Annotated in this window: 107 protein-coding genes (2 of these 107 cut by a window edge); 70 read left to right on the top strand and 37 right to left on the bottom strand. The window is 68.7% G+C overall.

The features are described 5' to 3' along the window. Positions 1–363, bottom strand: the 5' end (the start) of a protein-coding gene (locus NDR87_RS15150) for a hypothetical protein (protein ID WP_251913815.1). Its footprint begins 555 nt before the window's first position; 363 of the gene's 918 nt are visible here — the first part of the coding sequence; its start codon is at positions 361–363; its stop codon lies off the left edge, out of view. A gap of 459 nt (positions 364–822) precedes the next feature. On the opposite strand from NDR87_RS15150, the gene NDR87_RS15155 reads away from it, so the two are divergent. After that, positions 823–1632, top strand: a complete 810-nt coding sequence (locus NDR87_RS15155; RefSeq protein WP_251913814.1) for a CAP domain-containing protein — start codon at positions 823–825, stop codon at positions 1630–1632. A gap of 60 nt (positions 1633–1692) precedes the next feature. On the opposite strand, the gene NDR87_RS15160 is transcribed toward NDR87_RS15155, so the two are convergent. Next, positions 1693–2301: a dihydrofolate reductase family protein gene (locus NDR87_RS15160; RefSeq protein ID WP_251913813.1), complete on the bottom strand. Its 609-nt coding sequence runs from the start codon at positions 2299–2301 to the stop codon at positions 1693–1695. A 172-nt stretch (positions 2302–2473) separates the two neighbouring features. Here NDR87_RS15160 and NDR87_RS15165 point away from each other — a divergent pair, with 172 nt between their 5' ends. Further along, positions 2474–2713: a helix-turn-helix domain-containing protein gene (locus tag NDR87_RS15165; RefSeq protein WP_067588425.1), complete on the top strand. Its 240-nt coding sequence runs from the start codon at positions 2474–2476 to the stop codon at positions 2711–2713. 175 nt (positions 2714–2888) lie between these two features. Here the strand turns inward: NDR87_RS15165 and NDR87_RS15170 are convergent, their stop codons facing one another. Continuing rightward, positions 2889–3386, bottom strand: a complete 498-nt coding sequence (locus NDR87_RS15170; RefSeq protein WP_251913812.1) for a cupin domain-containing protein — start codon at positions 3384–3386, stop codon at positions 2889–2891. Between the two features lie 70 nt (positions 3387–3456). Between NDR87_RS15170 and NDR87_RS15175 the strand changes: the two genes are divergently transcribed. Then, positions 3457–3954: a MarR family winged helix-turn-helix transcriptional regulator gene (locus NDR87_RS15175; protein ID WP_251913811.1), complete on the top strand. Its 498-nt coding sequence runs from the start codon at positions 3457–3459 to the stop codon at positions 3952–3954. Between the two features lie 3 nt (positions 3955–3957). Here the strand turns inward: NDR87_RS15175 and NDR87_RS15180 are convergent, their stop codons facing one another. The 3 genes from NDR87_RS15180 to NDR87_RS15190 all read right to left on the bottom strand — a co-directional run bounded on the left by NDR87_RS15180 (position 3958) and on the right by NDR87_RS15190 (position 5956). Continuing rightward, complete coding sequence (locus NDR87_RS15180; protein WP_251913810.1) at positions 3958–4920, bottom strand: hypothetical protein; 963 nt, start codon at positions 4918–4920, stop codon at positions 3958–3960. Positions 4921–4931: 11 nt separating this feature from the next. Beyond that, the gene (locus NDR87_RS15185) at positions 4932–5396 is read right to left on the bottom strand and encodes a hypothetical protein (RefSeq protein WP_251913809.1); all 465 of its coding nucleotides are present in this window, start codon (positions 5394–5396) and stop codon (positions 4932–4934) included. 143 nt (positions 5397–5539) lie between these two features. Continuing rightward, on the bottom strand, positions 5540–5956 hold the full coding sequence (locus NDR87_RS15190; RefSeq protein ID WP_251913808.1) for a thioesterase family protein: 417 nt from the start codon (positions 5954–5956) through the stop codon (positions 5540–5542). Between the two features lie 176 nt (positions 5957–6132). On the opposite strand from NDR87_RS15190, the gene NDR87_RS15195 reads away from it, so the two are divergent. Beyond that, the gene (locus NDR87_RS15195) at positions 6133–6927 is read left to right on the top strand and encodes a hypothetical protein (protein ID WP_251913807.1); all 795 of its coding nucleotides are present in this window, start codon (positions 6133–6135) and stop codon (positions 6925–6927) included. A 40-nt stretch (positions 6928–6967) separates the two neighbouring features. Further along, positions 6968–7768 (top strand): hypothetical protein, encoded by an 801-nt coding sequence (locus NDR87_RS15200; RefSeq protein WP_251913806.1) that lies wholly within the window; start codon positions 6968–6970, stop codon positions 7766–7768. Here the strand turns inward: NDR87_RS15200 and NDR87_RS15205 are convergent, their stop codons facing one another. Both NDR87_RS15205 and acnA read right to left on the bottom strand, forming a co-directional pair. Beyond that, on the bottom strand, positions 7769–8335 hold the full coding sequence (locus NDR87_RS15205) for a TetR/AcrR family transcriptional regulator (RefSeq protein WP_251913805.1): 567 nt from the start codon (positions 8333–8335) through the stop codon (positions 7769–7771). Positions 8336–8624: 289 nt separating this feature from the next. Beyond that, positions 8625–11423, bottom strand: coding sequence for an aconitate hydratase AcnA (acnA, locus tag NDR87_RS15210; RefSeq protein WP_251913804.1), 2799 nt, complete (start codon positions 11421–11423; stop codon positions 8625–8627). A gap of 330 nt (positions 11424–11753) precedes the next feature. Here acnA and NDR87_RS15215 point away from each other — a divergent pair, with 330 nt between their 5' ends. From NDR87_RS15215 to NDR87_RS15255, 9 genes are all read left to right on the top strand, one after another. Next, positions 11754–12287, top strand: a complete 534-nt coding sequence (locus NDR87_RS15215) for a DUF6676 family protein (RefSeq protein WP_251913803.1) — start codon at positions 11754–11756, stop codon at positions 12285–12287. A gap of 334 nt (positions 12288–12621) precedes the next feature. Then, on the top strand, positions 12622–14043 hold the full coding sequence (locus tag NDR87_RS15220) for an NlpC/P60 family protein (protein ID WP_251913802.1): 1422 nt from the start codon (positions 12622–12624) through the stop codon (positions 14041–14043). Positions 14044–14375: 332 nt separating this feature from the next. Then, positions 14376–15617: a hypothetical protein gene (locus NDR87_RS15225; RefSeq protein WP_251913801.1), complete on the top strand. Its 1242-nt coding sequence runs from the start codon at positions 14376–14378 to the stop codon at positions 15615–15617. 252 nt (positions 15618–15869) lie between these two features. Continuing rightward, entirely contained in the window at positions 15870–17039 is a 1170-nt protein-coding gene (locus NDR87_RS15230) for a MoxR family ATPase (protein WP_251913800.1), read from the top strand. 44 nt (positions 17040–17083) lie between these two features. Further along, a complete protein-coding gene (locus tag NDR87_RS15235) occupies positions 17084–18040 on the top strand; it encodes a DUF58 domain-containing protein (protein ID WP_251913890.1) in 957 nt (318 codons plus the stop codon). Beyond that, entirely contained in the window at positions 18037–19038 is a 1002-nt protein-coding gene (locus NDR87_RS15240) for a VWA domain-containing protein (RefSeq protein WP_251913799.1), read from the top strand. Before NDR87_RS15235 ends, NDR87_RS15240 begins: the two co-directional genes overlap by 4 nt. A gap of 73 nt (positions 19039–19111) precedes the next feature. Then, entirely contained in the window at positions 19112–19828 is a 717-nt protein-coding gene (fabG1, locus tag NDR87_RS15245; protein WP_251913798.1) for a 3-oxoacyl-ACP reductase FabG1, read from the top strand. A gap of 55 nt (positions 19829–19883) precedes the next feature. Then, positions 19884–20723, top strand: a complete 840-nt coding sequence (gene inhA, locus NDR87_RS15250; RefSeq protein WP_251913797.1) for an NADH-dependent enoyl-ACP reductase InhA — start codon at positions 19884–19886, stop codon at positions 20721–20723. Beyond that, complete coding sequence (locus NDR87_RS15255; RefSeq protein ID WP_251913796.1) at positions 20723–21769, top strand: ferrochelatase; 1047 nt, start codon at positions 20723–20725, stop codon at positions 21767–21769. The genes inhA and NDR87_RS15255 overlap by 1 nt, the downstream gene beginning before the upstream one ends. On the opposite strand, the gene NDR87_RS15260 is transcribed toward NDR87_RS15255, so the two are convergent. Then, the gene (locus tag NDR87_RS15260; protein WP_251913795.1) at positions 21770–22831 is read right to left on the bottom strand and encodes an Hsp70 family protein; all 1062 of its coding nucleotides are present in this window, start codon (positions 22829–22831) and stop codon (positions 21770–21772) included. Positions 22832–23198: 367 nt separating this feature from the next. Here NDR87_RS15260 and NDR87_RS15265 point away from each other — a divergent pair, with 367 nt between their 5' ends. From NDR87_RS15265 to NDR87_RS15290, 6 genes are read left to right on the top strand one after another with little or no spacing between them, the layout of a single operon-like run. Next, entirely contained in the window at positions 23199–23606 is a 408-nt protein-coding gene (locus tag NDR87_RS15265) for a hypothetical protein (RefSeq protein ID WP_251913794.1), read from the top strand. Beyond that, complete coding sequence (locus NDR87_RS15270) at positions 23603–24115, top strand: hypothetical protein (RefSeq protein WP_251913793.1); 513 nt, start codon at positions 23603–23605, stop codon at positions 24113–24115. Before NDR87_RS15265 ends, NDR87_RS15270 begins: the two co-directional genes overlap by 4 nt. Next, positions 24115–25245 carry an MAB_1171c family putative transporter gene (locus NDR87_RS15275; protein WP_251913792.1) on the top strand — a complete coding sequence of 377 codons (1131 nt, stop codon included), beginning with the start codon at positions 24115–24117 and terminating at the stop codon, positions 25243–25245. The genes NDR87_RS15270 and NDR87_RS15275 overlap by 1 nt, the downstream gene beginning before the upstream one ends. Beyond that, positions 25242–26447: an amidohydrolase family protein gene (locus tag NDR87_RS15280; protein ID WP_251913791.1), complete on the top strand. Its 1206-nt coding sequence runs from the start codon at positions 25242–25244 to the stop codon at positions 26445–26447. Before NDR87_RS15275 ends, NDR87_RS15280 begins: the two co-directional genes overlap by 4 nt. Before the next feature lie 17 nt (positions 26448–26464). After that, a complete protein-coding gene (locus NDR87_RS15285) occupies positions 26465–27106 on the top strand; it encodes a DsbA family protein (RefSeq protein ID WP_251913790.1) in 642 nt (213 codons plus the stop codon). Between the two features lie 57 nt (positions 27107–27163). Further along, entirely contained in the window at positions 27164–28759 is a 1596-nt protein-coding gene (locus tag NDR87_RS15290; RefSeq protein ID WP_251913789.1) for an FMN-binding glutamate synthase family protein, read from the top strand. Here NDR87_RS15290 and NDR87_RS15295 read toward each other — a convergent pair. The 6 genes from NDR87_RS15295 to NDR87_RS15320 all read right to left on the bottom strand — a co-directional run bounded on the left by NDR87_RS15295 (position 28746) and on the right by NDR87_RS15320 (position 38697). Continuing rightward, the gene (locus NDR87_RS15295; RefSeq protein WP_251913788.1) at positions 28746–29489 is read right to left on the bottom strand and encodes a class I SAM-dependent methyltransferase; all 744 of its coding nucleotides are present in this window, start codon (positions 29487–29489) and stop codon (positions 28746–28748) included. The two genes, NDR87_RS15290 and NDR87_RS15295, sit on opposite strands and share 14 nt — an antisense overlap. Before the next feature lie 45 nt (positions 29490–29534). After that, positions 29535–33713, bottom strand: coding sequence for a TIGR02680 family protein (locus NDR87_RS15300; RefSeq protein WP_251913787.1), 4179 nt, complete (start codon positions 33711–33713; stop codon positions 29535–29537). After that, a complete protein-coding gene (locus tag NDR87_RS15305) occupies positions 33713–35080 on the bottom strand; it encodes a TIGR02678 family protein (RefSeq protein ID WP_251913786.1) in 1368 nt (455 codons plus the stop codon). Before NDR87_RS15305 ends, NDR87_RS15300 begins: the two co-directional genes overlap by 1 nt. Continuing rightward, complete coding sequence (locus NDR87_RS15310) at positions 35080–36582, bottom strand: TIGR02677 family protein (protein ID WP_286013612.1); 1503 nt, start codon at positions 36580–36582, stop codon at positions 35080–35082. Before NDR87_RS15310 ends, NDR87_RS15305 begins: the two co-directional genes overlap by 1 nt. Before the next feature lie 135 nt (positions 36583–36717). After that, entirely contained in the window at positions 36718–37482 is a 765-nt protein-coding gene (locus NDR87_RS15315; RefSeq protein WP_251913785.1) for a DUF2127 domain-containing protein, read from the bottom strand. Between the two features lie 21 nt (positions 37483–37503). Further along, positions 37504–38697 carry an XRE family transcriptional regulator gene (locus NDR87_RS15320; RefSeq protein ID WP_251913784.1) on the bottom strand — a complete coding sequence of 398 codons (1194 nt, stop codon included), beginning with the start codon at positions 38695–38697 and terminating at the stop codon, positions 37504–37506. 246 nt (positions 38698–38943) lie between these two features. Between NDR87_RS15320 and NDR87_RS15325 the strand changes: the two genes are divergently transcribed. After that, a complete protein-coding gene (locus NDR87_RS15325; RefSeq protein ID WP_251913783.1) occupies positions 38944–39273 on the top strand; it encodes a hypothetical protein in 330 nt (109 codons plus the stop codon). A 177-nt stretch (positions 39274–39450) separates the two neighbouring features. On the opposite strand, the gene NDR87_RS15330 is transcribed toward NDR87_RS15325, so the two are convergent. Both NDR87_RS15330 and NDR87_RS15335 read right to left on the bottom strand, forming a co-directional pair. Next, a complete protein-coding gene (locus tag NDR87_RS15330; RefSeq protein WP_251913782.1) occupies positions 39451–39840 on the bottom strand; it encodes a hypothetical protein in 390 nt (129 codons plus the stop codon). A 117-nt stretch (positions 39841–39957) separates the two neighbouring features. Continuing rightward, entirely contained in the window at positions 39958–40845 is an 888-nt protein-coding gene (locus NDR87_RS15335) for a PAC2 family protein (RefSeq protein ID WP_251913781.1), read from the bottom strand. A gap of 209 nt (positions 40846–41054) precedes the next feature. Between NDR87_RS15335 and metH the strand changes: the two genes are divergently transcribed. The 9 genes from metH (at position 41055) to hisG (ending at position 53060) form a co-directional block, all read left to right on the top strand. Beyond that, positions 41055–44633 (top strand): methionine synthase, encoded by a 3579-nt coding sequence (gene metH / locus NDR87_RS15340; protein ID WP_251913780.1) that lies wholly within the window; start codon positions 41055–41057, stop codon positions 44631–44633. A gap of 75 nt (positions 44634–44708) precedes the next feature. Further along, positions 44709–46376: a serine/threonine-protein kinase gene (locus tag NDR87_RS15345; protein WP_251913779.1), complete on the top strand. Its 1668-nt coding sequence runs from the start codon at positions 44709–44711 to the stop codon at positions 46374–46376. A 27-nt stretch (positions 46377–46403) separates the two neighbouring features. Next, positions 46404–47084: an HAD family phosphatase gene (locus NDR87_RS15350; RefSeq protein ID WP_308212097.1), complete on the top strand. Its 681-nt coding sequence runs from the start codon at positions 46404–46406 to the stop codon at positions 47082–47084. A gap of 122 nt (positions 47085–47206) precedes the next feature. Next, positions 47207–47995, top strand: a complete 789-nt coding sequence (locus tag NDR87_RS15355) for a methyltransferase domain-containing protein (protein ID WP_251913778.1) — start codon at positions 47207–47209, stop codon at positions 47993–47995. Between the two features lie 313 nt (positions 47996–48308). Continuing rightward, positions 48309–49145, top strand: coding sequence for an arpA protein (locus NDR87_RS15360; RefSeq protein ID WP_251913777.1), 837 nt, complete (start codon positions 48309–48311; stop codon positions 49143–49145). A 13-nt stretch (positions 49146–49158) separates the two neighbouring features. Next, the gene (locus tag NDR87_RS15365) at positions 49159–49989 is read left to right on the top strand and encodes a class I SAM-dependent methyltransferase (RefSeq protein WP_251913776.1); all 831 of its coding nucleotides are present in this window, start codon (positions 49159–49161) and stop codon (positions 49987–49989) included. Then, the gene (locus tag NDR87_RS15370) at positions 49986–51803 is read left to right on the top strand and encodes a choline/carnitine O-acyltransferase (RefSeq protein ID WP_251913775.1); all 1818 of its coding nucleotides are present in this window, start codon (positions 49986–49988) and stop codon (positions 51801–51803) included. Before NDR87_RS15365 ends, NDR87_RS15370 begins: the two co-directional genes overlap by 4 nt. Before the next feature lie 89 nt (positions 51804–51892). Then, positions 51893–52156: a phosphoribosyl-ATP diphosphatase gene (locus NDR87_RS15375; RefSeq protein WP_251913774.1), complete on the top strand. Its 264-nt coding sequence runs from the start codon at positions 51893–51895 to the stop codon at positions 52154–52156. A gap of 52 nt (positions 52157–52208) precedes the next feature. Next, a complete protein-coding gene (hisG, locus tag NDR87_RS15380; RefSeq protein WP_251913773.1) occupies positions 52209–53060 on the top strand; it encodes an ATP phosphoribosyltransferase in 852 nt (283 codons plus the stop codon). Positions 53061–53067: 7 nt separating this feature from the next. Here the strand turns inward: hisG and NDR87_RS15385 are convergent, their stop codons facing one another. Then, positions 53068–53931: a RecB family exonuclease gene (locus tag NDR87_RS15385; protein WP_251913772.1), complete on the bottom strand. Its 864-nt coding sequence runs from the start codon at positions 53929–53931 to the stop codon at positions 53068–53070. An 81-nt stretch (positions 53932–54012) separates the two neighbouring features. Between NDR87_RS15385 and NDR87_RS15390 the strand changes: the two genes are divergently transcribed. Further along, complete coding sequence (locus NDR87_RS15390; RefSeq protein ID WP_251913771.1) at positions 54013–54846, top strand: tRNA (adenine-N1)-methyltransferase; 834 nt, start codon at positions 54013–54015, stop codon at positions 54844–54846. Between the two features lie 39 nt (positions 54847–54885). On the opposite strand, the gene NDR87_RS15395 is transcribed toward NDR87_RS15390, so the two are convergent. Beyond that, positions 54886–55272: a hypothetical protein gene (locus NDR87_RS15395; RefSeq protein ID WP_251913770.1), complete on the bottom strand. Its 387-nt coding sequence runs from the start codon at positions 55270–55272 to the stop codon at positions 54886–54888. A 341-nt stretch (positions 55273–55613) separates the two neighbouring features. On the opposite strand from NDR87_RS15395, the gene arc reads away from it, so the two are divergent. Further along, positions 55614–57374 (top strand): proteasome ATPase, encoded by a 1761-nt coding sequence (gene arc / locus NDR87_RS15400; RefSeq protein ID WP_251913769.1) that lies wholly within the window; start codon positions 55614–55616, stop codon positions 57372–57374. A 257-nt stretch (positions 57375–57631) separates the two neighbouring features. On the opposite strand, the gene NDR87_RS15405 is transcribed toward arc, so the two are convergent. Both NDR87_RS15405 and NDR87_RS15410 read right to left on the bottom strand, forming a co-directional pair. Further along, positions 57632–57775 (bottom strand): hypothetical protein, encoded by a 144-nt coding sequence (locus NDR87_RS15405; protein ID WP_251913768.1) that lies wholly within the window; start codon positions 57773–57775, stop codon positions 57632–57634. A gap of 114 nt (positions 57776–57889) precedes the next feature. After that, positions 57890–59131, bottom strand: coding sequence for a helix-turn-helix transcriptional regulator (locus NDR87_RS15410; RefSeq protein ID WP_251913767.1), 1242 nt, complete (start codon positions 59129–59131; stop codon positions 57890–57892). A gap of 26 nt (positions 59132–59157) precedes the next feature. Between NDR87_RS15410 and NDR87_RS15415 the strand changes: the two genes are divergently transcribed. The 3 genes from NDR87_RS15415 to NDR87_RS15425 all read left to right on the top strand — a co-directional run bounded on the left by NDR87_RS15415 (position 59158) and on the right by NDR87_RS15425 (position 61800). Beyond that, positions 59158–59577, top strand: a complete 420-nt coding sequence (locus NDR87_RS15415; protein ID WP_286013583.1) for a GAP family protein — start codon at positions 59158–59160, stop codon at positions 59575–59577. Between the two features lie 76 nt (positions 59578–59653). After that, positions 59654–60286, top strand: a complete 633-nt coding sequence (locus NDR87_RS15420; protein ID WP_251913765.1) for a TetR/AcrR family transcriptional regulator — start codon at positions 59654–59656, stop codon at positions 60284–60286. Beyond that, positions 60283–61800: a glycosyltransferase family 39 protein gene (locus NDR87_RS15425; RefSeq protein WP_251913764.1), complete on the top strand. Its 1518-nt coding sequence runs from the start codon at positions 60283–60285 to the stop codon at positions 61798–61800. Before NDR87_RS15420 ends, NDR87_RS15425 begins: the two co-directional genes overlap by 4 nt. Before the next feature lie 256 nt (positions 61801–62056). On the opposite strand, the gene NDR87_RS15430 is transcribed toward NDR87_RS15425, so the two are convergent. After that, positions 62057–62776 (bottom strand): peptidylprolyl isomerase, encoded by a 720-nt coding sequence (locus NDR87_RS15430; RefSeq protein WP_251913763.1) that lies wholly within the window; start codon positions 62774–62776, stop codon positions 62057–62059. 231 nt (positions 62777–63007) lie between these two features. On the opposite strand from NDR87_RS15430, the gene NDR87_RS15435 reads away from it, so the two are divergent. Continuing rightward, entirely contained in the window at positions 63008–63277 is a 270-nt protein-coding gene (locus NDR87_RS15435) for a hypothetical protein (protein ID WP_251913762.1), read from the top strand. 154 nt (positions 63278–63431) lie between these two features. Then, positions 63432–63833, top strand: a complete 402-nt coding sequence (locus NDR87_RS15440) for a hypothetical protein (protein ID WP_251913761.1) — start codon at positions 63432–63434, stop codon at positions 63831–63833. 13 nt (positions 63834–63846) lie between these two features. Here NDR87_RS15440 and NDR87_RS15445 read toward each other — a convergent pair whose 3' ends face one another. Then, positions 63847–65268 (bottom strand): PLP-dependent aminotransferase family protein, encoded by a 1422-nt coding sequence (locus tag NDR87_RS15445; RefSeq protein ID WP_251913760.1) that lies wholly within the window; start codon positions 65266–65268, stop codon positions 63847–63849. Positions 65269–65459: 191 nt separating this feature from the next. On the opposite strand from NDR87_RS15445, the gene NDR87_RS15450 reads away from it, so the two are divergent. The 9 genes from NDR87_RS15450 (at position 65460) to NDR87_RS15490 (ending at position 74772) form a co-directional block, all read left to right on the top strand. Next, the gene (locus NDR87_RS15450) at positions 65460–66299 is read left to right on the top strand and encodes a nitrilase-related carbon-nitrogen hydrolase (RefSeq protein ID WP_251913759.1); all 840 of its coding nucleotides are present in this window, start codon (positions 65460–65462) and stop codon (positions 66297–66299) included. Continuing rightward, positions 66296–67717, top strand: a complete 1422-nt coding sequence (gene hydA, locus NDR87_RS15455; protein WP_251913758.1) for a dihydropyrimidinase — start codon at positions 66296–66298, stop codon at positions 67715–67717. Before NDR87_RS15450 ends, hydA begins: the two co-directional genes overlap by 4 nt. A gap of 13 nt (positions 67718–67730) precedes the next feature. Further along, on the top strand, positions 67731–68768 hold the full coding sequence (locus tag NDR87_RS15460; protein WP_251913757.1) for a TIGR03842 family LLM class F420-dependent oxidoreductase: 1038 nt from the start codon (positions 67731–67733) through the stop codon (positions 68766–68768). A gap of 123 nt (positions 68769–68891) precedes the next feature. Beyond that, positions 68892–69851: an ABC transporter permease subunit gene (locus tag NDR87_RS15465; protein ID WP_251913756.1), complete on the top strand. Its 960-nt coding sequence runs from the start codon at positions 68892–68894 to the stop codon at positions 69849–69851. A gap of 125 nt (positions 69852–69976) precedes the next feature. Next, the gene (locus NDR87_RS15470; RefSeq protein WP_251913755.1) at positions 69977–70834 is read left to right on the top strand and encodes an ABC transporter ATP-binding protein; all 858 of its coding nucleotides are present in this window, start codon (positions 69977–69979) and stop codon (positions 70832–70834) included. Further along, the gene (locus NDR87_RS15475; RefSeq protein WP_251913754.1) at positions 70831–71619 is read left to right on the top strand and encodes an ABC transporter permease; all 789 of its coding nucleotides are present in this window, start codon (positions 70831–70833) and stop codon (positions 71617–71619) included. Before NDR87_RS15470 ends, NDR87_RS15475 begins: the two co-directional genes overlap by 4 nt. Beyond that, complete coding sequence (locus tag NDR87_RS15480) at positions 71616–72752, top strand: ABC transporter substrate-binding protein (protein ID WP_251913753.1); 1137 nt, start codon at positions 71616–71618, stop codon at positions 72750–72752. Before NDR87_RS15475 ends, NDR87_RS15480 begins: the two co-directional genes overlap by 4 nt. Then, entirely contained in the window at positions 72752–74056 is a 1305-nt protein-coding gene (locus tag NDR87_RS15485) for an aspartate aminotransferase family protein (protein WP_251913752.1), read from the top strand. Before NDR87_RS15480 ends, NDR87_RS15485 begins: the two co-directional genes overlap by 1 nt. Positions 74057–74091: 35 nt before the next feature. Then, a complete protein-coding gene (locus NDR87_RS15490; protein WP_251913751.1) occupies positions 74092–74772 on the top strand; it encodes a TIGR00266 family protein in 681 nt (226 codons plus the stop codon). Between the two features lie 365 nt (positions 74773–75137). On the opposite strand, the gene NDR87_RS15495 is transcribed toward NDR87_RS15490, so the two are convergent. Together NDR87_RS15495 and NDR87_RS15500 are read right to left on the bottom strand one after the other, a co-directional pair. Continuing rightward, complete coding sequence (locus NDR87_RS15495; RefSeq protein ID WP_251913750.1) at positions 75138–75647, bottom strand: NUDIX domain-containing protein; 510 nt, start codon at positions 75645–75647, stop codon at positions 75138–75140. Further along, a complete protein-coding gene (locus NDR87_RS15500; protein WP_251913749.1) occupies positions 75640–76362 on the bottom strand; it encodes a GntR family transcriptional regulator in 723 nt (240 codons plus the stop codon). The genes NDR87_RS15495 and NDR87_RS15500 overlap by 8 nt, the downstream gene beginning before the upstream one ends. A gap of 163 nt (positions 76363–76525) precedes the next feature. Between NDR87_RS15500 and NDR87_RS15505 the strand changes: the two genes are divergently transcribed. The 6 genes from NDR87_RS15505 (at position 76526) to NDR87_RS15530 (ending at position 81998) form a co-directional block, all read left to right on the top strand. Beyond that, on the top strand, positions 76526–77818 hold the full coding sequence (locus NDR87_RS15505; protein WP_251913748.1) for an MFS transporter: 1293 nt from the start codon (positions 76526–76528) through the stop codon (positions 77816–77818). Between the two features lie 29 nt (positions 77819–77847). Further along, on the top strand, positions 77848–78594 hold the full coding sequence (locus NDR87_RS15510) for a LamB/YcsF family protein (RefSeq protein WP_251913747.1): 747 nt from the start codon (positions 77848–77850) through the stop codon (positions 78592–78594). Further along, positions 78591–79226 carry an allophanate hydrolase subunit 1 gene (locus tag NDR87_RS15515; RefSeq protein ID WP_251913746.1) on the top strand — a complete coding sequence of 212 codons (636 nt, stop codon included), beginning with the start codon at positions 78591–78593 and terminating at the stop codon, positions 79224–79226. The genes NDR87_RS15510 and NDR87_RS15515 overlap by 4 nt, the downstream gene beginning before the upstream one ends. Further along, positions 79223–80104, top strand: a complete 882-nt coding sequence (locus tag NDR87_RS15520; RefSeq protein ID WP_251913745.1) for a biotin-dependent carboxyltransferase family protein — start codon at positions 79223–79225, stop codon at positions 80102–80104. The genes NDR87_RS15515 and NDR87_RS15520 overlap by 4 nt, the downstream gene beginning before the upstream one ends. A gap of 122 nt (positions 80105–80226) precedes the next feature. Continuing rightward, the gene (locus tag NDR87_RS15525) at positions 80227–80604 is read left to right on the top strand and encodes a nitroreductase family deazaflavin-dependent oxidoreductase (protein WP_251913744.1); all 378 of its coding nucleotides are present in this window, start codon (positions 80227–80229) and stop codon (positions 80602–80604) included. Positions 80605–80696: 92 nt separating this feature from the next. Then, positions 80697–81998: a glycoside hydrolase family 1 protein gene (locus tag NDR87_RS15530; protein WP_372494199.1), complete on the top strand. Its 1302-nt coding sequence runs from the start codon at positions 80697–80699 to the stop codon at positions 81996–81998. Here the strand turns inward: NDR87_RS15530 and NDR87_RS15535 are convergent. The 6 genes from NDR87_RS15535 to NDR87_RS15560 form a co-directional block, all read right to left on the bottom strand. Then, positions 81991–82518: a GNAT family N-acetyltransferase gene (locus NDR87_RS15535; RefSeq protein ID WP_286013624.1), complete on the bottom strand. Its 528-nt coding sequence runs from the start codon at positions 82516–82518 to the stop codon at positions 81991–81993. The genes NDR87_RS15530 and NDR87_RS15535 overlap by 8 nt on opposite strands. A gap of 156 nt (positions 82519–82674) precedes the next feature. Then, positions 82675–84237 carry an FAD-dependent monooxygenase gene (locus NDR87_RS15540; protein ID WP_251913742.1) on the bottom strand — a complete coding sequence of 521 codons (1563 nt, stop codon included), beginning with the start codon at positions 84235–84237 and terminating at the stop codon, positions 82675–82677. Between the two features lie 37 nt (positions 84238–84274). Next, the gene (locus tag NDR87_RS15545) at positions 84275–84910 is read right to left on the bottom strand and encodes a TetR family transcriptional regulator (RefSeq protein ID WP_251913741.1); all 636 of its coding nucleotides are present in this window, start codon (positions 84908–84910) and stop codon (positions 84275–84277) included. 80 nt (positions 84911–84990) lie between these two features. Continuing rightward, positions 84991–86424 carry a condensation domain-containing protein gene (locus NDR87_RS15550; protein ID WP_251913740.1) on the bottom strand — a complete coding sequence of 478 codons (1434 nt, stop codon included), beginning with the start codon at positions 86422–86424 and terminating at the stop codon, positions 84991–84993. A gap of 503 nt (positions 86425–86927) precedes the next feature. Further along, positions 86928–88115, bottom strand: coding sequence for a helix-turn-helix domain-containing protein (locus tag NDR87_RS15555; protein WP_251913739.1), 1188 nt, complete (start codon positions 88113–88115; stop codon positions 86928–86930). A 20-nt stretch (positions 88116–88135) separates the two neighbouring features. Next, positions 88136–89902, bottom strand: coding sequence for a long-chain fatty acid--CoA ligase (locus NDR87_RS15560; protein WP_251913886.1), 1767 nt, complete (start codon positions 89900–89902; stop codon positions 88136–88138). A gap of 508 nt (positions 89903–90410) precedes the next feature. On the opposite strand from NDR87_RS15560, the gene glnA reads away from it, so the two are divergent. Both glnA and NDR87_RS15570 read left to right on the top strand, forming a co-directional pair. Continuing rightward, complete coding sequence (glnA, locus tag NDR87_RS15565; RefSeq protein ID WP_251913738.1) at positions 90411–91847, top strand: type I glutamate--ammonia ligase; 1437 nt, start codon at positions 90411–90413, stop codon at positions 91845–91847. A 68-nt stretch (positions 91848–91915) separates the two neighbouring features. Continuing rightward, complete coding sequence (locus tag NDR87_RS15570; protein WP_251913737.1) at positions 91916–92515, top strand: dihydrofolate reductase family protein; 600 nt, start codon at positions 91916–91918, stop codon at positions 92513–92515. A 2-nt stretch (positions 92516–92517) separates the two neighbouring features. Here the strand turns inward: NDR87_RS15570 and NDR87_RS15575 are convergent, their stop codons facing one another. Genes NDR87_RS15575 through NDR87_RS15585 form a run of 3 tightly spaced genes read right to left on the bottom strand, consistent with a single transcriptional unit; the run spans position 92518 to position 96116 of the window. Then, positions 92518–93987, bottom strand: coding sequence for a UbiD family decarboxylase (locus NDR87_RS15575; protein ID WP_251913736.1), 1470 nt, complete (start codon positions 93985–93987; stop codon positions 92518–92520). After that, positions 93923–94594, bottom strand: a complete 672-nt coding sequence (locus NDR87_RS15580) for a non-oxidative hydroxyarylic acid decarboxylases subunit B (protein WP_286013584.1) — start codon at positions 94592–94594, stop codon at positions 93923–93925. The genes NDR87_RS15575 and NDR87_RS15580 overlap by 65 nt, the downstream gene beginning before the upstream one ends. A gap of 4 nt (positions 94595–94598) precedes the next feature. Continuing rightward, the gene (locus NDR87_RS15585; protein WP_251913735.1) at positions 94599–96116 is read right to left on the bottom strand and encodes a UbiD family decarboxylase; all 1518 of its coding nucleotides are present in this window, start codon (positions 96114–96116) and stop codon (positions 94599–94601) included. Positions 96117–96551: 435 nt separating this feature from the next. Between NDR87_RS15585 and NDR87_RS15590 the strand changes: the two genes are divergently transcribed. After that, complete coding sequence (locus NDR87_RS15590; protein WP_251913734.1) at positions 96552–96920, top strand: arsenate reductase family protein; 369 nt, start codon at positions 96552–96554, stop codon at positions 96918–96920. Between the two features lie 88 nt (positions 96921–97008). Continuing rightward, a complete protein-coding gene (locus NDR87_RS15595; RefSeq protein WP_251913733.1) occupies positions 97009–97368 on the top strand; it encodes a nuclear transport factor 2 family protein in 360 nt (119 codons plus the stop codon). Between the two features lie 42 nt (positions 97369–97410). On the opposite strand, the gene NDR87_RS15600 is transcribed toward NDR87_RS15595, so the two are convergent. Together NDR87_RS15600 and NDR87_RS15605 are read right to left on the bottom strand one after the other, a co-directional pair. Further along, the gene (locus NDR87_RS15600) at positions 97411–98340 is read right to left on the bottom strand and encodes a DUF4873 domain-containing protein (RefSeq protein WP_251913732.1); all 930 of its coding nucleotides are present in this window, start codon (positions 98338–98340) and stop codon (positions 97411–97413) included. Further along, positions 98337–99236 (bottom strand): diiron oxygenase, encoded by a 900-nt coding sequence (locus NDR87_RS15605; RefSeq protein WP_251913731.1) that lies wholly within the window; start codon positions 99234–99236, stop codon positions 98337–98339. The genes NDR87_RS15600 and NDR87_RS15605 overlap by 4 nt, the downstream gene beginning before the upstream one ends. 97 nt (positions 99237–99333) lie before the next feature. Between NDR87_RS15605 and NDR87_RS15610 the strand changes: the two genes are divergently transcribed. After that, entirely contained in the window at positions 99334–100044 is a 711-nt protein-coding gene (locus NDR87_RS15610) for a TetR/AcrR family transcriptional regulator (RefSeq protein ID WP_251913730.1), read from the top strand. A gap of 108 nt (positions 100045–100152) precedes the next feature. After that, complete coding sequence (locus NDR87_RS15615; protein ID WP_251913729.1) at positions 100153–101301, top strand: lipase family protein; 1149 nt, start codon at positions 100153–100155, stop codon at positions 101299–101301. A gap of 32 nt (positions 101302–101333) precedes the next feature. Here the strand turns inward: NDR87_RS15615 and NDR87_RS15620 are convergent, their stop codons facing one another. Next, positions 101334–102497 carry a DUF418 domain-containing protein gene (locus tag NDR87_RS15620; protein ID WP_372494198.1) on the bottom strand — a complete coding sequence of 388 codons (1164 nt, stop codon included), beginning with the start codon at positions 102495–102497 and terminating at the stop codon, positions 101334–101336. A 184-nt stretch (positions 102498–102681) separates the two neighbouring features. Here NDR87_RS15620 and dop point away from each other — a divergent pair, with 184 nt between their 5' ends. The 12 genes from dop to NDR87_RS15680 form a co-directional block, all read left to right on the top strand. Next, positions 102682–104181 (top strand): depupylase/deamidase Dop, encoded by a 1500-nt coding sequence (dop, locus tag NDR87_RS15625; RefSeq protein WP_251913727.1) that lies wholly within the window; start codon positions 102682–102684, stop codon positions 104179–104181. 172 nt (positions 104182–104353) lie between these two features. Then, positions 104354–104548 (top strand): ubiquitin-like protein Pup, encoded by a 195-nt coding sequence (locus NDR87_RS15630; protein ID WP_062503939.1) that lies wholly within the window; start codon positions 104354–104356, stop codon positions 104546–104548. After that, a complete protein-coding gene (gene prcB, locus NDR87_RS15635; RefSeq protein WP_372494197.1) occupies positions 104524–105402 on the top strand; it encodes a proteasome subunit beta in 879 nt (292 codons plus the stop codon). Before NDR87_RS15630 ends, prcB begins: the two co-directional genes overlap by 25 nt. Then, on the top strand, positions 105399–106178 hold the full coding sequence (prcA, locus tag NDR87_RS15640) for a proteasome subunit alpha (protein ID WP_251913725.1): 780 nt from the start codon (positions 105399–105401) through the stop codon (positions 106176–106178). The genes prcB and prcA overlap by 4 nt, the downstream gene beginning before the upstream one ends. 197 nt (positions 106179–106375) lie before the next feature. Beyond that, positions 106376–107734 carry a Pup--protein ligase gene (gene pafA, locus NDR87_RS15645; RefSeq protein ID WP_251913724.1) on the top strand — a complete coding sequence of 453 codons (1359 nt, stop codon included), beginning with the start codon at positions 106376–106378 and terminating at the stop codon, positions 107732–107734. Between the two features lie 63 nt (positions 107735–107797). Then, a complete protein-coding gene (locus tag NDR87_RS15650; RefSeq protein ID WP_251913723.1) occupies positions 107798–108793 on the top strand; it encodes a YafY family protein in 996 nt (331 codons plus the stop codon). Next, positions 108790–109788 carry a YafY family protein gene (locus NDR87_RS15655; protein ID WP_251913722.1) on the top strand — a complete coding sequence of 333 codons (999 nt, stop codon included), beginning with the start codon at positions 108790–108792 and terminating at the stop codon, positions 109786–109788. Before NDR87_RS15650 ends, NDR87_RS15655 begins: the two co-directional genes overlap by 4 nt. Continuing rightward, positions 109785–110810, top strand: a complete 1026-nt coding sequence (locus NDR87_RS15660; protein WP_251913721.1) for a 2-dehydropantoate 2-reductase — start codon at positions 109785–109787, stop codon at positions 110808–110810. The genes NDR87_RS15655 and NDR87_RS15660 overlap by 4 nt, the downstream gene beginning before the upstream one ends. 42 nt (positions 110811–110852) lie before the next feature. Beyond that, positions 110853–111107 (top strand): Sec-independent protein translocase subunit TatA, encoded by a 255-nt coding sequence (gene tatA, locus NDR87_RS15665; protein WP_251913720.1) that lies wholly within the window; start codon positions 110853–110855, stop codon positions 111105–111107. Positions 111108–111194: 87 nt separating this feature from the next. Further along, positions 111195–112181 (top strand): twin-arginine translocase subunit TatC, encoded by a 987-nt coding sequence (tatC, locus tag NDR87_RS15670; protein ID WP_251913719.1) that lies wholly within the window; start codon positions 111195–111197, stop codon positions 112179–112181. A 3-nt stretch (positions 112182–112184) separates the two neighbouring features. After that, a complete protein-coding gene (locus NDR87_RS15675) occupies positions 112185–114878 on the top strand; it encodes an RNA helicase (protein WP_251913718.1) in 2694 nt (897 codons plus the stop codon). A gap of 137 nt (positions 114879–115015) precedes the next feature. Continuing rightward, a protein-coding gene (locus NDR87_RS15680; RefSeq protein WP_251913717.1) for a DUF4333 domain-containing protein crosses the window boundary here: on the top strand, positions 115016–115343 show its start. The gene runs 350 nt beyond the window's last position; only the first 328 of its 678 coding nucleotides appear in the window; its start codon is at positions 115016–115018; the stop codon falls past the right edge of the window.

Raw genomic sequence — 115343 nt, forward strand, 5'->3', positions numbered from 1 at the left:
GGCCACGGCCGTGGCCTTGGGTGCGGGCTGCTCGTCGGTGTTCTCGTAGGTGAGCGGGATGCCGCCGTGCGGGGTGTCGGTCACCGGGGTGTCCGCGACGACCTCGGGGGCGGGCGCGGGGGCGACCTGCTCCTGCACCTCGGCGCCGGTAGCCGTCATGCGATCGGCGGTCACCTTGGCCAGCACGCCGGTGTGGCTTTCGAGGTCGGTCCAGCTGGTGGTGGCCTCGATGGCGCGATTCTCCTGCGCCCCTTCGGAAGTGCCGTGCTCGGCGGCGACGGCGGCGGTGACCAACGCGGTCATCGACAGCATGGCCGTGCGCACCGGGCCGAGGTGGGTGCGTTTCGCGCTGTGTTTACCCATCAGTGGTTCCTTAGTCGAGAGTCGGTACGCCGCGACACAGTTCTCCGGAGAATTGTCGGCCGGTGGTAGGAGCGGCGTCTTGGTGATCTCCGTTATGTATCCGTGATGTGGATCGAATAGTAAAGCGGCCGAGCGTAAGTCGGCCAGCCGAGTTAGGTGGGCCTTAACTCGAGTTAATCGGATCGGCCGCTTCCGGGCAGTGTGCACGATGATCTTGTGCCGCGATAGTGCCGATTGCCTGGTGGTTCGTCGGTCGTTAAGCCTGGGCTTCAAAAGCTTTTAAGTCCAGTGTGATCCACGTTGCGATCAGATCACGATACGAATACTCTTCGGGCACAGAACGATTCAACCAATGCTACGAGATACTTTCGATATCTCGTCGGCAATCACGCTAATTTGCGTTCGTCCACAAGACTTCACGACTATTCGAAGGGAACCATGAGTTTCTCGTCGGCAACCATGCGTTCATTGTCGGCCACCGTGGGCTTGTCGGCCTTCGCGCTGGCCACCATTGCCGGGGCGACGTCGGCGTCGGCCGCGCCCCAATCCGATTCCGCCGCCGCCGATGAGGTCGTCACGCTCACCAACGCCGAACGGGCGAAGGCCGGTTGCCAGCCGCTGAAGGCCGAGAACCGCCTGACCCAGGCCGCCCAGGGACACAGCGAGGATATGGCGAAGAACAACTTCTTCGACCACAACTCGTCCAAGGGCAGCCCGGGCGATCGCATCGCCGCGACCGGCTACAAGGCCCGCACCTGGGCCGAGAACATCGCCATGGGCTACCGCGATGCCAAGGATGTGGTGAACGGGTGGATGAACAGCCCCGGCCACCGCGCCAACATCCTCAACTGCGGGCTGCGCGAGATCGGCGTCGGCGTGGCCAAGGGCCGCCAGGGCCTGTACTGGACGCAGGCCTTCGCCACGCCCAGCGGCAAGGGCACCGACCAGCCGAAGCCGGAGAAGCCGACCAAGCCCGAGAAGCCCTCCAAGCCGGAGAAGCCGACGCAGCCCGAGAAGCCGTCCAAGCCTTCGAAACCGGAGCAGCCCGGTAAGCCGCAGCAGCCGACGAACCCCTGGGAGGACTGGTTCCAGAACTGGTTCGGCAAGCCGGGTGGCGGCAACCCGTGGAACCCGTGGGCCGACTGGTTCGGCGGGGGCAAGGAGGTGTCCTGGGATCCGTGGAGCAACGGTTTCCAGACCGGGGGAAATGACCTGGGCCAGCTCGCCGGTCAGGGCGGCGACTGGTCCAACGGCCCGCGATGGTGGTAGCGGGCGAGGACGCTGCCCGGTGGGATGAATTTGGACCGTCTCACCGGGCAGCGCCTCGAATCAATCGCCCTGGGCGAGATGCTTTTTGGCCTCGTCGTAGCCGCCCGTGCCGGGCTCGCCCGGCCCGTAGACCGCATGGATCACGCCGGTGGTGAAGGTGGCGCAACGCAACAGGGTCAGCGGCAGGCTCGCCTCGGCCGCGTCGAACAACCGCTCGCCGGTCCGCACCGCGATGGGGTGGACGAGCAGATGCAGTTCGTCGATGAGCCGGGCCGCGAGCAGCTGTCGCACGACCGACACCGATCCGCTGATGCCGATGGGGCCGCCCGATTCCTGTTTGAGCGCGGTCACCGCCTCGATCAGATCTCCCTTCAGTACTTCGGAATTGCGCCAGGTGAAGGTGAGATCCTGATGCGACACCACGATCTTGCGGGCATCGCCCAGCTTGGCGGCGAAGTACGCGTCCTCGCCGCCGCCCGCTTCGCGCTCGGGCCAGGCCCCCGCGAAGCTGTCATAGGTCTTGCGGCCCAGCAGCAGCGTGTCGGCCGCGCCGAGCTGCGCGTCGACCGCCGTGCCCATCTCGTCGTTGTAGTACGGGAAGTGCCAGTCCTGCGGGTTCTCCACCACGCCGTCGACGGCGATGAACAGGCCCGCGGTGAGCGTCCTCATGTCTGTGCTCCTGAACGTTGTCGATGTCGAGGGTGCAGACGGGGGAGACCGAAGAAATTCATCGGATTAGGGGGTCCACGCCGATTTCGTGATCCGAATCACAGAGAGGCGTTGATCACTGAACGCAGAGTGTCTAGCCTGGAATGAGGCTGCAGGGCGACCGGAGGAAGCCATGAGTGACAGGCCCGCACAAGGGAAGTCCACGTTGGGTAAGGGCACGCGCGTCACCGGAAAGTCGCGAGACCGCCTGCAAACCCAACTCAAGAAGCAGTACGAGGCGGGCGCCAGCATTCGCTCGCTGGCGCGGGAAACCGGCCGCTCGTACGGATTCATCCACAACGTGCTCGTGGAGTCGCATGTGCAACTCCGCAGCCGTGGTGGAGCCAATCGCCGCAAGTCCGCCGCGAAGTAGGGCTCGGCGCCGCGAATCACGGTGGCGGCCTTGACCTTCCGCGCCGCTGGCCCGGAAGGTTTCGGCTCGTCGTCGCCGACGTGGCGATGGGTGCTGCTCGCAGCGCTCGGACGGCGACCGGTCGGGCACGAAAGTGTCTGTGCCGATTGACATCCGGGTCGGCGGCCGGAACGGCTCAGCGGCGGTTGGCGTTTCGCTCGGCCCACCAGTGTGGGGCGTCGACGAAGTGATTGTCGAATTCGTCCTGCACGGCGGCCAATTCGGCGCGGGTGGCCGAGCCGTCGGCGATTCGTTCGAGCATGCGGAAATACTCGAAGCGTCGCACTCCGGGTGTGAGCGCGATCAGGATGCGCGCCCCGCTCCCGGGTGCCGCGCCGAACGCGTGCGGCATCCGGCGGGGTACCACGATCGATCCGCCCGCGCCGACGGTGACGATCTCGTCGGCGGCCATCACCTGGAGTTCGCCGTCGGCGACGTAGAACAGCTCCTCGGAGCGGGTGTGATAGTGCGGCGCCGCGCCGTCCGCACCGGCGGCCATCGTCACCTCGACGGTGCTCAGGCTGTTGCCGGTCTCGTGCGCATCGATCAGCAGTCGGACCGTGACCTGTTGGGTGCGCAGGGTTTCGACCTCGGCGGGCTGACGGACGACGGCCGGGATGTGGGTGGTCTCCATGGCAAGCTCCGATTATTCGCTATCTGATAGTTAGATGCCTAACTATATGGCATCGAATAGAATTCCGGCCATGGCAGAGCGGAAGACCGACGCGGTGGACGAGATCGTCGCGCAGTGGCGGCGGGAACGGCCCGACCTCGAGCTGGAGGCGATGGCGATCGCGGGCCGGTTGGGTCGGCTGTATCTGGTCGCGTCGAGGGCGGTGGAGGAGGTGTTCGCCGCGCACGGGCTGGCGCGCGGTGAGTTCGATGTGCTTGCGGCGCTGCGGCGCTCGGGCAAGCCGTTCGAGCTGAACCCCTCGTTGCTGGCCGATCAGCTCATGCTGTCCCGGGCCGGGATGACCGGGCGGCTGGACCGGCTGGAATCGGCCGGACTGGTCCGGCGCATCGCCGATGCCCAGGATCGGCGCGCGGTGCGGGTCGCGCTGACCGAGGCCGGGCGCGAACTCGTCGACGCGGTCGTCGGCGAGCACACGCGCAACGAGACCCGGCTGCTGTCGGTGCTGTCGGCGCCGGAGCGCCGCGAATTCGACCGGATGCTGCGGGTGCTGCTCGCGAGCCTGGAGTAGGGCTCAGTGCCCGGGTACCGCCGCGTCGGCGTTGACCAGGAAATTGGCCAGGCTGGCGAAGATCGGCAGGCCGGTCTTGATCTCCAGATAGGCGAACTGGCCCTGCGGATTCACCTCGAGGAAGTAGTACTCGCCGTCGACGCCGACGCGGATGTCGAGCACCCCGAACACCAGTCCCAGCGCGCCCATCAGCGTGGCGAGCGATTTGCTCACCGCCGCGGGCAGCCGGGCCGGTGCGAACTCCACGGCCGTGTCCAGGCGCGAATCCACCCGTCCCACACCGGATTGCGAGTCGATGCGCACCGTCCACTCCAGCCCGTCGATCCACACCACGCGCAGATCGCAGTCGGCCTCGATGTAGTCCTGGAAGGTGGTCGGCGCGAAGCGGATGCTCCCCAGCCGGTCCAGATCGGCCGGAGCGAGCAGGCGGGTTTCGGAGAATGCCGACCGGCCGGTGCCGGTGCGCTTGTAGACCACCCGGCCCGGCCGGGCTTCCACGAAGTCGCGCGCCTCGTCCGGACTGCTGGTGATCAGGGTGTCGGGGACCGCGAAGCCGGAACGCCGGGCGGTTTCGAGCTGCACGATCTTGCGGCAGGCGGTGCGGTCGGCGCCCGGGTCGTTGACCCACAGCGCCGGAATCGACCACAGCAGGCCCTGGAGGAAGCCGTCGCATTCGGCCTGGCGGAATTCGTCGTCGGCGCTGGAGATCCCGTTCGCGATCCGGCACCGGTGCGGCCGCCGCCACCACACCGAGGTGACCCCGTCCAGGCCCGGCACATGCGACAGCGAGCGCGCGGTGCCGACGCGGCCGAGGCGGAAACTGCCGCTCTCGTTCGGGAAGTCGCGCATGTCGAGACGAATCGGCGTGATGCCGTGCACATTTCGCAGCGTCGCGGTCAGCGCGTCGGCGTGCACGTCGTTGGTTTCGGTGACGATCAGCACCGAACCGGTCGCGCCGCCAGCCATGCCGCGTCGCCTCAGTCGAGACTGTCGCAGGCGGTGCCGTCGTCGCTGCGGGCGTCGGTCTTGGTCTGGATGTAGGTGAACGTCGCCCCGCCGACGCCGGGTGTTGCGGGAAGCCGCAATTCGCGCGCCCAGTCCGTGGTGAGCCGGGCCAGCAGCTCGTCGCCGCGGGCGGGGGAGGGCGGATGTCCCAGGGTCATCGGGCGTTCGGTCAGGTCGATGCGCAGGCGCCGGGTGAATTCGGCGGTGGCGCCCGAGCGAATGCGTACCCGCACGGGACGCTCGGAAGTCGTTGGCGCACCGTCGGTTTCGACGATCGACAGGACGTCGGCGCGGTCGAAGGTCCATACGCCGTCGGTCACGCGCACACTGACCGACCGCTCCGATTCGGCCACCAGGGAGCCGGACAGCGGCGGGGTGGCGGTGTGAAGGTCGGCGTCGAACATGGGCTGGTCTCCGATCTGCTCGCGGTTTGCCACGGAAGCCGAGCGTGATCTGGATCATAGCTCGCAGCCGTCGCTGATCGGTTCGCAACGAAAGATTTCAGGTGTGCGTGCGGATATCCGGCACGCGCGCGGAAAGGGCCAGCGCCCGAGAGATTTTCGGTTGAGGTCTCAACCGGTCACAGGCCGAGCAGATCCGGCGAGTCGGTCAGCGCGCGAAACCGGTCGACCGGATTCGGGACGAGTTTGCGGGTGGCCAGATCCATCAGGCCCGTCACCACCGTGATGTCGGCGGAGACCGTGCCGTCGAGCTTGACGATCTGCTGGCGGAACTTGAAGACCTTGCCCTGGCCCCATTCGAACGCGCTGGTGACGTTCACCTCGTCGCCGAGATGCAGTTCGCGCAGGTACTTGATGGTCGACTCGAGGACCACCGGGCCGAGGTTGGCGGCACGCATCTTCTCCGCGTCCAGTCCGGCCGCGCGGAAGTGCTCCCAGCGGGCGTGCTCGGCGTACTGGTGGTAGACCGCCTGGTTCAGGTGGCCGTTGACGTCGATTTCGTAGCCACGGACGGTGACGGGCACGGCGAAGGTCATGAACAGTGAAACGGTCAGTTGATCTTCGGATATTCCGCATTCGGCGTGTTCTGGGTCACGCTCGGCGATCGTTGCACGCTGTGCGCGCAGACCTGTCCGCGCCCGGTGCTCGGTCGAAGTCGCCGGGCCTACCGTGGCGCGGCAGGGAACTTCGCATGCGGGTGAGGAGAAACCCGATGATCGACGTCATCACCTTCCGCGGAACGAACGAGTGGCGCAGCGCGGACGGCATCCCGGTGGGCATGCTGGCCGCGGTGATCGGACAACTCGATCCGGAGCGTTTCCGAGGCTTCGAACCGAATTGGCGGGCCTCGATCGGACCGGATCCGGAGCTGTGGGGGCCCGCGCTGGACGCCTCGGTGGCCGAGGGCATCGAGGCCGGGGTGCGGGTGATCCAGAATTCGCCGAATGTCTGTGGGCTGCTGAGCTATTCGCTCGGCGGCATCTGCGCCAGCCGGATTTTGGAGGGGGTGCGCGCGGGCCGATACACCAATGTCGACGGCAGTCCGCTGGAGATCGCCTTCGCGGTGAATATCGCCAATCCGCTGCGCCGCTCGGGTGATTCGGTCGAGGATCTGTGCCCGCCGTGCACCTTCGGGCTGTACGGGCAGCGCGGCGACTGGCCCACCGACGTGGCCACGCGCGAGTACGCCGATCCCGCTGACCTCATCACCGCCGCGCCGGGTGATTCGCCGCTGCGGATCATCGATGTGGGCCTGTCGCCGTTCTCGTTCGTGGAGGGGGCGCGCTTCGGCGACGTCACCTATCAGATCTTCGACGAACTGCTGCGCTGGCTGATGCGCGATCCGGTGGTCAACCTGGGCCGCTACGCGACGGCGGTGCGCGGTGTGCTCGGCCTGCTCACCCCCGGCGGGCCGCATGTCGGCTATCCGTCGAGCAAGTTGCCGGGCTCGGATCTGGTGTGGACCGACCATGCGGCGCAATACATCAACGACAATTTCGGCCTGTGAGCCGTTTCGCTACCGTGGTAGTACGCGTAGGGAGAAAACGATGATCGATATCATCACGTTCCGGGGAACCGGAGAGGTCAGAAATCCCGACGGGACCGCCTCGGGCATGTTGCAGGCGGTGACCGGGCTGCTGGATCCCCGATATTTCAGCTGGTTCGAGCCGGACTGGCCCGCATCCATCGGTCCGGTTCCCGAGTTGTGGGGGCCCTCGCTGGACACCTCGGTGCGGGTCGGGACGGCCGCGGGGGTGGCGGCGATCCGGAACTCACCGAATGTGTGTGGGCTGCTGAGCAATTCGCTGGGTGGGATCGTGGTCGGCCGGATTCTCGAGGGGGTGCAGACGGGGGAGTTCACCAATGCCGACGGCAGTCCGCTGGAGATCGCCTTCGCGGTGAACATCGCCAGTCCGGTTCGCCGGGCGGGGGATTCGGTGAAGGATCTGTGCCCGCCGGAGACGTTCGGGTTACACGGTCAGCACGGCCCGTGGCCGGAGCGGGTCGCGGTGCGCGAATACGCCAATCCGCGCGACATCATCACCGCCTCGCCCGCAGATTCGCCGTTGCGGATCATCGACGTGGGAATTTCGCCGTTCGCATTCGTGGAGGGCGCCCGCGTGGGCAATGTGGGGCCGCTGATCTTCGAGGAACTGCTGCGTTGGCTGCTGCTCGATCCGGTGGCGAATCTGCAGCGGTACCTGGCCACCGTGCGGGGTGTAATCGGCTATCTCATGCCCGCGCCGGACGGGGAGCATGTGCTGTATCCATTCCACAATCTGCCGGGCGAGACGGTGACGTGGACGACGCATGCCGCGCAGTACATCAATGAGACCTTCGGCGGCTGATCAGGTCTTGCGGCGCACCGAGGCCTCCACGAGATCCAGGACGGCTTCGAGGTTTTCGTTGGCGTGGCCGGAGGCGATGCGGGCGATGAGGCCGTCCAGGACCAGATCGAGGTAGCCGAGCAGGACGTCGGTGGGGACGTCGTCGCGCAGGGCGCCCGCGGCCTTGCGGCGTTCCAGGCGGGCGAGGGTGGCGGCGGTGAGTTCGGCGGAGCGCTGGGTCCAGCTGGCGGCGAATTCGGGATCGGTGCGCAGGCGTCTGGCGATCTCGAGGCGGGTGCCGAGCCAGTTGTACTGTTCGGGATTGGCGAGCATTTCGCGCATCACCTGCACGATGCCCTGATTGGCCGCGACCTCGGCCATCCGCCCGGCATCCTCCTGTGCCAGGGCGAGAAACAGCGCGTCCTTGTCGCGGAAGTGGTGGAAGATCGCGCCCCGGGACAGCCCGATGGCCTCCTCCAGCCGCCGCACGGTGGCGCCCTCGTAGCCGTATTCGGCGAAGCAGCGCCGCGCCCCGTCCAGGATCTGGCTGCGCCGGGCGGCGAGGTGGTCGTCACTGACCTTGGGCATGGGGCTCCTCCAAACGGGGTGTGCGCGAGACCCCCGCCCCGCCTGCGGCGGGGAAACGAGGAGCGGCTGGGGCTGCCGAGCGGAGGACCGTTGTTCCGGCCCCCCGCAGGACCGTTGTTCCGGCCCCCCGCAGGACCGTTGTTCCGGCCCCCTGCAGGACCGTTGTCCCGGCCCCGTGCCCTTCTCGTTGTCCCCGGCCGAAGGCCGGGACGGGGGTCTTGCACTAGCGACGAGCGGAGTTCCTGGCCCCGAAACGAATTCGGGGCCAGGACATCATGGCAAGTTCAGGTCAGCTGCGGATCATGTTGCGCAGCACGAACTGGAGAATGCCACCGTTGCGGTAGTAGTCGGCCTCACCGGGGGTGTCGATGCGCACCACGGCGTCGAAGGTGATCTTCTCTCCGTTCTCCTTGGTAGCGGTCACTTTCAAGGTCTTCGGAGTCACCCCCTCGTTCAGCTTGGTGATGCCCTCGATGTCGAAGGTCTCGGTGCCGTCGAGCTTCAGCGACTTGGCCGATTCACCCTGCGGGAACTGCAGCGGGATCACGCCCATGCCGATGAGGTTGGAGCGGTGGATGCGCTCGAAGGATTCGGCGATCACCGCGCGCACGCCCAGCAGGCGGGTGCCCTTGGCCGCCCAGTCGCGCGAGGAACCCGAGCCGTACTCCTTACCGCCCAGCACGACCAGCGGAATGCCGGCCTTCTGGTAGTTCTGCGAGGCGTCGTAGATGAACGCCTGCGGGCCGCCCTCCTGGGTGAAGTCGCGGGTGTAACCGCCCGAGACGTCGTCGAGCAGCTGGTTGCGCAGCCGGATGTTGGCGAAGGTGCCGCGGATCATCACCTCGTGGTTACCGCGACGCGAGCCGTAGGAGTTGTAGTCCTTGCGCTCCACGCCGTTGGCCTCGAGGTACTGCGCGGCCGGGGTGCCCGGCTTGATGTTGCCCGCGGGGGAGATGTGGTCGGTGGTGACCGAATCGCCCAGCAGCGCCAGCACGCGCGCACCCGTGATGTCGGTGACGGGCTCCGGCTGCTCCGGCATGCCGTCGAAGTACGGCGCCTTGCGCACGTAGGTCGAGTTCTCGTCCCACGCGAAGGTCTTGCCCTCCGGGGTGGGCAGGTTGCGCCAGCGCTCGTCACCCTTGAACACGTCCGCGTAGTCCTTGACGAACATGTCGCGGCTGATGACGCGGTCGATGGTGTCCTGGATCTCCTGCGGCGAGGGCCAGATGTCGCGCAGGTAGACGTCGTTGCCGTCGGAGTCCTTGCCCAGCGAGTCGTTCTCGAAGTCGAAGTCCATCGTGCCCGCGAGCGCGTACGCGATGACCAGCGGCGGCGAGGCCAGGTAGTTCATCTTGACGTCGGGGGAGATGCGGCCCTCGAAGTTGCGGTTGCCCGACAGCACCGCGGTGACGGTGAGGTCGTTGTCGTTGACCGCCTTGGAGATCTCCTCCGGCAGTGGGCCGGTGTTGCCGATGCAGGTGGCACAGCCGAAGGCGACCAGGTTGAAGCCCAGCTTGTCCAGGTAGGGCCAGAGCCCGGCCTTCTCGTAGTAGTCGTTGACGACCTGCGAACCCGGTGCCATCGAGGTCTTGACCCACGGCTTGCGGCTCAGGCCCTTGTCTACCGCGTTGCGGGCGAGCAGGGCCGCGCCCAGCATGACCGACGGGTTGGAGGTGTTGGTGCAGGAGGTGATCGAGGCGACCACCACGGCGCCGTGATCGAGCACGAAGTCGCCGTACTCCTCGGTGTGCACCTTCACCGGCTTGGACGGGCGGCCGGTCGCGTTGTTCGCGGCGGTCGGCAGCACGGCGTCGTCGTCGGCGAAGGACAGCACGGCCGGATCGCTGGCCGGGAACGACTCCTCGATGGCCTCGTCCAGATGCGAGTGGGGGGTGGCCTCGGCGTCGTTGGTGTAGTTGTGGATGTCCTTGCGGAAGGCGATCTTGCTCTCCGACAGCAGGATTCGGTCCTGCGGGCGCTTCGGGCCCGCGATCGACGGCACCACGGTCGACAGGTCGAGCTCGAGGTACTCCGAGTACTCCGGCTCGTGATCGGCGTCGTGCCACAGGCCCTGCTCCTTGGCGTAGGCCTCGACCAGCGCGACCTGCTCGTCGCTGCGGCCGGTCAGGTGCAGGTAGTCCAGGGTGACCTGGTCGATCGGGAAGATCGCCGCGGTGGAACCGAATTCCGGGCTCATATTGCCCAGGGTGGCGCGGTTGGCCAGCGGCACCTCGGCCACGCCCTTGCCGTAGAACTCGACGAACTTGCCGACCACACCGTGCTTGCGCAGCATGTCGGTGACGGTGAGCACGACGTCGGTGGCGGTCACGCCCGGCTGGATCTCACCGGTCAGCTTGAAGCCGACCACGCGCGGGATCAGCATCGAGACCGGCTGGCCCAGCATGGCCGCCTCGGCCTCGATACCGCCGACGCCCCAACCCAATACGCCCAGGCCGTTGACCATGGTGGTGTGCGAGTCGGTGCCGACGCAGGTGTCCGGGTAGGCCTGGCCGTCGCGGACCATCACCACGCGGGCCAGATGCTCGATGTTGACCTGGTGCACGATGCCGGTGGACGGCGGCACGACCTTGAAGTCGTCGAAGGCGGTCTGGCCCCAGCGCAGGAACTGGTAGCGCTCGCCGTTGCGCTGGTACTCGATGTCGACGTTGCGCTGGAAGGCGTCGTCGCGGCCGAAGACGTCGATGATGACCGAGTGGTCGATGACCATCTCGGCCGGGGCCAGCGGGTTGACCTTGTTCGGGTCGCCGCCCAGGGTCTCGACGGCCTCGCGCATGGTCGCCAGGTCCACGATGCAGGGCACGCCGGTGAAGTCCTGCATGATCACGCGGGCCGGGGTGAACTGGATCTCGGTGTTGGGCTCGGCCTTGGCGTCCCAGTTCGCGATGGCGCGGATGTGGTCGGCGGTGATGTTGGCGCCGTCCTCGGTGCGAAGCAGGTTCTCCGCGAGGACCTTCAGCGCGTAGGGCAGCTTCTCGGTGCCGGGCACAGCGGACAGGCGGAAGATCTCATACGACCGATCTCCGACCTGCAGGGTGCCCTTGGCGCCGAATGTATCGATGCTCGTCATACGTTCAGCTCCACTCGTCGTGTCTGATGGGGGCCTGTGCGGCGCCCTACGTGGTTACACAAGCTGCCTCCTCCGGGCGCTGACGCACAGGCCCGGTGAGGGTGTGGCCGTCGGCGGGGCTGTGCCGACGGCCCGGTCGAGGGCGCAGGCTGGGCTGTGCGCCTCGTGCTTCCGAGCCTAACAGTACGCTTGTCCTGTGAAACGCGCGGGGCATGTCCAGCGAGGCGTCCCAGCCTCCATCATGCCCCGGTCGCGTACTGTGCATTCGATTGCCTGAACTTGTGTTGGATGCCCGTCGCCTACAAGGCGGCTCGACAGACCGGATGGAAGATGACCGTCTCGCACGCCTCGGTTTTCACCCCCATGGCCGCAGGGCTACCGCCGGACACCGATCTGAGTTCGATCCTGGTGGACCTCGCCGACAACCATGTCGCCGCGCCGAAGGACGTCGATCAGGAGGGTCTGGCCACCGTGGCGCAGGGTGCGCGCGAGCACGGAATTCCGTTGAGCATCATCATCGTTCCGGGTAATCCGGGTCGCGACTCGGATCTGCGCGATCTGGCCACCGATGTGGGCAGGTCCGAGCACGGCACGATTCTGGTCCTCAGTGACGACTGGGCGGGCACCTACAGCGATTCGATCAGTCGGCACCAGCTCGAGCGGGCCGAGGATATTGCCAAATATCGCGGTCACGGCCACAGCACCGAGGCGGCGCAGGCCTTCGTGAGCCGGCTCGAACAGCCGGAGATGGTGTCCTGGACGGCCGTCACCGGCGTGCTCCTGGCGGGCACCGTGGTCGCGATCGGCGGCCTTTATTACGTCAAGTCCCGTCGCGCCGCGCGGGAACAGGCCGCCCGCGACTGACATCCCGCCGTCGTCGTGCCCGCGCGGCGGCGGCGGACCCTTCTCGCTGAACTAGTCGCCCGACCGGTCTGAATAGAGCCTGTTTACCTAACGCTCGGTTTGTTTCGTTCGGGAGAATCCGTAGGGCCATCAGGCAATCGGCGGGCAACCTCCTAAATATCTGGCGACGGGCCTGTTGTCACTGTTTCCTCCGTGACGTAAGTGCCGTACGGTTCGGTATGACACTTTTGGGGAATAAGTGTCACATGGGTCACCAGAGGCCGTTGTTCCTGCGGTTTCGGTGGTTGCTCGTGCCTCGTTCCCCGGGAGCCGCGATGGGATCCAGGGAGGTGTGATGCGGGTGTCGGCGAGGCGGTGCGGGGGGCCGCTGTGGGTCGCTGCGGGGTTGCTGGTGTGTGCGGTGGCGCTGACGGGGCGCGTCGCCGTCGCGGGGGCGGTGCCTCCGCCGCCGCCGAATCCGAGCGATGGGGATATCGCCGCGGCGGGCGGGCAGGTGGATGCCTCGCTGGGTGAGGTGAGCGGTCTGATCAACGAGGTGGCCGCGGCCGAACAGCAATTGCAGCAGCTCGATGCCGAGCTCGCCCGCAAGCGGGAGGCGGTCAACAAGGCCCTGGTCGACCTGCAGACCGCGCGCACGGCGGCCGATGAGGCCGCGGCGGTGGTGGCGGGCACCCAGCGGGAGCTGGCGGATGCCGCGGCCAAGGTCGGTGCGGCGCGGGCGGCCTTCGATCGCTTTGCCCTCGAGGCATACACCCGGCCGGGGGCCAACGCGATGGTCAATGTGCTCACCGGGGCCGATCCGGCGCTGGCCCTCGAACGCGCCCAGTTGCTCTCGGTGGCGTCCAAGGCCCAGCAGGACGCGCTGGATCGATTACGCCGGGCCCAGGTCGACCAGGCCAACCGCGATTCGACCGCCCGCCAGGCCAAGCGGGGCGCCGATGCCGCCGCGGCCGCGGCCGAGCAGAAGAAGATCGAGGCGCAGCACGCGGTCGCGGCCGTGCAGGCCGCCCAGGACCAGCAGCTCGCCGCTCGCGATGCCCTTGCGCAGCAGCGTGATTCGGCCCAGCAGCGGCTCGATGCCGCGCGCGAGCGGGTGGTCGGACTGCAGGGTCAGCGCGATGCGTATCTGGCCTGGGATCGGCAGCGCCGCGCCGAACAGGCCGTCGCGGCGGCAGCGGCGGCAGCGGCCGCCGCCCGCACTGCGGCGAATCGGGATGCCCGCGATCGCGCCGCCCAGCTGGGCGCCGGGAAGCGCCCGCACACTCAACTCGACAACAGCCCGCCGCCGCGTCGCTCGCTGCCCGCTCTGCCGCACCTGCCGTCGGGCGACCGCGCGCAGCTGATCGAGACCGTCGTCGACCGCGCGATGTCGCAACTTGGCGTGACCTACTCCTGGGGTGGCGGCAACGAGGACGGCCCGACCCTGGGCATCCACGACGGCGGCGTCGCCGACAGCTACGGCGATTTCAACAAGGTCGGCTTCGACTGCTCCGGCCTGATGATCTACGCCTTCGCCGGTGTCGGCATCTCGCTGCCGCACTACAGCGGCTACCAGTACAACATGGGCACCCGGGTGCCGGTGGCCGAGCGCGAACGCGGCGACATGCTGTTCTGGGGGCCGGACGGCAGCGAACACGTGGCGCTGTATCTGGGTGACGGAAAGATGGTCGAGGCACCTGAATCTGGTGATGTGGTGAAGGTCTCGCCGGTGCGCGAGGGTGGAATTATGCCTTACGCAGTGCGACTAATTCCTTGATATCTATTCCGCATAAATCGAGGAAATGGACGAAACGCTGTCTGTCGAATCGGGCAAATCGCCGTTGAACGACTCGCCCGCGGCCGGCGCGAACTGCCGGTAATCTCGCTTGCTGCCAGTTGGAAGCAGTGTTAGCGTGCGCTGGTGATCGTAATGAAACCTGTTGCACCGGAGTGTATCCGGTTGTTTCTACTGGTCACCACCGATCCGTCGATCGCGTGAAAGAGATTGCCAATTCTGGCCCCCTCGCGCCCGAAGCGTATTTCCCGCATTCGCGCAGAGAATTCTGAATCCGAGTCGAATACACCGTGCAGTTGAATGGGAGTCCCCGCATGACCACGCCCGAAATCACGCGCGCCCTGGCGCCGAGCGAGGCGATGTTCGCCGGTAACCAGCTCTATGTCGGCTATTGCGTCCACACCTCGGGCGAACTGGATCTGACCGCGCTGGCCACCGCCTACGAGGCCGTCTGCCGCACCTACCCGGTGCTCGCCGCCCGGCTGGAGACCACGGCCGACGGTGAGGCGGTCATCGTGACCTCCGAGGCCCGGCCCACGCTTCGGGTCGGGCACGGTTCGCTGGATCGCCCGCTGGCCGGATTGGATCTGGACCAGGCCCGCTCGCTGAGCGCGCTGATCGTCACCTACGACGGCACCGAGGCGAGCGTGACCCTGGCGACGCATCACAGCATCGCCGACGCCTACCACTCCTTCGGCGTCCTCACCGCGCTGTGGGACCGCTACACCGACGCCGTCGAGGGCGTCTCCGCCCAGCTGCGCCGCCACCCGTATCCGAAGTCGGTGGAGCAGCTGCTCGCCGAGCGCGGTATCGATCGGCTCGAATCGGCCGAAGCCGCGACGACCGCCGCCGAGGCGCCGCCCGCGCCGAGCGCGCCCGCGACCGAACCCCTCACCTTCGCCATGGCCCGCCTGCGACTGACCGCCGAGCGGACCGCGGCCCTGGCCGACCTCGGCCACCGCGAGCGCATCACGATCAACGGCCTGCTCTCGGCCGCGCTGCTGCTGGCGGAGGCCGAGATTCGCGACGCCGCGCTGGCGGATCTGGTCTACGCCTATCCGGTGAACCTGCGCACCCGGCTCACCCCACAGATCGGCCTCACCGAGGGCACCAACGTGCTCGGCTTCGCCTCGTTCCAGAGCAGCGGGCAAAGCGCCGATCCGCTGACCCTCGCCCGCGAGGTCAACGCCGGCCTGCACGCCGGCCTCGCCGAGGGCACGATCCAGCGCAGCCCGCTGGCGCTCGCCGATCCGGCCCTGCTGGCGCAGTCCGCGCAGGCGATGGCCGACGGGGCGGTGGTCGCGACCAACTGGGGCCCGGTCCCGGCGCTGCGTTCCCCGGCCGCGCTGCGGCTCACCGACTTCCGCGGCGGCTTCCACGCCAAGGTCGCCCGCGACCTGCCCGCCGGACCGATCTGGGGCGGCTGCTATCTGATCAGCACCTTCGACGGCCGCCTCAGCATCGAGATCCCCTCGCTCGACGCCGACCCCGCAGCCGGACACGCCCGCATCGCCGCGGTGCGCGAACGACTCGATCACCTGCTGACGCGGGTCTGATCCTCGGCGCTGTCCAGCGGCCGCCGCGGATGATTTGCGTTACTGTGCAAAGTGTCGCGCAACACGCGGCGAACCGCTGGGCAGGCGGTCGCTGCCCGGGAGCCGGTGCACGCCCGATTCGGGAGTGTCGTGGAATCCCGTGGCCGCGTTGGGGGAGGATGCCAAACCTGGAATAGTTGTGGGGAACACACTCGGGTGCGAACCACGGATGCAGCGGCGAGCCTCTCGGGGCCGGACTAGGCGAAAGCGGGGATGTTGGTGACTTCGACGGATGGTGTGAGCACGGTGAATTCGGCGCAGGACGCGCCGTCGCCCAACACCCTCGAGCGCGACGTCCAGACCCTGGAGAAGGCGATCTACGAAGTCAAACGGGTGATCGTGGGCCAGGACCGCCTCGTGGAGCGCCTGCTGGTCGGCGTGCTCGCCCGGGGCCACGTGCTACTCGAGGGTGTGCCGGGCATCGCGAAGACCCTGGCCGTGGAGACCTTCGCCCGGGTCGTGGGCGGCTCGTTCTCCCGCGTGCAGTTCACCCCGGACCTGGTCCCCACCGATCTGGTCGGCACGCGCATCTACCGGCAGGGCCGCGAGGAGTTCGACACCGAACTCGGCCCGGTGGTGGCGAACTTCGTGCTCGCCGACGAGATCAACCGCGCCCCGGCCAAGGTGCAGTCGGCGCTGCTCGAGGTGATGGCCGAGCGGCACGTCTCGATCGGCGGCAAGACCTACCCGATGCCCGATCCGTTCCTGGTCATGGCGACCCAGAACCCGATCGAGAGCGAGGGCGTGTACCCGCTGCCCGAGGCGCAGCGCGACCGCTTCCTGTTCAAGGTGGTCGTCGATTACCCCTCGGTCGAGGAGGAGCGCGAGATCATCTACCGGATGGGTGTCACCCCGCCGGAGCCCAAGCAGATCCTGGAGCCCGCCGAGCTGATCCGGCTGCAGAAGCTGGCGGCCAACACCTTCGTCCACCACGCGCTGGTCGACTATGTGGTCCGGGTGATCGCCGCGACCCGCAAACCCGCCGAATTCGGCATGAACGACGTCGCGGGCTGGATCGCCTACGGCGCCTCGCCGCGCGCGAGCCTGGGCATCATCGCGGCCGCGCGGGCGGTGGCCCTGATTCGCGGCCGCGATTACGTCGTGCCGCAGGACGTGGTCGAGGTGGTGCCCGATGTGCTGCGTCACCGCCTGGTGCTGTCCTACGACGCGCTGGCCGACGAGATCAGCCCCGACGACGTGATCCGCCGGGTGCTGCAGACGGTCGGCCTGCCGCAGGTCGCGCCGCAGGCCAACGCGCCGGGTCAGCAGCAGAACGGTCCCGCGCCGATGCCCGTCCCCGCGCCGCCGCAGGGCGCTGCGCAGCCCCAGCCCGCGCCCAATGGTCAGCAGGCCGCCGGGCAGCCGCAGCAGCAGAATCGGTGAGCCAGGCAGCGGAACCGGTTGCACCAGTGACGATTCCAGCCAATATGCCCGCCCGCGGCGGATCGCCGCCGTCGTTTCGATCCGGTCAGCTCACCGATCCGAAACTGTCCGCGGCGCTGAAAACCCTGGAGCTGACCGTGCGCCGTCGCCTCGACGGCGTGCTGCACGGTGACCACCTCGGCCTGATTCCCGGGCCCGGCTCCGAACCCGGCGATGCCCGGCTGTATCAGCCGGGCGACGATGTGCGCCAGATGGATTGGTCGGTCACCGCCCGCACCACCCATCCGCACGTGCGGCAGATGATCGCCGACCGCGAGCTCGAGACCTGGCTGGTGATCGACCTGTCGGCCAGCCTCGACTTCGGCACCGCGCGGTGCCAGAAGCGTGATCTGGTGGTCGCCGCGGCGGCCGCGGTCACGCATCTGACCAGCGGCGGCGGCAACCGGATCGGCGCGGTCGTCGCCAACGGCGAGCGACTGTTTCGAATTCCGGCCCGCAGCGGGCGGATTCACGCGCAGTCGATGCTGCGCACCATCGCGACCACACCGCACGCCGCCGACGGCGTGCGCGGGGATCTGCGCGGCGCCATCGAGTCGCTGCGCCGCCCGCAGCGCAAACGCGGTCTGGCCGTGGTGATTTCGGACTTCCTCGGCGAGATCGACTGGCAGCGCTCGCTGCGCGCCATCTCCGGCCGCCACGATCTGCTCGCGGTGGAGGTGCTCGATCCGCTGGATCTGGCCCTGCCCGATGTGGGCGATGTGGTGCTGCACGATCCGGAGACCGGGCGCACCCGCGAGTTCACCGTGACCGCCACGCTGCGCAGCGATTTCGCGCAGGCGGCGCAGCGTCACCGCGAACAGGTCGAGCAGACGCTGCGCAGTGCGGGCGCCCCGGTGATGACGCTGCGCACCGATCGGGATTGGATCGCCGACGTCGTCCGGTTCGTGTCCACTCGGCGCCACACCTTCGGCGCCCCGTCCGGACGGGTGCCTCGACAGTGAGCATTTCCCATTTCGCCGCGCCCGTATGGCTCGGCTTCCTCGTCCTCATCGCGCTGCTCGCCCTGCTGTACGTGGTGAATCAGCGCCGCCGCCAACGGCATCTGCTGCTGTTCTCCAATATGGAGACCCTCGAGCAGGTCGCCCCCAAGCGGCCCAGCTTCTGGCGGCATGTGCCGGTGGCGCTGCTGCTGGTGAGTCTGGTGCTGCTGACGATCGCCGCGGCCGGACCGCAGGCGGCCAAGAAGGTGCCGCGCAATCGCGCGACGGTGATGCTGGTGATCGACGTCTCGCTGTCGATGGAGGCCACCGACGTGCCGCCGTCGCGCATCCAGGTGGCGAAGAAGGCCGGTAAGGAATTCGTCGACGAACTGCCCAAGGGCATCAACCTCGGCCTGGTGGCGTTCGCGGGCACCGCCTCGGTGCTGGTCTCGCCCACGGCCAATCACGAGGCCGTGAAGGCGGCGATCGACAATCTGAAACTCGCCGAGCGCACCGCCACCGGTGAGGGCATCTTCTCGGCGCTGCAGGCCATCGACACCCTCGGCTCGGTGCTGGGCGGCGCGCAGGAGCCGCCGCCCGCGCGCATCGTGCTGATGTCCGACGGTAAGCAAACCGTGCCCGCGTTCGAGGACTACGAGAATCCGCGGCACGAATTCACCGCGGCCCGGATGGCCAAGAACAAGAACATCCCGATCTCGACCATCTCCTTCGGCACCACCTGGGGCCGGGTGCAGATCCCGCTGCCCGACGGCGGTACCCAGGACGCCCAGGTCCCGGTCGACGACGACGCGATGCGCGAGATCGCCAAGCTGTCGGGCGGCGAGTTCTACACCGCCTCAACGCTTCAGGAGCTGACCAGGGTCTACGACACCCTGCAGAGCCAGATCGGCTACGAGCGGGTGATCGGCGATGCCAGCCGTCCCTGGCTGCTGCTGGGGCTGGTGTTCTGCGCGGCGGGCGTGGGCGGCGGACTGGCCTATCGGCAGCGGCTGCCCTAGGCGCGGGAACGGAGTCGGCCACACGCGTGGGCCGGTCGCAGCGGAACGAGCGGACGAAGGTAGGTTGATGCCCATGTCGAACATCACATCCCGGTCGGTACTGGTCACGGGCGGTAACCGGGGCATCGGCCTCGCGGTCGCGCAGCGCCTGGCCGCCGACGGACACAAGGTCGCTGTCACGCATCGCGGATCGGGCGCGCCGGAGGGGCTGTTCGGTGTGAAATGCGATGTGACGGATACGGAGTCGGTCGATCGTGCCTTCGCCGAGGTGGCGGAGAAGCAGGGTCCGGTCGAGGTGCTCGTGGCCAATGCGGGCATTACCGACAACACGCTGCTGATGCGCATGAGCGAGGAGCAGTTCAGCCGCGTCATCGATGCGAACCTCACCGGTGCGTGGCGCTGTGCCAAGAGGGCTACCCGGGATATGCAGAAGGCCAAGTGGGGCCGGATGATCTTTCTGGGTTCGGTGGTCAGCATGTCCGGCGTCCCCGGCCAGGTCAACTACGCCGCGTCAAAGGCGGGGCTGATCGGTATGGCTCGATCCATCACGCGAGAGATCGGCTCGCGCAACATCACCGCCAATGTGGTGGCGCCCGGGTTCATCGATACCGATATGACCCAGGAGATGGAAGACCGGTTCGTCGAGGCGGCCATGCAGGCCATTCCGGCCAAGCGCATCGGCCGACCGGAAGAGGTTGCCGCCACGATCAGCTTCCTGGCCTCCGACGACGCCGCCTACATTTCCGGTGCCGTCATCCCCGTCGACGGTGGCATGGGTATGGGCCACTGAGCCTTCGCATTTCGCACAATTCAGACTTCGGACCCGACAGGAGATCTCACCCATAATGAGCGGATTGCTCGAAGGCAAGACCGTCCTCATCACCGGCATCATCACCGATTCCTCGATCGCCTTCCACGCCGCCAAGGTCGCGCAGGAGCAGGGCGGCAAGGTGCTCATCACCGGAATCCCGGAGCGGCTGCGGCTGATCGATCGGATCGCCAAGCGCCTGCCGCAGGAGATTCCCCCGGCCATCGGCCTCGATGTCACCAGCGAGGAGGATCTGGCGACGCTGCCGGAGAAGGTGCGCGAGCTCGCGCCCGAGGGCGTCGACGGCGTGCTGCACTCCATCGCCTTCGCGCCCCGCACCCTGATGGGCCCCGACGCCAAGCCCTTCCTGGAGGGCCCCGGCCCGGATGCGGCCAAGGCGTTCGAGATTTCGGCGTGGAGCTATGCCTCGCTGGCCCGGGCCGTGCTGCCGGTCATGAACGAGGGCGGTTCGATCGTGGGCATGGACTTCGATCCGCGCACCGCGATGCCGTACTACAACTGGATGGGCGTGGCCAAGGCCGCGCTGGAGTCGGTGAACCGGTATGTGGCGCGGGAGGTGGGCGAGGCCAAGCGGATTCGCTCCAACCTGATCGCCGCCGGTCCGATCAAGACCCTCGCCGCCAAGGCCATCGCGGGCACCGCCACCGATGACGCCAAGCAGCTCAACATGCTCAACACCTACTGGGACGGCGCGTCGCCGATCGGCTGGGATGTCGACGATCCGACCGTGGTAGCCAAGTCCATCGTGACCCTGCTGTCGGACTGGCTGCCGGGCACCACCGGTTCGATCATCTACGTCGACGGCGGTGCGAGCCACAACACCTGGTTCCCCGCGGACGGCTTCGCCGCCAACTGATGTCCTTCGACGCGCTGCTGCTGCTGTCGTTCGGCGGTCCCGAACGTCCCGAGGACGTGCTGCCGTTCCTGGAGAACGTCACTCGGGGCCGGGGCGTGCCGCCGGAGCGGTTGGCCGAGGTGGCCGAGCACTACCTGCATTTCGGGGGAGTGTCGCCGATCAACGCGCTCAACCGAAACATCATCGCGGCAGTCGAGGCCGAATTCGACCGGCGCGGAATTGATCTGCCGATCTACTTCGGCAACCGCAACTGGCATCCGATGGTCGAGGACACCGTCGAGCGGATGCGCGCGGCGGGTGTCGGTGCGGCCCTGGTGTTTCCGACCTCGGCGTGGGGTGGGTACTCCGGCTGTCGGCAGTACCACGAGGACATCGCCCGGGCGCGCACCGCGGTCGGCGCGGACGCGCCGACGCTGGTGAAGCTGCGGCAGTACTTCGACCATCCGCTGCTGATCGAGGCGTTCGCCGACGCGATTCGCGCCGCGCGGGAACGGCTTCCGGCCGATCGCCGGGACCGCGCCCGGCTGGTGTTCACCGCGCATTCGATTCCGGAATCGGCGGACGAGGCGGCCGGGCCGCGCGCCGACGGTGGCCGCCTCTACAGCCGCCAGGTCGCCGAGGCGGCCCGATTGTGCGCCGCGGCAACCGGTTTCGACGATTACGACGTGGTCTGGCAGTCGCGTTCGGGACCGCCGCAGGTGCCGTGGTTGGAGCCCGATATCGTCGACCATCTGGAATCGTTGTCCGGCAAGGGCGTCGAGGCCGTGGTGGTGTGCCCGGTCGGCTTCGTCTCCGATCATCTCGAGGTCATCTGGGATCTGGACAACGAGGCCGCCGAGAAGGCGGGCGAGCTCGGTATGGCCTTCGCCCGTGCGGCCACGCCCGGAACCGATCCGCGATTCGCGCAGCTGGTCGCCGAACTGGTCACCGAGCAGCTCGACGGCGCTCCGGCGCGGCGACTGGGCTCGGTGCCCGGGTACGGCTGCACGACCGATGGTGCGCCGTGTGCGGTCGGCTGCTGCGAGCCGCCGCGGCGCAGGCCGTAGTCAGTGGTGGTGGTGGTGGTGGTGGTGGTGACGCCACGGAAACCGCGGCGCGTGGTGGCGCCGGTGCTCGGTGTGCTGCCGGGGCGGCGGCGTGCTCTCCGGTGGGGGTGGTGGTGCGGTGGCGGTGTCCTCCCGCACCGGCGCGGTCTCCGGCGTAGGGACGCCTTGCTGCGCGGCGGCTTTCAGTGCGATGTCGTCGGTGTGCAGATGCCAGGCGATCGGCGCGATGGCCTCCGGGGCCGCGATCGGCCGCGGCGGCGCGGGGGCCGGTGTGTGAGTGGGCAGGAACAGCGATGCCACGGTGACGCCGGCGACGGCCAGTGCGGCGGCACCGGCCAGCGCGAGGGTGCGCACGCCCGGTCCCGCGGGCGGGGTGGCGAAACGGGCGGCGTGCAGCGCGGCTCCGATCGCGACGCAGTGCGCGGGGTCGGCCGGGGTGACCGCCGGGCGGCCGAGTTCGGCGATCGTGCGCGTCACCTCCGGTGCGCGAGATGCGCCGCCCACCAGCAGGATTCGATCGATCTCGGCGAGGTCGGCCGCCGCCGCCCGCAGGGCGTCCCGGATCACGGCGAACGACTCCCGGATGTGCGCGGCGCGCAGGCTGTCGTAATCGGAAGGGGAGCAGCCGGTTTCGGCGATCACCGCGCCGAGTGGGAGGCCGCCGAAGTCGAGCGAGCGCACCGGGGTCCCCTCGATCGCCGATTCGTCGGCGTCGACGCGGACCACCGCGACGTCCAGGCTCGTCGCCCCGAGGTCGTAGACCAGAACCAGTCCGGGCGGCAGCGGGCCGTGCTCGTGCCGCAGCCATTCCAGCGCGGCGAGCGGTTCGGGAAGCGAATGCACCCGATCGATCGGTTCGACCCACTGCTCGCCACGATCGGCGACGGTGACGTGCACCTGCGATGGGATGGATGCCAGCAGCTCGCGCACGACGGCCGCATCCGGCGAGGTGAGCCTGCGGCTCGACACCGATATCCGACCGCCCGCGGTGATCGAGGCCGATGCCGTGGTCGCCGCGCCGACGCTGATGCCCATGCCGATGATTGCCGTGCGGTCGAGCATGCGACTCTCCTCGGGCCGAGTCGTATCGATCAGGGCAGCAACTGGATTGCTGAAGATTAGCCGCTTGGAAAATCGGCGTCAAAGAGACATTCGACACTCGCAGACTCGGGCCGCGGCTCTCGCGCTGATTCGATCCGGCCGACCCCTCGATTGCACGGCGGATGCGACGCGAAGAGCCGCGGCGGCCCGACTGTCATATAAAGCTGATAGTCACCTCGGTGCCGACCTTATCATTAGGGGTATCTGGAACACTATGTGTTCGAACTGAAATATTATGTCAGATCTAGTTTACAATCGGTGCTCCGATATCCGTGGCGGCCGTTGCCCGCTACCCTCGGTGTCGGTTCCTTTCGGAAGGAGTGCGCTCGTGCGGCAGTTCGACCGGCGGCTCACCGAGCTGATCGCCGCCCGGTACCCGGACCCGCGCAGCCGTCCCGGGTACGGGCGGCTGGCCGGAGAGATCCGGGAGGCCACCGGCGGCGCGATCTCCGGGACCTACCTGTGGCAGCTGGCCACCGGCAAGAAGCGCAATCCCACCGTGGAACAACTGGACATCCTGGCCCGGTTCTTCGGCGTCGCCCCGGAGTACTTCCTCGCCGACGAGACACCCCGCGACACCGGCGAGGAGTCTGCGCTGCGGCAGCGGCTCGCCGAGCAGGACGTGCGGGCCATCGCGCTGCGCGCGGGCTCGATGAGTCCCGCGCTGCGGCGTCAGCTGCTGGCGATGATGGACATCCTGGATCCGCGACCGCCGCGCGACGAGGAGCGCCCGTGAACGATCGGGAGATTCGCCGCTACTGCCGGAAGGTGCTGCGCGCCTGCGATATCCAGCCGCCGCTGCGCATCGATGAGCTGTGCCGCCGGATCGGCGAGCAGCGCGGCAAGCCGATTCGCCTGATCCCCTGGCAGCTTCCGGTGCCGGGACCGTTCGGGCTGTGGATGTCGCGCGGTCACGAGGATTGCATCGTCTTCCAGGAGGAAACCACCCGCGTCCATCAGGTGCACATCATTCTGCACGAAATCGGCCATATTCTCTGCGAGCACATCGATGACACCGGCGGCGACGACGTGCCCGATCTCGGCCCGGAATTTCCCGGCGATCTGACCCGGCGCGGGCTGCGGCGCACCTGTTACGACGAATTGCGCGAGCGGCAGGCGGAGATGGTCGCGACAATCATCCAGGAATGGTCCTCGGTGGTGGACTATGCGACGCCGCCGGTTCCGACCGGCTCCGAGGCGGGGCCGCTCTACAGCGCGCTCAACAGCAGACGCGGTTGGCTGTGATGTTGCTGCAAGTTTGTCTGATCGCCGTGCTCGCGATCGGGGCGGTCTGGAAGGGTATCGATCTGCTGCGCGGGCGCGACGATCGCGTCCTCGGGCACCTGGTCGCGGCGTTCGTGCTGCTGGCCCTCGGCAACTTCGTCTCGCTGCGGTCGAGCATGCGCGCGATCGACTCCGTCACGCAGCCCGGCGTGGGCCGGGTGCTGATGAACGTCACCGTGATGATCGGGTTGTACGCCCTGATGCAGGTTTTCGTGCTGGCCGCGCCGCGCGCCCCGCGCCGCCTGTCCCGGCGGCTGCACACCTGGGTGCTGGTGCTGAGCTGCGTGGCGCTGGTGGCATGCATGATCGCGACGCCGCGCGAATACCGAGCGCATTCGCTGACCACACCGCATATCGCCGAACCGCCGATCCTGCTGTTCTATCTGGTGGGCAACGCGTATTTCGTCTACGCCTACGTGTACTGCGGATTCCTGGCCCGCCGCTACGCCGCCCGCGCGCCGCGCTATCAGATGTTCGGGCTGACGCTGGTGTCGGTGGGACTGTTCGGGCTGGCGCTGACCTCGTTCAACCGCGGCGTCTGGGTGATCGTGCGCGTCGCGCACGGTGATATGCACGGCCGGTTCAACGCCGTGAACTTCTCGATTGCCAATGTGTGCACCGCGCTGATCGTGATCGGGCTGTGCTATCCCGCGACCATGCAGGCGATCTCGGCGCTGCGGTCGTGGTTCCTGCATCGTCGCCAGTATCGTGAACTGGCCACGCTCTGGTCGCTCATGTCCGCCGCGTTCCCGGAGCTGATGCTCGGGCGGGGGCCCGCGAGCTCACCGCTGGACCGCCTGTTCCGGCCCAGTATCCACGCGCGGTTCTATCGCAGGCTGATCGAATGCCGCGACGGCCTGGTCCGGCTGAGTCCGTATATCGAGGAGCGGCCGGGCACGGATCTGACTCGGATGTCGAATGCCGAACTCGCCGTGCATATTCGGCAGGCTCTGGCGCGTAAGCCGCCGGTCGAGGACCTCGAGGTGGCGTATTCGGCGAAGCGGCTGGCCGTGCCGGACGGTGACGATCTGCATGCCGAGGCCCGGGTTCTGATGGAGTTGTCGCGCGCGTTGAAGGACACCACACCATGAGCTCGGTGCTGATCACGGCGGGTCGCCTGATCGTCGGTCCGGCCGACAAGACCATCGACGATGCCGCGCTGCTGCTGGAGGGCACGACGATCGTGGCGTGCGGCGGCAGGGTCGAGGTCGCGGCACGAGCGCCCGAATCCGCCGTACGACTGGACTTTCCGGACGCGACGATGCTGCCGGGACTGATCGACGCCCACGTCCATCTGGCCCTGGGCGGGGAACGCGATCCGATCACCCCGCTGCGGGACCGCTCGCCGGTGCGGCTGGCGCTGGATATGGCCGGTCGGGCGCAGCGGGCGCTGGCGGCCGGGGTGACCACGGTCCGCGATCTCGGCGATCCGGACGGTATGGCGGCCGCGCTGCGCGATGCGATCGCCGCGGGCGCGGTGGCCGGGCCCCGCATCCTGACCGCGACGGTTCCGCTCACCTGCCCCGGCGGACATCTCGCCGCATTCGGCGGGGAGGTCGCCTCGGATCGGGAGATTCGCGAACGCGTTCGGCGCAATGCCGAGCTGGGTGCGGATCTGATCAAGGTGATGGCGTCGGGCGGCGCCCTCACCCCTGGCGGGCCGCCGATGTGGGCGGCGCAGTTCGACGCCGGGCAGCTGCGCTATATCGTCGAGCAGGCGGCCGAGCTCGGCCTGGCCGTGGCCGCGCACGCCCACGGCACCGAGACGATCGCGCACTGCGTCGCGGCGGGGGTGCGCACCGTGGAGCACTGTTCGTGGCGGACCGCGGACGGACTGCGCTACGACGAGGCCGTCACGGCGGAACTGGTGCGCCGCGATGTGTTCGTGTGCCGGTGCATCTCCGGTGATTGGCGGGCCTTCCTGGCGCAGCTCGGGCAGGCGAACGCCGACGCGCTGTGCGATGCGATCCGGCGGATGCGCCGGGCCGGTGCGCGATTCATCGCCGGGACCGATGCGGGGGTTCCGGGCGCACCGTTCGGCGAGTACGCGGGCATGCTGGAATTCTTCGCCGAGATCGGCTTCGGCAATGACGAGGTCATCGATATGGCCACCGTCACCGCCGCCGAGGCGCTCGGCATCGCCGACCGCACCGGGCGGCTCGAAAGCGGTTGTGCCGCGGATGTTCTCGTGGTCGAGGGCGATCCCCGCGCCGAGCTGCGGAGCCTGCGCGTGCCGCGGCTGGTGGTGGCACGCGGCCGAATCCACCGGCCGGTGCCCGGAAACGAAGTGTGAGAAACGAAAGGATCTGCGTGTCGCAAGCGAATGCCCGTCCCACGCCGGTGGAGTTCTGGTTCGATCCGCGCTGTCCCTGGGCGTGGATCACCTCGCGCTGGATGCTGGAGGTGGAGCGGGTGCGTCCGGTCGAAACCCGCTGGCGCGTCATGAGTTTGGCCGTGCTCAACGAGAATCGCCTCGACGAGCTGCCCGAACAGTACCGGCGCTGGAACAAGACCGCCTGGGGGCCGGTGCGGGTGTGCGTGGCGGCCGAGCAGAAGTACGGCGGCGCGGCGCTGGGTCCGCTGTACACCGCGCTGGGCACGCGCATCCACAATCGGGGTGAGAAGCAGACCCGGGAGACCTTCGCGGCGGCACTCGCCGATGCGGGGCTGTCGGAGGACCTCGCCGACGCCGCGTACTCCACCGACTTCGACACGCTCGTGCGCGCCTCGCACCACGAGGGCATCGCTCTGGTAGGAGAGGAGGTCGGCACCCCGATCATCGCGGTCCCGGGTGCCGGTGGCTCGCGCATCGCGTTCTTCGGCCCGGTCGTCACGCCCGCGCCGAGGGGCGAGGCGGCGGGGCGGCTGTGGGACGGGGTGCTGCTGGTCGCGGGCACGCCGGGCTTCTATGAACTGAAGCGCAGTCGTGACGCCGAGCCGACGTTCGACTGAACGAGTTGATCTTGGGTATGTCGAGAGCGAGGAGTGGGTCAGGGAAAGGGTTGGGTGATGTCGCGGTTCTTCGTCGTCGGCTTTCTCGCGATCGCGGTGGTGGCGGTGGGGGTGGTGGCGGCCATCGGGTCGTGGGCGTGGTGGATCTTGCTGGTACTGGTCGCGGCGGCGCTCGGGGTGGGAGTGTACGACCTGGTGCAGACCCGGCACGCGGTGTTGCGGAACTATCCGATTCTCGGGCATATGCGGTATCTGCTGGAGAGCATCCGGCCGGAGTTGCAGCAGTATTTCATCGAGCGCAATTTCGACGGGCGTCCCTTCGACCGCGATGTGCGCACGATGATCTACGAGCGCGCCAAGGGGATTCACGGCGAGCTGTCCTTCGGCACCGAACGTGACGTCGAATCGGTCGGCTACGAATCGCTGGTGCATTCCGTCGCGCCGGTCGACGAGCCGGACGAGCCGCCGCGGGTGCTGATCGGCGGTCCGGACTGTCGTCGGCCGTATTCGATGTCGCTGCTGAACATCTCGTCGATGAGTTTCGGTGCGCTGTCGGCGAACGCGTTGCGCGCGTTGAATCGGGGCGCGGCCGCGGGCCGGTTCGCGCACGACACCGGCGAGGGCGGGCTGACGCCCTATCACCTGGAATCCGGCGCCGATGTGGTGTGGGAGATCGGGTCGGCGTATTTCGGCACCCGCACCCGCGACGGCCGTTTCGACCCCCACGAATTCGCCGACAAGTCCGCCTACGATCAGGTGAAGGCGATCTCGATCAAGCTGAGCCAGGGCGCCAAACCCGGTGTCGGCGGGGTGCTTCCCGCGCCCAAGGTGAGCGAGGAGATCGCGCGGTACCGCGGTGTTCCGGCGCACGAGAAATGCGTCAGTCCCGCCGCACACCGCGAATTCGCCACGCCCCGCGAACTGATCGGATTCCTCGCCCGCCTGCGCGAGCTGTCCGGCGGCAAGCCGGTCGGGTTCAAATTCTGCGTCGGCTCGCGCCTGGACATCCTCGCCATCTGCAAGGCCATCCGGGCCGAGGGCACCGCCCCCGATTTCATCATCGTCGACGGCGCGGAGGGCGGAACCGCCGCCGCCCCACTGGAATACGAGGACCACGTCGGCATGCCCCTGACCGACGGCCTGATGACCGTCCACAACGCCCTGGTCGCCACCGGTCTGCGTGAGCAGATTCGGATCGGCGCCAGCGGCAAGGTCGCCACCGGCAACGACATCGTCAAACGCCTCATCCAGGGCGCCGACTACACCAATTCGGCCCGGGCCATGATGATGGCGCTCGGTTGTATCCAGGCCCAGCGCTGCCACACCAACAAATGCCCCGTCGGCGTCGCCACCCAGGACCCCCGCCGCGCCCGCGCCCTGGACGTCGGCGACAAGGGGCTGCGCGTGGCACGTTTCCAGGAGGCCACGGTCCGTCAGGCCGTGCAGCTCATGGCCTCGATGGGCGTCGACGACCCGACCCAGCTCACCCCGCACATGCTCCGCAAGAAGGTCTCCCCGACCCTCATGCGCTCCTACGCCGAACTGTACGAATGGCTCGAGCCGGGGCAGTTGCTCGACGACCCGCCGCAGGGCTGGCGCGCGGATTGGGAAGCGGCGGACCCGGATTCGTTTCGGCCGGTCATTCGCTCGTGAGCAGGCGGTAGACCGAGATGTGGTCGGTGGAGTCGGCGGTGAACGGGCCGCCCGACCAGTCGGCGTGGCGGGATTCCAGGTGGAAGCCGGTGGTGTGGGCCATGAGGTCCAGTTCGGCGGGCCAGATGTAGCGGTGCGGGCTGCGGAACACGCGGGCCTGGTTGGAGTCGTCGAAGTAGAAGTGGTGGGAGACCAGGTGTTGGTTGACGACGTCGTAGGCGTCCACGCCGAGGTAGCCGGGTTCGCTGTGGAAGACCCTGGCCTGCGGTCCGGGGGGCAGATTACGGACGCCGGGGACGCCGAGTTCGACGACGAAGCGGCCGCCGGGGGACAGGTGGCGGGCGGCGTTGCGGAAGCATTCCAGCTGCTCGGCCTGGGTGAGGAGGTTCGAGATGGTGTTGTAGACCAAATAGACGAGGGTGTACTCGCCGGGGGCGCGGGTGGTGGTCATATCGCCGGGGACGACGGGAATGGTTGCGACGTCGGCCTTTTCGCGCAGTCGGGCAAGCATGGGGGCGGATAGTTCGATGCCGGTGACGGGGACCCCACGCGCGGCCAGGGGGATGGCCACCCGGCCGGTGCCGATGGCGAATTCGAGGGCACGGCCGCCCGCGGCCAGTTCGGCCAGGCGGTCGACCGTCGGACCGAGGACCTCGGGCGCGAAGCGCGCGGCCTCCATCGTGTCGTAGGTGCGGGCGGCCTCGGTGTCCCAGATCTCCTCCTGCTGCACGGTGCCGATTGTGTTGCAGGACAGGACATCCGGTCCAGCCGATTTTCAGGGGGTGAGCTCGAGCTCCTCGTCCATGGGGATGGCGCCCTCGATGGTGTGTGGGGTGCGGCGGCGGTTGGGGGAGCCCAGGGCCGTGGTGAGGTCGGTGCCGTCGTGTTCGGCGAGCAGATCCTTGGAGTCCCACACCAGCAGCGTCGCGCTGACGGTGTTCTCGGCCGCGGAGTGGGCCAGGTCGTAGTGCGCGCAGGCGGGGACGTGGTCGTAGGTGATCCACAGGTCGTAGCCGGTCATGAACAGGTCGAGGTCGAAATCGACCGACAGGCCCAGCAATTCGCTCTTGCCGTTGTCGTCTACGCCCGCGAACGCCTCGTCCAGCGCCAGCAGGCGCGGGGCCTGCGGATCGGCGGAGTCGAGCATGACGTGCGCGGCCGCGAACAGCGGCAGGTGCAGCGACACCGACTGCTCGCCGCCGGACAGGGCGCTGTGGCGGGCCACGGTCAGGCGGTCCTCGGTGCCGTCGGCGGTGACGATCGTGAAGGAGAACACCCGCCAGGTGCGGTAGTCCAGTGTGGTGGCGAGGATTTCGGGGTAGGAGCGCTCCGGGTGGGCCGCGCGCGCCGCGCGGATCTCGGCGGCGAAGTGCGCGCGGATGGTCGCCAGATCGTCGGGGGTGAGATCGGAGGCGTCGCGGTCGAGCAGTTTGCACACCGCGCGCGCCGATTCCGGCAGATTGTCGGCCAGCACCCAGTGCACGCCGATGGTATTGCCCGACGACATCCGCCGCTGTTTCATCTCGCTGCCCATGCGGGTGATGAGATCGCGTGCGTCGCAGGTGCGTTCGTGGATCTGCTGGGCCAGGCCGGTCAGCAGCGCATCCTCGAGGATGCGGCGTTCGGCGTCGGTGAGCAGCAGTTCCTGATCGGAGCGGGCGCGGGCGATGCGCTCGGCGAAGTCGGCCAGCGCGGCCACGCCCTGATCGTCGTGCACCTGCACCACCGTCAAACCGTCGGCGGCGTCCCACTGCAACCGGTAGTCCTGGCGGGCGGCGGCCAGGGCGGCGTCGAATTCCTGCAGCGCCGCGGTCACCGCGCTGCGGGTCGATTTGCGGGCCGCCTCCCCGGCGCGCACCGAAGCCGTTGCGGTGGACATACTCTCGAACAGCTCGTGCACCTCCTCGGGCAGCACTCGCGGCTCGGTGTCCGGGCCACCGGTCTCGATCCGGTACAGCAGCTGTTCGGGCGTGGACCAGGCCGCCTCGCTGCTGGGCCAGCGGCAGGTCTCGTCGGCGCCCAGCAGACTCAGCAGATCCGGGCGCGCGTACGGTGCGAGATGGCGCACGTCGGCGAGCAATTCGGTCAACGCGACGCCGAGCGCGTCGTACGCGGCGCGATAGGAACCCTCGGCGGTGCCCACGCCCTCGATGGCGTCGGCGGCGGCCTTGCGGGCCGACTTCTGTTCCGCGCGAGCGGCTTCGATGCGTTCGCGGGCCTGCTCCAGCTCGCGGTCGATATCGGCCGCGCCCGCGCCCAGCGCCTCGCGCAGCGTCTCCAGCTTGCGCAGCTGCTCCTCGTAGCCCGACCGCGCGGCCTCGGCCTCCTCGGCGAAGGCCTCGGCCAGGTCGCGGGCCTCGGCCAGCCGATCCTCGGCCTCCCGGGCGCGCTCGTGTTCGCGCAGCTGATCCCCGCGCAGCCGCAACAGCGCGGTTCCGGTGTTCTCGAAGTGGCGGATGGCCGCGGCCAGGGCGTCGAGTTCGGCCGGGTCCCGCGGCGCGTTGTGCGATGCGGCGACCGCGCGCACCTTCTTGTCGGCGGCGGTGTAGTCGGCGACGGCATGATCGAGATCCTTCTCGGCCTGCGCCGCGGCCTCCGAGCGCGACCGCAGCATGCCCGCGGCCTCGGCGACCGCGCGCAGTGCGGTGGTGACGGCGCTGGTGCGCGGCAATGCCTTGGTGGCGGCCGAGATTCGGGCCAGCTCCTCGGTCGCGGCCTGCTCCTCGGCGCGGGCGGCGGCCTCGGCCGCGGCGGCGGCCTCGATGGCCGTGGCGATCTCGGTCAGCCGCAGCTCGCGCCGCCGGGCGCGGGCGGTCGCGCCGATGAACTCGGCATGCGCCTTGGTGTGCCGCCCCAGCTGCACACCCTGGCGGTAGCGGCCGTCGGCGGTGACGGCCAGCGTCTGACCGTCGGTCACGCTGTCGCACACCGCGATCGAGGCCAGCACGTCGCCGACGCTCGTGACGCCGCAGTCGTCCTCGATCTCGAGCACATCGGCGAGTGTGCGACCGGACGGGCGCTGCTCTTTCGGCAGCGGCACCAGGAATTGATCCGAAGCATGATCGGGCACGTGATCGCTCACCCAGCCGTCGAGCAGATCGGCGGCCTGCAGCGCCGCCTCGATGCCCGCGGCCTGTTCGGGCGAGACGCTGTCGGCGAAGCGCACCAGCCGCCACAGCGGCGCACCCGCACGGCCCGCTCGGGAGTCGGTGCGGGCGGCGAAAGCCGGTGGTGCGTCATCCTTTTCGGCCGCCACCTGCTGCCGTTCGGTGCGCAACCCGGCGGCCCGGGCGACGGCCTGTTCGGCGGCCGCGCGGGCCTGCTGGCGGCGGGCGCGGATCTCGTCGGTGAGCGGTTCGGTGCGCTCGGTGAGCACCTCGGCCAGCGTCGGCGCATCGTCGGAACCGGTGTCGGCGAGGGCGGCGTCGAGCGCCTCGAACAGTCCCGTGCGCACCGGGGCCAGGATCTCCCGGTGCGTCTCCCACCAATCGCGCAGGGACGCCGCGGCATTCGAGCGTGCCAGGGTCACCGCCGCCTCGGCCTCGGCCAGCGCGGCCGCGGCGGCATCGCGCTGTTCGGTGGCGCGCTGGGCGGCCCGCTCGGCCCGGTTCCGGTCGGCCGCGGCCGTTTCCACCAGGGTCAGCGCCTGGCGGACCGCGCGGACATCGGCGTCGCGCTCCTCGACGTGACTGCGCACGGTGGTGGTGAGCTGTTCGGCGCGGGCCTGCTCCGGCAGTGTGGCCCAGGCGATTCCGGCCTCCTCGGCCGCGGCCCGCAGTTCGTCCTCGCCGCGCGCGAGCGCCCCCACCGCCGATTCGACCGCGGCGCGGGCGCGTTCGGCCTCGCCGGTGCGCTGTTCGACGGTCTGCTGCGCCTTGGTGGCCTTGTCCCGGTGCACGGCCGCGGAGGTCTCCAGGCGACGGACCGCGTCGGCCAGGTCGTCGAGCTGCTGTTTCCCCTCGTAGGCGCTGGAGCGCTGCAGCGTCTCGCGATCGGCGAGGGCCTGCTCGTAGGCGCGGTCGGCCTCCTCGGCGCGGATCTCGGCGGCGGCGCGCTCGGCCTCGCGGCGCTCGCGCAGCGCGGTCGCGGCGAACAGCGCGGTGCTCGCGTGGGTGACCGCGTCGAGTCGGGTGCGCACCTGATCCACATCCGACTTGGCCTGCACCCCAAGATATTTGCGGTACACGTCCACGAAGGTCCGGGTGGCCGAGTCGGCCTGCACCAGCCCCTCGAGGGTGCGCCCGACCTCCTCCATATCGCTGAACGAGCGCGCGGCATCGAGGATAAGCTGTTCGTCGAGCGGGCGCAGGCCGTCGGTGAGCGCCTGCGAGAGGCCGCGCGGATCGAGGTTCTTGGCCAGCTGCGGGCGGCGCAGCGTGAGGATGAGATTGATCAGCTGGTCGTAGCGCTGCAGGCCCAGCCCGAACATGCGCGCGTCGATGGCGGCGCGATAGTCGACCGGGCGATCGGTGATGGCGTCGGTGCCGATCTGCTCGGCCAGCTGTTTGCGGGTCAGCGGGCGGTCGTCGGAGCCGATCAGCGAGAAGTCCACGCCGACGCGGCCGTCGGCCACGAAGTACCAGCGGGTGACCTTGTCGTTGGAGCGGGTGGCCCGCATGCCGATGCCGACGGTGACGACCTCCGGCTCGGACCAGCGTCCGCGCGCGAACTCCATCCACACGTACGAGTACGCCGATTCCTGCTTGCGGTAGAGCAGATTCGACTTCATCGTCCGCTCCTCACCGGCGAACGGATTGAGCCGCCGCGGCTCGATGCGGCCGTCGAAGACGAACGGGAACAGCACCTCGAGCGCCTTGGTCTTGCCTGAGCCGTTGGGTCCGCGCAGCACCAGTCGGCCGTCGGCGAAGCAGAACTCCTGATCGCGGTAGTCCCACAGGTTGACGATCCCGGCCCGGGTGGGAACGAACCGCACGCCACCGTGAATGAGGTCCATCAGGTATCCCTTCCCACATGCGTTGCCGAGGCGAACAATTCGGTCTCCGCGCGGGTGCGCACGGTGACGACCGCGCCTCGGTAGCGGGCCAGCGCGGGGAGGATCAGCAGACCGTCGTCGAGCACCTCCACCAGTCGCAACCGCTCCAGCAGCGCGATCACCTCCTTGGTGAGTCCGGGGACATCGGCCTGCCACTGGGCGGCGAAGGTGGAACCGTAGCGGTGCGTGAGCGCCTGCACCGTCTCGGTGATCCAGGTCGAGTCGATGAACGGATGTTCGGGGATCTCCGGTTCCTCGATCGCTTCGACGGCCTCGTCCTCGGCGGCGGCCGGTTCGGCAACCGCCAGCGGAGCGAAGACCGTGGCCTGCGGAATCGCCTGATCCAGCTGGTCGATCAGCGCCGTGCCGGGCTCCGGGCGGGGCCGCCGCTGGACCGGATTGTCCAAATCCAGGACCAGATCGGCGATCTCGCCGACCAGCAGCAGCGCCACCTGGGCGAGGGTGCCGGTGCCGGGGAAACGCACATCCGACAGGCGGCCCGACACGTCGATCAGCGCGACGCCCTCGGCGCGCCGCTCGGCCCGCAGGCCGGTGAGCAGTTCCACCTCCGCGACCAGCTTCTCGGTGCCCAGCAGCGTGCGCTCGTCCTCGGTCAGCTCCTCGGCATACACCACCGGCAGCTCGACCAGCGCGCGGCGCACCCGGCGCGCGGCGGCGGCGCGCTGCTGCGGTGTGCCGGTGTCGGATTCGTCGGCGAGCAGGCCGCGTACGCTCCGCAGATGCTGGAGCACCCGGGGCGGGCGGAAGACGGCGAAGACCACCGACCGATCGATGTCGTAGAGCGCCTCCCCGGCCTCCGGATCGGCCGCCCAGCCGCCCGCATCGCCGTCGGCCAGCGTCAGCGCGCCGCGCGCGGCCAGCCAGGCGACCGCGTCGACGAAGGCATCGCGGTCGGCGGCCCGATCGGTGGACAGCTCCAGCCCGTCCACCCGGGTGGTGTAGGCGGCGACCTGATCGGCCAGCTCCGACAGGGTGATCTGATCGCCGGCGCGGCCCAGCGCGGCGAGCGCCAGGGCGAGGTAGGCGTAGCGGCGGCGATCGAAGACGCGTTCGGCGGGGGTGCGGGCCGGGCGGCCGGAATCCAGCCGGTCGACCACGGGGAACAGCCGGGCGGTGGTCTCGGTGACCTCGAGGCGGTAGCCGAGCAGCTCGGCGAGATCCTCGCGCAGCTCCGTCGCCCAGCGCCGAATCAGCGGCAACGCAATGCGATCCGGATAGGAGCGGGTGATCAGATGGTTGGCCAGGATCACCCGCGCCGCGCGCTGATAGCTGTCCAGGGCGAGGGAGTCGATCGTGCGGGCGTGCATCACGACCGCCCGGAAGACGTTCTGGCGCGCGGGTTTTCGCGCACGGACAGGCGTCGGTTGTTCAGATACAGCAGCCCCCGGGAGGTCCGCACCACGGTGGGGCCGTCGTGTGGGGAGACGGTGAGCGTCACGCCGCTGTCGGAACCCGTTGTGCCGCCGGTCCTTCCGCTCACCGGCACCCAGGCGGTGGACGCGGCGTCGAGCAGGCGCAGCAGCACCTCGGTCTCGCCGTCGTCGAGGACGCGCTCGTCCAGGTCGGCCGCGGCCAGTGAGCGCGCCGCCTCCGCGCGGCGGCGCTGGGCGTCGAGCTGGGCCTCGCGCAGCCGCCGCATTCCGGCATCGTTGCGCTGGATGCGCGACGGTGCGCCGGGGGAGGGCGGTCGGCCGGTCTCGGCGAGGGTGCGCGCGATCTCCAAGGGCGGTGCGTCCCACCAGGATCGGATCGGCGGGATCACATCGGCGTCGGGATGTTCCATCGACAGATGCCGCGGGCGGCCCAGCCCGAAGACGGCGTCGAACAGCGCGTGCGCGCTCTCGGCGCTGGGCGCGGCGGTGAACCAGCCCGCCAGATGCCGCAGCGCCGACTCCCGGCTCACCCCGCCCTTGCGGGTTTCGGTGACCCGGCGCAGCAGCGACAGCACCGCGGCGATCGCGCTCATCGTCGCCTCGCGCAGCCGTTCCGCCTCGGTGACCGAATTACCCTCGCCCGCAGCGACATCCGAGGCGGTGGCCACGAACCAGGCGCGCAGGCCCTGCCAGCGCGCCCGCCAGTCGGCCTCCCGCTCGGCCACGCCGAGCAGCACGCGTTCGTCGCAGGCGCCCGCGCGGGCGATGAGCTCGTCGACACCGGTGTCCTCGACCTCGGCGATGGCCGCGGCCAGCCGGGGCGCGAAGCGGGCCAGGTCCATGCTGAACTCGCGCATATGCGCCAGCAGCGCGTCCTTGTGAGCGAGGAAGGACTCCGGCGTCGCCTCGGTGGTGCGCACCAGATCGCCGAGCGTCAGATAGAAATGCGCGGCGCGATCGGCCAATTCGGACAGGGCGGTGTCCAGGCGGTTGAGGATGCGGTAGACCCGCTCGGCGTCGCCGGTCCGGTTGGCCCGCGCGAGGGCCTGCAGGTCCGCGAGCAGTTCGGGCAGCACCAGCCGCGACAGCGACGCCTCGTCCAGGCGCGCGCCCAGCACCTCGGTGACCGCCCGATATGCCTGATAGCCCGCCTGGGAGAACTGGTAGACGTAGTGGCGGTTGCGGTACTCGGCCAGCGTCGCGGCGCGGGTGCCGTCATAGCTTCGCTCCAGCACACCCCACTGGTGCAGCTGTTCGAGCAGCGGGCCGACCTCGGTCGCGGTCAGCCGGGGGGCCTCGGGGAACCGGGTCAGCGTTTCGGCGACATCGCTGGCGTGCAGCAGTACGACGTAGGCCGCGCGGGCGTGGTCGAAAGCGCGCAGCACCCACAGGTATTCACCGCGCTTCTCGGCGGTGGCGAAGGAGAACAACCGCAGTCGTTCCTCCACGGCGGCCGCGTCGAACCCGGCCGGTGCGAACGCGACGCGGCCGCGTTCGATGGCGGAACCATCGAACAGGGCGTCGGGCAGCAATCCTGCAGCGGACTCGGTCACCGGGAAGAGGGTAGCCGATCAGGCGGCGTTCTCCGCGACGGCCGCGCGCTCGACGGTGAGCAGGCTCTCCTCGCTGTGCTCGGCGTGGTAGGCGCGGCCGCCGCCGTTGAGCCCGAACAGCCGTTTCGACCAGAGCAGCCAGGCCACCGCCGCGACATTGATCAGCAGTGCGCCCAGTCGCACCACGGTGATCCGCTCGGTCAGCTCATAGATCTCGATCGGCAGGAAGACGCTGGTCGCGACGACCGCGAAGTATTCGCCCCAGCGCTGTACCAGCCACAGGCCGACGGCCTCGACGATCTCGATGGCGGCATAGGCGAGCAAACCGGCCGCGATCCAGGTGAGGGTGGTCGGCGAGAGGGTCCAGCCCTTCTCGATGAAGTGCACGATCTTCGAATTGTCCGGGTTCCAGCCGATCTGGTCGGCGAGCGGTCGGATCAGCGGCATGTCCTTGTCGAAGGCGGCCTTCAGCCGCTCCTGGGAGTTGCGCACCTTGAACACCCCGGCCGCGAGCGCGATGAACACCAGCCCGCGCAGCACCCGCTCCACCGCGAGCAGCCGCATGATGAACCGGTCGCGCAGCAGCCGCCCGCGCGGCACCTCCGGCGCCTCGTCGGCCGGTCCCCGCTGCCGCGGCGCCCCGACCACGAAGTTTCCACACCGCAGACACCGCCACGCCTCCCCGGCCGGTGTCGAAACATGCAGCCGCGCCGCCAGTTCCGCCTCGTCGGGCGCATAGGTCGCATGCCCCCGCCACGAACAACTCCGCAGGCTGAAGTCCATTCGACGGACACTAGCAACTACTCAGCTCGCGGCGAGGGAGCGCAACTGATCCAAATAATCCCGAGTGCGCGGATCGCCCGGGAAGCGCTCGATCATCTCCCGCGCCGCCTCGCCGGCGATCCACAGCAGCGACGGGAGCGAGCGCCGCTTGCCCGCGAAGGCGCGCATGCCCTCGTCGACGGCCAGTTCGAGATCGCGGCCGCGCACGGCGACCACGGCCAGGGTCAGTTGGGCCTCCGAGACGCGCATCGGTTTTCGGATGGTGCCGTCGGGGCCGGTGGAGGTGCGAATGACCTGGCGGGCATAGCTTTCGGCGAGCCGGTCGTCGCCCGCGACACGGCAGCAGTCCATGGCGTAGAAGTCGAATTTCTGCGGATCCACCACGAAGTGGTTGTCCAAATTGGCCGGATGGTCCAGCTTCTCCAGAATCGCCCGGCCCTGCCGCAGCGCGTTCTCCATGGCCGCCCGATCGCCGATGCGGGCCCACGCCTTGGCTTGCTGGGCGGCGAGTTGGACGCCGACGCCGAGCTCGCGGGCGGTGGCCAGCCCCGATTCGGCGGCATCGATCGCGCCTCGATAGTTGCCCTGGGTCAGCGCGAACCAGGCCGCCATTTCCGCGCCCCAGCCCTGGATTTCGGCGTGCTCGGCCTCCTGGCCCAGTGACAGCGCGGCGCGGCGGGTGGCCTCGGCGGTGGTGCGCCAGCCGAGGTCGTAGTCGACGCAGCCCACGAGTAAGGCCACCCAGCCCGCGAGTACGAGCACCTCGCGATGCTGGGCCAGGGTGAGCCGACCGTCCAGTAGGGATGTGATGCGGCGCAGCCACGCCGTGCCCTCGGAATGCAGTTCCAGCGGGTCGGCACAAGGGTATTCGCAGCACAGCCGCTCGGCGGTGATCCGGATGGCGTCCAGGGTCGCCGATGAGACGTCCGACATCCGCAGCCGCCCGATGAATTCCAGGGTGTCCATGCCGGTGGAGGAGAGCAGTTCGTCATCGCGGTTGGGCCGGGCCTTGGGGAAGAAGGCCGCGGTCACCGTATCGAAGGCGGCGGCGATGATGGGGGCGTAGAAGTCGTCCGGTCGCGATTCCCCGGACTCCCAGCGCCGCCAGTTGCGCAACAAGGTGCTGTCGGTCGGTAGGTTGTGAGAAGACTTGGCGCGCATGGCGCGAACGGCGTCGGCCTGTGACCAACCCCGAGCGTCACGCTCCGAACGCATCCGAACAGCCCAGACGGGTCGATCGTCACCAGCGGTCACCTCTGTAGTATCCCACCAGTTAACGCGAGATGGCCCGGATAGGGCACAAACATGTCCCCGTATTGACATCTGCAATTGCATCTGTGCGTGCTCCATACTGTTCAATGCACGACTTCGTTACAGCAGGAGCCCGATCGACCGATACCCCCGACCGGGCAATCCAAACAAGAGAACAGCGAATCAATCCACATCCCAACGGAGGTTCGGGTGGAAGCGTTGATCTATGGATACGTGCGTGACGACCTGGCCGACGGCCACACCGAGGAGCTGGAGGACGCCATGTGCAGCCTCGCGCGCTCGGCGGGGCTGTGCTTCGCCGCGACGTTCCATGAATCGACACCGGGTGACGGCACCGCGTTCGCGGAGCTGACCGCCGAGCTCAAGCGTGCCGAGGCCCATCACGTGGTGGTTCCGTCCCTCGATCACCTTGCCGGTCAGACCATTCCGCGCGACCTGCTGATCGCCAAGCTGGCCCATGAGGCCGCGGCTCGGGTCTGGACCGTCGAGCACTGCCCCGAGGCCGAAGCCGCGGGCTAGCCGCCGTGGCGAATCCGTCGGCCGAGCGCACCGGGGAGGTCCCTGGATCTGCGATGGCCCCGCATCGGTCGCATTTGGAAGAACCGACCGGTATTTAGCTGAATGATTGCTCTGAAGGTGGCAGATGGCATGTTTTCGGACGAAGCGGATGTCCGAATCAGCCGCGCCGCGGATTTCTCACTCGAACGCCCTGTCGGCCAGACGATTCCACGTCACTCGCCGACCGCGCGGTCGGATCGCGCGCGGGCGCGCGCCCGGACCGTCGAGCCCGACGTGCTCAGCAGCAGCGCCAGGTCCGGATGCAGGGAGTGCACCGACCGGTCGTGCCGGATCCAGCGGTGTCGGCACACCGCCGCCGGCGGTCGCCTCGATGACGACATCGGGATCGTATGTGCCCAAGCGCGTCTCGTCCGTCGCCTCGGTCAGCAGCACCACGCAGCCCGCGTTGAGCGCGCCGAGATAGGCCACCAGCGAACCGACGTCGTTGCGCGCCGCGAGCGCGACCAGGCGGCGGGGCCCGCCCCAGCCGGGCCGTGTAGTCCTCGACGAGCTCGGCGAGCCGCGCATAGGTGAGCACCCGGTCGCCGTCGTGGATGATCGCGGTCCGCTTGCCGAAGGCGCGTAGATGCGCGACGAGCAGGGGGGAACCACCAACTTGGTTTAGTGGAACCCAAGTTCGCGGCTCTACATCCCGAAACCGCCCGGCCGACCGCGTCGGCGCAGGTACTTCTCGAATTCCGCCGCGATGGCATCGCCGTCGATCTTGGCCATCGTCTCGTTCAGATCGATCGCCGCGTCCCCGCGCTCCTCGAGTGAGCGCACGTATTCGGTGACCTCCTCGTCGCCCGCGGTCATCTCGTCGACCGCGGCCTCCCAGTCCTCGGCCTGCGCGGGCAGCTCACCCAGCGGGACCTCGATATCGAGCACGTCCTCGACCCGGTGCAGCAGGGCGATGGTCGCCTTGGGGTTGGGTGGCTGGGAGACGTAGTGCGGGACCGCGGCCCAGAAGGAGATGGCGGGCACGCCCGCGCGCACGCAGGCGTCCTGCAGCACGCCGGTGATACCGGTCGGTCCCTCGTAGCGGGTCTGCTCGAGGTTGAAGCGCTCGGCCGCCTCCTTGCTGTAGGCGGTGCCGGTGACCGGGACGGGACGGGTGTGCGGGGTGTCGGCGAGCAGTGCGCCGAGGATGACAACCGTTGTGACCCGGAGCTGTTCGACCAGTTCGAGGATGTCGCCGCAGAAACTGCGCCACCGCATATTCGGCTCGATGCCGTGCAGCAGGACGATATCGCGCTCGCTGCCCGGCGGGGAGCACACCGACAGCGTCGTCGAGGGCCACTGGATCTCGCGGGTCACGCCGTCGACCTGGCGCACCGTGGGCCTGTTCACCTGGTAGTCGTAGTAGTCCTCGGAGTCCAGCTCGGCGAGGGGTTCGGCATCCCAGATCAGTTCCAGATGTTCGACGGCGCCGCTGGCGGCGTCGGCCGCGTCGTTCCAGCCTTCGAAGGCGGCGACGAGGACCGGATCGCGCAGCGTCGGCAGTTCCGGATCGGGTGTTGCACTGGGGTTCACTCGCACAGCCTACGGGGTTGGGGCCTTGCTGTTCACGGCATAAGCTCCGAACCTGCGTGTCGCCCCTGCCCTTCCGGTCGCCGCCGTACCGGCCGAATTCGGGCAAACGACCCGCGCCCGCGCAAGCGAATGTGGCGAGCACCACGTCCGGCCGCATGTGGACTGAGCTCCGGTCGGGATTGTGGGTGGCTCCCTTTACTCTTGAGTACATGTTTGTGTCCTCTCGCGCCGAGTTCGATACCACGCTGCTCGACACGTTGTCCCGGCGTGTCGTGATCGGTGACGGTGCGATGGGCACGATGCTGCAGGCCGCCGATCTGACGCTGGACGACTTCCGTGGTCTGGAGGGTTGTAACGAGATCCTCAACGAGACCCGCCCCGACGTGCTGCGCCATATTCACCGGGAGTACTTCGCGGCCGGTGCGGACGCGGTGGAGACCAATACCTTCGGCTGCAATCTGCCCAACCTGGCCGATTACGACATCGCCGACCGCATCCGGGATCTGTCCGAGCGCGGCACCCGGCTGGCGCGCGAGGTCGCCGACGAGATGGGGCCGACCGCGCACGGCACGCCCCGCTACGTGCTGGGGTCGATGGGGCCGGGTACCAAGCTGCCGACGCTGGGTCATGCCCCTTTCGCCGCCTTGCGCGATGCCTATGCCGAGGCGGCGCTGGGCATGCTCGACGGCGGGGCGGACGCCATTCTGATCGAGACCTGTCAGGACCTGCTGCAGGTCAAGGCCGCGGTGACCGGCAGCCGCCGGGCGATGGCCAAGGCGGGACGGCGGATCCCGATCATCACCCACGTCACGGTCGAGACCACCGGCACCATGCTGGTGGGATCGGAGATCGGCGCGGCGCTGACGGCGATCGAGCCGCTGGGCATCGATATGATCGGGCTCAACTGCGCCACCGGCCCGGACGAGATGAGCGAGCATCTGCGGCATCTGTCCAAGCACGCCCGGGTGCCGGTCTCGGTGATGCCGAACGCGGGCCTGCCGGTGCTGGGCGCCAACGGCGCGGTGTACCCGCTCACCCCCGAGGAGCTCGCGGTCGCGCTGCGCGGTTTCGTCACCGAGTTCGGGCTCGCCCTGGTCGGCGGCTGCTGCGGCACCACTCCCGAACACATCCGCCAGGTGGCCGAGGCGGTGGCCGAGGTGCGCCCCGCGCCCCGCGAGCCCGAGCACGAGCCCGCGGTGTCGAGCATGTACACCGCGGTGCCGTTCGAGCAGGACGCCTCGATCCTGATGATCGGCGAGCGCACGAATGCCAACGGCTCCAAGGCATTCCGCGAGGCGATGCTGGCCGGGGACTGGCAGAAGTGCCTGGACATCGCGAAGGATCAGACCCGCGACGGCGCGCACATGCTCGATCTGTGCGTGGACTACGTGGGCCGCGACGGCACCGCCGACATGTCCGAGCTGGCCTCGCGGCTGGCGACGTCGTCCACGCTGCCGATCATGCTCGACTCCACCGAGACCGCGGTGCTGCAGGCCGGGCTCGAGCATCTGGGCGGACGCTGCGCGGTCAACTCGGTGAACTACGAGGACGGCGACGGACCGGATTCGCGGTTCCAGCAGACCATGCGGCTGGTGGCCGAGCACGGCGCGGCGGTGGTCGCGCTGACCATCGACGAGGAGGGCCAGGCCCGCACGGCGGCCAAGAAGGTCGAGATCGCCGAGCGGCTGATCGCCGATATCACCGGCAACTGGGGGCTGGCCGAATCCGACATCATCATCGACACCCTGACCTTCACCCTCGGCACGGGCCAGGAGGAGTCGCGCCGCGACGGCATCGAGACCATCGAGGCCATCCGCGAGCTCAAGCGCCGCCATCCGGACGTGCAGACCACCCTGGGCCTGTCGAATATCTCCTTCGGCCTGAACCCGGCCGCGCGGCAGGTGCTGAACTCGGTGTTCATGCACGAGTGCGTGCAGGCGGGCCTGGATTCGGCGATCGTGCACGCCTCGAAGATCCTGCCGATGAGCCGGATTCCGGACGAGCAGCGCGAGACCGCGCTGGATCTGGTCTACGACCGCCGCACGGGCGACTACGACCCGCTGCAGAAGCTGATGGCCCTGTTCGAGGGCGTGTCCACCTCCTCGTCGAAGGCCTCGCGCGCCGAGGAGCTGGCGGCGCTGCCGCTGTTCGAGCGGCTGGAGCGGCGCATCGTCGACGGTGAGAAGGCCGGGATGGAGGCCGATCTCGACGAGGCGATGCGACAGGTGCCGCCGCTGCAGATCATCAACGAGACGCTGCTGTCGGGTATGAAAACCGTTGGCGAGCTGTTCGGTTCGGGTCAGATGCAGCTGCCGTTCGTGTTGCAGTCGGCCGAGACCATGAAGGCCGCGGTGGCCTATCTGGAACCGCATATGGAGGCCACCGACGACTCCGGCAAGGGCCGGATCGTGCTGGCCACGGTCAAGGGCGATGTGCACGACATCGGCAAGAACCTGGTCGACATCATCCTGTCCAACAACGGCTACGAGGTGGTCAACCTCGGGATCAAGCAGCCGATCACGGCGATCCTCGACGCCGCGGTGGACAAGAAGGCCGATGTGATCGGCATGTCCGGGCTGCTGGTGAAGTCGACCGTGGTGATGAAGGAGAACCTCGAGGAGATGAACTCCCGCGGGGTCTCCGATCAGTTCCCGGTGCTGCTGGGCGGTGCGGCGCTGACCCGCTCCTATGTCGAGAACGACCTCACCGAGGTGTACGAGGGCGATGTGCACTATGCGCGCGACGCCTTCGAGGGGCTGCGGCTGATGGACGACATCATGACCCGCAAGCGCGGCGGTGACGTCGATCCGGAATCGCCCGAGGCGGCCGCCGAACGGGCGAAGGCCGCCGAGCGCAAGGCGCGCCACGAGCGCTCCAAGCGCATCGCCGCCGAGCGACGCGCCAAGGAGGTGCCCGTCGAGGTGCCCGAGCGCTCGGATGTGGCCGCGGACCTGCCCGTGGCGGTGCCCCCCTTTTGGGGCACCCGCGTCGTGAAGGGCCTTGCGGTGCACGAGTATTCGGGTCTGCTCGACGAACGGGCGCTGTTCCTCGGGCAGTGGGGGCTGCGCGGGCAGCGCGGCGGCGACGGGCCCAGCTACGAGGAACTGGTGGAGACCGAGGGCCGTCCGCGGCTGCGGTACTGGCTGGATCGGCTCACCGCCGAGGGCGTGTTACAGCATGCCGCGCTTGTCTACGGGTATTTCCCGGCGGTCTCGCAGGGCGACGACGTGATCGTGCTCGCCGAGCCGAATCCCGAAGCGGCCGAGCGGTATCGGTTCACTTTCCCGCGCCAGCAACGCGACCGGTTCCTGTGCATCGCCGATTTCGTGCGTTCGCGCGAACTCGCCGTCGAGCGCGGCCAGGTCGATGTGCTGCCGTTCCAACTGGTCACCATGGGCCAGCCGATCGCTGATTTCGCGAACGAACTGTTCGCTCAGAACAATTACCGTGATTACCTCGAGGTGCACGGCATCGGTGTGCAGCTGACCGAGGCCCTGGCCGAATACTGGCACCGGCGCATCCGTGAAGAACTTGTGCTGGAAGGACATTCCGTCGCCGACGAGGACCCCTCCGACGTGCAGGAGTACTTCAAACTCGGATATCGTGGAGCCCGTTACTCTTTCGGCTACGGTGCCTGCCCCGACCTGGAGGATCGCGCCAAACTCGTGTCGCTGTTGGAATCCGAGCGCATCGGTGTGACATTGTCGGAGGAGTTGCAACTGCATCCGGAGCAGTCGACGGATGCGTTCGTCCTACTGCATCCGGAAGCGAAATACTTCAACGCGTAGGGTTTTCGAGATTTCCGGGCTTCACGCAGAGTGGCATGGCGGCTCGGCGTGTGAGCGCAGGAGGGGTACAACAACATGACGTCAGACCGGCTGATCGCGGGACGGTATCGACTGGGCGACCCCATCGGCACGGGGGCGATGGGTGTGGTCTGGCGAGCCAGCGACGTTCGGCTCAGACGGACGGTCGCGGTCAAGCAGCTGCTGCTGGCTCCCGGTCTGACGCGTTCGCAGGCGGTCGAGGCCAAGATGCGGGCCATGCGGGAGGGACGGATCGCCGCCCGGCTGCACCATCCGAACGCGGTCACCGTCTTCGACGTCGCCGAGGAGGACGGCCAGCCCTGGCTGGTCATGGAGTTCGTCGACGCGCCGAGTCTGGCCGCGCTCATGCGGGAGCAGGGTCCGATGGATCCGCAGCAGGTCGCCCGCATCGGCGCGAAGGTGGCCGCCGCGCTGGCCGCCGCCCACGACGCGGGCATCGTGCATCGGGATGTCAAACCCGCCAATATCCTGGTCGCCGACAACGGCACGGTGAAGATCACCGATTTCGGCATCTCGCGCGCGGTCGGTGATGTCACCGTCACCTCGACCGGCTTCCTCGCCGGAACCCCGGCGTATCTGTCGCCGGAGATCGCGCGCGGTGAGAATCCGGAACCCTCCTCGGACGTCTTCGCGCTGGGGTCCACGCTGTATGCGGCGGTGGAGGGTAAGCCGCCGTTCGGCGAGGGCGACAATCCGCTGGCCGTCCTGCATTCGGTGGCCCGCGCGCAGGTGCCCGAGCCCAAACGGGCCGGGGCGCTGGGTCCGGTGCTGATGGCGCTGCTGGCCGCCGAACCCGGCGACCGGCCGAGTATGCGCAAGGCGCAGGAGGAGCTCGAGGCCGTGGCCGAGGGCCGCGCCCCGACGATCGTCCCGGCCGCCACCAAGGTGCTGCCGGTGCCGACCGCGGCCGTGGACGCCGCCGCGGCGACGACGGTGCTGTCGTCCCCGCAGGGCACCGCGGCGCTGGGCAATGCCGATGCCCCGACCGTGCACGTGGCGACCGGTGGGGACGGCGGCGGCACCACACCCGCGGTGCCGCAGGCGAATTGGGGCGCACCGGCGCAACGCCGCCGGGTGGTGGCATTCGGCGCCGCGGGCGCGGCCGTGCTGGTGGTCGTGATCGGCATCGTCGCGGTCCTGCTGATCGGGAACAGGGGAGACGGGGGCGCACCGCCGAACGCCGGACCCCCGGTCCCGGCCGCCAGTAGCAGCGCTGAGCCCCCGGCCGCCGCGCCGGTGCAGGGGACGACCGCGAGTCCGGCGAACCCGACCACGACCACCCCGCCGAGCAGCAGCGCCGCCCCGTCGAGCACGCCCGCGGCCACCCCGTCGGCGCCCAGTACGCCGCCGCAGCCGAGCACCACCACCCCGCCCCCGGCGTCCACCTCGTTCGGCCCGCCGCGACCGGCCGATATCAGCGGGTTCATCTACAGTTACTACGGAAATCTGCCGGGCAATACGGGCGCGGCGTGGAATATGCTCTCGCCCGGCTACCAGGCCCAGACCGGCGGCTACCAGTCCTATTCGAGCTGGTGGGCGACGATCGCGTCGGTGAGGGTGGGCGGTGTGCAGACGACCGGCACGGGGGTCGCGAACGCGACGCTGACCTACCGCAAGAAGGACGGGACGGTCACCAGCGAGAATCGGTGGTTCCGGATCGATTCGGAGAACGGCCGGATGGTCATCACGGCCTCGGGCGCCTAGAGACGACAGCGAAGGGAAGTTCGGAGGGTGGAGTGGCGAGGGCGCGGCCCGGCGGCCGTGCTGTGGGATATGGACGGCACCCTGCTGGACTCGGAGAAGCTCTGGGATATCGCCATGCGCGAGCTGTCGGTCGAACTGGGCGGGGAGATGACCGACGCCACCCGGCACGCGCTGATCGGGGCCGCGGCCCCGGACGCGCTGCGAATCACCTTCGCGGGCCTGGGCATCGAGCCGACCGAGCGGCAACTGGCCGCGGCCGGAGAGTGGATGGAACGGCGCGTGGTCGAGCTGATGTCCGGTCCGATTCCGTGGCGTCCGGGCGCGCGCGAGGCCCTGGCGATGGTGCGGGCGGCCGGACTGGCCTCGGGGCTGGTGACCAATACCAAGCGGTCGGTAACCGAGCTGTGCCTGCAGACCCTCGGCAGGCGGTACTTCGACGTCACGGTCTGCGGTGACGAGGTGCCGCGCGGCAAGCCCGCGCCGGACCCCTATCTGCGCGGTGCCGAACTGCTCGGCGTCGCGCCGGAACACTGTGTGGCGGTGGAGGATTCGCCGACCGGTTCGGCGGCCGCCGCCGCGGCCGGTTGCGCCGTGCTGGTGGTGCCCTGTGAGGTCGCGGTGTCCGCGGGGCCGAGGCTGGTGCTGCGCGAGTCCCTGATCGGCCTCACGGTCGCGGACCTGCACGAGATCCACCGCGTCGCGCGCTGAGTTCGCGCCAGGGTGGCGGGGATCACAGAGCGCTCGACCGAGTTTGCGGCACAATCGCTGAAAGATGTCGCGACTTCGTTCGAAGGGGCGGTCCCATGGTCGAAACGAAGATTCCTCTCGAAGTGAGCAGCACCTGGGCCCTCGGTGACTTCCACCGGTTCGCCAAGACGGCCCTGGGCGAGCTGGGTCCGCAACTGGTGACCGCCTGCGGGGTCGGGCCCGGCATGCGGGTGCTCGACGTCGGGACCGGGTCGGGAACGGTCGCGATCGATGCCGCGTGGGCCGGGGCCGAGGTGGTCGGCACCGATATCAGCGAGCAGAACTTCTCCGACGGCCGGCTCGAGGCGCTGGCCCAGGGCGTGGAGATCGACTGGATCGAGGCGGATGCCCAGGATTTGCCCTTCCCGGACTCGTCCTTCGACGTGATCACCTCCTCGGCCGGGGCGATCGTCGCGCCCCGCCATCAGGACGTCGCCGACGAATTCGTCCGCGTCGTCCGACCCGGTGGCACCCTCGGCTTGATCGCCTGGACGCGCCGCTCCTGGATCTGCGAAATCCTGGCCACCCTGGCCTACTACGCCCCGCCGCCCCCCGACGCACTGCCGCCCTGGCTGTGGTCCAACCGCGATCACGTGCTCTGGCTGTTCGGCGACCGCATTGCCACCCTCGAGGCCACCACCCGCAGCTTCCGCCTCACCGCCCCCAGCCCCACCCACTTCATCGAATTCTTCGAAACCTCCTTCGCCCCCATCCAAACCGCCTTCGCCGACCTGCTCGACCACCCCGAGCGCGCCGCGGCCCTGCACGCCGACCTCCTCGACCTCGCCGCCCGCTCCAACCTCGGCGCGCCGGGCGCGCCCGCGGAGTACCTGTTCGAATACGAGCTGATGCGGGCGACCGCGACGGCGTAGCGCCGCTCGACGTCCATGTCGAGACCCATTGAAACGTCGGGTGTTCGGCCGTCCGGGTGGTTTTCCGTCCGCATCCGGCCGAGCTACCGCTCGGCAGGTCGCTGTCCGGTGTGTCGGTTGTGGGGGCGAATAGATCCGACCGGCATTGCTACTCGGTAGTTTGTGAGGTCTCCCAACGATCTGATCAAATCGGCCGTGCGGGCGGTGTGGGCGGGTCACAATGGTCGGCATGGTGGCGGGCGACGGGGGTTGGGTAGACACGTGTGCCTCGGAAGGGGATGGGGGAGAGGCGGATTCGGCGGCGCTCGCGGCGGTGGTGGATACCGGTCGGTATCCGCTGGGTGAGGTGAGCGGGGTGGGGCGGCGGACGGTGGTCGAGCGGGCGCGGGCGGAGCTGGCGGCCCAGGGGTGCACCGTGCTGCCGGGGTTCGTCCGGGCCGAACTGCTGGAGACGCTGCGGGCCGAGGGTGCCGCGCTGGCGCCGCGGGCGTACTACACGGTCGAGCGCGTCAACGCCTACAACATTCCGCTGGATACCGAGTTGCCGCCGGATCATCCCGGGCGCATCGTGCTGGAGCGCGGAAATGCCTTCGTGGCACGGGATCTCATTCCGCGCCACGCGCTGATCCAGGTTCTCTACACCAGTCCGGTGTTCCAGCGGTTCGTGGCCGACTGCTTCGGGCTGGCCGAATTGCACGAGTACACCGATCCGCTGGCGGGGCTGTGTTTGAACGTGGTCGCGCCCGGCCAGTCGCATCCGTGGCATTTCGATACCAACGCGTTCACCGTCTCCCTGCTCACCCAGGAGCCCGAGGGCGGGGGAATCTTCGAGTACTGCCCGAACATTCGCACCCCGGAGGCGGAGAACCTCGCCGATGTGCGGGCGGTGCTGACCGATTCGGGGGAGCGTTTCGTGCGCCGACTGCGCCTGCGGCCCGGGGACCTGCAGCTGTTCCAGGGGCGGTTCTCGCTGCACCGGGTCGCGCCGGTCACCGGGGACATCCAGCGGCACACGGCGATCTTCGCCTACAGCGAGCGGCCCGGAATCATCGGGACGGTCGAACGCACCCGCCAGCTGTTCGGGCGGGTGCTCGCGGATCACGTCGTCGCGGCCGGGAATTCCGTGCGCGGCGATCGACTACTCGACTGAGAGGGACCTGCCCGTGCCGGTTTCGTTGCACAGCACCGGAAAAGCCTCGTTCGACGACATCTACGATCGCCCCGACCCCAGCGCCTACTACGGCCGACTGGCCGAATTGGACTACTGCATACCGGAATTGGCGAAACCGCATTTCCACGGGTTGTTCGCCGAGTGCGCCGCCACGCTCGGCCACCCGCCGACGGTACTGGATCTGGGCTGCTCCTACGGCGTCAACGCCGCCCTGCTGCGCTTCGACGCCACCATCGCCGAGCTCGCCGAGCACTATCGATCCGGCGACACCGCCGCTCGGATCGCGCGCGATCGCGACCGGCTGGCCGGCGTCGACCACCAACCCGGCGTGCGGTTCATCGGTATGGACGCCTCCGCGCCGGCGCTGCGGTATGCCGCGGCCGCGGGCCTGTTGCACGAGGTGGTGCATGCCGATCTCGAGGTCGCCGATCCCACCGAGCCGCAACGGCAGCTGCTCGCCTCCGCCGATGTGGTGATCTCCACCGGCTGCATCGGCTACATCAGCGAGCGCACCCTGCTGCGCGTGGCGCGCGCACACGGCCATCGGCTGCCGTGGATGATGCATTTCGTCATGCGCATGTTCGACTTCGAGCCGATCGGCCGTGAGCTGGCGCGGATCGGCTACCGCGTCGAGCGCCGTCCCGGCACCTTCCGGCAGCGCCGTTTCGCCTCCGCCGACGAGCAGAAGCAGGTGCTGAAGGCCCTGTCGGACAGGGGGATCGACCCGACCGGCCTGGAGGCCGACGGCTGGCTGCACGCCGAACTCCATATCTGTCTGCCCGACGACCGTCCCACTCCCCACCACCGCGAGGACCGCCCGTGACCGACCGTACCTTCGCCTTCGACGATCAGCTGCCCCGCGTGCCGCTGCCCAGCCTGGAGGACAGCTGCGCGCGCTTCCTGCAATGGTGCGCGCCGCTGCTGACCGAGGCCGAGTACGCCGAGACCGAGGCCGCGCTCGCCGATCTGAAACGACCCGACGGGCCCGGCCGCAAGCTGCATGCCGATCTGCGGCGCTTCGACGCCACGCCCGGCGTGACCAGCTGGCTCGACGAGTTCTGGCCCGCCCGGTATCTGGGCCGACGCGACCGGATCGCGTTGAACGCCAACTTCTTCTTCCTGTTCCGTGACGACACCGCGCTGGCCCGGTCCACCTCCGAGCAGCAGGCCGAGCGGGCGGCGGCGATCGTCTCCGCCGCGGTGAACTACAAGCTGCTGCTCGACGACGAGGCCATCCCGCCGGTCACCCAGCGCGGACAGCATCTGTCGATGGCGCAGAACAAATACCTGTTCTCCGAGACCCGGATTCCGGGCGATCCGCAGGACACAGTGCGCGTGCCCTACAGCGAGGAGTGGCCCGGCCCCTCGCGCGCCCGCCATATCGTGGTCTTCCACCGCGGCAATATGTTCCGGATGGACGTGATAGGGCCGAACGGTGTGCCCTATACGCCCGGCGATCTGGCCGACGGGTTGCGGGCGGTGCTCAAGGCGGGCGCCCGCCGGGCGTCGACCGAGACGTCGGTGGGGCATCTGACCACGCTGGCCCGCGCGCAGTGGGCGGGGGTGCGGTCGGCGCTGCGGACCGAACCGGCGAACGTGACGGCGTTCGACACCATCGAAACCGCCCTGTTCTGCGTCTGTCTGGAGGATTTCGCCCCGCGCGACACCCTGCACGCCTGCGACCAGCTGCTGCACGGTGACAGCGCCAACCGCTGGTTCGACAAGGCCGTGTCGTTCGTTGTCTTCGCCGACGGCCGGGCCGGAATCAATGTCGAGCATTGCGGCCTGGACGGCACCACCATCCTGTCGTTCGTCGATACGCTGCTCGAGACACCGGTGAGCGAGCATGCCGAGCGGTCCGGGGCGCAGCCGCAGGGGCTGCCCGCGATCGAACCGATCGAATTCGTGCTCGACGAGCTGGTGCGCGCCGAGATCTCCTCGGCCGCCGCGGCATTCGCCCAGTTCGCTGCCGACAATGCCACCGCGATCGTGTCGTTCGAGGATTTCGGTACCCGGCGCGCCAAGGCGCTGGGCATCTCGCCGGACGCGTTCGCGCAGCTGTCGTATCAGCTGGCGCATCGGCGCAGCAAGGGCCTGACCGGGGCGACCTACGAATCCATCGCGACCCGCCAGCTGCGCGGCGGGCGCACCGAGGCCATGCGCGTGGTCACCCCGCAGATCGTGGAATTCGTCGCGACGATGGGCGATCCGGCCGCGGATACGGCGACCAGGCTGGCCAGGGCGCGCGCCGCCGCCGACGCGCACGTGACCCGCGCCAAGGAATGCCAGCGCGGCGACGCCCCCGAACAGCACCTGTGGGAGCTGCAGCTCATCCAGCGCCGCCGCGGCGAACAACTCGACGCGACCGAGCCCATGCCGTTCTACGACAGCCCCGGCTGGCGGATCACCCGCGACGACTACCTGAGCACCAGCTCCGCCCCCTCGGTCAACGTCCAGTACTTCGGCTTCGGCTGCACCAGCCGCAAATGCATCGGCGTCGCCTATGTGCTGCTGCCCGACCGCTGGAACATCTACCTCGCCACCCCCACCGAGGTCGCCGACCAGATGCACGAATTCGCCGCCCAGTTGCGGGTGGCCGTGGGCGAGCTGGCGGAACTGCTGGCGAGCGCGGGGTAGTCCGGGCGGACATTGCCGACCAGGCGCCGCCCGTGATCTTGGACAACCGAGTGCGGGCGGTACCCGGCCGTCTGAAACAATGCCTACCCGTGAAGACTTTCGAAACCCTGTTCGCCGAGCTGCAGGATCGTGCGGTCAACCGTCCGGAGGGATCCGGGACCGTGGCGGCATTGGACGCCGGTGTGCATGCGCAGGGGAAGAAGGTATTGGAGGAGGCCGGTGAGGTGTGGCTGGCGGCCGAGCACGAGAGTGACGAGCACCTCGCCGAGGAGATCTCGCAGCTGCTGTATTGGGTGCAGGTGCTGATGGTGGGCCGCGGGCTGCGGCTCGAGGACGTGTACCGACATCTGTGATCGAGGCACTGTCGTGAACCCCGCTCCTCAGCCGTCCGGAAAGGACAATCCCATGCTCCGCGTCGCCGTCCCCAACAAGGGCGCCCTCTCCGAATCCGCCGTCGAGATCCTGTCCGAGGCCGGTTACCGCAAGCGCACCGATTCGCGCGATCTGTCCGTGCTCGACAATGCCAACCAGGTCGAGTTCTTCTTCCTGCGGCCCAAAGATATTGCCATCTATGTGGGTTCGGGTGAGCTGGATCTGGGTATCACCGGACGTGACCTGGCGCTTGATTCGGGTGCGCCGGTGCAGGAGCGGCTGAGCCTGGGGTTCGGCCGCTCCACCTTCCGCTACGCCGCCCCGGCGGGGCGTGAATGGAAGGTCGAGGACCTCTACGACAAGCGCATCGCCACCGCCTATCCCAATCTGGTGCTGCGCGATCTGCAACGGCGCGGGATTCAGGCCGAGGTGATCCGGCTCGACGGCGCGGTGGAGATCTCGATCCAGCTCGGCGTCGCCGACGCCATCGCCGATGTGGTCGGCTCGGGCCGGACGTTGCGGCAGCACAACCTGATTCCGTTCGGTGAATCGCTGTGCGATTCGGAGGCGGTGCTGATCGAGGCGGCCGGTTCCGATCACCGCGACCGGGCGCGCAATCAGCTGGTCGCGCGGGTACAGGGTGTGGTGTTCGCGCAGCAGTACCTCATGCTCGACTACGACTGCCCGAAGGAGCTGCTCGACGCCGCGGTCGAGATCACCCCGGGCCTGGAGTCGCCGACGGTCTCGCCGCTGACCGATCCGGGCTGGGTCGCGGTGCGCGCGTTGGTGCCGCGCAAACAGGGCAACGATGTGATGGATCAGCTGGCCGAGCTGGGGGCGAAGGCGATCCTGGCCACCGATATCCGGTCCTGTCGGGCCTTCTGACCGGTTTTCACGCCTGGGAGGCGGGCCAGCCCGGGTACGGCGGCGGCGTGCCGCCGTACGCCGGGCACAGGGGTTTGTAGTCGCAGAACTCGCACACCCAGCCCGGATTGGGCGGGAAGTCGCCGGTGCGCCCGGCCGTGCTGATCGCCGCCCACAGCGCCGAGACGATTCGCTCGAAGCGCAGCAGCTCGTCCGCGTCGGGGGTGTAGGTGAGGATCTGCCCGTCGGTCAGATAGAGCAGCCGCAGCTGCGCCGGGACCACCCCGCGCGCCCGCAGCATGATCAGCGCGTAGAACTTCAACTGGAACAGCGCCCGCCCCTCGCCCTCCAGTCGGGGGGCGCGGCCGGTCTTGTAGTCCACCACGCGCAGCCGACCGCCCGGGGCGATATCGATCCGATCGACGTAACCGCGCAGCGGGGAGCCATCGGGCAGCGCCACCTCGATCAGCGCCTCGCAGGATTCGGGATCGAAGGCGGTGGGGTCCTCCAGTCGGTAGTAGCCGCGCACCAGTGCGCGCACCTCGTCGAGGAAGGCGTCCGGGCCGTCGGGGACCAGCGCACCCACCTCGGGGCGTTCGGCCAGCAATCGTTCCCACGCCGGGGCGACCAGCGCGGCCGCGCGCTCGGGAATGCGTTCACCGCTCGGTAACCGATACAGCGATTCCAGCACCGCGTGCACGACCGTGCCGCGCACCGCATACCGCGCGGGCGGCTCCGGAATCCGATCTATCGCCCGCAATCGGTATTTCAACGGACATTGTTTGAAATCGCTTGCCCGCGACGGCGACAGCGCGGGGCTGTGTCTGTCGGCGCCATAGGAGGCGTCGGGATTCGCGGACCCGGGCGGGGTCGGCGTCGGCGGCGCTGTCATACCTGGCAGGCTATCCGGGGGCACCGACAAATCCGGCACGCCCGCACCAACCTGGAAAAAGACGCAGCAGAACGGAGATCCATGACGGCCAGACGGACCGGTCCATTCACCACCGGTGACCGGGTGCAACTGACCGATGCCAAGGGCCGCCAGCACACGGTCGTGCTGGAGGCGGGCAAGGAGTTCCACACCCACAAGGGCCCGATCCGCCACGACGACCTGATCGGCGCCGACGAGGGCTGCGTGGTCCAATCCGCCAACGGCACACCGTATCTGGCGCTGCGCCCGCTGCTGGTCGACTATGTGCTGTCGATGCCGCGCGGCGCGGCGGTGATCTATCCCAAGGACGCCGCGCAGATCGTGCACGAGGGCGACGTGTTCCCCGGTGCGCGGGTGCTCGAGGCGGGGGCCGGTTCCGGCGCGCTGACCTGCTCGCTGCTGCGCGCGGTCGGGCCCGAGGGGCAGGTGGTCTCCTACGAGATCCGCGACGACCATGCCGAGCATGCGGTCCGCAACGTCGAGCGGTTCTTCGGCGAACGCCCCGCTAACTGGAGCCTGACGGTCGGCGACGTCGCCGAGTACAGCGGTGAGCAGGTCGATCGCGCCGTACTGGACATGCTCAAGCCCTGGGAGGCGCTGCCCGCGGTGGCCAAGGCGCTGATTCCGGGCGGTGTGCTGATCGTGTACGTGGCGACGGTCACGCAGCTGTCGGAGGTGGTGGAGGCGCTGCGGCAGCAGCAGTGCTGGACCGAGCCGCGGGCGTGGGAATCGCTGATCCGCCCGTGGCACGTGGTGGGGCTGGCGGTGCGGCCGGAACATCGGATGCAGGGGCATACGGCGTTCCTGGTCAGCGCGCGCAGGCTGGCCGACGGCGTGACCCCGCCGAAGCCGCAGCGCCGCCCTTCGAAGGGCTGAGAGCGGCGCCGCGGCCGGGAGAAGCTGGGGGACAGGCGGTTACGCCTGGCAGGGGGCCATGCCCATGGCCAGGATCTGGCAGGCGCTGGCGTCGGAGAGCTGCCAACCGGCCGAGGTGTGCTGCCAGGTCATCGGCATGGCCGGGGCCGGACCGTGCGGGGAGGTGATGACGACCTGGGCGGTGGCGGTGTCGCCGGTGGTCTTGACGTCGGAGACGGTGAACAGGATCTTGCCGTAGTTGGCCAGGCCCTTGGTCATGGTGTCGATATTGGCGGCCCGCTTCTGCCCGTCGACGACCAGCTTCTCCTTGTCGGCGGTCGGCTTGGCCGGATCGACCAGGCCGTCCAGGGTGGCCTGCAGCGCCTCGGGGGTGGGTGTGGCCGCGGCGTGATCGCCCGCCCCGCTGGAGGCGGTGATGCTGGTCACAGCGCTGTTGGGGGTACTACCGGCCGGAGCATCGTTGGACTTGTCGGACCCACAGGCCACAATGCCCGTAACGGCGAAGGCGGCGAATGCGGTAGCAACGGAAACACGAACAGTGCGTGCAACGTTGCCACTACAGCGGGTACCGCCGGTGGGAAGGAGCATCGAACACACCTTTCGGTCGGTCCGGCGAATTAACTCGCCGGAAACAGGTTAGGGCAGGCTAACATGGTTGCTCGGCCGCAGGCCGCAGCCGAGATGTGATCACGACGAAACCATGTCGGAAAGCGAGAACGGTTCGCGCCCGGTAGCGTTGATAGACCGGGACTGGGAGGAGCAGCATCATGAGCCCCATCGAGAATTCGGATTCGGCGGCCTGGAGGGAACTCGAGGCAGTACGCGCCGAGGCGGCTGCACTCCGAAGGCAACTCGCCGACTCTCCGGATCGCACAAGGGAATTGGAAGCGCGTATCGATTCGCTGACGATTCGCAACACCAAGCTCATGGACACCTTGAAGGAGGCCCGCCAGCAGCTGGTCGCCCTGCGCGAGGAGGTCGATCGGCTGGGCCAGCCGCCGAGCGGCTACGGCGTCCTGATCGGTGTCTACGACGATCAGACGGTCGACGTGTTCACCTCGGGGCGCAAGATGCGGCTGACGTGTTCGCCGAATATCGACACGTCCACGCTGCACTACGGGCAGACCGTCCGCCTCAACGAGGCGCTCACCGTGGTCGAGGCGGGCACCTACGACCAGACCGGTGAGATCGGCACGCTGCGCGAGGTCCTCGACGACGGCCGCCGCGCCCTGGTGGTCGGCCACGCCGACGAGGAGCGGGTGGTCTGGCTGTCGGGCCCGCTGAGCTCGCTGGTGGACGCCGACGACATCGAGGATCCGGATCAGCCGATCCGCAAACTGCGGCCGGGCGATTCGCTGCTGGTCGACACCAAGGCGGGCTTCGCCTTCGAGCGCATCCCCAAGGCCGAGGTCGAGGACCTCGTGCTCGAGGAGGTGCCCGACGTCGACTACGAGGACATCGGCGGCCTGTCGCGCCAGATCGAGCAGATCCGCGACGCGGTGGAACTGCCGTTCCTGCACAAGGATCTGTTCCGCGAGTACGCGCTGCGCCCGCCGAAGGGCGTGCTGCTCTACGGTCCGCCCGGTTGCGGTAAGACGTTGATCGCCAAGGCCGTCGCCAACTCGCTGGCCAAGAAGATCGCCGAGGCGCGCGGTGAGGACGCCAAGGAGGCCAAGTCCTTCTTCCTCAACATCAAGGGTCCCGAGCTGCTGAACAAGTTCGTGGGCGAGACCGAGCGGCACATCCGGATCATCTTCCAGCGGGCGCGGGAGAAGGCATCCGAGGGCACTCCGGTGATCGTGTTCTTCGACGAGATGGACTCGATCTTCCGCACTCGTGGTTCGGGCGTGTCCTCCGATGTGGAGACCACGGTCGTGCCGCAGTTGCTCAGCGAGATCGACGGCGTCGAGGGCCTCGAGAACGTCATCGTGATCGGCGCGTCCAACCGCGAGGACATGATCGACCCGGCCATCCTGCGACCCGGCCGTCTGGACGTGAAGATCAAGATCGAGCGCCCGGATGCCGAAGCGGCCCAGGACATCTTCTCGAAGTACCTGGTCGAGGGGCTGCCGCTGCACGCCGACGATCTGGCCGAATTCGGCGGCGACCGGTCCAAGTGCGTGAAGGCGATGATCGAGCGCGTCGTCGAGCGCATGTACGCCGAGAGCGAGGACAACCGCTTCCTGGAGGTCACCTACGCCAACGGTGACAAGGAGGTCCTGTACTTCAAGGACTTCAACTCCGGCGCCATGATCCAGAACATCGTCGACCGCGCCAAGAAGTACGCCATCAAGTCGGTCCTCGAAACCGGCAACCCGGGCCTGCGCATCCAGCATCTCTACGATTCGATCGTGGACGAGTTCTCCGAGAACGAGGACCTGCCCAACACCACGAATCCCGATGACTGGGCCCGCATCTCGGGCAAGAAGGGCGAGCGCATCGTCTACATCCGCACCCTGGTCACCGGCAAGAACGCCTCGGCGAGCCGAGCGATCGACACCGAGTCGAATACGGGGCAGTACCTGTAGTTCACTCACCGAAAGGGCCGCGCTTCCGTTGGGTGCGCGGCCCTTTCGTATGCTCGATCACTCGCTTGCCCGTATGGCGACAGCAGGAGGGATCCGGCAACCGACCAATCGCGCGATGGACGCGAGCCGAACGGAACAGAGTGTGAGCGGATGCGCTTCGTGGATGAGGCGCAGTTCGAGCGCGCGCTCGGGCGTCAGGCCGGTGGGCCATATGTCGCAGCGGTATTCGGCGATGCTGTTGGCGGCATGTAGGACCATCATCGGTCACGCTCGGGATGCTGTTCGCGCCAGCGCGCGATGATGCGGTCGACGTCCTCCTGGATGCGATTCTCGATCGTGTGCGGTTCTCCGTCGAGACGGTCCCGTGATGGGTGCGCGCCGGGAATCGGGTCGGGAAACATCTGCGCTCCTTCGCTGTTCGTCGGTTCTCGCTCCTGAACAGCGTGCGGTAGCTGTCCGGCAGGGAGGGGTGCGCTGTGCGGCACCGACGGGAGGGGTGCAGTGCGCGCGCTCGATCAGACGGGCAGTCCGAGACTCTCGGCGAGCGAGCGCGCTCTGCGGCTGATGAGAGCGCCACCGCGGTCCACGGTGTCGGCGGTCATCTGGCGGGCCGTCGGTGAGTAGCGCACGGAATCGGCGGAGGTCACATATGCCTGCTCGAGCCAATGCAGCGCGGCGGCGTAGTCGCGGCGCTGGTGGTAGGACCGGGCGATTTCGACGCCGAGTCGTCCGCGGCGCTCTCGGCTGGGGATCTCGTCCGGATCGATGGCCTCGGCATGCGTCCGGGCGTCGCAGGATTTGGACAGATCGGCATCGATCGATACGGCGTGCAACTTGACATTCGACGTGCCGAACATCGTCCACGGGTGGTGGTAACGCTCGCCGAGGCGTGCCGCCGTTGCGCGTGCGGCGTCCCAGTATCGCCAGGCGTCCCCTTCGCGTCCGGCCCGGGCGGCCGTTACCGCCGCATGCAATTGGAGTGCACCGTACATGCCGCGAATGTCGTCTTCGGCATCTTCGAGTCGCGGTTCCAGCAGGGCCGCGACATCACGTGTCAGGGTCAGCGCGGCGTCGGTGTCGCCCACGGATCGCTGCACCATGCCCAGCGTCCATCCGGCGCTGGCCAGTGCCGCCGGAGTATCGGCTTCTTGCGCTGCCGTCAGGGCGCGGTCGGCCGCCGTCCAGATCAGATCCGTCTCACTGGCCCACACGACTTCGTGCTGTACCAGGGCATAGACGTCGGCCAGCACCGCATTGGCGGCGCGACGATCAGGCCCTTCGGTGATCCGGGCCGCAACACGAGCGTCGGTGACGAGCCGGGGAAGGATACGGCCGACATCCGTCCGATGCCTGCGGGAGTGGTGCCACAGCCGCCAGGCATCGGCCGTCCTGGACGTCAGCGCCGGGACGTCGACGGGCCCGGCGGGGACCACCAGCAGCGGATCGCGGACGGCCGCGCGGATCGCGGGCACGGCGTCGTGCGGAATGCGCGCGAACGAGGCCACCGGGATGGATGTCGCACCGCCCAGATCCATATCGATTCCGGCGAGCACGGCGACGTCGCCGACCGCCAGCGCTTCCGCCAGTTTCCCCAATTGCGGCAACCGTGGCGGCAACCGAGTACCCCGCTCGATCCCCCTGAGCCACGACGCGGACATGCCGACGAGGCCAGCCAGGACCGGCCGACTGAGACCCCTGCGCTGCCGCAGAATCTGGATGCGCTCACCGGTCCGCTTACCGGCGAGATCGTCGAGCACTCTGTCCAGCGTAGCCGGGAAGGGGATTGCACGGCACTCATCGATCGGTTCGAATCCGCAACGAAGGCAGGGTCCAGCGGTGGCGGGCGCGCGCCATGTCCGGCAGCGGCAGCGCCACCGGCCTGATCAGCCTGGCACTGCTGGCCACCGCCCTCGAGGTCGCGACCATGCTCCCGTACCTGGCCGCGGTCGGCCTCATCGCCAACGCCGACCTCGGCTGGCAGGCAACCGGTGCGCTGCTCGCCGGTTACTGCCTCCTCATGATCCTTCCCGCCCTGCTGCTGTCGCTGGCGCGCCTCGTCGCCCATCGGCGTGTCGACCCGATCCTGCAGCGCATGAACCGCTGGCTGATCCGCAACAGCGCCAAGGCCATTGGCTGGACCGTCGGCGGTATCGGGATCGGGCTGGCTCTCAACGCCGCCGTCGTCCTCGTGGTGCAGCCCTGAGTTCGGCCGCGGGATGGCCGCTGCCCCCGGAACTTCCGGGTTGGGGGTGAGTGGCCCGGTGGCCTAAAATTTGGCCATGCGGCCAGAAAATGAGACGGGTGGTCGACGGCGGTCGTTCATCGAGGAGGCGCGGCGGCGGCAGATCATCGCGGCGGCGGTGGAGGTGATCTCCGAGGTGGGGTATGGGAATGCCTCGTTGGCGCGGATTGCCAAGCGGGCGGGGATTTCCAAGGGGGTCATCTCGTATCACTTCGATGGGAAGGACGAGCTGATGGCCGAACTGGTTGTGCAGCTCTATGTTTCGGGGGGCGAGTTCGTGGGGCCGGCGGTGGGGCAGGCCGTGGGGGCGCGCGACAAGTTGCTGACCTATTTGGATTCGAATCTGCGGTTCATCGACGCGAATCGGATGTATGTGGCCGCGATGACGGATGTGGTGATCAATCTGCGCAATCCGGATGGCACGCTGCGGTTCACCTCGGATGAGGGGGAGGGCCCGATCATCAAGCCACTCATCGAGATTCTGCGGGTGGGGCAGGACAGCGGAGAATTCGGCGAATTCGACCCGGTCGTGATGGCAAAGGTTCTGCGCGACACCATCGATGGCGCGGCGGGGCGGGCCATCCGAGAACCGGACTGGGATGTGGATCAGTACGCGGCCGAGGTGTGCCGACTGTTCGATCTGGCCACTCGGAAGGGGAAGGACGAATGACGACAGTACTGGAAACCGGGGCGCCGCAAGGTGATACCGAACGGCCGCCGTTCGCGACGGTGGGAGTGACGGCGGTGGTCGCGATTTCGGCGGTCGCGCTGCTGGCCTCGATCGGGCGATACGGATTCTTCGGCGACGAGCTGTATTTCATCGCGGCGGGGCGGCGGCTGGCCGAGAGCTATGCCGATCAGGGGCCGCTGGTGCCCGCGATCGCGCGCCTGATGGACGAACTCGCGCCGGGTTCGCTGGTGGCGCAACGACTTCCGTCGGTGCTGGTGACATTGGCGGCCATTGTGGTCAGCGCGCAGACCGCGCGGGAACTGGGGGGTTCGCGCGGGGCGCAGGTGCTGACGGCGGTCGCCTACGCGGTGTCGCCGTTCCTGTTGATTCAGGGGACGCAGCTGGCGACGAACTCGCTCGATACCGCGCTGTGGGTGGCGATCGGCTGGCTGGTGGTGCGCTGGGTGCGGACCCGGCGCGCCGATCTGCTGTTCTGGGCGGGTGTCGTCACCGCCATCGATATGCAGGTGAAATGGCTGGTCCCATTCTTCTGGGCGGCGATTGCGGTAGGTGTGCTGATCTTCGGCCCGCGGGCGATGCTGCGGCAGGCGGCGCTGTGGTGGGGCGCGGCGCTGGTGGTTCTGACCATGCTGCCCAGTCTGTTCTGGCAGGCCCGGCACGGCTGGCCGCAGCTGGGGATGGGCGCGCAGGTGGCGGCCGAGCAGGAGACGATGGGCGGGCGGCTGACATTCGTGCCGATCGCGCTCGCGATCGCGGGTTTGCTGGGCGTGACGCTGCTGGTGTGCGGCATGGTGGCGCTGCTGCGGCTCGAGGCGCTGCGCCCGTATCGCTTCTTCGCCGTGGTGCCGATCGTGCTCCTCGCGGTCTTTCTGATCACCGACGGCCGCCCGTACTACGTGCTGGGTTGCTACCCGGTGGTGATGGCGGCCGGGGCGGTGCTGTGGACGCGGCGGGCGGCCAGGTGGCGCACGATCGTGGCGGCGCTGCTGTCGATCGTCTCGGCGGCCGTCGTGGTGTGGGCGCTGCCGGTGCAGCCGGAGCGCAACCTGCGCCCGGCCGCCGACGAGCGGGAGGCGGCCATGAATATGTCGATCTACGCCAAACTCGGTTGGCCGGAACTGGCGCGGGCCACCGCCGCGGCCTACCGGTCGCTGCCGGAGGCGGACCGCGCCCGTGCCGTGGTGATCGCCGACTCCTATTGGCAGGCCAGCGCATTGGACGTCGCCCGCCCCGACCACGGTCTGCCCGCGGTCTACAGCCCCAACCGCGGCTTCGGCTATTTCGGCACCCCACCCGATTCCGCGACGACCGTCGTCTGGGTCGGCGGCGACGGCTCCGAGCCCCGCGCCCGCTGCGCCGAGGTGTCCGCGATCGGTCGCGCCGACTCCCGGCTGGGCTTCCCGGGTATCACCCGCGACGTCACCCTCTGGCGCTGCGACAATCCGAAAACGCCGTGGTCCCAGGCGTGGTCGTCGATGATGCGCCTGGGCTGACGATGGCACGGGCGGTCAGCCGGTCCGGGTGGGGGCGGGCTGCTCGGGGCTCGCTATCCGGGCGGCCGAGAACTCCGGCCTGGTCGATTCGCGAGACTTCTACCGACCGTGGACCGATCTCGCGGTCTTTTCCGGCGTTGCGCATCTGTCCCGCCAGCGGACGGTCCGGTTCACCACGGCGACCGAACCGTCCGCTGGCCGTCGCCTCAGCAGGTGGGTGAATCACGTTCGTCGAGAACGGCGATCGCGCCCGGCGTCAGTTGATGGTGGTAACCGTCTGCAGAACGATGTCGGAGGCGGGGGCGCCGTCGGGGGAACCGTCGCGGGTGCCGCCCCGGGCGATGTTCTGCAAAACGTCCATGCCGCTGGTGATGTGGGCGAAGGGGGTGTACTTCGGGGGGAGCTGGGTGTCGGAGTAGACCAGGAAGAACTGGCTGCCGTTGGTGTTCGGGCCCGCGTTGGCCATGGCGACGGTGCCCGCGGGGTAGGTGGCGCCGTCGAGGTTTTCGTCGGCGAACTGGTAGCCGGGGCTGCCGGTGCCGGTGGCCGTGGGATCGCCGCACTGCAGGACGAAGATGCTCTCGGTGGTGAGGCGGTGGCAGCGGGTGTTGTTGAAGTACTCCTGATCGGACAGGAACTTGAACGAGTTGACCGTGTGTGGGGCGCGGGCGGCGTCCAGGGTCATGGCGATCGTGCCGCAGTTGGTCTGCAGGTTGGCGGTGTAGGTGGCGCTCTGATCGATCGCCATGGCGGGCTCGACCGGCCAGGTCGCATTCTTCGGCTGGCCCGGCGCCGCGGTCAGGCAGCCGGGCGTCTCGGTGTGCGCGGGCATGGCGAAGGCGCGCCCCGTGACGAGGATCGCGAGCGAGACGCCGGCAGCGACCAGGCCCAGGCGGCGAAGGGTCTTGCGGCGCCGCGGATTTCGGCGGACGGGCAGGGTCGGGTCGAGCTGCGGGGTCTGCGGAACGCTCTGCACCGGGGTGAGCCTCCTTGATCCGGTCACACAGGACGATGTCGTCGGGCATCATTCCATGCCGGACGCTGGGCGCGCCGGGAGAGTCACGGAAAAGATGGCAGCCGGTCGGTGTGTCGGTTTCTTGGGCATGGCGTGCGGATATCGCCGCCGACGCGCCATACAGTGTGCCGAAGCAGTTGCTCGTTGATAACCATCGATCCGGCGGCGGCCGGGGCGGAGAACGGAGCAAGGATGAAACGCATCGCTGTGGGTGTGACGGGAGTGGGGATCGCGGTGGCCGCGGTGGCCGCGGCGGGGTCCGCGACGGCGGCCCCGCCCGAGGGCGTGTACTGCGCCGCCGGAATGTGCTTCAACAGCACCTCGAAGACGCAGACGGTGACCGGCGTCGCCGTGTGCCCGACGGCGCAGCTGCCGGTGACCTGGACGATCGAGCCCATGACCGCCGCGTCCATGACCATGGTCTGCCCGACCGGCGTCGCGCCGCAGACGGTCGAGTTCTGATCGCCCGGTGGCCGACCGGTGCCGGTCGGCCACCGGCCCCCGCGTCCCTGATGACACGACACATGCCGAGCGGTACGGAATTGCGTCGACGAGAACCTATGATCGGGTCGGCTGTCGCGTTCTGACCGTTCGAGCATCGACCGAAGGGGACGCCATGACTCATGTTCAGCATCCCGTGCGGCAGGGCATTGCCGCCGGGACCTCCACCGCCGCCGCGGTCCTGCTCATCGTGGTGGGTGTGCTGTCGATCCTGCAGGGGATCTCCGCCGTCGCGGCGGACGATCTGTTCGTGGTCGGCTACGACTATGTGTACCGCTTCGACACCACGACGTGGGGGTGGATCCATATCGTCGTCGGCATCGTCGCGATCATCGCGGCCGTTGGGCTGCTCACGGGCACGACGTGGGGCCGGGTGGCGGCCATCGTGCTCGCCGCGCTCTCCATCGTGGGTAACTTCCTGTGGATTCCGTACTATCCCGCCTGGTCGATTCTGATCATCGCCCTCGACGTCGTGGTCATCTGGGCCATCGCGACTTGGCGGCCGTCTGCGTCCTGATCCGGCGGGCCGGTCAGCCGCGACGGATGCGCCGATAGGTCGGCAGCGCCGTCGCCGCCGCGGCCAGATGTGCTGCCACCGTCGCGATCTCGCCGTCGGGTATCGCGGCGATGGTGATCCGCAGGTGGTCGCCCGCGGGATGGTCCACGACCTCGAAAGGGCCGCCCGGGGCCGCCTTGATCCCCGCCGCGGCCAGGGAGATCATGGCGGCGTTCTCGTCGGCGACGGGGAACCAGAGGTTGATGCCGTCGGGGCGAGGGACCGTGATGCCATGGTGGGCAAGTGATTTGCGTAAGGCTTCGGCTCGGGTGCGGTAGATGGCTCGGGCGTCGGCCACCGCGGTGCGGGCCGCGGGATCGGTCAGCATGTGCAGCAGCACCCGCTGGAGCAGGCGGCTGGACCAGCCGGGGCCGAGCATGCGGCGCTCGATGACCGGGTCGAGCACCGCGGCGGGGCCGCCCGCGACCGCCAGGCGCAGGTCCGCGCCATGGGATTTGGAATACGAGCGGATGTGCACCGTACGCTGCGGCAGCCGGGCGCCCAGGGAGCGCGCCGGAGCGTGCGCGATTCCGGCCGCGTGATCGTCCTCGATGACGAGAACGTCCGTGCCGGCGAGGATGTCGGCCAGCTCCCGAACCCGTCGCGCCGACAGCGAAGCGCCCGTGGGATTCTGCGCCCGTGGCTGGAGCAGCAGCGCGCTCGGATCGTGCGTCGCGACCGCGGCGGCGAGTTCGCCCGGCAGCGGGCCGGATTGATCCATCGCCACCGGAACCGCGCGCGCCCCGAGCCGGGTGAGCAGGTCGAGAAACGGTGGGAAGCAGGGGTTTTCGACCAGCACCGCGTCGCCGAGTCGGACGTGGGTGCTCAGCAGCCGGTCGATGGCGTCGAGCGCGCCGTCGAGCACGGTGAAACGCTCCGCGCGCGAGGGCCAGTCCTCGGCGACCACCGCCGCGAGATCCGGCAGCATCGCATCGCCGAGGTAGGTCGCCGACAGCTGGTCGATCGCTCCGTCGCGGGCCAGCACCCGCAGCGCGCCGGTCAGATCCGGCAGCAGCTCCGGATCCGGCACGCCGCGCGACAGGTCGACTCGAAAGGTGTTGTCCGAGCGCGGATGCAGCCGCTGATACCGTCCGATCGGCACCGCGGCCGGGCCCGGCGGGGCCGATCCCACGAAGGTTCCCGCCCGCCCCCGCGCCACGATCGCCCCCGTGCCCGCCAGCGCCCGCCACGCCTGATTCACGGTCGCGGGCGAGACCCTGAGCTCGCGCGCCAGCTCCCGCACCGTGGGCAGTCGGGTCCCCGGCCCGATCGTCCCCGACCGGATGGCTCGGCTCACCGCCGCCGCGATCCCGGCCGCCGTCCGGTCGTCGAGATCGGCGATCACCGCCGCGACCGCGACCGGTTCGCCCGATTCGGAGACGGCGGGCTGGGCCATCACCGGGCCTCCGCGCGGGCTGCCGTCGCTGCGGACGTTCGGGGTAGTGGGTAAGGGTCGGTGGTCACAAGCGTCATTCTGCGGGGGAGCGCGGGCACGGACCATCACCGGGGCCAGGATTTACGGTCCCGAAACTGTTTCCTCCCCGTTGTAACACAACGGCATTGGTTCAGGGTGCACAATCACAAAGCATGGCAATCGTTCGAGCGGCGCTCGTCCAGACGGACTGGACCGGCGACAAGGAGTCCATGATCAAGGCACACGAGGACTACGCGCGGCAGGCCGCCGCGGCGGGTGCTCGGGTGATCTGTTTCCAGGAGTTGTTCTACGGGCCGTATTTCTGTCAGCTACAGGACGCGAAGTTCTACGACTACGCCGAGTCGGTGCCCGGCCCCACCACCGAGCGCTTCGCGGCGCTGGCCAAGGAGCTGGGCCTGGTGATGGTGCTGCCGGTGTACGAGCAGGAGCAGCCGGGCCTGCTGTACAACACCGCCGCCGTCATCGACGCCGACGGCAGCTATCTCGGTAAATACCGCAAACACCACATCCCGCACGTCAACGGGTTCTGGGAGAAGTTCTACTTCCGCCCCGGCAACCTGGGCTGGCCGGTCTTCGATACCGCCGTCGGCCGGGTCGGGGTGTACATCTGCTACGACCGGCACTTCCCGGAGGGCTGGCGGGCGTTGGGCCTGGCCGGGGCGGAGATCGTCTTCAACCCCTCGGCGACCTCGCGCGGGCTGTCGGGTTATCTGTGGAAGCTCGAGCAGCCCGCCGCGGCGGTCGCCAACGAGTACTTCATCGGCGCGATCAACCGGGTGGGCGTGGAAAGCGACTATGGCGACGACGATTTCTACGGCACCAGCTATTTCGTCGATCCCGAGGGCAAGTTCGTCGGTGCGGTCGGCTCCGACTCCGCCCCCGAGCTCATCGTCCGCGATCTGGACATGGATCTGATCAAGGTCGTGCGCGACCGCTGGGCCTTCTATCGCGACCGCCGTCCCGACGCCTACGGACCGCTGGTGCAGCCATGACCCGCATACTCATTCGGGGTGGAATCGTGGTGTCCGCCACCGGATCGCAACCGCTCGACGTGCTGATCGACGGCGAGACCATCGCCGCGGTTCTCGCGCCGGGGACCTCGATCCTCGGTACCGATCCGGCGACGGTGGCCGACCAGGTCATCGACGCGACCGGCAAATACGTGATTCCGGGCGGGGTGGACGCACACACCCATATGCAGATGCCCTTCGGCGGCACCGAGGCCTCCGACACCTTCGAAACCGGTACGCGCGCGGCGGCATTCGGCGGCACCACGACCATCGTCGACTTCGCCGTGCAGACGCCGGGGGTGCGGGTGCAGGACGCGATCGCGGCCTGGCACGACAAGGCCGACGGGCAGTGCGCGATCGACTACGGCTTCCACCAGATCATCGGCGACGTCAACGACGAATCCCTCGAGGGCATGGCGGAATTGGTGGCCGAGGGCGTCACCAGCTTCAAACTGTTCATGGCCTATCCGGGGGTGTTCTACTCCGACGACGGCAAGATCCTGCGTGCCATGCAGACCAGTGCCGAGCTCGGTGCGCTGCTGATGATGCACGCGGAGAACGGCATCGCCATCGATGTGCTCGTCGCGCAGGCGATTCAGCGCGGCGAGACCGCACCCTACTTCCACGGCGTCACCCGGCCGTGGCAGATGGAGGAGGAGGCCACCCATCGGGCGATCATGCTGGCGCAGGTGACCGGCGCACCGCTGTATGTGGTGCATGTGTCGGCCAAGCAGGCGCTGGAGCAGATCGCGCACGCCCGGGGCAGGGGGCAGAACGTCTTCGGCGAGACGTGCCCGCAGTATCTGTACCTTTCGCTCGAAGAGCAGTTGGGCGCACCGGGTTTCGAGGGCGCCAAATGGGTGTGCTCGACGCCGCTGCGTGCCCGCGCCGAGGGGCATCAGGACGAGCTGTGGCGCTACATCCGCACCGGGGACGTCACCTCGGTGGCCACCGACCACTGCCCGTTCTGCATGAAGGACCAGAAGGAGCTGGGCGTCGGCGATTTCAGCAAGATACCCAACGGAATCGGTGGGGTGGAGCATCGGATGGATTTGATGTTCCAGGGCGTCGCGGACGGCCGGATCTCGTTGGAACGCTGGGTGGACGTGTGCTGTACGACCCCGGCTCGCATGTTCGGCATGTATCCGCGCAAGGGCGTGATCAGCCCGGGTGCGGACGCGGATGTGGTGATCTACGACCCGAACGGGCACACCAGTATCGGGCTCGGCAAGACCCATCACATGAACATGGACTATTCGGCCTACGAGGGTTTCGAGATCGACGGCCATGTCGACACCGTGCTCTCGCGCGGGCGCGTGATCGTCGACGACAACCGGTATCTGGGCAGCGCGGGCCACGGTCGTTTCGTGCGGCGTGAGCTGTCGCAGAACCTGATCTGAACGGAGTGCGTTCATGGACATCGGCGTGGTGCTGCAATGCACGCCGCCCGCCTCGCGGGTGATCGAGCTCGCCAGATTGGCCGAGACCCACGGCTTTTCGCATGCGTGGACGTTCGACTCGCATCTGCTGTGGGAGGATCCCTATGTCATCTACAGCCAGATCCTGGCCGTGACCCGCAAGATCGTCGTCGGCCCGATGGTGACCAACCCGTCCACGCGGGACTGGACGGTGATCGCGTCCACCTTCGCCACCCTCAACGAGATGTTCGGCAATCGGACGATCTGCGGTATCGGCCGCGGGGATTCGGCGCTGCGCGCCATCGGCCTGCCCCCGGCCACGCTGGGCAGGCTGCGCGAATCCATCGGTGTGATCCGCGAATTGGGCAACGGCCGCAGCGCGCGGGTGGGCGATACGGTGGTGCGATTCCCGTGGGCGGGGGCGTCCCGACTGCCCGTCTGGGTGGCCGCCTACGGTCCCAAGGCGCTCGATCTCACCGGCGAGGTGGCCGACGGATTCATCCTGCAGCTGGCCGATCCGGATATCACGGCCTGGACCGTCGCGCGGGTGCGGGCGGCGGCCGAGCGGGCCGGGCGCGACCCGGCGGCGGTGACGATCTGTGTGGCCGCTCCGGCCTATGTCACCGACGGGTCGAAGGAATCGCTCGCACACGCCCGCGAGCAGTGCCGGTGGTTCGGCGGGATGGTGGGCAACCACGTCGCCGACATCGTCGCGAAATACGGTGGGAACAGCGAGGTTCCGGCCGCGCTCACCGACTACATCGCCGGACGCACCGGATACGACTACAACCAGCACGGCCGGGCGGGCAATACGCACGCCGAGTTCGTGCCCGACGCCATCGTGGATCGGTTCTGCGTGCTGGGCACGCCCGAGGAGCATGTGCATCGGCTGCGGGAACTCGAGGCACTGGGGGTCGACCAGTTCGCGGTCTACCTCCAGCACGATGCCAAGACCGCCACGCTCGACGCCTACGGTGAATCGGTCCTCCCGCACCTGGTCCGCCCGGTCACCGCGACGGCGAGGGCCGAGTGAGCGGCCGAGCCTCGCACCTCTTCGGGGCCTTCGCACCCGGTGTGGGCGGCCGCATCGGGTGCGAAGCCCTGGAAAGGGTGCGGCGCGTGGGTTCGGGCAGCGGCGGACGGGGAGGGGTGCGCCGTGACCGGGGTCGGTGAGAAGGGGGCGGGGGCGGCTGTCGATCTGCTGGTCGCGGAGACGGTGGCGAGCGGGCGGACCGGATGGTGGGGGGAGCGGCGGCGGGGCGGGCGGGTGCTGTATCCGGTTGCCGCGTTCGGGTTGGTGCTGGTGGCTTGGGAGTTGGTGAAGCTGCTGGTTCCGGCCCAGGGGGTGAGCGTCGGTGGCCAGCGGGTGCTGCCGCGGACCTCGGATGGGGCGCTGCCGCATGTGTGGTCGGTGGTCACCGTGCTGGGGGAGCGCGACGGGCAGCGGACGGTGGGCGAAACCCTGGTGCGCACGGCGGGTTTCACGCTCGGGCTGGCGCTGCTCGCGCTGGTGCTGGGCACGGTGATCGGGGTGACGCTGGCGGTGGTGATGCAGCGGTTCGTCTGGGTGGAGCGCGGGCTGTTCCCGTATGTGGTTGTCTCGCAGACGGTTCCGTTGATCGCGTTGGCGCCGCTGGTGGCCGGGTGGGGTGGCCGGATCGTGATCGCGGGTCAGCCGTGGCGGCCGTGGATGAGCATCGTGGTGATCGCGGCCTATCTGGTGTTCTTCCCGGTCACCATTGGCATGCTGCGCGGATTGCAGTCGCCGTCGCGGGCGGCGGTGGAATTGCTGCACAGCTTCGCGGCCGGGTGGTGGGCGACGCTGCTGCGGTTGCGATTACCCGCGGCCGTGCCGTACCTCCTGCCCGCGCTGCGGCTGGCGGCCGCGGCGGCGGTGATCGGCGCGGTGGTCGCGGAGATCTCCACCGGCACCGCGGGCGGTATCGGCCGGCAGATCATCGTCTTCGCACAGCAGTCGACCGGCAATGCCGCCCGGCTGTACGCGGCGGTGCTCGCCGCGGCCCTGCTCGGGGTGGCGCTCACCGCGCTGGTCTCGCTCGCCGAACGGGCCCTGCTCCGCTACCACGCTCCCGTCTCGCCGGGCGGCCCCCGATGACCGCCCGCACAGCCGCACCCCTTCCGTCTCCTCGCACCCTGTGCGGAGGGTCACAGGCGGTGCGAAGAGCGACAAAGGGTGCGGGGTCGATTTCGGTCCGCCTTGCGGGGCGGTAGGAGGTATCTGTGGGTAGGTCTGTTGCCGAAAGGACCGCGGCGGCACCGGAATCCGGGCCGGTGGCCGCCGTGGAACTGCGGGAGGTCGGCAAGGTGTACGCCGCGGGCTCGGTCACGGCGCTGCGGGACATCGAGCTGACGGTGCGGGCGGGGGCGTTCGTCTCGCTCATCGGGCCGTCGGGCTGCGGGAAGTCGACGCTGTTGCGGATCGTGGCGGATCTGGAGCAGCCCAGTGCGGGAACCGTTGCGGTGCAAGGTAAAACGGCGCATCGGGCCCGGCTGGATCAGGACTACGGCATCGCCTTCCAGCAGGCCGGGCTGCTGGACTGGCGCACCGTGCGCGAGAACGTCGAGCTGCCCCTCGAACTGCATCGGGTGCCCAAGGCCGAACGGCGCAGGCGCAGTGCGGAACTGCTGGAGATGACCGGGCTCACCGACTTCGCCCGCCGCCATCCGGGCGAACTGTCCGGCGGCATGCAGCAGCGGGTCGCCATCGCCCGCGCCCTGGCCCGCAAACCGCCGCTGCTGCTCATGGACGAGCCCTTCGGCGCCCTGGACGAGATGACCCGCGAGCGCATGCAGGGTGAACTGCTGCGCATCACCGCCGAGACCGGCGCGGCGGTGATCTTCGTGACCCACTCCATCCCCGAGGCGGTCTTCCTCTCCGATCGGGTGGTCGTGATGACCCCGCGACCGGGCCGCGTCACCGCGATCGTCGAGACCGGCGGCTGGGGACGAAAGGCCGGTACCGGCACCGATATTCGGGCGAGCGAGGAGTTCTTCGCCGCGGTGGCCGCGGTGCGCGCCGCCCTGCACGGCGGTCATGGGCTGGAATCGCCCGACGCGGTCGGCAAGGAGCTGCGATGAGGCGTGCGAGAACGGTCGGGGCAGTGCGCGGGTGGCTCCCGCCCGTCCTGGTCGGCGTGCTCGGGCTCGCGGCGTGGCAGATGCTGACGACCGCGGCGCGGGTCCCGTCGTTCCTGCTGCCCGCGCCGTCGGCGATCTGGACGGCATTGCGCGCCAACGCCGCCAATGTCACCCAGGCCGCGGTGGCTACCGGTGCCAATGCCCTCGTCGGCCTGGTGGCCGGTACCCTCCTCGGTGTACTCGCCGCCGTGCTGGCGGTGCGGTTCCGGGTACTCGACGGTCTGCTGGGCCCGCTGGCCGCCGCGGCGGCCGCCGTCCCCATCGTCGCGCTGGCGCCGCTGCTCAATTCGATGTACTCGACCACCACCGATATGCCGCGGCGACTGGTGGCGACGATCGTGGTGTTCTTCCCGATCTATGTCAGCACGGTCAAGGGGTTGCGGCAGGTGCCAGCCGTGCACCACGATCTGATGAGCGCGTATGCGGCCACCGGATGGCAGATCACCCGGACCGTGCGCCTGCCCGCCGCGCGGCCGCATCTGTTCACCGGGCTGCGCATCGCCGCACCCGCCGCCGTGATCGCCGCGCTGATCGCCGAATACTTCGGCGGACTGCAACACGGCCTGGGCAGTCGCATCATCTCCGCGGCCGCCAATACCGCCTATCCCCGCGCCTGGGCCTATGTCGTCGCGGCCATGGTGCTCGGCCTGATCTTCCTCGGCGGCGTCCTGCTGCTCGAACAACTCACCCGCCGTCCCCGAACGATCTTCCGGAGCATCAGATGAGAAGTCCCGCAACGAGATTCCGCACCTGGTTGACGGTGGCGGTCATCGTTCTGGCGGCCGTCACCGGCTGCGCCACGACCGAGACGACCACCACCGCCGACGGGCTCACCAGGGTGAAACTGCAGTTGCAGTGGTTCAAGCAGGGCCAGTTCGCCGGATATCTGGCGGCGGTGCATCAGGACTTCTACCGGGAGCAGGGGCTCGACGTCGAAATCCTCGACGGCGGAACCGATATCGTGCCGCAGACCGTGCTGGCCCAGGGCCAGGCCGACTATGCCGTCGCCTGGGTGCCCAAGGCGCTGGCCTCGCGCGAGGCCGGGGCGGGCATCACCGAGGTGGCGCAGATCTTTCAGCGCTCGGGTACCAAACAGGTGGCCTTCAAGGCCGCGAATATCAGCGGCCCCGCGGATCTGAAGGGGAAGAAGGTCGGAAACTGGGGCTACGGCAATGAATTCGAGCTGTTCGCCGGGATGACGAAGGCGGGTCTGGACCCCGCCCGGGACGTCACCCTGGTGCAGCAGCAATTCGATATGAACGCCTTCCTCGGCCGCGATATCGACGCGGCCCAGGCCATGTCCTACAACGAGTACGCCCAGCTGCTGGAGACGAGGAATCCAGCCACCGGAAAGCTGTACGGCCCGGAGGATTTCACCACCATCGACTGGAACGATCAGGGCGTGACCATGCTGCAGGACGCCATCTGGGCCAATACCGAGAGGCTGCAGGACGCGGCGTATCGGGACCGGACGGTGAAATTCCTCGCGGCATCGCTGCGGGGCTGGGCGTTCTGCCGCGACAATGTCGACACCTGCCGGGATCTGACCGTGGCCGCCGGATCCACCCTGGGCGCCAGCCATCAGCAGTGGCAGATCAACGAGGTGAACAAGCTGATCTGGCCCTCGCCCAATGGAATCGGCGTGATCGACAAGGCGGCCTGGGATCGCACGGTCACCATCGCGATGGGAACGCGCAATCAGGAGGGCCACACCGTGCTCACCAGGGCGCCCGACGCCGACGCGTACACCAACGAATATGTCACCAGGGCATTGGATCTACTGAAGTCGCAGCACATCGATGTCATCGGCGGCGGATACACCCCGCAGGCCGTGACGCTCACCGAAGGGGGTAAGTAGTGGACCACGTCTTCTATCCGTGGAGTGCGCAGGCGGCGGTGCATCCGGTGCCGATCACCGGCGCGTCGGGCTCCTGGTTCTGGGACGCCGAGGGCAGGCGCTATCTGGATTTCTCCTCCCAGCTGGTGAATGTGAACATCGGGCATCAGCATCCGGATATCGTGGCCGCCATTGTGGCGCAGGCGAATACGCTCACCACCATTTCCCCGACCGTCGGCAACGAGGTGCGCAGTGAATTGGCGCGGATGATCGTCGATCGTGCGCCGGGTGCGCTGAATCGGGTGTTGTTCACCACCGGCGGGGCGGAGGCGGTGGAGCATGCGGTGCGGTTGGCGCGCAGCTATACCGGCCGCACCAAGATGCTGGCGGCGTATCGGTCGTATCACGGCGGCACCGGTACGGCGATCGGGCTGACCGGTGAGCCGCGGCGCTGGGGCGCGGAACCCACCAATGTCGACGTGGTGCGCTTCTTCGGGCCCTATCCGTACCGATCGCCCTGGCAGACAACGAGTCCCGAGGAGGAGGCGGCCGCAGCGCTGCGGCATCTGCGGCAGGTGATCGAACTGGAGGGGCCGCGGCACATCGCGGGACTGATCCTCGAGACGGTGGTGGGCACCAATGGTGTGCTGGTACCGCCGCCGGGCTATCTGGCCGGGGTGCGGGAGCTGTGCGACGAATTCGGCATCGTCTACATCGCCGACGAGGTGATGGCCGGATTCGGCCGGGTCGGGGAGTGGTTCGCCGTACAGCATTTCGATGTCGCCCCGGATCTGATCACCTTCGCCAAGGGGGTCAACTCCGGCTATGTGCCGCTCGGCGGGGTGCTGATCGCCGAGCCGATCGCCGCCCGCTACGACCATACGGTGTATCCGGGCGGGCTCACCTACGCCGGGCATCCGCTGGCCTGTGCGGCCGGGGTGGCGTCGATCAAGGTGTTCGAACGCGACGGCATTCTCGATCATGTTCGGACGGTCGGCGCGGATGTGCTCGGAAAGGGGTTGCAGGAATTGGCGACCCGGCATCCGTCGGTGGGTGAGGTGCGCGGGCTGGGATTCTTCTGGGCGCTGGAGCTGGTCCGTGATCCGGGCGCGCGCACGCCGCTGGTGCCGTTCGCGGCCGAGGGGGAGGCCATGGAGCCGATGCGGCGGGTTACCGCCGCGGCCAAGGAGCGCGGGCTGTGGCCGTTCGCGGTCGCCAATCGGCTGCAGCTCGCTCCGCCGCTGCCGACCAGCGCCGACGAGGTGCGCCACGGCCTGGCGATCCTGGACGAGGTGCTGGCCGTGGCCGACGGCTACCTGGAGTAGCCGGATCGATACCGAGCACTGTTAGGGTCGCCGACATGAAGGTGGAATTGCGGCACAATCCCTCCTCGACCGTCGCGCGCTGCTTCCTCGCGGCAGGCGAACCGATGCGGGTGGAAAGCGGTGCCATGTTGGCACATTCGGCCGGGGTGACGCTCACCGCGAAGGCGGAGGGCGGGCTGCTGGCGGGTTTGAAGCGGTCGGTGCTGGCCGGTGAGTCGTTCTTCGTCTCCACGTTCACCGCGCCGCCGCAGGGCGGGTGGGTCGATGTCGCGCCCGCCCTGCCCGGGGACATGCTGGCGCTGCCGATCGCACAGGATCGGCCGTTCTTCATCAGCCGCGGCAGCTGGATCGCCAATTCCCATGGCGTGCAGGTGGAAACGAAGTGGGGCGGGCTGGCGAACCTGTTCGGCGGGGAGGGCGGGTTCGGGCTGCGCGCGCACGGGCAGGGCGAGGTGGTGCTCGGTGTGTTCGGGGCGATCGATGTCATCGATCTGCGGCCGGGGGAGCCGGTGACGATCGACAGCGGACATGTGGTCGCCTACGACCTCGCGGTGAAGTTCAGCATCCGGCGGGCGGTGTCCGGGCGGTCGCTGCAGTCGCTGAAGTCGGGGGAGGGCCTGGTCTTCGACTTCACCGGGCCCGGGCGGGTGCTGCTGCAGACCCGCAACCCGGGTGCGTTCGCGGCCTGGGCGGGCGCGGTCACTTCCTCGGGCTAGATCGTTAGCACGAGAAACGTTATAGGGGTTCATTACTCGCCGGTGTGAAGTTTGCTCGGAAAGCGCTTCTGTCCAGAAGTGAATCAGGCATGCTTCAGTCATCGCTACGAACCGCAGTGGTGATGACCCGGAGATGAGGAGGACGTTATGGAAACAGGTTCGAGTGCAGGTTCAGCGGCGGCTCTGCTCGCCGACCTGATTTCCCGAACCATCCTGAAGCTGCTGTCGGGCAGCGCAGAATAGACGCGCGTTCGCGCGAACCGACAGCCCACCGGCCCCGCAGACCCGGTGGGCTGCTCGGTTTTTCGGGGGTCTGCGGGGCAATGGGGGATGGGGTGGGCTGCTGGTGAGGGGTAGTGGGGGAGTCAGCGCAGGATTTGGGGGAGCAGGGTTCGGGTGTCGGGGACGAAGGGCCAGGCGGGGTCGCGGAGGTGGGAGTGGAGTTCGGCGTCGGTCCACCACCAACCAGCGGCGATTTCCTCGGGTTGGTGGTGGATGGGGCCGTCGTAGCGGAGTTCGTAGGCGAACAGGTGGCAACGCATCGGTTTGGCGGACCAGATTCCGTCCCAGGCGGCGGTTGCCAAAAGGGTTGGGGCGGTGTCTGTTTCGATGCCCAGTTCCTCGGCCAGTTCGCGGACGGCCGCGGTGAGCGGATCCTCGTCGGTGCCGACGACGCCGCCCGCCAGGCAGTCGTGCATACCGGCGAAGACGGCCTTGGTGTCGGTGCGGCGGTGGACGTAGAGGCGGCTGCCGTCGCGGGAGCGCACCAGCACCCCGGCGCTGGCGTGCCAGAGGCCCTCCGCGTAGACGATCGAGCGTTCCTCGGCGCCGATGCGACGGCCCGTGCGGTCGTAGACGGCGATGACCTCACCCATGGGCGGAAGTCCTTCCAGGACGGGCGATCTCGGCGTACGCCGCGCGCAGCTGCGCCTCGGCATCGGCGAGGTAGTCGGCGAGCAGGGTCGCCGCGGTCTCGGCCCGCCCGCCCGTCAGGGCATCGAAGACGTCGTGATTGCGGTGCAGATACGGGCGATGGAAGGTTTCGGGCTCGGCCACCACATGGAAGATCAGCCGCAACTCGTTCCAGACCCCGGACATGAGCGCGTCGAGCAGGCGGCTGCCGTTGAGTGCGGTCACCGCCCGGTGGAAGTCCACGTCCGCGGTGCCCACGCCGGTCCAATCGTCCTGTGCCGCACAGCGATCGGCTCGCTCCAGGGCCGCCGCGACGGGGGCGAGATCGGTGCCGGTGCGCGGATGTTCGCGCAGCGCGGTACATTCCACGATGCGGCGGCACCGGTAGACCTCGGCGATGTCCTCGACGGCCGGAACCCGCACGAATACGCCGCGATTGAGTTCGTGGACGACCAGCCGCTCCTCGATCAGCGTCCGGAACGCCTCGCGCAGCGTATTGCGCGAGACCGTCAGCGCCGCGCAGATATCCGGCTCCGACAGCCGGGCGCCCGGCCGGAAGGTGCCGTCCAGGATGCCGTCGCGGATGATGTCGGCGACCTGGGCGCTGCGGCTGGCGCGGTCGAGCTTGCCGCGGTGCGCGGCCAGTGCGGCATAGGTCTCGACAGCGGAATGCGCCATCGCGTCCCTCCTTGGGTGCCGGTCCACGTGCGGATTTGTCGAATCCGAGGCTACCGCCCGGAGATCACCGAATGCGAACGATCCAATCGAAGTATTGCCGGATCGTTCAACGATTTCGTACGATGAGATCTCTGCCACACCCCAGCACGACCGAGGGGTCACCATGACCTACACCTTCATCAGCCCGCCCAGCGGCACCCCCGATCCGGATCGCGGCGCGGCCGCGCGGCCGTTCGACTGGTTCCGCACGCTCGGCGCGCGCGGTAAGCGCGCCTTCATCGGCGCCTTCGGCGGCTACGGCCTGGACTCCTACGACTTCCAGGTGCTGCCGCTGTCACTCGGCGCGATCGCCTCCTACTTCGCGATCAGCACGGGCCAGTCGGGCCTGCTCACCACCGTCACACTCGTGGTGTCGGCGCTCGGCGGCGCGATCGCGGGCACGCTGGCCGATCGCATCGGCCGCGTCCGTACGCTGCAGCTGACCATCGCCATGTACGCCATCTTCACCGTATTGTGCGGTTTCGCCTGGAATTTCGAGAGCCTGATGGTCTTTCGCGCGCTGCAGGGCCTCGGCTTCGGCGGGGAATGGGCGGCCGGGGCCATCCTGGTCGCCGAATACGCCCGGCCGGAGTATCGCGGCCGCGCGGTGGCCTTCGTGCAGAGCGCGTGGGCGGCGGGCTGGGGGCTGGCGGTGTGCGTGTACACCGTGGTGTTCCAGGTGTTCGACGAGAGCGTGGCCTGGCGGGTGCTGTTCTTCACCGGGGCGCTGCCCGCACTGCTGATCGTCTGGGTGCGCCGCAGCGTCACCGACGCCGCGGCCCACACCGAGCGCCTGGCGGGCACGGCCGAGCGCGGTCGGTTCGGGGCGATCTTCGGCCGAGATCTGTTGCGCACCACCTTCTTCGCGGCATTGCTGGCGACCGGGGTGCAGGGTGGGTACTACACCCTGGCCACCTGGCTGCCGACCTATCTGAAGAAGAGTCGCCATCTGACGGTGGTCGGCACCGGTGGCTATCTGGTCTTTTTGATCCTCGGCGCGTTCCTGGGCTACGTCAGCGGCGGTATCCTGACCGACAAGCTGGGCCGCAAGCGCAATATTCAGCTGTTCGCCGTGCTGTCGGTGGTGTTCATGGTCGCCTACACCCAGATTCCGCAGGGCGCCGACACCTTGGTGCTGGTGCTCGGCTTCCCGCTGGGCTTCGCCACCTCCGCGATCTTCTCCGGCTTCGGCTCGTATCTGTCGGAGCTGTACCCCACCCAGTTCCGGGGCACCGGACAGGGATTCACCTACAACTTCGGCCGCGGCGTCGGCGCGGTCTTCCCGACGGTGGTGGGCTATTTGGCCGGAACCTCGCTCGGGCTCACGGGTGCGATGCTGTTCGGAGCGCTGGGCTATGCCGTGGCGGTGCTGGCCCTGTTCGGTTTGCCCGAGACGCGCGGGCGAGAGCTGGTCTGAGAAAGTCATGGACGAAAGCGAGGAATGCGATGATCGATCTGAACAGTGATCTGGGCGAGGGTTTCGGCGCCTGGACCATGGGTGACGACGCGGCCCTACTCGATATCGTCACCAGCGCCAACATCGCCTGCGGCTTCCATGCCGGGGACCCGTCGATCATGCGGCGGACCTGCGCGCTGGCCGTGGAGCGCGGGGTGCGGATCGGCGCGCACATCTCCTATCGGGACCTGGCGGGCTTCGGCCGCCGGGCCATGGCGGTATCGCCGCGCGAGCTGGCCGACGAGACGCTGTATCAGATCGGCGCGCTGGACGCCTTCGCCCGCGCGGCCGGGGACCGGGTGCGATATGTGAAACCGCATGGGGCGCTGTATCATTCGGCCTCGGCCGATCCGGCGGTGGCCGATGCGGTGGTGAGCGCGATCGCCGAGTACGGCCGGTTGAGCGTGCTCGGCCTGCCCGGCTCGCAACTGCAGGCCGCCGCGGCGGCCGCCGGAATCCCGTTCCACGCCGAGGGCTTCGCCGACCGCGCCTACACCCCGGCCGCGACGCTGGTGCCGCGCAGCGAACCGGGGAGCGTACTGGATCCGGAAGCAGCCCTGGGGCAAGCGGTTTCGATCGCGGTCGACGGTTCGACGCGATCCCGCGACGGCGCCCCGGTCGCCGTGCCCGCGCGCAGCCTGTGTGTGCACGGCGATTCACCGGGTGCGGTCGCCATGGCCGAGGCCATTCGAGAAGCGCTGCGCGCCAAGGGCGTTGAGTTGCGGGCCTTCGCATGACCGACGTCCGGATCCGGCCGGCCGGTGACCGCGCCCTGCTGGTCGAACTGCCCGGCGGGGTCGCGCCCGCCGGATTCAGCGAGTATGTGCGCGCACATCCGATCGAGGGCATCGCGGATCTGCTGCCCGCGGCGCGGACGGTGCTGGTCACGCTGGAACCGGGTGCGACGAAGGTCGAGGAACGGCTGTCCGCGGTGGTGGCCGAGGTCGCGGCCGCGGCCGAAACGCCCTCCGACGGTGGGCCGCTGGTGGTTCCGGTGCGCTACGACGGGGCCGATCTCGCCGAGACGGCGGCCCTGCTCGGGATCGGCGAGCAGGAGCTGATCGCCCGGCACACCGGCCACATCTGGCGCTGCGCCTTCCTCGGATTCGCGCCGGGCTTCGGCTATCTGGAGGCCCCCGACGCGGGACTGTCGGTGCCGCGGCGCGATCGGTCCCGCACCGCGGTCCCCGCCGGGGCGGTCGCGCTGGCCGGTGGCTACAGCGCCGTCTACCCGCGCCGCTCGCCCGGCGGATGGCGAATCATCGGCAGCACCGACGTGGTGCTGTGGGATCTCGGGCGGTCGGAACCGGCGCTGCTGCGGCCCGGAGCTCGGGTGCGTTTCGTCGACGAGGGAAATCGGCGCGGATGAGGGTGAGCGGGGCGATGCTGCGGGTGTTCGAGCCCGGGATGTTCAGCACCATCCAGGATTTGGGGCGGCCCGGGTGGTTTCACGCGGGCGTGGGGATTTCGGGCGCGGTCGATCGGGGAGCGCTGACGCTGGCGAATCGGCTGGTGGGCAACGAGGAATCGGCCGCGGGCATCGAATGTGTGCTCGGCCGTTTGGTTCTGGTGGCGACCGGTCCGGCGGTGCTGGCGGTGACGGGTGCGCCCGCGCCGATCACCGTGGACGGGCGGCCCGAGGGCCGGGGATCGGTGCTGTTCCTGGAGGCGGGACAGCGGCTCGAACTGGGTGTCGCCCCGGTGGGATTGCGGTGTTACGTGGCGGTGCGGGGTGGGATCGATATCGCGCCGGTGCTCGGTTCGCGCAGTCGCGACACGCTCGCGGGGCTGGGGCCCGAGCCGCTGCGGGCGGGTGCCGAGCTGCCGATCGGAGCCCCGCCGCGGCGCTGGCCCGAACTGGAGCTGGCGCCCCTGCCCGCGATGAGCGACGAACCGGTCACCGTCCGAGTCCGGTTGGGGCCCAGGGATGATTGGTTCGACAATCCGACCGATCTGTTCGTGGGCGGGTGGCAAGTCTCCAGCGACTCCGATCGGATCGGGGTGCGGCTGGATCGGGCCGGGGATGCTCCGGCGTTGCGGCGCACCGGTTCCGAGGAGCTGGCGACCGAGGGCATGCCGCTGGGGGCGATCCAGGTGCCGCCCTCGGGTCAGCCGGTGGTGTTCCTGGCCGACCACCCGATCACCGGCGGATATCCGGTGGTGGGCACGGTGATCGACGCGGATGTCGACGCGCTGGCACAGGCCCGGCCGGGCCAACGGGTCCGTTTTCTTCCCTGGCGGCCCTGAGCGGTTGCGGCGGATCGGCCAGGTGCGCACCGTCTTTCGGCCACCTGCCGTCGTTCGCCACCCGGATGCCGGGGTGGCGGCGTAACCTGTGGTGCGCAAGGGACTTCCGAGAGGGGACGCTCATGCCGTTGCCGCAGGCGCTGGCGAGGTTCAACCGACGAGTCACCAACCGGATCGCGAGCCCCGTCGCGGGCCGTTCGCGCGGCTTCGGAGTCGTCGTGCACAAGGGTCGCAAGTCCGGCCGGATCTATCGCACGCCGGTGACGATCTTCGTCCGCGACGGCGCCTATCGGATCGCGCTCACCTATGGCCGCGAGGTCGACTGGGTCAAGAACATCCTCGCGGCGGGAACGTTCGAGCTCGAGACCGGCGGGCAGCCGCTGCTGCTGACCGATCCGGTCGTCCGCCACGATCCGGCGGCGGACTGGGCTCCGGCGGGCGTGCGGCAGCTACTGCGTCTGGTCGGCGCGGAATATTACCTGGAGGCCCGACCGGCGTGACTCCGCGTCGGTTGGTCGGATGACCGTCCGGGGATGGTAGAAAACTGAGGGAGCGTGCGGGTCCTCGACGAGTGAGAGGGTGTGTGCTGGTGATTCGACGGGCGACAGGCTTTCGTCCCGCAACGATATTCGCGCTCGCCGCGGCGGCCGTGCTCACGTTCGGCGGGCTGACGCCCGCCCGAGCGCAGGCGGCGCCTCCGGTCGGCGGCGATTTCCTGTGGGGCGTGGCGTCCTCGGGATTCCAGAGCGAGGGCAATGCGCCCGACAGCAACTGGAGCCGCTACGCCAACTCCGGACGGGTGTCGGACCCGTACGGCGATTCGGTCGACTTCTACCACCGCTATCGCGACGACATCGGGCTCGCGGCCGACCTCGGGGCCAAGGTGTACCGGATCAGCGTCGAGTGGGCGCGGGTGCAGCCGCGGCCGGGGGAGTGGGACGAGGCCGGATTCGCGTTCTACGACAGTGTGATCGGCGCCATCAAGGCGGCGGGCATGCGACCGATGATCACCCTCGACCACTGGGTCTTCCCCGCCTGGGAGCTCGACCGCGGCGGCTGGTCCAATCCGGGCATGGTCGACGACTGGCTGGCCAACGCCCGCGCGGTGGTCGATCGCTACGCCGGTGACGATCCGCTGTGGGTGACCTTCAACGAACCCACCCTCGGGCCGCCGATCTTCGTCGCGCAGGGCAATCTGCCGCCGGAGCAGGCCGGGATCGCGCTGGATCGCCAGGTCACCGCGCATCGGGCGATCTACGACTACATCCACGCCCGTCAGCCCGGCGCGATGGTGACCAGCAACGTGTCCTATACGCCCGGTTACGAATTCCTGGCCCAGATCCCGTTCGAGAACCGGGTCGCCGACAAGCTCGACTACATCGGCATCGACTACTACTACGGCAGCCTGCCGTCGCCGGTCGATTCGCTGCTGAAGAACACGCCGTGGGCGACGCCGCTGCAGCCCGAGGGCATCTACTACGCGCTGCGGCACTACGCCCGGCAGTTCCCGGGCCGTCCGCTCTACATCGTCGAGAACGGCATGCCCACCCACGACGGCAAGCCGCGCGACGACGGCTGGACCCGCGCCGACAACCTGCGCGATACGGTGTACTGGCTGCAGCGCGCCAAGGCCGACGGCATGAACGTCATGGGCTACAACTACTGGAGTCTCACCGACAACTACGAATGGGGTTCCTACTCACCGCGTTTCGGCCTCTACACCGTCGATGTGAAGACCGATCCGTCGCTGACCCGGCACCCCACCGACGCCGTGCCCGCCTATCGCGACATCATCGCCCAGGGCGGTGTGCCCGCCGACTACCATCCGACCCGCCCGCCGACACCGTGCTCGATCGTCGACCCGCCGTTCAGTTGTATCGATCCGGTCAGGTGAGCATCCGGCGCATGACGACGCGGGGGAATCCACCGGAGGTGGCCGTCGTATCGGCGGCCTTGGTGAACCCCGCACCCTCGAACATGGCTCGGGTGCCGACGAAGGCGAGGGTGCCGTCGACCTTCCGGCCGCCGTTGTCGACCGGATAGCCCTCGATCGCGGGCGCGCCATGGACCCGGGCGTGGTCGACCGCGCCGTACAGCAGCGCGGTGGCGACGCCGCGGCGGCGACGTCCGGCGCGGACCTTGAAGCACCAGACGGTCCAGACCGGGAGGTCGTCGACCCACGGAATGCGCTCGGAGCGGGCGAAGAACGCGAGCTCGGCCCGCGGCGCGACCCCGGCCCAGCCGACCACCTCGCCACCGTCGTAGGCGAGCACGCCCGGCGCGGGATCGCGCCGGCACAGTTCGGCGGCCCGCTCGCGCCGGGCCGCGCCGGTGAGCGCGGCGTTCTCCTTGGCGTCGAGCCGATAGGACAGACACCAGCAGGCGTCGGCGCCGGGGCGTTTCGGCGCGAGCATGGTCGCCACGTCGTCGAAGTGCTGCGCTGTCGCCGGCACGATTCGAGGCACGATCGCATTGTGGCAGCGGCGGCGCTCGGTAGGGCCGGCGGGGTGACGACGGTCCGCCGAAAGGGCACGACCGATCGCCGCACCCGTTCCCGCGCTTCGCACCCTTTACAGCCGTCCAGAACCGGTGCGAAGCGCGGGAAGTGGTGCGGCGATCGTGGTCAGTTGGGCCGGGCCGAACCAGCGAGTCAGTGCGTCGCGCAGGCCGTCGTCATCGGAATCGCCGGTGGCCCAGGCGACATAGCCGTCGGGACGGATCAGCAGCGCGGCCGCCGGGGCGTCGGATGCGGTGGCGACGAGCCGGTCCACCCGGTCCGCCCAGCCGTCGGTCTCGCCGTCGGCCCGCCCGTCCACAACGAGCAGCAGCGGGCGGCCCGAGCGCAGCAGTTCGGCGATTCGCCGCGGTCCCGCGTCGGTCTCGACGGTGAAGTCCGGGACCAGGCGACCGGCCAGGGGGTGGTCGCAACCGGTGTCGTAGCGGACATCCGCGCCGCCCATGAGCCGGGCGATGTGCTCGAGCACGGCCGGGATGCCCAGCAGCTCGTCGAACAGCTGCCGCAGGCCGCCGACCTCCGGGCCGGGGGCCATGAGCGCGCTCTGCGCCATCGAGCTCGTCATCACGCGTTCGGCGAGCGGGCGGCGCTCGGTCTCGTAGGTGTCGAGCAAGCCCTCCGGCGCCACACCGCGCACGTGCGCCGCCAGCTTCCAGCCGAGATTGATCGCGTCCTGCATGCCGAGATTGAGCCCCGGCCCGCCCATGGCCGAATGCACATGCGCGGCGTCGCCGACCAGGAACACCCGGCGATCGCGGTAGCGCTCGGCGGTGCGGGTGTTCTGGCCCACCATGCGGCGCAGCAGCCGGGGGCCGTCCCAGGACGGCGGCCGGATCGGCAGATCGATGCCGAGCACATGGTTGACGCTGGCGCCGAGCTCGTCGAGGGTCATCGGGTCCTGGTCGCCGCCGGGATCGACGCCGTACTCCGTGGTCGCGACCAGCGTTCGGCCGGGCTGGAATTCGGCGATGATGAACATGCCGCGTTCGGTCCAGTGATGTCCCCAGCTGATGGGTCCGTAGCCGGGCAGCTCGTAGCCACCGGTGTCGAGCCGGACGAAACCGGGTATCTCGACGTGCCCGACGCGGGTGATCCGGTCGGCGGCCGTGAAGCCCGGGAACCCGATGCCGGAACGCTTGCGTACCAGGCTCTTTCCGCCGTCCGCGCCAACGAGGAAACGGGCCGCGACGCGGTGCTCACCCAATGGACCGGTGACGGTTGCGACGACGCCGTCGTCGTCCTGGGTGAAGTCGGTGAGGGTGTGCTGCCAGCGCACCTCGATATCCAGTTCGCGGGCGCGTTCGGCCAGCAGGGTGGTCAGCTCGCGCTGTGGAATCATCCAGGCGTGCATCGGATTGTCGGTCAGCGTGGTGAAATCCATGCGCAGCCCGCTGAAGATGTAGAACGGCAACGGCGTCGGCCGGTCCGGGTACAGGGCGCGCATGTCCAGGACGCGAACGACCTGGCCGACCAGGCCATTGGCCTTGGGCTCGGTCGCGGGGCCGGGCAGTGTCTCGAGCACGATCGGCCGCACCCCGGCCAGGGCGAGTTCGGTGGCGAGCAGCAGACCGTTCGGGCCCGCCCCGGAAATCAGGACGTCGGTTCGTATTTCGGACATGACGAGGTGAACCCCCTGTCGTGATGATGGTTTCGGGCTAGTGCCCGGTGGCCGCGCCGGGCGCGGACATTCCCGAGCCGACGAGCGACAGTGCCCGGCGCAGCACCGTGGTGATGGGCACGGGCGGATCGGATCGGATGTAGGTCTCGAAGGAGGACTGAAAGACCGCGACCACCATGCCCGCCACCAGCCGCGGATACAGATCGCGCCCCGGGTCGGTGCCGCTGCGTTCGGCGATCACGGCGACGAGATCGTCCAGGGGGCCCAGGGCCATCGCGGCCCGCGCCTCGGGCGTCTCCACCAGCAGTTTGCGGATCGCGCCGAGCTGCTCCCGGGTCGGCGGCCCATAGCCCCCGGCCTCGATCTCCGCCTCCAGCGGCGTCAGCACGGCCGCGCTCACCGCCTCCCACATCGGTTCGTCGGCGGGGCGTTCGCGCAGCAGCTCGATGGTCCGGTGCATGCGGTCGGTCTGGCGATAGGTCAGCGCCTGCCACTTGTTGGCGAAGTAGTTGCTGAAGGTGCGCACCGATACTCCGGCGCGGGCGGCGATGTCCTCGCGGGTCACGTTCTCGAAGCCGCGCTCGAACGCCAACTCCAGCGCCGCGTCGCTGAGGGCCCGGCGGGTGTCGCGCTTCTTGCGTTCCCGCAGTCCGAGATTCGGTTCGTCGGCCATGGGTCCAGCCTGACAGAAAGATGCCCATCGGGCAAGATTTCCTGATAGGAAAAGTTGCCCGATGGGCAGAACTTCTGGAATCAGCTCGCCAGTGCCGCGGGCATCCGCCGAATGGTGTCGAAAAGCGGTGCGGCCGTCGCGAACTCACCGGTCGCGGCGACCGTCCGCAGCACCGCCCGCAGCCGGTCGAGGTAGTGCTGCGCCGAGGCGTGCGCGGTCGCGGTGTCCGGATAGCTCACGCTCACCCGCACCCGATCGGCCTCGCGATGGAATTCCAGCGTCGAGGCCCGGTCGGTGGGCGGGGCCGTGCACAGTCCGTAAACGTGGTGCAGGCCGGGTAGCGACTGCTCGAGCATGGCGCCGGAGGTGGGCCGTCCGTCCAGGCACGACACCCACGCCCAGTCCCGCACGCACGGAATGTGCCGCCCGCTCAGCTCGCCCGCCCGCGGCAGGGCGGCGAACAGCGGAATCGCGCCGAGCGGCTTGATCTCCTGCAGTGCCGTGCGCGCCCGCCCGATCAGCTCGGTGAACCGCGCCGCCGCGCCGACCTCGAACACGATCGGCAGCAGGTTAACGAACCAGCCCTGGGTGAACTGGAATCGCGGATTGTTGCGCGTGCCCACCAGATTGAGTCCGACGTACTTCGTGCGCCCGGCCAGTTCGAGTTCGGTCAGGGCGATGGCCGCGTAGACGCCCGAGGCGAACGAGCCGCCGGCGGCCGCGCAGGCGCGGGTGAACGCCTCGCATTCGCGGCCGGTGAGCAGATCGAACGCCACGGTGGTGCTCGCCGCGCTCGCGCCGGGCTCCAGGCCGAGATCCCAGGGCAGCGGCCGGATGTGGTCCAGATTGGCGGCGATCAGCCGGGCCAGACGCTCCACCTCGGCCGGGCGCTGGGCGACGGTCGCGCGCTCGTGGCGGGCGTATTCGGAGTAGCCGCCGACCGGCGAGAGCGCGGGCGCGATGCCCGCGGTGTGGGAGGTGTAGAGCTGATGCAGTTCGAAAATCGCCGCCACCTGGGAGGTTTCGTCCCAGAAGGCGTGATCGACCCTGGCGTACACGGTGAACCCGTCGTCGCCGTGATCGATCGCGCCCAGGGTGAAGGCGGGCCAGACCGTCGGTTCCGGCGCGCGGAACCGGTCGGCGAGCCGATCGCGCAGCGCCTCCCCGGCGGCGAATTCGCCCGCGGAGACGATATCCAGATCCACCCATGCCGGGTCGAGGATGCGCCCGGTGGCCGCTCCGCCCTCCTCGACGAACCAGCAGCGCAGGCCGTCGTGGCGGCGCAGGAACTGGACGAAGCTGCGGCGCAGGGCCTTTCGGTCCAGCGGTGCGGCGATGGTGAAGCAGATCGACAGCTCCGGACGGCGATGTCGCAGGTGGAAGTCCTGGATGTACGAGGGCGGAATCGGGGCCGGATCCGCGGCGGCCGCCGCGGCGAGGGCGGTGGCGGTGGGTGGGAAGTCGAGCAACTCGCCGGGTTTGGGCAGCCAGTCGCTGAGGCGGATCATATCCATATTCTCGGTGCTCCTTGTCCGATGCGGACGCCACGGTGGTTCAGGGTGTGCGGCGTCGCACGACGGGCGCGCGCCGGCGGTGGGAAAGCGTTCAGAAAATCCCGCCTGGAAGTAGTTTTCCGGGCTGTGGCGGAAAATTCTCGCTCTCCGTCCGAGGTGCGTGCCCTCGTCGGAAACTCCGGTGACCTCGTTGTTCGCCGGGGTGTCGATGCGTAGGGCATCTGACCAGTAAAGGTTACGACGGGGTCTCGGACCGGGTGCAACAGGGGGGTGAATAGAAATTGGCTAACTGTCAGCTAATAACGGACAATGTCATGATCTTCGCGTTTCGGCCGCGTCTTTCTCGCGCTCGCGCGGCAGTCCGAAGAATGGGCGACACGTACCCGAGCAGCGCACTTTACGTCGAATTCTCTTGGATTTAACACAGCCTCCGGCGGCCCGGGCGCTCGCCGAGGCCGCCGCCGGGCCGCGACCGCAGACCGACGGCAACCGTCACCACCGGATCACGGTGCGAAGGAGGCCGTTTCGAGGCGGCGGGCGATCCGGGCCGCCGACAGCGTCATGGCATCGGTGGGCCGATGCGGATCCAGGCCGGTGAGTTCGTGCACGCGCGCCAGCCGATAGGTGACGGTATTGCGGTGGATGTTGAGCAGCCGCGCGGTGGCCAGCTGGTTGAAGCCGGTGTCGACGAACACCTCGAGGGTCTCGGCCAGCAGCGGCTGGCTGTCCAGCGGGCCGAGCACCGTGGCCAGGCCGGGCCGCGCCGGGCCGCTGGCGGCCACGGTGTACTCGAACTGCAGATCCTTACGGCGGCACAGCAATTCGGTGCGATCCAGGCAGCGGCCCAGTTCGGCCAGCACCCGGGCCTCGGCGAAGACGCTCGGAATGTCGGCGCGGGTGCGGGCCGCGCCCACCCCCACCCAGAACGGCGGCACCGCATCGGGATTGCGGGCGGGCAGGCGCGAGGAGAGTGCCGCGGCGGTGGCGGTGCCGTCGTCGCCGGGCTGCAGCGGGACCAGGGCCGTCCAGCCGCCACTGTCCAGGCGCAGGAATACGCCGGGAATGGCCTCGATGCAGTGCCGCAGTTCGCTGGTGTCCAGGCCCTGCCGCTCGCGGGTGCCCGTCGAGAGCCGGAAGACCGCGATCAGGAACGCCTCGGGCACACTGATCGCGGGTTCGTCGGCCCACTCCACCGGATCGCGGCCGGTGAGCAGGGCGTCGGCGATGCCGCGGCGACGCTCGAGCAGCTCCCAGCGCGGATCGTGGGCGCGGCGCACGCAGGCGGTCGCGATCCGCTCCACGATCTGGGTGACGTATTGCAGCAGTGGCAGCGCGGCATCGGCCAGCATTTCGCGCTCGCCGGGATCGGCGGCCTCGCGCAGGCGGCCGTAGATGAACTCCGCGCCCGTACGGTAGCGGCCGAGCACCTCCTCGAGCGGTTCGCCGTCGCGCACCCGATCCAGTGCCAGCTCGACCAGTTCGCGAGTGTCCTCCGGCGAGGGCATGCGGCCGTGCCGGAGGTATTCGAAGAACAGCTCGATGTTCAGCTTCGTGCCGCGCTCGAGACCCGAGGCCACCAGCGACCGCGGGATGGTGCGATAGGGCGGCATGCTGTCGGAGAACTCACGGATGAGTACTCCGGCACGCTGGTACAGGGCCTCGAGGGCTCGATCCCGGCTCGGCGATTCCACTGCGTCCTCCGTCGTCCGGGCTACGTTGCGTAGAGCGATTCGATGGTATCGGCATAGGCGGCGGCGATGGGTTTGCGCCGCAGCTTGCCGGTGGCGGTCAGACAATCGCTGCCGGGAGCCCAGACATCCGGCAGCACCGCGAATTTGCGCACCTGCTCCACCCGCGAGAGCTTGGCGTTGGCCGCCGCGACGCCGTCCTCGATGCTGGCGCGGACCAGCGGGTTGGCGGCGAGGGCGGCGATATCGTCGCCGGGCAGCTCGTTGCGCTCGGCGAAGGCGGCGGCCAGGTCGGGATCGAGGCAGATCAGGGCCGTGTTGTAGGGGCGGCCCTCGCCGATCACCGCGACCGTGCCGGCCAGCGGGGTGTGTTCGGTGATGGTGTTCTCGATATTGGTCGGCGACATGTTCTTACCAGCCGCGTTGATGATGAGTTCCTTCTTGCGGTCGACGATCCTGAGGTAGCCCTCGTCGTCGATCTCGCCGATGTCGCCGGTGTGCAGCCAGCCGTCGGAATCGACGGTGTCGGCGGTCTTCTCGGGGTCCTTGCGGTAGCCGCGCATGACCATGCGGCCGCGCACCAGCACCTCGCCGTCCTCGGCGATCTTGACCTCGGCGCCGGGCAGGGGAGTGCCGACGGTGCCGATCTTGATCCGCTCGGGTCGGGTGACGGTGGCCCCCGCGGTGCATTCGGTCATGCCGTACCCCTCGCACAGCGGCAGCCCCAGGCCCAGGAAGAACTCGTGGGTGTCGCGCGGGATCGGCGCGGATCCGGTGACGCCCACGCGGACCTGGTCCAGGCCGAGCCGGGCACGGATGGTCGAGAGCACGAGCCGGTCGGCCAGCGCGTAGCGCAGCCGGTCCAGCACACCCTGGGGGCGGCCGTCGGAGACCGCCCGGGCGCGAGCCCGGCCGGTGGCGATGGCCCACTCGGCCAGCGCGCGGCGGGCCGAACTCGGTTCGGCCGCAAGCTTTTCCTCCAGCGCCGCCTTCACCTTCACCCAGATGCGCGGCACGCCCAGGAATACCGTCGGACGCACCTCGGTCAGCGCCTCGGCGACCTGTTTGAGATCGGCGACCGTGGTGATCTGGCCGCCCTCGAGCAGATTGAGATAGTGCGCGAACCACCGGTTGGCCGCATGCGCGTCGGGCAGATAGGACACCACTCGGTCCTCGGGGCTGCCACCGCCGAATTCGTCGACGATGCGCGCGTTCTCGATGAAGTTGGTGTGGGTCAGTTCGACGCCCTTGGGCGGGCCGGTGGTGCCGGAGGTGTAAACGATGGTCAGCAGATCCTCGGGATCGACCGCGCGCCAGGCGGATTCGAAATCGAAGTCGGGCGCCTCGGTGGTCTCGACGTCGGTCAGCGCGACGGTGCCCTCGGGGGTGCCGTCGACGCAGATCACCCGCTCGATTCGATGTCCTTGGGCCGCGGCCTTTTCCACGGCGGCCAGGATCTGCGGGACGAACTGGCTCTCGCAGATCACCAGGCGCGGTTCGGCATTGCCGAACTGGTAGGCGAGCAGATCGACCGGATTGGTGTTGTAGACCGAGAACGGGGTGGCGCCGGTGTGCAGGACGGCGGTGTCGCAGAGGTGGAATTCGGGGCGGTTGGTCAGCATCAGGGCGACGGTGTCGCCGCGCCGCACGCCCAGCGCCGCCAGCCCGGTGGCGATGGCGCGGACCCGATTCCCGTACTCGCGCCAGGTGATGCGCTGGGTGTCGCCGCGGGTGCGCAGGGCGACGAGATCGGGATTTCGCGACACGTTGTTCTGAAACGCCTCGCACATGGTGCGCGGACGGGGCTTGGCCGCCGCAACCGACGAAGAACTCACAACCTACCTCTGACTCACGATGGTCGAGGTCACGACGTGACCTCGGCGTCACCTACCAGCACACCGCATTCCCGTGGCGACCGCCACGGGCAATCGGGCAGAGTGCCGATACCTCGATTGTGCACTGTGCATGACAGGTGAACAACAGGGGTCGGCCTGAGCAGTCGATTCGATGGAAGCGTGACCTTCACATCTGGCCATCGGGTGGAAGCGGTCAGATAGATTACCGAATTTGCGACCCGCTCTATGCGCCCGGAGCCCCAGGTGTTGGTAATAGCGAATTGCTATTGCTGCGCCTGACTGTCCGGAGTTTTGCCCGGCCGGTCGAAGCCGCCGCTCCCGCTCGCCCGCGGACTTCGCGAAATCTCCGAATGATCTTGTTGGGCAACGCGATTCGCGGTCCGACGCCGATCGAGAAGTCGTATCGTGGAACCGGCGGCCGCGAGTTCACGAGGAGTTACCGGTGATCACCCCAACTACGGATGGCGTCCTGGAGTTCATCGGCGCCGAGGAGGTCGAATACGTCGACGTGCGCTTCTGCGATGTCCCCGGGGTGGAACAGCATTTCTCGATCCCGGCCAAGATGTTCGGCCCCGAACTGGTGGACGAGGGGATCGCCTTCGACGGCTCGTCGGTGCGCGGCTTCCAGCAGATCCACGAGTCCGACATGCTGCTGCTGCCGGATCTGCGGACCTGCCGGGTGGATCCGTTCCGGGTGGCCAGGACGCTCAATGTCAACTGCTTCGTCCACGATCCGCACACCCGCGAGGCCTACAGCCGCGATCCGCGCAATGTGGCGCGCAAGGCCGAGGAGTATCTGCGCTCCACCGGCATCGCCGACACCGCGTACTTCGGGCCGGAGGCCGAGTTCTACATCTTCGACACGGTGCGCTACGACACCGCCATGAATCGCGCCTTCTACGAGGTGGATTCGGCCTCGGCGGATTGGAACACCGGCGAGAAGTACAATCCGGACGGCACCATCAACCGCGGCTACAAGATCCGTGCCAAGGGCGGCTACTTCCCGGTCGCGCCCTACGACCACGACGTCGATCTGCGCGATGTCATGTGCACGAATCTGCAGCGCGCGGGCCTGGAATTGGAGAAGGGCCACCACGAGGTCGGCACCGCGGGCCAGGCCGAGATCAACTACCGGTTCAATACGCTGCTGGCCGCCGCCGACGATCTGCAGCTGTACAAGTACATCGTGAAGAACACCGCCTGGCAGCACGACAAGACGGTGACCTTCATGCCCAAACCGCTGTTCGGCGACAACGGGTCCGGCATGCACGTGCACCAGTCGCTGTGGAAGGACGGCTCGCCGCTGTTCTACGACGAGGCGGGCTATGCCGGCCTGTCGGATCTGGCCCGGCACTACATCGGCGGGCTGCTGCATCACGCGCCGTCGCTGCTGGCCTTCACCAACCCGACGGTCAACTCCTACAAGCGGCTGGTGCCCGGTTTCGAGGCGCCGGTGAATCTGGTCTACAGCCAGCGCAATCGCTCCGCGGCCGTGCGCATTCCGGTGACCGGCGCCAATGCCAATTCCAAGCGGCTGGAGTTCCGCTGCCCCGACTCCTCGGGCAATCCGTATCTGTCCTTCGCCGCGATGATGATGGCCGGGCTGGACGGCATCCTGAACAAGATCGAGCCCGCGCTTCCGATCGACAAGGATCTCTACGAGCTCACCCCCGAGGAGTCCGCCGAGGTCACCCAGACCCCACCGAGCCTGGCCGCGGTCATCGACCGCCTCGAGGCCGACCACGACTACCTGACGCAGGGCAACGTCTTCACCGACGACCTGATCGAGACCTGGATCCGCCTCAAGCGCGAGGCGGAGATCGCCGAGATCAACGTTCGCCCACACCCGTTCGAATTCGAGCTGTACTTCGACGTGTAGGACCGATGAATCCCGGTGCCGCGGGCCGTCAGGAGTTCCGAAGCGTCCACATCAGCAAGGAGTTCGAGATGAGCACAGTGATCACCGGGGCCAGCATGTCGATCGACGGCTATATCGCCGGGCCCGGGGAGAGTGGGTTCGAGCATCTGTTCGCCTGGTACGAGGCGGGGGATCGAGAGCTGCCCAGCACCCATCCGGAGATACCGCTGCGGCTCAGCGAGGTCGACCACCGGTATCTGAGTGAGCATCTGGAGCGGTTGGGCGTGCTCGTGGTCGGTCGGCGGCTGTTCGACATGACCGATGGCTGGAACGGCATCCATCCGATGGATCGACCGGTGGTCGTGGTCACCCACCGTATTCCGCAGCAGTGGATCGACGACCATCCGGGCGCGCCGTTCACCTTCGTCGACGGTATCGAGGCGGCGCTCGAACAGGCCTCGAAGCTGGCCGAGGGCAGGGCCGTCGCCGTGAACGGCGGCACGATCGCCCGGCAATTCCTGGAGGCGGGCCTGCTCGACGAGATCCACATCGATCTGATCCCGGTCGTACTCGGCGGCGGGACCCCCTTCTTCGACCAGGTCGGCGCGGCCCCGCACGTCCTGGAGAATCCGACCATCGTGCCGGGCGAGCGAGTCACCCACCTGCGCTACCGGGTCCGCAAAGGCTGAATTCAGTTCGCGGCCGCGTTCCAGATGGCCAGCGCTCGCTGCCGGACGGCGTCGGAGTAGTTGTCCCGGAACGCGGTGCTTCGCGGGCGGTCCGCGTCCGTGGACAGCAGACAGTCGTAGATCGCGCTCGGTCCGGTGAGCGTCTCGAGCTCCTCGGCGGTGTAGTAGACCTGCAGGGGGACGATCGGTTTCGACTCGATCAGCAGGTGACCGTTCTTCGGGTGGCAGCGCGAACCCAATGCCCACAGCAGATCTCGGGGGTCGGTCGGGTCGATGTCGTCGTCGCAGACGATGGTATTGGCCAGGCCGTTGCCGACGTGGGTGCCGATCAGGGCGTCGGCGATACTGCGGCAGAAGGTGGCCGAGTCGGTGTCGACGCGCTGGCGCCAGTCCCGCGGCACCGTGACGACGACCGTGTCGCCGGTGGTTTCGGGAACCATCCAGGCTCGGGTCACCGGGAATCCGGCCCCGCGCAGCTCATAGAGGATTTCGGCCGAGTCGACCACGGCGAAGACGGTGTGGCAGTCCTCGATCGGTTTCCCCGCGGCGACCACCGGCAGGATCGGATCGTCGCGGTAGGTGATCGCGGTGACCTCGTACACCGGCTGCGGTTGGGCATGCCCGTAGAGGTATCCGTTGTACTCGCCCATCGGACCCTCGGGCAGCGTCGCGTCCAGCAGGACGTGGCCCTCGACGATGATCTCGGCCTCGGCGGGCACATACAGGTCGACCGTCTTGCACCTGACCACCTCGACCGGCTCGCCGAACCAGCCGCCGACGAACGCGCCCTCGTCGATCCGCTCGGGCAGGCACATTCCGGCGATGAGCGGTACGGCGGGCTCGGCGCCCTGCACGAGCGCGAACGGCATCGGCTCGCCGCGCCTGGTCCAGAGATCCCGAATGACGCCGTTGTGCTGGCCCGCGGAGATGAGGCCGGTGAGGTGGCGTGCGTCGTGGATCATCGCGCGGTTGATCGACCAGTTGGTCCAGTCGCCGTCCGGGGTGCGCAGTACCCAGCTGCCCCAGGTCTGGAAGTACCTGCCGCCGTCGCCATCGTGAATCAGCGGCGTGGGGAAGATGTTCAGGTCGACGGCGTCGCCGGTCAGGACGTTCTGCTGGCAGGGACCGGAGTCCACCACCACCGGATCGACCGGCGGCTTGTCCCGCGCGGCGGCGACGCGTTCGATCAGCTCATCCACCGGGGTGTCGGGGTCCAGGCCGAGGGACAACGCCATCCGGGCCCACGGGGCCGCGGGCCGCGAGCTCAACGCGCCCGGAGCGCCGAGTACTCGAAATCCCTTCGGGTAGCCGCGGATATTGGTGAAAAGCGGCGCGGGTTCGCGATTTTCGGTGCTGTGCCGGATGATCGCGCCCATCTCCAGCTTCGTATCGACCGGAGCGGTCACCTCACGGACGTCGCCCATTGCCTGCAGCCGGGCCAGGTACTCGCGCAGACTGCGCAGTCGCTGCATAGCCGTGTTCCTCTCCGGGGTGGATGTCGAAGGTCTTCGGACGGCCGGGAAGTCCGGCCCAGCGGGGCGTGTCGGGACCGGCGAGATCGAACTGGTCCAGGACGCGGGCGGTGATGTGGTCGACGAGGTCGTCGATGGTGCTGGGGTGGTGGTAGAACGCCGGGGTCGGCGGAACCAGCACCGCGCCCATGCGGGACAACTCGGCCATATTGTCCAAATGGATGGTGCTCAAGGGTGTTTCGCGGGGAACGAGCACGAGTTTGCGGCGCTCCTTGAGGATCACGTCGGCCGCGCGGCCGACGAGTCCGTCCGCGAAGCCCATGCGGATTCCGGCGAGGGTCTTCATGCTGCACGGCGCGATGATCATGCCGTCGGTGCGAAACGAGCCCGACGAGATCGCGGCGGACTGATCGGTCGGCCCGTACACCGCGTCGGCGAGTGCCGCGACCTCCTTTGCCGTGTACGGGGTTTCGAGCTCGATGGTGATCCGGGCCCATTTGCTGAGCACCAAATGCGTCTCCACGTCCGGTAATTCGCGCAAAGCCTCGAGCAGACGCACGCCGAAGATGGCTCCGGTCGCTCCGGTCATTCCGATGATGAGTCGCATGATCTCACCCCTTGTCGGCGGTCTGGAGGATGGAGGGCTCCTCGGGAATGCCCTCATCGGGGTTGTTCCAAATGGTCAGCGCCCGGGCCTTGACCGAATGCTGGAACAGCGAGTCGAACGACGCGGGGGTCGCGCGGTCGGTGCCGATGCGCAGCAGGCAGTTGTAGATGTGGGTCGAGCCGGTGAAGCGGTAGCGCTCCTCCTCGGTGTACAGGATCATGATGTGCACGGCCTGCTCGTTGGCCACCCAGTCGTGCCCGGTCCGCGGATTGCACCGGGACGCGAAGCCCCACATGACATCGAGCATGTCGACGGGGTCGATATCGTCGTCCATTACGAAGATCTGGGCGAGATTGCCCGCCGCATGGCTGGTCATCAGCTCGGCCGCCAGATCCCGACAGAACTTGCTGGAATCGGTGTGGCCCACGGTATTCCACCAGCCGTAGGGGACCGTGATCACCACGGCGTGCGCGGCGGATTCGGGCAGGATCCAGGCGTGGGTGATCGGGAATCCCTTCTCCCGCAACAGGTGCAGATACTCCGCGGAATCCAGGATCGAGAACACGGTGTGGTCGTCGTCGATCGGTTTGCCTGCCGAAACCACGGGCAGAATCGCGTTGTCCCGGTAGGTGATCGCGGTGATCTCGTAGGCGGGCATCGGCTCCGGGTGGCCGTGTTGATATCCGGTGTATTCGCCCATCGGACCCTCGAGGAAGCTGGTATCCGGCAGGACGAAGCCCTCCACCACGATTTCCGCTTCGGCGGGCACGTACAGGTCGACGGTCTTGCATTTCACGACCTCGAGCGGTTCGCCCCAGTAACCGCCGATGAAATCGGCTTCGGCGACGCCATAGGGCAGGCTCATTCCGGAGATCAGCGGAATTATCGGCTCACCGCCCTGGGCCAACGCGAAGGGCATCGGTTCGCCCTTGTCGATCCATTTCTTGTGAATCATGCCGTTGTGCTGGGTCGGTGGAATGAATCCGGTCAGGTGTCGCCGATCGTGAATCATCGCTCGCGCGATCGACCAGTTCGTCCAGCTGCCGTCCGGGGTGCTGAGGATCCAGCTGCCCCAGGTCTGGAAGTACCGGCCGCCGTCGCCGTCGTGGATCAGCGGGGTGGGGAAGATGGTGATGTCGGCCTCCTCGCCGATCAGCACATTGTCCTGGCACGGTCCGGACTCGACGACCACCGGGGGAATCGGGGTGTTGTCCTTGGCGCGGGCCACGCGTTCGACGATGTCGAGCGGTTCGGTGTCGATCGGCAACCCCAGCGCCAGCGCGATGCGTGCCCAGGGATGCCCCGGGATCGAGCTCAACGCACCCGGCGCGCCCACCACCCGGAACTCCTTCGAATAACCTCGGATATTGGAGAAAAACGGTGCGGGCTCCCGATTCTCGGTACTGTGCCGGATTATTGCTCCGATTTCGAGATGGGTGTCCACGATGGCGGAGACCGTCCGTAGATCGCCCAGTTCTTTCAATCGATCGAGATATTCGCGCAGGCTTTTCAGTCGTTTCACTGCCGGACTCCCTCCGACGATGTAAATCTCTGTTCAGAGAATTTCTTCAGACCACCACCGTGCTCCAGCGTTTCCATTACCGTCAAGCAAATGTTATCTGGATCACGTAATCGGGAGAGGCGAAAGCCGTTGGGGCAGCGGCCAATCTGGCCCGCGGCGCGAGGTGTGTTGTCGGAATTCGGCCGAACGGCAGCGCCGCGGTGGCGCACAATTACATTTTCGACGACCATTTCTGTCGGTCTTTCCATTCCCTGCGTCGGCGGTCGCGGCTACCGTGATCTCGTGTCCGCGATTTCGGCGACCACCAAACGGACCGGCCTGCTCTCGGCTCCGCCGTGGGCGTCGGACGGCGGAGGTGGCCCGGGGACACCCCTGCCCGCCGCGCTGGCGTGAGCGGGCTGTCGATGCGGGCACCTCGGCGTATACCCTGCGCTCATGACGTCGGAGCAGAGGGAGATCTGGCACAACCCGCGCTGTTCGAAAAGCCGTGCGGCCAAGGCGGCGCTGGACGAGGCGGGGGTCGACTACGTCGAGCGGCGGTATCTCGAGCAGCCGCCGGATGCCGAGGAGATCCGGGCGATACTGGGTCGGCTCGGGCTCGAGCCGTGGGATATCACCCGCACCGGCGAGGACGAGGCCAAGCGGCTCGGCGTCGGCGGGTGGACGCGCACGCCCGCCGATCGGGAGCGGTGGATCCGGGCGCTGGCGGAACATCCCCGGTTGATCCAACGACCCATCGTCGTCACTGGGGACGGGCGGGCGGTGGTCGCGCGGGACGAGCAGTCGCTGCGATCGGTGTTGTGAGTTCGGCTGTGCCGCGGCGGGATTCGCGGGCGCGGGCATTACCTCGCGCGTAATCGACTCCGGTGCTCGCGTCGAAGATGCTTGTCCCATGAGCGAATACGAAAACATTGCACAGCGCTACATCGACGCCTGGAACGAGCGGGACGCGGACAAGCGCGGCGCGCTGATCGCGGAGGTGTTCACCCCCGAGGCCACCTACACCGATCCGCTCGCCCAGGTCGCGGGCGCGGCGGCCATCGAGCAGGTCATCGCGGGTGCCCAGCAACAGTTCCCGGGACTGGAATTCACCCTCGGCCCGGTCGACGGGCACCACGACATCGCCCGGTTCACCTGGTTGCTGGGCGCGCCGGGGGCGGCGGAGCCGCTGGTGATCGGCTTCGACGCGGTCGCACTCGAGGGCGGGCGCATCAAGCAGGTGCTCGGCTTCCTGGACAAGGTGCCGGGCTGAATGTCCCGGTGCCGCACCGGGTCCCGGCCGTGCGGCCGGGACTCAGTGGGCGGGGGCGGATTCGAGGGGAAACGGCGGTTCGCCGACGCCGGTGATGCGTAGATGTCCCCACGGGTCGCGCTCCTGCAAGCGGCCGGCCGTCGGTCGGCCGCCGGGCAGGGTGAGGAAGACCCCGCCGCGACCCGGATCGGGCAGGTCGGCGTCGGCGGTGATGCGGCCGTACCAGTGGTAGCGGCCGTCGATGGGATCGGGATGGCCGTTGAGCGTGACGGTCACCAGCAGTTCGACACCCGGTGCGTCGAGCAGCGCGGGGCCCGAATATTCATGTGCCGCTTCACGATCGGCGGCGACGGTGAGGTCGAAGTGGTGCGGCGCGGGGCGGCGCAGGGCCGGGCGCGGCGACCGTGCGGCGCCCAGTCGGCGATGGAATTCGTGCTGGGTGGCCGCGCGGGCCTCGATGCGGGTGCTCGAGGTGCGCCGCAACAGCTCGAGGCACTGGCGGAGGTAGCGGGTGCGCGCCTCGATCGGGGTCGGCGGCATCGCGATCTCCGCCAGCGGCGGCGGGGTGAGGAAGAACAGATTCGGAAAACCGTGCACGGCGATGCCCTGGAATGCGGAGGTGTCACGGACCTGCTCGATCTTGCGGCCGTCGAGCCCGATCAGATGCCAGCCGGTCAGATTCGCCGGGGGTGTCAGCACGACGATGCGCGGCCGGTACCGCTCCTCGCCCGCCGTGCGCACCCGCCAGCGATCGGTGTGGCCGTCGAACTCGAGCGCGTCGATCGGTGCGTTCCACTCGATCCCCTCGCTGTCCCGGGCCGTGGGGCCGTGCTGAGCGAGGACCCGCACGGCGAATCCGGCGCGGCGCAGTTCGTGGGCCACCCACAGTTCCTCGGCGCCCGCCCCGGCGATGAGTACATCGATCTCGCCGCCCGAGATGTGAGCGGGGCGGCGGCGCAGCGGATTCCTCATGTCAGCAGCCCTCGCCGTCGCCAGATCCAGGTGCCCATCGGGCCGATGAGGCCCTGTTTGTCCAGGAACGCGCCGAGATTGGCGGCGCCCGTGCCCAGTGCGCGCTTGGCGTGCGGATTGGCGCGGGCGATCCGCTTGGCCGCGCGCCCGTCCAGTCCGGCGCGGTCGTACATGTGCCGGTTGGTCATCAGATGGACGAACAGCGGGGCCGCGATCGCGACGCACAGGCGGGTGTAGGCCCGCTCGGCCGCCGACATGGTCGGCGTCCGCCGGGCCAGCGCGTCGCGGGCGAAGCCGATGTGGCGGGCCTCCTCGGTGACGTGGATGCGCATGGCGCGCGATACCAGCGGTTGCAGTTCGGGATCGTCTAGGGTTTTGCGCTGCAGGGCGTCGAAGATCTCCTCGCCGACCAGTGCGCCCACCCAGGTCATGGAGCCGCGCAGGAACAGTTGCAGTGACGAGATGATCAGGCGCGCATAGGGTTTGGGCCAGTACGGGCGGGCCTCGATGCGGTCGATGAGCTTGCCGAACATCATCATGTGGCGGCACTCGTCGCCCATCTCGGTGAGCGTGTAGTGCGAGTGGCGGCTGGTGGGATCGCCGTTCATCAACTCGCGCAGCAGCAGCCGATTGAGCAGGTTCTCGAACCAGATGCCGACCGAGAGCACATTGGCCAGTTCCTGGCGGGACAGTTCGCGGCGCTGCTGCGGGGTCATCGACTCCCACAGCTCGGTGCCGTAGAGGGAGACGACCTCCGCCGGGAGGAACAGTTTGTCCGGATCCAGCGGCGCGTCCCAGTCCATGTCCACGACCGGGTCGTAGGACTTCTTCGCCGATCCGGTGAGCAGGCGCTGTGCGAAGGACTCCCCGGGGAGCAGTGTGGCCTCGTTGCCCATGACAGCTCTCCAAATTCGAATAGCCGATACACGCTGTAACACTCAGATTAGTGAGACAGGATGTAGCGGTCAATACCGGGGGCGGTATCGTTGACATGTGACCAAATCCAGCGGAACGTCCGGTTCTCGGCTCGACGGCCGCACCACGCGCTGGAACGGGCACAAGCAGCAGCGTCGCGCCGAGGTGCTCGACGCCGCGATGACGGTGATCGAGGAGAACGGCGTCGATGTCTCGGTGCAGCAGATCGCCGATCGGCTGCGGCTGCCCCGCCCGGTGGTGTACCGGCACTTCGACGGCCGCGCCGACCTGGACGAGCAGATCCGGCGGCGGATCCTGGAATCGCTGCTGGCCGAGCTGATGCCGACGCTGCGCGCCGACGGCACGCTCAAGGACGCGGTGCGCGGGGCGGTGGGCACCTACGTCGGCTGGGTGGAGCGCCATCCGAATCTGCATCACTTCCTGGCGGGCGATGCGCCGCAGCGGGATTCGGCCGCCCTGGCCGGGGCCCGCGACCGCATCGGCGGCCGCCTCGCGGATCTGTTCGCGACCTCGCTGGCCCGCTTCGGCATCGACCCCAATCGGGCCCGCCCGATGGCCTTCGGCATCATCGGCTTCGTCGACGGCGTGGTCAACAGCTGGCGCGCCGATCCCGCCACCACGCTGTCCTCCGACCAGGTCGAGGGCATCCTGTCCTCGTCGGTGCTGGCCTTGTTCGAAGGAAACGCGCGCAGCCTCGGGGTGCCGCTGCAGCGGGACACCCTCGTCGCCGATCTCCTGGCGCAGACGGATTCGGTTCCGGCGCAGTAGCATTCACCACCGGTGTTGCCGCCCGCACCGGGCCGGAATCGGCCGGACCGGCGGCCCGGTAGGTTCGGGGGCTCGACGGGAACGGCGGGGGTTGGTCGGATGATGATCATGAGCAAGCGAAAGGATCGGCGGTTTCGTTGGGCGCTCGTCGCGGCGGCGCTGGTGATCGCGTCGGCGACCGGCCTTGCCGCCCCGGCGAACGCCCAGTCGGATTCGCAGCCCGGTGACCTTGTGCGACTCGACGCCCTCCCCGTCGGCTGGGGCGGCATGGATCGGGGATACAAGCTCACCTACCGCACGGTCGCGCTCGACGGCCGACCGACCACCGCGACGGGCCTGATCTTCCTGCCCGACGGCCACGCCCCGGACGGCGGTTGGCCGATCGTCGCCTGGGACCACGGCACCAATGGTCTGGCGCCCCGCTGCGGCCTCACCTCCTCCGCCGGAGCCCCGTACGACGCGCCCGCGCTGCGTCGCGTCAATCGGGCCGGATATGCCGCCGTCGCACCGGATTACCTCGGGCTGAGCCCCGAGTCGCCGGGAGTCCATCCCTACCAGAACACCCGCACCGAGGCGACGGTCACGATCGATCTGGTGCGTGCCGCGCGACGGGCCTTCGCCGACCTGTCCACCCGGTGGGCCGTCATGGGCGTCTCGCAAGGCGGCGGCGCGGCCCTGAGCACCGGGCATCTCGCCGCCACCTACGCCCCCGAACTCGATTTCCGCGCGACCGCCGCGCTGGCACCGGCGTCGCATATCGAGCAGCTGATGCGGCTGGCCCGCCCGGGCATGCCCGCCGTTCCAGCGCTGAACGGCATGACCGGCGTGGTCGCGGCGGTCCTGGCCGGGATGAGCGCGAACAGTTCCGGATTCGACATCGGCTCCTACCTCCCCCCCGAGGGACGGCGCATCGTGGCCGAGATATCCACTCGATGCGTCGCGGAATGGCCTGCCACCGTAGGCGATCGATCCCTCGGCGAGCTGCTGGCACGCCCGCTCGACGATCCCGCCGCCCTCGCTTTCCTCCACGCCTACCTGGCGATCCCGACCGGCGGCTACCGGCAGCCGGTCTTCATCGGCCAGGGCGTCGCCGACACTTCGGTCCCGCTTCCTCTCACGCTCGCGCTGCTCGCCGAATTCGCCGCGGCCGGGACCCGCTACGAGTTCGCCACCTTCGACGCCGATCACGACACGATCATGGGGGACGGGTTCGACGCGGGGCTGCGCTTCGTGCAGCGCGCGCTGAACGCGAACTGATCGGCCCGGCGCGGCGGTCGAACGCCCTGCGGCTATCGGTCCGCACGCACCAGCGCCCGATAGCTCGTGTGCCACAGCCACTCCACGGGCCCACGCTCGAACCGGCGCAGCCACAGATGCGCGAACACCACCATGACCGCGCACACGAACAGATGGATCGCCACGGTGAACGGCACCCGGGCGTCCGCCGAGACGCGTGCGGCGAGCCCGAGTCCCCAGCCGTAGCACAGCGCCGAGCCAATCAGGTTCTGCAGGATGTAGCAGCTCAAGGCCATTCGCCCGACCTCGGCGAAACGGCGGCCCACCCAGCCGGTCCCGGTTCGGTGGGCGTAGAACGCCGCCACCAGCGCCAGGATGCCCAGGGCCACCAGTGGTGCGGTGCCGTAGCGGGTGACCAGGATCAGGTCGCGCTCCCACAGGCCCAGTGCCAGGTCCAGCGGTGCGGCGACGCCGAATCCGAGGATCAGCAGCCGACGTCGCAGCCGCGCTCCGGTGGCCTCGAACAGACCCGCGCGAAACAGCCGCGCGCCCAACAGGAACAGCGCGATCGACATGGGGAATACGAACAGTGCCTCGAGCCGGAACAGTCCCGCGTGCTCGAGCCGGAAGAGCACGAGGTCCCAGAACGAGCCCTCGGCATAGGGATTGGGCCGCGGTGCGTGCGGGGTGAGCGAATCCGATTGGGGCGCGGTCGCCATCCCGACCGCGAGGATGGTCAGCATCGCCGTGTGGACGGCGGCCGCGCCGATCAGCCAGCGCCGCCGCGCCCGCTCGCCGGTCGCGAGCAGGAACGCGACCACCGCACCGGTCGCCGCATAGCCCATCAGCACATCGAATTCGGCGACCAGTACGAAATTGAGTACCCCGTCGAGGAACAGCAGCGCCGCCCGCCACGGATATCCGCCGGGCCAGGCGCGCCCGGCCCGGGCGGCCGAGCGCTGCTGGATCGCCAGGCCGATGCCGAACATGATGGTCAGCAGGCCGAGGAATTTGCCCTGGGCGAGCTGTTGCAACACCCGCTCCGCCCACAGCCACCAGCCGTCGGGTGCGTCGAAACGGGTCAGATATCCGACCAGACCGGCCGGGTTGGTGAGGATCCAGACATTGGTGCCCAGCGTGCCGAGGATGGCGATGCCTCGCAGCACATCCAGGGCGGGTAATCGGGTGGGGCGTGAAGCAGGTTGGGCGACAGCGATATTCGGGTCACCGGCGGAGGTGGGCGTATGCGATTCGGGCATGGCCCCATTCTCATACGATCGTATGAGAGTGCGCATCAACCCAGCGGTTGACCTGCGCTACGCCCTGCGGCCGACCCGCCGTGGGGCCGACGGCACCGGTGGCCCCGCCCGGGTTGGGCATTCGTCGCCTAGGCTCGAACCCATGCAGCGCATCATCGGAATCGAGGTCGAGTACGGCATTTCCACGCCCACCGAGCCCTCGGCCAACCCGATTCTCACGTCCACCCAGGCGGTGCTCGCCTATGCGGCGGCGGAAGGAGTGCCCCGGGCCAAGCGCACGCGGTGGGACTACGAGGTGGAATCGCCGCTGCGCGACGCGCGTGGTTTCGACCTGGGGCGGCTGAACGGTCCGGCGCCCGTGATCGACGCCGACGAGGTCGGCGCGGCCAATATGATCCTCACCAACGGCGCCCGCCTCTACGTGGACCACGCCCACCCCGAATACTCCGCCCCCGAGGTCACCGACCCGCTGGACGCGGTGATCTGGGACAAGGCCGGTGAGCGCGTGATGGAGGCCGCGGCCCGCTACGCCTCGAGCGTGCCCGGTGCGCCGCGCATGCAGCTGTACAAGAACAACGTCGACGGCAAGGGCGCCTCCTACGGCACCCACGAGAACTACCTGATGAGCCGGGAGACGCCGTTCAACCAGATCATCGTCGGGCTCACGCCGTTCTTCGTCTCGCGCCAGGTGGTGTCCGGTTCGGGGCGCGTCGGCATCGGGCAGTCCGGCGATCAGGCCGGATTCCAGCTGTCCCAGCGCGCGGACTACATCGAGGTCGAGGTCGGGCTGGAGACCACGCTCAAGCGCGGCATCATCAACACCCGCGACGAACCGCACGCCGACGCCGACAAGTACCGCCGCCTGCACGTCATCATCGGTGACGCGAATCTGGCCGAGTGGTCGACCTATCTGAAGGTCGGAACCACCGCGCTGGTCCTCGACCTCATCGAGGGCGGGGAGGATCTGTCGGATCTGCAGCTGGCCCGCCCGGTCACCGCCGTCCATCAGATCAGCCACGATCCCACCCTGCGCGCCACGGTCGCGCTGGTGGACGGGCGCGAGCTGACCGGCCTGGCGCTGCAGCGGGTATATCTGGACCGGGTGGAGAAGTTCCACGGCCGCCAGGGCACCGACGACGCCCGCGTCACCGACATCCTGGAGAAGTGGGCGCACGTGCTCGACCTGCTCGAGCGCGACCCGCTGGAGACCGCGCACCTGCTCGACTGGACGGCCAAGCTGCGCCTGCTCGAGGGCATGCGCAGCCGCGAGGGCCTGGGCTGGGCGGCACCGAAACTGCACCTGATGGATCTGCAGTACTCCGATGTGCGGCTGGACAAGGGCCTGTACAACCGGCTCGTCGCGCGCGGTTCGATGCAGCGGCTGGTGAGCGAGCAGCAGGTGGTCGACGCGATGACCAACCCGCCGACCGACACCCGCGCCTACTTCCGCGGCGAATGCCTGCGCCGGTTCGGGGCCGATATCGCCGCGGCCAGTTGGGATTCGGTCATCTTCGATCTGGGCGGGGACTCGCTGGTGCGCATCCCCACCCTGGAACCGCGCCGCGGTACGAAATCGCATGTGGGCAAGCTGCTCGACGGCGTGGACACGGCCGCGCAACTGGTCGAGCAGCTGACCACGTAGGCATGTGATCTGCGCGACTTCCGGTACGTTCGTCCAGGCTGCCGCATGGTTGCGGCGGAGCCACATTGCAATGTAATCCGGCCAGTTGTCGCCGCTGCTGGGTAGTGTTGACGTACGAGCATCGGATTTTCTCCGATGCTCGCCGATATCAGTACAGAGGAGGTCGGCTGCTATGGCACAAGAGCAGACCAAGCGCGCCGGTGGCGGCGACGAGGACGACGACGCCGTCGGCGTCGATGCCGCGGGACAGGAGCGTCGCGAGAAACTGGCGGAGGAAACCGACGACCTACTCGACGAGATCGATGATGTGCTCGAGGAGAACGCGGAAGACTTCGTGCGCGCATACGTTCAGAAAGGCGGCCAGTGACATCGGGTGACCCCTTGCGGCTCCTTCACACGGGGTACGCCCTGTCCTCCTTCTCCGAATACCTGCGGAACTACGCTCCGGAACTGTTGCCCGGCAACGGTTTCGGGCGTGTCGTCGCCGCCTCCTCTGGGGCGGCGGCGAGCGACATCGCACCGCACGGCACCACGATCGTCGCGGTGAGCTATCGCGGCGGTGTGCTCATCGCGGGCGACCGGCGGGCCACCCAGGGCAACCTGGTGGCCAATCGGGACATGGAGAAGGTCTACATCACCGACAGCTTCTCCGCGGCCGGTATAGCCGGTACCGCGGGGGTGGCGGTGGAGATGATCCGGCTGTTCGCCGTGGAACTGGAGCATTACGAGAAGATCGAGGGCGTGCCCCTGACCTTCGACGGCAAGGCCAACAAGCTGTCGAAGATGGTGCGCGACAATCTGCCCGCGGCCATGCAGGGTTTGGCGGTGGTGCCCATTCTGGTCGGCTACGACCTCGAGGCCACCGACCCCGACCGCGCCGGTCGCATCGTGTCCTACGACGTGGTCGGCGGCCGCAGCGAGGAGCGTTTCGGTTACACCGCGGTCGGATCGGGCTCGATGTTCGCCAAGACGTCGTTGAAGAAGACCTACCACCGCGACATCGATTCCGATCGCGCGCTGCGCATCGCCATCGAGGCGCTCGCCGACGCCTCCGACGACGACACCGCCACCGGCGGTCCCGACCTGCTGCGCAATATCTTCCCGACGGCGGTCGTGATCGATGCCGAAGGGGCCGAAGAGGTTTCGGAGGCGCGGTTGGCCGAGATCGCCCGAACCATCATGGACGAGCGGGCGGCGGAGGAAGGGAGTGCCCGGGCATGACACTGCCGTACTACGCGTCGGCCGAACAGATCATGCGCGACAAGACCGAACTTGCGCGCAAGGGCATCGCACGGGGCCGCAGTGTCGTGGTGTTGGTGTACGACAAGGGTGTGCTGTTCGTCGCGGAGAATCCGTCGGCGACGCTGCACAAGGTGAGTGAGCTCTACGACCGGGTGGGGTTCGCCGCGGTCGGCAAGTACAACGAGTTCGAGAACCTGCGCCGGCACGGCATCCTGCAGGCCGATCTGCGCGGCTACCAGTTCGACCGCCGCGATGTGACCGGCCGAATGCTGGCCAACATGTTCGCCTCGCTGCTCGGCTCGATCTTCACCGATCAGCTCAAGCCCTTCGAGGTCGAGCTGTGCATCGCCGAGGTCGGCTATCCGGAGCAGGATCCGAATTCGGTGCTGTTCCGGGTCAACTTCGACGGCTCCATCGTCGACGAGCGGGAATTCGTGGTGATGGGCGGCACCACCGAGCCCATCGTGACCGCGCTCAAGTCCTCGTACCGGCCCGGGCTGGAGCTGAGCGCGGCCCTGACCGTCGCGGTGGACGCGCTGCAGAAGGCGACCCCCGAGGGCGCCGACAAGGACAAGCGCAGCCTGGGCGTCGGCACGCTCGAGGTGGCGACGCTGGAGCAGGCCCGGCCGCGCCGGGCCTTCCGCCGCATCTCCCGGGTCAACCTGGAGAACCTGCTGGCCGGTGGGTCGGGCCAGGTCGCGGCGAAGGAGGGCGGCGACGAGCCGGAGACGCCCTCGGCGGGCGATCCCAGCTGAGAACGCGCCCGGAAACGAGGAAACAAGTGTGACCCGGATCCCTTGCACTCGATGGTCGCGAGTGCAAGGGATCCGGTCATTTCGGCCGTTCTCGGCCGGTCACCGTTAACATCTCCGGCGAAATCGTTGCGAAGACGTATGCATTACCTCGCTCGCACAGCCACTTTCGGGCATGGCATGGCTGTAATGTCGATAGTGTGCAGCGACGAATCATGGGGATCGAAACCGAATTCGGGGTGACGTGCACGTTCCACGGTCACCGTCGGTTGAGCCCTGACGAGGTGGCCCGCTATCTGTTCCGCCGGGTGGTTTCCTGGGGCCGTAGCTCGAACGTATTCCTCCGCAACGGCGCCCGGCTCTACCTCGATGTCGGTTCCCATCCGGAGTACGCCACGGCCGAATGCGACAGCCTGGTGCAGCTGGTCACCCACGATCGCGCGGGTGAGCGGGTGCTCGAGGAGCTGTTGATCGATGCCGAGCAGCGCCTGGCCGAAGAGGGTATCGGCGGGGACATCTACCTGTTCAAGAACAACACCGATTCGGCGGGCAACTCCTACGGCTGCCACGAGAACTTCCTGGTCGTGCGGGCCGGCGAATTCTCCCGGATCTCCGATGTGCTGCTGCCGTTCCTGGTTACCCGCCAGCTCATCTGCGGTGCGGGCAAGGTGCTGCAGACCCCGAAGGCGGCCACGTTCTGCCTGTCGCAGCGGGCCGAGCACATCTGGGAGGGCGTCTCCTCGGCGACCACCCGCTCGCGGCCGATCATCAACACCCGCGACGAGCCGCACGCCGACGCCGAGAAGTACCGGCGTCTGCACGTCATCGTCGGCGACTCGAACATGTCCGAGACCACCACGATGCTCAAGGTCGGCACGGCCGCGCTGGTGTTGGAGATGATCGAGGCGGGCGTCTCGTTCCGAGATTTCGCTCTGGACAACCCGATTCGTGCCATCCGCGAGGTCAGCCACGATCTGACCGGCCGCCGCCCCGTGCGGCTGGCGGGCGGCCGCCAGGCCAGCGCCCTGGATATCCAGCGCGAGTACTACGCCCGCGCGGTCGAACATCTGCGCAATCGCGAGCGCGATCCGCAGGTCGACGCGGTGGTGGACCTGTGGGGCCGCACCCTGGACGCGGTCGAGGCCCAGGATTTCGCCAAGGTCGACACCGAGATCGACTGGGTGATCAAGCGCAAGCTCTTCCAGCGCTACCAGGACCGCTACAACATGGACCTGTCCGACCCCAAGATCGCCCAGCTCGACCTGGCCTACCACGACATCAAGCGCGGCCGCGGCGTCTTCGACCTGCTCCAGCGCAAGGGCCTGGCCAAACGCGTCACCGAGGACGACGCCGTTGACGCGGCCGTCACCACCCCACCCCAGACCACCCGAGCCAAACTCCGCGGCGACTTCATCACCGCCGCCCAGGAGGCCGGGCGCGACTTCACCGTCGACTGGGTCCACCTCAAGCTGAACGACCAGGCCCAGCGCACCGTGCTGTGCAAGGACCCGTTCCGCTCGGTGGACGAACGCGTGGATCGGCTGATCGCCTCGATGTGACCGTCCCGGAAAAAGTGGGTATGGCTGCGCATCGATGCGGGGGTGCGCATTACTCTCTATCGGGTGGCGATATCCAAGGTCGAGCGGCTGATGAATCTGGTCATCGCGCTGTTGTCGACCCGGCAGTTCCTGACCGCGGAGCGGATTCGGGACAGCGTTGCCGGATATGAGGATTCCGCCAGTGACGAGGCGTTCAGCCGGATGTTCGAGCGGGACAAGAACGAGTTGCGGGATCTGGGAATTCCGCTGGAGGTGGGGCCGGTCAGCCGGTACTCCAGTCAGGAGGGGTATCGGATCAATCGGGATGCCTATGAGCTGCCCGATATCGATCTGACCAGGGAGGAGGCCGCCGCGGTGGCGGTGGCCGTGCAGTTGTGGGAGTCGCCGGAGCTGGCCGCCGCGGCCGAGGGTGCGCTGTTGAAGTTGCGGGCGGCGGGGGTGCATGTGGAGCCCGATGCCTCGGTGGCGTCGGTGCCCGCGGTGCCCGCGCGCACCCGGGGGTCGGAGGCCGCGCTGGGGAAGTTGCTGGCCGCCATCGATGCCGGACAAGCCGTTCGGTTCGAACATCGCATGTCCCACGGGGCGCCGTATCTGATGCGGGATGTCGAGCCCTGGGGTGTGGTGACCCATCACGGTCGCTGGTATCTGGTCGGCCACGACCGCGATCGCCAGGCCGTGCGCACGTTCCGGCTCTCGCGCATCGGCGAGGACGTCACCGCCTACGGGCCGGAGAACGTGGTCCACAAGCCCGAGGGGGTGGACCTGCGCCGGATCGTCGCCGAGGTGACCGGGGCCGCCCCGGTGACGGGGAGTGCGACGGTCTGGGTGGCCGAGGGCCGCGCCCAGGACATCCGCCGCCTCGGCGCGATCGTGGAGGAGCGCGAGATCGGCGGGCGGCCCGGTTCCATCGTGGAGGTGCCGGTGCGTTCGCGAGATTGGCTGGCGCGCTTGATCGCCGGGCTCGGGCCCGATGCGCTGGTACTCGCCCCGGCCGACCTGCGCGCCGATGTGATCGAGCGGCTGCGATCGGTGCTCGAGCGCACGGAGGTGGGAGCGTGAGCACTCGGCTGTCGACCCGTCTGTCGCGCCTGCTGAACATGGTCCCCTATTTCCTGGCGAATCCGGGGATCAGCGCCGCCGAGGCCGCGGCGGATCTGGGCGTGACCACCAAACAACTGATGAGCGATCTCAATCAGTTGTGGATGTGCGGGCTGCCCGGCTACGGGCCGGGCGATCTGATCGACCTGTCGTTCTCCGAGGAGAGCATCGAGGTCACCTTCTCCGCGGGTATCGACCGGCCGCTGCGGCTGACCTCCACCGAGGCCACCGCCCTGCTGGTCGCGCTGCGCTCGATCGCCGCGCTGCCGGGCATGGTCGACCCCACCGCCGCGCAATCGGCCACGGCCAAGATCGAGGCCGCCATCGCCGGTGACAGCGGCGGGGCCGCGAGCGGCACGGCGGCGTTGGCATTCGTGGAGGCCCCGGCGGTGACGACGGTCCGCTCGGCCCTGGCGCGTGGACGCGCGCTGCGGCTGGTGTACTACTCGGCCAGTCGCGACGTGGTCTCCGAGCGGGTGGTCGATCCGATCCGAATCGTGCTGGTGGACAACAACTCCTATCTACAGGCCTGGTGCAGGCAGGCCGAGGGGGTGCGGCTGTTCCGATTCGACCGCATCGAGGAGGCCACCGAACTCGACGAACCCGCCCATCCGCCCAGCCACGCCACCGACGAGACCGCGGGCCTGGACCTGTTCTCCGACGATCCGGCGGTCCCGTTGGCGCGCTTGCGGATTCGCTCGGACTACGGTTGGGTTCTGGATCAGTACCCCATGCACCGGATGGCCGTGCACCCCGACGGCAGCGTCGAGGCGACCATGCGATTCGCCACACTGGACTGGATGGCGCGGTTGCTGCTGGGATTCGGCTCGGGCGTGACGGTACTGGGTCCAGCGGAGTTGGTGACCGCAGTGCGTGAGCGTTCCAGTGCCGCCCTGGCCGCCTACGACGAGGCCGGAGTCGAACAGACCGTGATCGAGGAGGTCGGTCCCGCTTGACGTTTCGGGTGACGGTGCTCGGTGCGGGCAGCATCGGCATCTTCGTCGGTGGAAAATTGGCCGCGGCGGGTGCCGATGTGACATTCGTGGGCAGGCCCCGGGTCTGCGAGGCGATCGCGGCGACGGGGCTGCGGCTGACCGACCTCGACGGCGGCGACGATCGGGTGGCGGCCAGCGGTTTTCACGTCGCCACCGAACCCGATTCGGCCGCCACCGCCGATCTGGTGCTGGTCACGGTGAAATCCGGCCAGACCGCCGACGCCGCGAAACAGCTGATCGGCCGGGTGCATCCGGGCACGGTGGTGCTGAGCCTGCAGAACGGGATCGGCAACGACACCGTGATCCGCGAGACCGTCCCGTCGTGTGTGGTGCTGGCGGGAATGGTGATGTGCAATGTGGTCCAGCACGAGGGCGGCCGATTCCATCGCGGCAGCGCGGGCGGGTTGGCCGTCGCCGACGATCCGGCGCTCGAGCGCTTCGTCCCGCTGTTCCGCCGGGCCGGACTGGCGCTGGATCGGCATGCGGATCTGCGCCCGGTGCAGTGGGGCAAACTGCTGCTGAACCTGAACAACCCCATCAACGCCCTGTCTGGCCGCACCCTGCGCGAGGAGCTGTCCGAGCGCGACTATCGGCGCTGCCTGTCCCTGGCCCAATCCGAGGCGCTGGCGGTGATGCACCGCGCCCGCATTCGCCCGGCGCGGCTGACGCTGCTGCCGCCGGAACTGCTGGCGCGGCTGCTGACCGTGCCGGATGCGGTGTTCGACCGGGTCGCCGGTCAGGTGCTGGCGATCGATCCCATGGCCCGCTCGTCGATGGCCGACGATCTGGCGCTGGGCCGCAAGACCGAAATCAGCTGGCTCTGCGGGGAGATCGTGAATCTGGGTCGCATGGTTGGGCTCCCCACGCCGGTGAACGCCCGGCTGATCGAGCTGATCACCGCGGCCGAGAACGGCGACACCCGTACCTGGACGGGCGCGGAACTGCTGGCCCAGTTGCGGGCGGCGAAGAACTCCACGCCCTGATACCGGTAGCATCGGACATACCACAGTCTTTGGAGGTAATCGATGGGTTCATTCGGCCCGACGCACTGGCTCATCATTGCGTTGCTGTTCCTGCTGCTGTTCGGCGCCAAGCGGCTGCCCGACGCGGCGCGGGGGCTCGGGCGGTCGCTGCGCATCTTCAAGAGCGAGATGAACGAGATGCACTCCGAGAGCTCGCAGGCGTCTCCGGCCAAGACGGACAAGCCCGCGCCGGAGCTGCCCCCCGCGCAGCCGACCACCCAGGCCGCGCCGACCAACCCCGAAACGCACAAGGCCTAGCGGGGAGATGTACCCCGGGATGAGCACGCTCGTCCCGGGTTGATTCATGTCCGGGCGCCCTTAGCGAGCAGCGAGGCAGTCACATCCATGCGCATCCCGTTCGATCCCCGGCGCAGCCGGCGCAGAACGAACCCCGACGGCACCATGTCGCTGGTCGAGCATCTGCAGGAGCTGCGGTCGCGGCTGCTGAAGTCGCTGCTGGCCGTCGCGGTCACCACGGTGTTCGGATTCCTGTGGTACGCACACGGGTTCCTCGGCGTGGAGAGCCTGGGTGAGGTCCTCAAGGGCCCCTACTGTTCGCTGCCACCCTCGCATCGGGCGATGCTGAACGCCGATCCGACCCAGTGCCAGCTGCTGGCGACCGCGCCGTTCGAGCAGTTCATGCTGCGGTTCAAGGTCGGCCTGACCGCGGGTGTCGTGCTGGCGTGCCCGGTGTGGCTGTATCAGGTGTGGGCGTTCATCACCCCCGGGCTGTACGCGAAGGAACGCAAGTACGCCATCAGCTTCGTGACCGCCGGGGCGGTGCTGTTCGCGACCGGTGCGGTGCTGGCCTACCTGGTGGTCGCGCACGCGTTGAGCTTCCTGCTCGGTATCGGCAGCAATGTGCAGATCACGGCGCTGAACGGTTCGCAGTACTTCGACTTCATCATTCAGCTGCTGATCATCTTCGGGGTGAGCTTCGAGACTCCGCTGCTGGTCATCGGGCTCAATATGATCGGCGTGCTCAGCTACGCGAAGCTCAAGAAGTGGCGGCGCGGCATGATCTTCGGCCTGTTCGTCTTCGCCGCCATCGTCACCCCGCAGGACCCGTTCTCCATGCTGGCGCTGGCGTTCGCGCTGACCGTGCTGTTCGAGTTCGCGGTGCAGGTGGCCCGGCTCAACGACCGCCGCCGGGCCCGCCGCGGGGAGGACTGGAGCTCGCTGTCCGACGACGAGGCCTCCCCGCTGGGGACCTCCGACGGCGTCGACGCGGTCGAACCGGTGGCCCCGGCCCAGCCGGTCGGCGTGGCCGAGCCGATCAGCACGCCGGAGAAATCACCGCGCCCGGTGTCGGACTACTCCGATACGCTCTGAGGAGTGGCACATCGGTCGCTTTCCGGCGAACTCGCGGCATTCGCCGCGGAACTGAGTTTCTCCCTCGATCCATTCCAGCAGCAGGCCTGCGCGGCGCTGCAGGGCGGGCACAGCGTCCTGGTCTGCGCGCCGACCGGGGCGGGTAAGACCGTCGTCGGCGAGTTCGCGGTACATCTGGCGCTGGCCGCCGGGGGGAAATGCTTCTACACCACCCCCATCAAGGCGCTGTCGAATCAGAAGTACGCGGATCTGGTCGAGCGCTATGGGCGCGGTGCGGTGGGGTTGCTGACGGGGGATCAGTCGCTCAATCCCGACGCCTCGGTGGTGGTGATGACCACCGAGGTGCTGCGCAATATGCTCTACGCGAGTTCGGATGCGCTGCAGGGGCTTTCCTACGTCGTGATGGACGAGGTGCACTATCTGGCCGACCGGTTCCGCGGGGCGGTGTGGGAGGAGGTCATCCTGCACCTGCCGCCGGATGTGCGACTGGTGAGCCTGTCGGCGACGGTCAGCAATGCCGAGGAGTTCGGCGCGTGGATGGAGACCGTGCGCGGGGACACCGCGGTCATCGTCGACGAGACCCGGCCGGTGCCGCTGTGGCAGCACGTGCTGGTGGGGCGGCGGCTGTTCGACCTGTTCGATTCCAAGTCCAGCGAGCAGAAGGTGCTGGTGGACGAGGATCTGGTGCGCTACATCAAGCACCGCGAGGCCGCCGACCGGATGAACGGCTGGGGTGGACCGCGCGGGCGCGGCGGGCCGCGCCGGGACTTCCGCTCGGTGCCGCGCCCGGAGATGCTGGCGCTGCTGGACAAGGAGGGGCTGCTTCCGGCCATCACGTTCATCTTCAGCCGGGCGGGCTGCGACGGGGCGCTGGCGCAGTGCGTGCGCTCGCGGCTGGATCTGAGCCGGGCCGAGGACTACGACGAGGTCGAGGAGATCATCACCAAGCACACCGGGGATCTGCCGCGCGCCGACCTCGAGGTGCTGGGCTACTGGGAGTGGCGCGAGGGGCTGCACCGCGGGCTGGCCGCCCACCACGCGGGCATGCTGCCCGCCTTCCGGCACGCCGTGGAGGAGCTGTTCGTGCGCGGCCTGGTGCGGGCCGTATTCGCTACGGAGACACTGGCTCTGGGCATCAACATGCCCGCCCGCACGGTGGTGCTGGAGCGGCTGGTCAAGTTCAACGGCGAAGCGCACGCCGAGCTGACGCCGGGGGAGTACACGCAGCTGACCGGGCGCGCCGGGCGGCGTGGCATCGATATCGAGGGGCACGCCGTGGTGGTGTGGACCCCCGAGGTGGACACCAGTGCGGTGGCCGGACTCGCCTCCACCCGCACCTATCCGCTGCGCAGCTCGTTCCGGCCGGGCTACAACATGTCGATCAACCTCATCGATCGGATGGGGGCGGAGGAGTCGCGGGCGCTGCTCGAACGATCCTTCGCGCAGTTCCAGGCCGACCGGTCGGTCGTTGGTCTGGTGCGAGGTATCGAGCGCAATGAGGGCGCGCTGCGCAAGCTGCGCTCGCAGATCGGCGACGACGGTTTCCTGGAATACCTGTCGCTGCGCGAGCGGATCAAGCAGCGCGAGCGCGATCTGGAGCGGCAGGGCCGGGCCGATCGGCGTGGGGCGGCGGTCGCCTCGCTGACCGCGCTGCGCCGCGGCGATGTGGTGGCGATTCCGAGCGGGCGGCGGCAGGGCCTGGCGGTGATTCTGGAACCGGATGCCTCACCGGGTGATCCGCGCCCGCTGGTGCTCACCGAGGACAAGTGGGCCGGGCGCATCTCGGCGGCCGACTTCCCCACGCCCGCCGAGCCGCTGGGCCGCATGCGGCTGCCGCGCCATGTCGATCACCGCACCGCGCGGGTGCGCCGCGATCTGGCCTCGGCGCTGCGCAGCGCCGGGATCAGCACGCCCGGGCGACAGCGCCGGGGGTCGCGCAGCCGGGCCGCCGACGACCGGGAACTGCAGAATCTGCGCCGCGCGCTGCGCTCGCATCCGGCCCACACCCGGCCCGATCGCGAGCAGCTGGCCCGCGTCGGCGAGCGGTACAACCGGCTGCAGCGCGAGACCGAATCGATGCGGCAGCAGGTGGCGGCGACGACGAATTCGCTGGCCCGCACGTTCGACCGCATCGTCGGACTGCTGGCCGAGCGCGGCTATGTCGACGGCGGCGAGGTGACCGCGGACGGGCGGCGGCTGGCTCGGATCTACACCGAGGCGGATCTCGTTGTCGCCGAATCCCTTCGGCAGGGCCTGTGGCGCGGACTGGGCCCGGCCGAGCTGGCGGCGGTGGTGTCGATCCTGGTCTACGAGTCGCGGCAGGAGACCGGCGGCTATCTCGGCCCGTCGGGTCCGACCGCGCCGATCCGCCGGGCCGTGGGCGCGACCGTCGACGTGTGGAGCGAACTGCGCACCGACGAGGCTCGGCACAAGCTGCCGCCCACCCGCGAGCCCGACCTCGGCTTCGTGACCGGGGTGTACAAGTGGGCGCGCGGTGACGGGCTGGCCGAATCCCTGCTCGCCAGCGGGGATCAGGGCACTCCGCTCTCGGCGGGTGACTTCGTGCGCTGGTGCCGCCAGGTGATCGACCTGCTCGACCAGATCCACGAGACCGCCGACGACACCGAGGTCGCCTCGACCGCGGCCAAGGCGGTGCGCGCGATCCGCCGCGGCGTCGTGGCGGTGGACGCGGCCTGATGTCCCGAACGCCGCCAATGCGAACACGGTGCAAGCGTCTGTGATTGGATGCTTTCGTGTACCGACCGTGGTGAGGGACCGGTGAACCTCACGCGGGGGGCGAGAGTGTGTACGACGAGCGCGAGTGGAGGCAGGCAATGAGCGGCCCGTACGGACCGAACGACACCCCTGGTCCAGGGGAGGGACGCAACGACGATCCGACCCAGCAGTGGGGAGGGCAGCAGCCCCCCGGATCGGCCGGTCCCACTCAGCACTGGGGTCAGCAGCCCCCGCAGCAGCAGTGGGGGCAGCCGCAGCAGCACGGCTGGACACCCGCGCCGACGCCGCAGTGGGGACAGAGCCAGCCGTCGTGGCCGCAGCACCCGCCGCAGCAGGCGTGGGAGCCGACCCAGCAGTCGCAGTGGGGTCAGCAGCCCCCGCAGCAGCAGTGGGGTCAGCCCCAGCAGCAGTGGGGCCAGCCGCAGC

It is taken from the genome of Nocardia sp. CDC159 (assembly GCF_023740735.1).
Taxonomy (GTDB): Bacteria; Actinomycetota; Actinomycetes; order Mycobacteriales; family Mycobacteriaceae; genus Nocardia; species Nocardia pulmonis.

What these genes read in the sequence shown, in the direction of transcription:
- inhA (WP_251913797.1), top strand. Translation starts at nt 19,884, where the DNA reads ATGAGCGGATTGCTCGAAGGCAAGACCGTCCTCATCACCGGCATCATC.
- NDR87_RS15630 (WP_062503939.1), top strand. Translation starts at nt 104,354, where the DNA reads ATGGCACAAGAGCAGACCAAGCGCGCCGGTGGCGGCGACGAGGACGAC.
- NDR87_RS15580 (WP_286013584.1), bottom strand. Translation starts at nt 94,594, where the DNA reads ATGCGACTCATCATCGGAATGACCGGAGCGACCGGAGCCATCTTCGGC.
- NDR87_RS15450 (WP_251913759.1), top strand. Translation starts at nt 65,460, where the DNA reads ATGGCAATCGTTCGAGCGGCGCTCGTCCAGACGGACTGGACCGGCGAC.
- NDR87_RS15320 (WP_251913784.1), bottom strand. Translation starts at nt 38,697, where the DNA reads ATGCGTTCGGAGCGTGACGCTCGGGGTTGGTCACAGGCCGACGCCGTT.
- NDR87_RS15605 (WP_251913731.1), bottom strand. Translation starts at nt 99,236, where the DNA reads ATGGGCAACGAGGCCACACTGCTCCCCGGGGAGTCCTTCGCACAGCGC.
- NDR87_RS15180 (WP_251913810.1), bottom strand. Translation starts at nt 4,920, where the DNA reads ATGGCTGGCGGCGCGACCGGTTCGGTGCTGATCGTCACCGAAACCAAC.
- NDR87_RS15305 (WP_251913786.1), bottom strand. Translation starts at nt 35,080, where the DNA reads ATGCACGCCCGCACGATCGACTCCCTCGCCCTGGACAGCTATCAGCGC.
- NDR87_RS15160 (WP_251913813.1), bottom strand. Translation starts at nt 2,301, where the DNA reads ATGAGGACGCTCACCGCGGGCCTGTTCATCGCCGTCGACGGCGTGGTG.
- NDR87_RS15225 (WP_251913801.1), top strand. Translation starts at nt 14,376, where the DNA reads ATGACCACGCCCGAAATCACGCGCGCCCTGGCGCCGAGCGAGGCGATG.
- NDR87_RS15595 (WP_251913733.1), top strand. Translation starts at nt 97,009, where the DNA reads ATGAGCGAATACGAAAACATTGCACAGCGCTACATCGACGCCTGGAAC.
- NDR87_RS15505 (WP_251913748.1), top strand. Translation starts at nt 76,526, where the DNA reads ATGACCTACACCTTCATCAGCCCGCCCAGCGGCACCCCCGATCCGGAT.
- NDR87_RS15540 (WP_251913742.1), bottom strand. Translation starts at nt 84,237, where the DNA reads ATGTCCGAAATACGAACCGACGTCCTGATTTCCGGGGCGGGCCCGAAC.
- NDR87_RS15260 (WP_251913795.1), bottom strand. Translation starts at nt 22,831, where the DNA reads ATGCTCGACCGCACGGCAATCATCGGCATGGGCATCAGCGTCGGCGCG.
- NDR87_RS15345 (WP_251913779.1), top strand. Translation starts at nt 44,709, where the DNA reads ATGACGTCAGACCGGCTGATCGCGGGACGGTATCGACTGGGCGACCCC.
- NDR87_RS15460 (WP_251913757.1), top strand. Translation starts at nt 67,731, where the DNA reads ATGGACATCGGCGTGGTGCTGCAATGCACGCCGCCCGCCTCGCGGGTG.
- NDR87_RS15495 (WP_251913750.1), bottom strand. Translation starts at nt 75,647, where the DNA reads ATGGGTGAGGTCATCGCCGTCTACGACCGCACGGGCCGTCGCATCGGC.
- NDR87_RS15615 (WP_251913729.1), top strand. Translation starts at nt 100,153, where the DNA reads ATGAGCAAGCGAAAGGATCGGCGGTTTCGTTGGGCGCTCGTCGCGGCG.
- NDR87_RS15170 (WP_251913812.1), bottom strand. Translation starts at nt 3,386, where the DNA reads ATGGAGACCACCCACATCCCGGCCGTCGTCCGTCAGCCCGCCGAGGTC.
- NDR87_RS15440 (WP_251913761.1), top strand. Translation starts at nt 63,432, where the DNA reads ATGACTCATGTTCAGCATCCCGTGCGGCAGGGCATTGCCGCCGGGACC.
- NDR87_RS15155 (WP_251913814.1), top strand. Translation starts at nt 823, where the DNA reads ATGCGTTCATTGTCGGCCACCGTGGGCTTGTCGGCCTTCGCGCTGGCC.
- NDR87_RS15220 (WP_251913802.1), top strand. Translation starts at nt 12,622, where the DNA reads ATGCGGGTGTCGGCGAGGCGGTGCGGGGGGCCGCTGTGGGTCGCTGCG.
- NDR87_RS15215 (WP_251913803.1), top strand. Translation starts at nt 11,754, where the DNA reads ATGACCGTCTCGCACGCCTCGGTTTTCACCCCCATGGCCGCAGGGCTA.
- NDR87_RS15235 (WP_251913890.1), top strand. Translation starts at nt 17,084, where the DNA reads ATGCCCGCCCGCGGCGGATCGCCGCCGTCGTTTCGATCCGGTCAGCTC.
- NDR87_RS15445 (WP_251913760.1), bottom strand. Translation starts at nt 65,268, where the DNA reads ATGGCCCAGCCCGCCGTCTCCGAATCGGGCGAACCGGTCGCGGTCGCG.
- NDR87_RS15255 (WP_251913796.1), top strand. Translation starts at nt 20,723, where the DNA reads ATGTCCTTCGACGCGCTGCTGCTGCTGTCGTTCGGCGGTCCCGAACGT.
- NDR87_RS15200 (WP_251913806.1), top strand. Translation starts at nt 6,968, where the DNA reads ATGATCGATATCATCACGTTCCGGGGAACCGGAGAGGTCAGAAATCCC.
- NDR87_RS15425 (WP_251913764.1), top strand. Translation starts at nt 60,283, where the DNA reads ATGACGACAGTACTGGAAACCGGGGCGCCGCAAGGTGATACCGAACGG.
- acnA (WP_251913804.1), bottom strand. Translation starts at nt 11,423, where the DNA reads ATGACGAGCATCGATACATTCGGCGCCAAGGGCACCCTGCAGGTCGGA.
- dop (WP_251913727.1), top strand. Translation starts at nt 102,682, where the DNA reads ATGCAGCGCATCATCGGAATCGAGGTCGAGTACGGCATTTCCACGCCC.
- NDR87_RS15480 (WP_251913753.1), top strand. Translation starts at nt 71,616, where the DNA reads ATGAGAAGTCCCGCAACGAGATTCCGCACCTGGTTGACGGTGGCGGTC.
- NDR87_RS15330 (WP_251913782.1), bottom strand. Translation starts at nt 39,840, where the DNA reads ATGCGCGGCTCGCCGAGCTCGTCGAGGACTACACGGCCCGGCTGGGGC.
- NDR87_RS15275 (WP_251913792.1), top strand. Translation starts at nt 24,115, where the DNA reads ATGTTGCTGCAAGTTTGTCTGATCGCCGTGCTCGCGATCGGGGCGGTC.
- NDR87_RS15560 (WP_251913886.1), bottom strand. Translation starts at nt 89,902, where the DNA reads ATGTGCGAGGCGTTTCAGAACAACGTGTCGCGAAATCCCGATCTCGTC.
- NDR87_RS15490 (WP_251913751.1), top strand. Translation starts at nt 74,092, where the DNA reads ATGAAGGTGGAATTGCGGCACAATCCCTCCTCGACCGTCGCGCGCTGC.
- NDR87_RS15570 (WP_251913737.1), top strand. Translation starts at nt 91,916, where the DNA reads ATGAGCACAGTGATCACCGGGGCCAGCATGTCGATCGACGGCTATATC.
- NDR87_RS15195 (WP_251913807.1), top strand. Translation starts at nt 6,133, where the DNA reads ATGATCGACGTCATCACCTTCCGCGGAACGAACGAGTGGCGCAGCGCG.
- NDR87_RS15515 (WP_251913746.1), top strand. Translation starts at nt 78,591, where the DNA reads ATGACCGACGTCCGGATCCGGCCGGCCGGTGACCGCGCCCTGCTGGTC.
- fabG1 (WP_251913798.1), top strand. Translation starts at nt 19,112, where the DNA reads ATGTCGAACATCACATCCCGGTCGGTACTGGTCACGGGCGGTAACCGG.
- prcA (WP_251913725.1), top strand. Translation starts at nt 105,399, where the DNA reads ATGACACTGCCGTACTACGCGTCGGCCGAACAGATCATGCGCGACAAG.
- NDR87_RS15520 (WP_251913745.1), top strand. Translation starts at nt 79,223, where the DNA reads ATGAGGGTGAGCGGGGCGATGCTGCGGGTGTTCGAGCCCGGGATGTTC.
- NDR87_RS15475 (WP_251913754.1), top strand. Translation starts at nt 70,831, where the DNA reads ATGAGGCGTGCGAGAACGGTCGGGGCAGTGCGCGGGTGGCTCCCGCCC.
- NDR87_RS15230 (WP_251913800.1), top strand. Translation starts at nt 15,870, where the DNA reads ATGTTGGTGACTTCGACGGATGGTGTGAGCACGGTGAATTCGGCGCAG.
- NDR87_RS15405 (WP_251913768.1), bottom strand. Translation starts at nt 57,775, where the DNA reads ATGTTTCCCGACCCGATTCCCGGCGCGCACCCATCACGGGACCGTCTC.
- hisG (WP_251913773.1), top strand. Translation starts at nt 52,209, where the DNA reads ATGCTCCGCGTCGCCGTCCCCAACAAGGGCGCCCTCTCCGAATCCGCC.
- NDR87_RS15575 (WP_251913736.1), bottom strand. Translation starts at nt 93,987, where the DNA reads ATGCAGCGACTGCGCAGTCTGCGCGAGTACCTGGCCCGGCTGCAGGCA.
- NDR87_RS15280 (WP_251913791.1), top strand. Translation starts at nt 25,242, where the DNA reads ATGAGCTCGGTGCTGATCACGGCGGGTCGCCTGATCGTCGGTCCGGCC.
- arc (WP_251913769.1), top strand. Translation starts at nt 55,614, where the DNA reads ATGAGCCCCATCGAGAATTCGGATTCGGCGGCCTGGAGGGAACTCGAG.
- NDR87_RS15290 (WP_251913789.1), top strand. Translation starts at nt 27,164, where the DNA reads ATGTCGCGGTTCTTCGTCGTCGGCTTTCTCGCGATCGCGGTGGTGGCG.
- tatC (WP_251913719.1), top strand. Translation starts at nt 111,195, where the DNA reads ATGCGCATCCCGTTCGATCCCCGGCGCAGCCGGCGCAGAACGAACCCC.
- NDR87_RS15590 (WP_251913734.1), top strand. Translation starts at nt 96,552, where the DNA reads ATGACGTCGGAGCAGAGGGAGATCTGGCACAACCCGCGCTGTTCGAAA.
- NDR87_RS15435 (WP_251913762.1), top strand. Translation starts at nt 63,008, where the DNA reads ATGAAACGCATCGCTGTGGGTGTGACGGGAGTGGGGATCGCGGTGGCC.
- NDR87_RS15535 (WP_286013624.1), bottom strand. Translation starts at nt 82,518, where the DNA reads ATGCTCGCGCCGAAACGCCCCGGCGCCGACGCCTGCTGGTGTCTGTCC.
- NDR87_RS15525 (WP_251913744.1), top strand. Translation starts at nt 80,227, where the DNA reads ATGCCGTTGCCGCAGGCGCTGGCGAGGTTCAACCGACGAGTCACCAAC.
- metH (WP_251913780.1), top strand. Translation starts at nt 41,055, where the DNA reads ATGTTTGTGTCCTCTCGCGCCGAGTTCGATACCACGCTGCTCGACACG.
- NDR87_RS15205 (WP_251913805.1), bottom strand. Translation starts at nt 8,335, where the DNA reads ATGCCCAAGGTCAGTGACGACCACCTCGCCGCCCGGCGCAGCCAGATC.
- NDR87_RS15300 (WP_251913787.1), bottom strand. Translation starts at nt 33,713, where the DNA reads ATGGACCTCATTCACGGTGGCGTGCGGTTCGTTCCCACCCGGGCCGGG.
- NDR87_RS15165 (WP_067588425.1), top strand. Translation starts at nt 2,474, where the DNA reads ATGAGTGACAGGCCCGCACAAGGGAAGTCCACGTTGGGTAAGGGCACG.
- NDR87_RS15500 (WP_251913749.1), bottom strand. Translation starts at nt 76,362, where the DNA reads ATGGCGCATTCCGCTGTCGAGACCTATGCCGCACTGGCCGCGCACCGC.
- tatA (WP_251913720.1), top strand. Translation starts at nt 110,853, where the DNA reads ATGGGTTCATTCGGCCCGACGCACTGGCTCATCATTGCGTTGCTGTTC.
- NDR87_RS15510 (WP_251913747.1), top strand. Translation starts at nt 77,848, where the DNA reads ATGATCGATCTGAACAGTGATCTGGGCGAGGGTTTCGGCGCCTGGACC.
- NDR87_RS15390 (WP_251913771.1), top strand. Translation starts at nt 54,013, where the DNA reads ATGACGGCCAGACGGACCGGTCCATTCACCACCGGTGACCGGGTGCAA.
- NDR87_RS15550 (WP_251913740.1), bottom strand. Translation starts at nt 86,424, where the DNA reads ATGGATATGATCCGCCTCAGCGACTGGCTGCCCAAACCCGGCGAGTTG.
- NDR87_RS15545 (WP_251913741.1), bottom strand. Translation starts at nt 84,910, where the DNA reads ATGGCCGACGAACCGAATCTCGGACTGCGGGAACGCAAGAAGCGCGAC.
- NDR87_RS15420 (WP_251913765.1), top strand. Translation starts at nt 59,654, where the DNA reads ATGCGGCCAGAAAATGAGACGGGTGGTCGACGGCGGTCGTTCATCGAG.
- hydA (WP_251913758.1), top strand. Translation starts at nt 66,296, where the DNA reads ATGACCCGCATACTCATTCGGGGTGGAATCGTGGTGTCCGCCACCGGA.
- NDR87_RS15175 (WP_251913811.1), top strand. Translation starts at nt 3,457, where the DNA reads ATGGCAGAGCGGAAGACCGACGCGGTGGACGAGATCGTCGCGCAGTGG.
- NDR87_RS15385 (WP_251913772.1), bottom strand. Translation starts at nt 53,931, where the DNA reads ATGACAGCGCCGCCGACGCCGACCCCGCCCGGGTCCGCGAATCCCGAC.
- NDR87_RS15600 (WP_251913732.1), bottom strand. Translation starts at nt 98,340, where the DNA reads ATGAGGAATCCGCTGCGCCGCCGCCCCGCTCACATCTCGGGCGGCGAG.
- NDR87_RS15315 (WP_251913785.1), bottom strand. Translation starts at nt 37,482, where the DNA reads ATGGACTTCAGCCTGCGGAGTTGTTCGTGGCGGGGGCATGCGACCTAT.
- NDR87_RS15190 (WP_251913808.1), bottom strand. Translation starts at nt 5,956, where the DNA reads ATGACCTTCGCCGTGCCCGTCACCGTCCGTGGCTACGAAATCGACGTC.